Below are 112,040 nucleotides of genomic sequence, written 5' to 3'. Positions count from 1 at the left end.
GTACGACTCGGGCAAGATGGTCGACGTCCTCAACGCCAGCCAGGGGCTGGAACCCACCGACAACGTCGAAGACGCCGACGTGATCCTGTTCAACACCTGCTCGGTGCGCGAGAAGGCGCAGGAGAAGGTGTTCTCGGAACTGGGCCGGATGAAGGCGCTCAAAGCCGTCAAACCCGACCTGGTGATCGGCGTGGGCGGTTGCGTGGCCAGCCAGGAAGGCGCCAGCATCGTCTCGCGCGCGCCGTATGTCGACGTGGTGTTCGGCCCGCAGACGCTGCACCGCCTGCCCGACCTGATCGCGCGCCGCCAGCGCACCGGCCAGTCGCAGGTGGACATCTCCTTCCCCGAGATCGAGAAGTTCGACCACCTGCCGCCGGCGCGCGTGGAAGGCCCGAGTGCCTTCGTCTCGATCATGGAGGGCTGCTCCAAGTACTGCAGCTATTGCGTGGTGCCCTACACCCGTGGCGAAGAAGTGTCGCGCCCGTTCGAGGACGTGCTGGCCGAAGTTGCCGGCCTGGCCGAACAGGGCGTGCGTGAAGTCACGCTGCTGGGCCAGAACGTCAACGCCTACCGCGGCAAGATGGGCGACACCACCGAGATCGCCGACTTTGCGCTGCTGATCGAGTACGTGGCCGAGATCCCCGGCATCGAGCGCATCCGCTACACCACCAGCCACCCGAAGGAATTCACCTCGCGCCTGGTCGAGCTGTACGGCCGCTGCGACAAGCTGGTCAACCACCTGCACCTGCCGGTGCAGCATGCGTCCGACCGCATCCTGATGGCGATGAAGCGCGGCTACAGCGTGCTGGAGTACAAGAGCATCATCCGCAAGCTGCGCGTGCTGCGCCCGGACATGTCGATGTCGTCGGACTTTATCGTGGGCTTTCCCGGTGAGACCGATGCCGACTTCGAGAAGCTGATGGCGATGATCGAAGAGATCGGCTACGACACCTCGTTCTCGTTCATCTTCAGCCCGCGCCCGGGCACGCCCGCTGCCAACCTGCACGACGACACCCCGCACGAGGTCAAGCTGCGCCGGCTGCAGCGCCTGCAGGCCACTATCGAGGAAAACGTGCAGCGCATCAGCCAGAACATGGTCGGCACGGTGCAGCGCATCCTGGTGGAAGGCCCTGCGCGCAAGGATCCGACCGAGCTGCACGGCCGCACCGAGAACAACCGCGTGGTCAACTTCGCGCTGCCGGGCGTGCCCCAGGCAGGCCGCGACCGGCTGGTCGGCCAACTGGTCGACGTGAGCATCACGCAGGCGTTCCCGCACTCGCTGCGCGGCGAGATCGTGGTTCGGCAGTAACCAGGCACTATCCAGCGAGGCCATCGCCAACTGATGAAAGTCCCATCCGCAGAATTCGTCGCCCCCAAGGACGACAACACCCGGCTGCAGAACCTGTGCGGGCCGCTCGACGAAAACCTGCGCCAGATCGAGCAGGCGCTGGACGTGAACATCCAGCGTCGCGGCCACCGCATGACGGTGCGCGGCGGCAACGCGCAGGATGCGGCAACGGCGCTGGAGCGCTTCTACAACCAGGCGCGTACGCCGCTGTCGATCGACGACGTGCAGCTGGGCCTGGTGGAAACGCGCCAGCTGTCCGCGCATGGCAGCTACCTGCCTGGCAACGGCGGCGATGTCGAGGATCGCGAGATCGGCGACGAATCGCCGGTGCTGCACACGCGCCGCACCGGCCTGCAGGGCCGCACCGTGGCGCAGCGCGACTACCTGCGCAATATCCTGTCGCACGACCTGACCATGGGCATCGGCCCGGCCGGCACAGGCAAGACCTACCTGGCGGTGGCGTGCGCGGTCGATGCGCTGGAGCGCGATGCGGTCAAGCGCATCGTGCTGACGCGCCCGGCGGTGGAGGCCGGCGAGCGCCTGGGCTTCCTGCCCGGCGACCTGGCGCAGAAGGTCGACCCTTACCTGCGCCCGCTGTACGACGCCCTGTATGACCTGCTCGGCTTCGACCGCACGCAGAAGATGTTCGATCGGCAGATGATCGAGATCGCGCCGCTCGCCTACATGCGCGGGCGCACGCTGAACCATGCCTTCATCATCCTGGACGAGGCGCAGAACACCACCCCCGAGCAGATGAAGATGTTCCTCACACGCATCGGCTTCGGCTCGAAGGCGGTGATCACCGGCGACATCACCCAGATCGACCTGCCCCGCGGGCAGAAGAGCGGCCTGGTGGAAGCGCAGCTCGTGCTGCGCGACGTGCGCGGCATTGCCTGCACCCGCTTTACCAGCATCGACGTGGTGCGCCATCCGCTGGTGGCCCGCATCGTCGATGCCTATGACGAATACCACGCCCAGCACAAGGACGCTTAATTGAAATCCCAGAAATCCAAGTCTTCCGCCGTGAGCCTGACCCTGTTCGACGGCGACGGCCGCGCGCGCAAGAGCGCCGCGCACGCGCTGCGCGTGCAACTGCCCGACGGCCGCAGCCTGACGCTGGACCTGTCGCAGGCCGCCGACGGCGTGGTGGCGCTGCTGGCCGAGCACACCGACACCAACCAGCAGGCCGGCCTGCTGGTGCGCCCGGACAACCACGACTCGCTGTCGGTGGCCGTGACCGCCACGCCGGTGGTCACCACCACCGGCACGCCGGCCACGCCGCCGGCGCTGGAGCTGGAGGTCCAGCACGGCGACGGCGTCGGCAAGGGCGATGGCCTGCCGGCGCGCCGCAAGATCGAAACCTGGGTCAAGTCGGCACTGTATGCCGATGCCGCACTGACCATCCGCTTTGTCGGCGAGGAAGAGGGGCGCACGCTGAACCGCACCTACCGCGGCAAGGACTACGCCACCAACGTGCTGACCTTTGCCTATGCGGAAAACGAAGCCGATCCGGTCACGGGCGATATCGTGCTGTGCTGCCCGGTGGTGGAAGCCGAGGCGCGCGAGCAGCGCAAGCCGCTGGAAGCGCACTATGCGCATCTGATCGTGCACGGCGTGCTGCACGCGCAAGGCTACGAGCACGAGGAAGACGCCGAGGCCGAGGAAATGGAAGCGATCGAGACCGAGACGCTGCAGGCGCTGGGCTACGCCGATCCCTACCAGGGCGACCGCACCGCGTGATTTCCGCGTGATCCCTCTCTCACACGCGGCGCCGGTCGGGCGCCGCCTGCTGCACATATGGTCTCAGGCGACCGCCCGCCGTCACGGGACGGTCAGGCTTTTAGTGTATCCTTCAGACGATCTCCACCACGCGCTCGCCGCGAAATGAACGACCCTTATCCCAGTTCGAAGCCCGCTTACCTGAAGCAGGCCGATCGGCCCAGATCGCTTCTCGAACGCCTGTCAGACCTGATTTCCCCTGAGCCGGACACCCGCGCGGAATTGCTCGAAGTGCTCCAGGAAGCGCATGAGCGCAACCTGATCGACGCCGACTCGCTGTCGATGATCGAGGGCGTGTTCCAGGTCTCCGAACTGACCGCGAGCGACATCATGGTGCCGCGCGCGCAGATGGATATGGTCAATATCGCGGACGCCCCGGAGGCGTTCATCCCCTTCATGCAGCAGACCGCGCACTCGCGCTTCCCGGTCTACGAAGGCAGCCGTGACAACATCATCGGCATCCTGCTGGCCAAGGACCTGCTGCGCTACTACACCGACCCCGCCTTCGACCTGCGCGAGACCCTGCGCCCGGCGGTGTTCATCCCCGAGTCCAAGCGCCTGAACATCCTGCTGCGCGACTTCCGCATCAACCGCAACCATATCGCCATGGTCGTCGACGAGTACGGCGGCGTGGCCGGCCTGGTGACGATCGAGGACGTGCTGGAGCAGATCGTGGGCGACATCGAGGATGAGTTCGACCTGGACGAAGACCAGGACAATATCCTGCCAATGCCCGACGGCAGCTGGCGCGTGCACGGCCTGACCGAGATCGCCCAGTTCAACGAGGCCTTCGGTACCGCCTTCTCCGACCACGATGTCGATACCGTGGGCGGGCTGCTGTCCAACCACGTGGGCCACGTGCCCCACCGCGGCGAGGTCATCACCCTGCCGCCGATCCGCTTCGAGGTGCTGCGCGCCGACGCGCGGCAGGTGCACCTGCTGCAGGTGCACCGCGAATCCAACGGCGACAACGCGGGCGCGGCCGGCGCATGAAGCGTTCCGCCCCGGTCCTCAACGGCGCCGCCGCTGCCGACGCCGCCCCGACAGGCGTGCCTGGCACGCGCGCGCGTTCGCGCGCAGCGACCATGGTGCGGCTGCTGCTGGCCGGCGTGCTCGGCATCGCCCATACGCAAGCCTTTGCCCCCCATGACTGGTGGTGGCTGCAGATCCTGTCGCTGGCCGGCCTGGCCGCGCTGATGGCCGACGCGCCGCGCGCGCGCCTGGCCGCCGCCACTGGCTATGCCTTCGGGCTGGGCTGGTTCCTGTCCGGCATCTGGTGGCTCTATATCAGCATGCACGTCTACGGCGAGATGCCGGCGTGGATGGCCGCGCTGGCGGTGGTGCTGTTCTCGGGCTTCCTGTCGCTCTACCCGGCGCTGGCCGGCGCGCTGTGGCATCGGCTGACGGCGCGCCTGCCGGGGGCCACGCTGCTGGCGCCGCTGGCCTTCGGCGCTGCCTGGGGTCTCGCCGAATGGCTGCGCGGCGTGGTGTTTACCGGCTTCCCGTGGCTGTCGGGCGGGTATGCCCATGCCGATGGCCCGCTGGCCGGCTTCGCGCCGCTCGTTGGCGTGTACGGCATCGGCGCCCTGGCCGCCGCGGTGGCGGCACTGCTGGCGGCTGCCGTACGCGGACTGGGCCGCGGTGAACGCGGCCGGGCGCTGGGCGCGCTGGCACTGGCACTGGCCCTGCCCGCTGCGGGCGCAGCGCTGGCGCCGCTGGCCTGGACCACGCCCGCCGGCAAGCCGCTGTCGGTGCGGCTGCTGCAAGGCAACGTGGCCCAGGACATCAAGTTCGAGCCCGCCGGCATCCAGCGCTCGATCGAGCTGTACCGCGACATGATCACCGCCGCGCCGGCCGACCTGGTGGTCACGCCGGAAACCGCGTTCCCAGTCATCCTGCAAGAGCTGCCGGTCGACGTGGCCGTGGCGGTGCGCGACTACGCGCTGGCCAGCGGCACTACGGTGCTGTTCGGCGCCGCCGGCGCCGACTCCCCGGTGGACTTCACCAACAGCGTCTTCGGCCTGGGCCCCGAGACCGAACGCCTGTACCGCTACAACAAGCACCACCTGGTGCCGTTCGGCGAATTTATCCCGCTGGGGTTCCGCTGGTTCGTCGACATGATGAAGATGCCGCTGGGCGACTTCCGCCGCGGCGGGCTCGACCAGGCCTCGCTGCCGGTGCGCGGCGTGCGCGTGGCGCCCAATATCTGCTACGAGGATCTGTTCGGCGAGGAAATCGCGCAGACGCTGCGCCAGCAGCCGGCGCCGGCCAATGTCCTGGCCAACCTGACCAACCTGGCGTGGTTCGGCGACACCATCGCGCTGGACCAGCATCTGCAGATCTCGCGCATGCGCGCGCTGGAAACGCGCCGGCCGATGCTGCGCTCGACCAATACCGGCATGACCGCGGTGGTACGCCCGGATGGCTCGGTGCAGCAACGCCTGCCGACCTTCACGGTCGGCACGCTGGCGGCCGAGGTGCAGGGCATGCAGGGGCTGACGCCCTATATCCGCTGGGGGAACGCGCCAGTGCTGGCGCTGTTTGCGCTGGTGCTGGGGATGGCTGCCTGGCGTGCGCGCAAGCTGCGCGGCACAAGCTGAAGGCACAGGCAGAAGCAGGCACCGGACGCGGCGGGATCGCCGCCGCCGTCCGGCGCTTGATTGCGGTGCCGGTTGTGGCGCCTCAGGTGAGCGCCAGCCGGTTCAGCCCAGCAGCCCGGTCGCCACGGACACGGTGGCCGCGGCGATCATGACCGCGATTGCGACCAGGTAAGGTTTGCGAGAAAGAAGTGCCATGATGCCAAGTCCCCATCAATATCAGTTACCGACAAACGGCTACTGCGGTGCCAGCCAGCAGCCGCCGTGCCCGCCATGCCGGTACGGACTGTCAACCGCAACGCTCTGAAACGGGTTGCTTACTCATACTGTATACAAAAACACTATCGGCTAGCAGCGGCCAAACCTGAAATCCGCCTCAGTATTTTCCCGATGCGTTGCGTAGGGCCGACATTGGCAAGCATGTTCAGCCACCGGTGCGTGCCCTAGCCGGCCCTGCCAAAAGGGGCGCCTTGCCAAAAAGCCGATAGAATTCAGGGTTTGGCAAAATCCGCATGCGCCGGCTCCGGCACGCGCTGCGGGGCCTGCATGCCGGGCGGCGCTACCGCGCCCGGGTGCCTCTACCTAGTCTTCATATGCTGACCTTCCAACAAATGATTCTGACCCTGCAGGCCTATTGGGACCGGCAGGGCTGCGCGCTGTTGCAACCCATCGATCTGGAGGTCGGCGCCGGCACATCCCACGTACACACCTTCCTGCGCGCGCTCGGCCCCGAGCCGTGGCGCGCCGCCTACGTGCAGCCGTCGCGCCGCCCCAAGGACGGCCGCTATGGCGAGAACCCCAACCGCCTGCAGCACTACTACCAGTACCAGGTGGTGCTCAAGCCCGCGCCCGAGAACATTCTGGAGCTGTACCTGGGCTCGCTCGAGGCGCTCGGCCTGGACCTCAAGCAGAACGACATCCGCTTCGTCGAGGACGACTGGGAGAACCCCACGCTGGGCGCCTGGGGCCTGGGCTGGGAAGTCTGGCTCAACGGCATGGAAGTGACGCAGTTCACCTACTTCCAGCAGGTGGGCGGGATCGACTGCAAGCCCATCACCGGCGAGATCACCTACGGCATCGAACGCCTGGCGATGTACCTGCAGAAGGTCGAGAACGTCTTTGACCTGATCTGGACCGAGTGGGTCGAGAACGGCGAGACGCGCCGCCTGACCTATGGCGACGTGTACCACCAGAATGAAGTCGAGCAGTCGACCTACAACTTCGAGCACAGCAACACCGAGATCCTGTTCCGCCATTTCGCCGAGCACGAAGGCGAGGCCAAGCGGCTGATGGGCAATGGCGACGGCGCCGAGGAAGGCCAGGCCGCCGGCACGCGCCTGGCGCTGCCCGCCTACGAGCAGGTGCTCAAGGCCGCCCACACTTTCAACCTGCTGGACGCGCGCGGCGCGATCTCGGTGACCGAGCGCGCGGCGTATATCGGCCGCATCCGCAACCTGTCGCGCCAGGTGGCACAGGCTTACTACGACTCGCGCGAGGCCCTCGGCTTCCCAATGTGCAGCAACGGCGGAGCCCGGGCATGACGCAACTGGCGCGCAGCGCGTTGTGCTGCGCCATGGCGACCGCCGCGCTCGCCGCCGCCGGCAATGCCATCGGCGCGCGCGCGCAGGCGGCACCCAGCGCGCAGGCGCTGATGCTGCCGGCGGAGCTGAGCAATGTGTGCGAGGCCGACCCGCAGGCGCTGCAGCTGGCCATGGCGCGCCAATGGCGCCCGTCGCTGAACGCGCTCGACCAGTGGACGCAGCTGGTGCGCTCGTTCTCGTGCGACCTGTCCGGCCAGCGCGACCTGGGATGGCACCGCGTGCCGCTGCGCGCCTATGAAAGCGCGATCCGCTATCCGCTGACGTGGGTGGAGATGGAGACCCACAACGGCCGCACCCGCCGCACGGTCAAGACCTACCACTCGGCGGCGCAGCTGCCGCCGAAGATCGATTTCTGGGTGGGCGGGCGCATCGACGAGATCCGCTACGACAAGCGCCTGCGCCGCATCGACGCGCGCTTCCCGGCTGCAGGCAGCCGCGGTGGCAGCAACGGCGCGGCCAGCGCCGCAGCGGCCGCGCAATGCGCCTACACCACGCTGCAATTCCGACAACAGAACGGCCTGTGGCTGCTGTCCGGAGTAGAACCTAATCTTTCGCCGCGCTGCTGATAAGCGGCGCGCGCTACAACTTGCTGGATACGATTCATGTCGCAACCCATGACCGACTCGCTGCTGATCGAACTGTTCACCGAAGAACTGCCACCCAAGGCGCTGGGGCGCCTGGGCGACGCCTTCGCGCAGGGCCTGTTCGCCGGCCTGGGCGAGCGCGACCTGCTTGAACCGGGCGCCACCGTGACGCCGTTCGCCACCCCGCGCCGCCTGGCCGCGCTGGTGTCGGGCGTGCGCCGCAGCGCGCCGGACCGCGAGCAGCGCGAGAAGGTCCTGCCGCTGTCGGTGGCGCTGGACGCCAACGGCGAGCCCACCGCGCCGCTGGCCAAGAAGCTGGCCGCGCTGGCCAAGTCGGTCGGCGTCGCCGAGATCGACTGGCAGTCGCTGGAGCGCGCCTCCGACGGCAAGGCCGAGGCCTTCTTCTACCGCTATACCGCACGCGGCGCCGAACTGGCTGCCGCGGTGCAGGCAGCGCTGGAAGACACCATTGCGAAGCTGCCGATCCCCAAGGTCATGAGCTACCAGCGTCCGGACGGCAGCACGGTGCATTTCGTGCGCCCGGCGCACAGCCTGATCGCACTGTTCGGCGCCGAGATCCTGCCGGTGACGCTGCTGGGGCTGCAGGCCAGCAACCTGACCCAGGGCCACCGCTTCCTGTCGCACGGCAGGATCGAGATCGCACATGCCAACGACTATGCGCAGCAGCTGGAGTCCGCCGGCCACGTGGTGGCCAGCTATGCCGAGCGCCGCGAGCGCATGCGCGCCGCGCTGCTCAAGGAAGCCGGCGCCGACCAGGTGATCATGCCCGATTCGCTGCTCGATGAAGTCAACTCGCTGGTGGAATGGCCGGTGGTCTATGCCTGCCATTTCGAGGAAGCCTTCCTGGCGGTGCCGCAGGAATGCCTGATCCTGACCATGCAGACCAACCAGAAGTACTTTGCGCTGACCGATGCCGACGGCCACCTGCGCAACCGCTTCCTGATCGTGTCGAACCTGGCCACCGAGACGCCGCAGTCGATCATCACCGGCAACGAGCGCGTGGTGCGCCCGCGCCTGGCCGATGCCAAGTTCTTCTTCGACCAGGACCGCAAGAAGACGCTGGCGTCGCGCGTGCCGCAGCTGGCCAGCGTGGTCTACCACAACAAGATCGGCACCCAGCTGGACCGCGTGCAGCGCCTGCAGCAGATCGCCGGCCATATCGCCGACGCGCTCAACGACAGCGGCGTGCCCACCGACAAGGCCGCCGCGATGCGCGGCGCCGAACTGGCCAAGGCCGACCTGCTGACCGACATGGTCGGCGAGTTCCCCGAGCTGCAGGGCACCATGGGCACGTACTACGCCCGTCACGATGACGAGGCCGAAGACGTGGCACTGGCCTGCTCCGAACACTACCGTCCGCGCTTTGCCGGCGATGCGCTGCCCGCAGGCGCGGTCAGCACCGCCGTGGCGCTGGCCGACAAGCTCGAGACCCTGGTCGGGATCTGGGGCATCGGCCTGCAGCCCACCGGCGAGAAGGACCCGTTCGCGCTGCGCCGCCATGCGCTTGGCATCCTGCGCATGCTGATCGAAAAGCCGCTGGCGCTGTCGCTGTCGTCGCTGCTGGCGCTGACGCAGCACGCCTTTGCCGGCATCGCTGCAGTCAAGCCGGCACCCGAGGCAATCGCCGACTTCCTGTACGACCGCGTGCGCGGCTACCTGAAGGACAAGGGCTACACCACCAACGAAGTCGAGGCCGTGGTCAGCCTGCGCCCGGACCAGCTGCATGACATCCTGGGCCGCATGGAGGCAGTGCGCACCTTTGCCGCGCTGCCCGAGGCCGAGGCCCTGGCCGCCGCCAACAAGCGCATCACCAACATCCTGCGCAAGAACACCGAGCCGGTCGGCGCGGTCGATCCGGCGCTGTTCCAGGAAGAGGCAGAAGGCGCGCTGCACGCCGCCATCGAGCGCGTGCGCCCGGCCGTGGAAGCAGCCTTCGCCAGCGGCGATTTCACCGCCGCGCTGCGCGACCTGGCCCAGCTGCGCGATGCCGTCGACCGCTTCTTCAATGATGTGATGGTGATGGCCGAGGACGCGCAGCTGCGCGCCAACCGCCTGGCGCTGCTGGCTTCGCTGCATGCGATGGCCAACCGCGTGGCCGACATCTCCAAGCTGGCCGCCTGATCTCAGCCACCGGAGCCGCACATGCCGCAGACGCCGCCCAAGTTTGTCATCCTGGACCGCGACGGGGTGGTCAACCTCGACAGCGACCAGTTCATCAAGACGCCCGATGAATGGGTGCCGATCGACGGGAGCCTGGAGGCCATCGCCGCGCTGAACCAGGCCGGCTACCGCGTGATCCTCGCCAGCAACCAGTCCGGCATCGGCCGCGGGCTGTTCGAGATGAGCGCGCTCAACGCCATGCACGAGAAGATGCACACGTTGCTCGCGCGCCTGGGCGGGCGCGTCGACGCGGTGTTCTTCTGCCCGCATACCGCCGCGGACGGTTGCGACTGCCGCAAGCCCAAGCCGGGCATGCTGGAGCAGATCAGCGAGCGCTTCGGCATCGAGCTCCGCGGCGTGCCCATCGTTGGCGATTCGTTGCGCGACCTGGAAGCCGGCGTGGCGGTTGGCTGCGCGCCGCACCTGGTGCGCAGCGGCAAAGGCCAGAAGACCTTCGACCAGGGTGGCCTGCCGCCGGGCACTCAGGTACACGACGACCTGCGCGCGTTTGCACGCTGGCTGACCGGCAACGGCGGCGCACAGCGCCCGCCCGCTCATAGCGCCGGCTGACCGCCCGCATCCATTCCCTATTCGCGCCCCCCGCATGACGTTTCTTCGTTCCCTGTTGTTTGCGCTGTACCTGCTGGTGCTGACGCCACCCTACGCCTGCGCCTGCTTCCTGGTGTTCCCGTTCATGAATGCCGACCAGCGCTTCCGCTTCGTGCGCGGCTGGCCCCTGCTGGTGATCTGGGCCGCGCGCGGCATCTGCGGCATCCAGTACCGCATCGAAGGCCATGAGCATATGGACGTGATGCTCGACAAGCCGGTGGTGCTGCTGTCCAAGCACCAGTCGGCCTGGGAAACCGTGGCCTACGTGGCGCTGATGCCCAAGCCGCTGTGCTTCGTGTTCAAGCGCGAGCTGCTGCTGGTGCCGTTCTTCGGCTGGGCGCTGGGCATGCTGAAGATGGTCCATATCAACCGCAAGGAAGGCACCCGCGCTTTCGCCTCGGCCGCGCGCCAGGGCCGCGAGCGGCTGGCCGAAGGCGCCTGGATCATCATGTTCCCGGAAGGCACGCGCACGCCTTCGGGCCTGGAGAAGGCGCGCTACAAGAGCGGCGGCGCGCGCCTGGCGGTGGAAACCGGCGCCTGGGTGCTGCCGATGGCGGTCAACTCGGGCCGGGTGTGGCCGCGCAATTCGTTCCTGAAGCACCCGGGCATGGTGACGATCTCGGTCGGCCCGGCAATCGCCTCGGCCAACAAGACCGCGGACCAGCTCAACCAGGAGGTGGCGGAATGGATCGAGCGCGACATGCGCCGCATCGATCCGCAGAGCTACCGGAGCGCGGCTCCGGGCGGGCCCGCCGCATGAAGCTGCTGCGACCTGACGCCGACGGCGCGCAGCTGGAGCTGCCGCTGGCGGAGTCCGCCCAGGCGCCGCAGCCAGCCCCGCTTGCGCAGGAGCCCCCGCAGCAGCCCGCATGGCCGGTGCCGCAACCCAATGCTCGCCTGCTGCGCATCGGCGAACGGCCGCTGCATTACACGCTCAAGCGCTCGGCGCGCCGCACCATCGGCTTCACCATCGACGACCGCGGCCTGTCGATCACGGCGCCGCGCTGGGTCACGCTGGCGGACATCGAGTTGGCCATCCTGGAAAAACAGCGCTGGATCTTCAACAAGCTGGGCGAGTGGCGCCACCGCGAGTCGCGCCGCATCCTGCCCACGGTGCAATGGCGCGACGGCGCCAGCCTGCCCTTCCTGGGGCAGCCGCTGACGCTGTCGCTGGAGTCGCCGCTCGGCGCGCTGCTGTTCGATGCCGACCGCCGCGTGCTGCACCTGGCGCTGCCGGGCCATGCCGACGAGCAGCAGATCAAGGACCGAGTGCAAGGCTGGCTGCAGCAGCAGGCGCGCCGGCTGCTGGCCGAGCGGCTCGATATCTACGCCGACAAGCTGGGCGTGCGCCACACCGGCTTTGCGCTGACCTCGGCCGCCACGCGCTGGGGCAGCTGCACCGCCGACGGCAAGATCCGGCTGAACTGGCGCCTGATGCATTTCCCGCTGTCGATGATCGACTATGTCGCCGCGCACGAGCTGGCGCACCTGAAGGAAATGAACCACGGCCCGCGCTTCTGGCAGACCGTGGAATCGATCTTCCCCGAGTTCCGCGATGCGCGCGCGCAACTGCGGGCACACCCGCCCGAGCTGTTGCCGACCTTCTGAGCGGGCGGAAGCGGGCCGGTAGGTTTCGGCCAAACGCACTAAAATGGCGCCTTCCTATACCTAAAACAGTTGAAGGCCCTCAAATGCGACTCCTCCACACCATGCTGCGCGTCGGCGACATGCAGCGCTCCATCGATTTCTACACGCGCGTGCTCGGCATGCAGCTGCTGCGCCAGAGCGACAACCCTGAATACAAGTACCGCCTCGCCTTTGTCGGCTACGGCCCCGAGAGCGAGACCGCGGTGCTGGAGCTGACCTACAACTACGGCGTCGACCAATATGACCTGGGCACGGCCTACGGCCATATCGCGCTGGAAACCGACGATGCCGCGGCCGCGTGCGAGCGCATCCGCACCGCCGGGGGCAAGGTTGTGCGCGAAGCCGGCCCGGTCAAGGGCGGCACCACCGTGATCGCCTTTGTCGAAGACCCGGACGGCTACAAGATCGAGCTGATCGAGCGCCATTCCACCCGCGACGCCAGCCGTCCCTGACGCACGCTCGCCATGAGCACGCAAAGCCTGGCCCGGCAGCCGCTCGACGGCTTCGCCGTGGGCCTGATGGTGGTGCTGTGCGCCGCCTGGGGCCTGCAGCAGGTGGTGATCAAGGTCACCGCGCCGCTGATGGGCGCGGTGCTGCAGGCGGGCGTGCGCTCGGCAGTGGCGGCGTTGCTGGTGTTCGGCTTTGCCGCCTGGCGCGGCACGCCGCTGTGGCGGCGCGACGGCACGCTGAACGCCGGCTTGCTGGCCGGGCTGCTGTTCGGCGCGGAGTTCTTCTGCATCTTCGTCGGGCTGGGCCACACCACCGCCTCGCGCATGGCGGTGTTCCTGTACACCGCGCCGATCTTCACCGCGCTGGGACTGCATTTCGTGGTGCTGGGCGAGCGGTTGCAAACCGGGCAATGGCTGGGCGTGGCACTCGCGTTCGCGGGCATGGCGCTGGCCTTTGCCGATGGCATTGCCGCGCCGTCGGCGCAGGGCAGCACGCTGCTGGGCGATGCGCTTGGCATCCTCGCCGGCGCACTGTGGGCCGCCACCACCGTGGTGGTGCGCGCCAGCCCGCTGGCCAGCGCCCCGGCCAGCAAGACCCTGCTGTACCAGTTGGGGGTATCCGCGGTGATGCTGCTGGCGATGGCGGTGGCCGCCGGCCAGACCGCAACCGTGCAGATCGACGGGGTGGTGCTGGCGAGCCTGTTCTACCAATCAGTGCTGATCGCGTTTGCCAGCTACCTGACCTGGTTCTGGCTGCTGCGGCGCTACCTGGCGTCGCGGCTGTCGGTGTTTTCCTTCCTGACGCCGCTGTTCGGGGTCGCCTTCGGCGTGGTGCTGATGCACGACGCGGTGGGCCCGCGCTTTGCCGTGGCGGCACTCCTGGTGCTGGCCGGCATCGTGCTGGTCAATCGCCGCGCCTGAGCGGCGCGGCTAGCGTAATACGGCGGCGACCGGAGCCGCCGCTGCCTGACGCTCAGCGGCGTGCCTCGAACGAGAACATGCCGAGCGCGTCGCGCACTTCGTCCAGCGTCTGCTGGGTCAGTGCGCGCGCCTTCGCGGTGCCCTGGCGCAGGATGTCGAACACATAGTCCGGATCCTTGGCCAGTTCTTCACGGCGCGCGCGGATCGGGGCCAGCATGTCCTGCAGGACGCCCTCGACGCGGCGCTTGAGCACCATGTCGCCCAGGCCGCCCTTCTGGTAGTGCTCCTTCAGCGCCTTGACTTCCTCGGTGTTGGGGTCGAACGCATCCAGGTAGGTGAACACCACGTTGCCCTCGACCTGGCCCGGGTCCGACACGCGCAGGTGATTGGGGTCGGTGTACATGCTGTGCACGGCGGCCTTGATCTGCTCGGGCGAGGCCCCCAGCGCGATCGCGTTGCCCAGCGACTTGCTCATCTTGGCCTTGCCGTCCACGCCAGGCAGGCGGCCGAACTCGGGGATCAGGGCCTTGCATTCGGGCAGCACTTCGCGGCCGACCTGGTGGTTGATGCGGCGCACGATCTCGTTGGTCTGCTCGATCAGCGGCGCCTGGTCTTCGCCCACCGGCACCACATGGGCCTTGAAGGCGGTGATGTCCGCGGCCTGCGATGCCGGGTAGCACAGGAAGCCCGCCGGGATGTCGCGGCCAAAGCCACGCGCCTGGATCTCTTCCTTGATGGTCGGGTTGCGCTCAAGCCGCGCCACCGTGACAAAGTTCAGGTACATCAGCGTCAGCTCGGCCAGCGCCGGCAGGTGCGACTGCACGGTGATGGTGGTCTTGGCCGGGTCGATGCCCACTGCCAGATAGTCCAGCGCCACTTCCAGCACGTTGCGGCGCACCTTGTCGGGATCGTGCGCGTTGTCGGTCATGGCCTGGGTGTCGGCCAGCAGCACGTATTGCTCATGCGAGTCCTGCAGCACCACGCGGCTCTTCAGCGAGCCGACATAGTGGCCAAGGTGCAGCGGGCCGGTGGGACGGTCGCCGGTCAGGATCACGGGACGCCGGTTGGTTTGGGTCTGGGCTGTCATGGGACGGTCTTGCACGAAATAGTCGCGGGAAATTCGGGATTCGGGAATCGGGTTGCGCGGACCTCAGGCGGCCTGTCCGGCCTGGCCGGATGGCGTACCACCCAGGCGCCGGGCCAGTTCGACATACTCGCCAACGGGCACTTCCTCGGCGCGGCGGCCAAGGTCGAAGCCCATCGCATCGAAGTCGACCTGGTCGCGCAGGAACGAGAGCGTGTTGCGCAGCACCTTGCGCCGCTGCGAGAACGCCGCGGTGACCACGTCGCCCAGCACGGTGATGTCGCAATCGGCATGCGGCGAACGCAGCCGGCCATCGAGGTGGCGCGGCCAGGGGATCATACGCACCACGGCGGAATCGACCTTGGGCGGCGGGTTGAAGCTGCCCGGCGGCACGTCGAGCACATGCTCCATGTAGTAGCGGACCTGCAGCATGATCGACAGCCGGCCGAAGGCCTTGCTGCCGGGCTCGGCCACCATGCGCTCCACCACTTCCTTCTGCAGCATGAAGTGCTGGTCGCGCACCTGGTCGGCGAAGTCCATCAGGTGGAACAGCAGCGGGCTGGAAATGTTGTACGGCAGGTTGCCGACGATGCGCAGCGGCCGCCCCGGCACCTCCAGCTTGCCGAAGTCGAAGTCCAGCGCGTCGCCGGCGTGGACCTGCAGACGCTCGCCGTAGCGGCGGCGCAGGCGCTCGACCAGGTCGCGGTCGAGTTCCACCACCTGCATCTGCGGGATCCGTTCGAGCAGCGGGGTGGTCAGCGCGCCCAGGCCGGGACCGATCTCGACCAGCACGTCGTCGGCCTGCGGGCTGATGGCATTGACGATGCCGTGGATGATGGTGTCGTCGACCAGGAAGTTCTGCCCGAATCGTTTGCGGGCCACATGGCCCTGGTGCACGTTTGAACGCATGGGTTATTCGTCCAGCTTCAGCATGGCGGCTGCGGGCCGGAATGGGTGTGGCCAGGATGGCTGCCCGTGGCACCGTTGCTGCCAGGGCGCCGGCCATTGGCGTGGCCGGCCATGATGACCGCACTGCGGATGGCCTCGATCATGCTGCCGTGTTCGGCCTGGCCGGTGCCGGCAAGGTCGAGCGCGGTGCCATGGTCCACCGAGGTGCGGATAAAGGGCAGCCCCAGCGTGATATTCACGCCGTGGCCGAAGGTGCCGTATTTCAGTGGCGCCAGCCCCTGGTCATGGTACATCGCCAGCACGCAGTCGGCATCGCGCAGGTGGCGCGGCTGGAACAGCGTGTCGGCCGGAAAGGGCCCGCGCGCGTCGATGCCGGCATCTTTTGCCTGCGCCAGCGCGGGCATGATGATGTCGATCTCTTCGCGGCCCATATGGCCGCTTTCGCCGGCGTGCGGGTTCAGGCCCGTGACCAGGATGCGCGGCCGCGAGATGCCGAAGTAGCGGCGCAGGTCGGCATCGATGATCGACAGCGTCTGCACCAGCAGCGGCACGGACAGCGCATCGGGCACCGCGCGCAGCGGCAGGTGGGTGGTGGCCAGCGCCACGCGCAGCATGGCCCCGTCGTGCGCGGGCTGCGGGCCGGCCAGCATCATCACCACGCGCGGCACGCGGGCGCTGTCGGCCAGGTATTCGGTATGGCCGGTGAAAGGCACGCCGGCGTCGTTGATGGTGCTCTTCTGCACCGGCGCCGTGATCATTGCGGCATACCGGGGCGCGGCCCTGCCGCGCGCGCGGCAGCCGCGGATGGCGGCATCGAGCAGCTTCAGCACATAGGGGCCGTTGCGCGCATCGAGCCGCCCGGCCTCGCACGCGACCGCCAGCGGGATGTCCTCGACGACCACGTCGCCGTCGGCAATGCGTCGCTCCCAGGCGTGCGTGGCGCCCAGCGCCGCGGCGCGATCGGCCAGCAGGCGGGCATCGCCCAGCACATGAAAGCGGTATTGCCCGCCACCGACGCCATTGTTGGCGCCCGCCAGCTGCAGCAACGCCCCGATGGTGATATCGGGACCGATGCCGGCGGGTTCTCCGGTCGAGATGGCTAGGGCTAGCGGGTCGGGCATGTCAGGTCAGCGGATCGGGGTCGGCGCTTCAGCGCTGCCGGTTGATCCGGTACTCCACATACGCCTGCGAACGCAGCTGGCGCACCCAGTCATCATAGGCTGCTCGCAGCTTCTGTTCGCGGACTTCGGCACGGGCGAAGTCGCGCTGCTTCTCGGGCGACATCTCGGTCTCGCGCCGGTTGAGCACCTGGATCAGGTGCACGCCGAACTGCGTGACCACCGGCTCCGAGATCTCGTTCGGGCGCAGGCGGCTCATGGCCTGCTCGAACTCGGGCACTAGCTCGCCCGGCGACACCCAGCCGAGGTCGCCGCCGTTCTGCGCCGAGCCGTCCTGCGAGAAGCGCTTGGCCGCGTCCGCAAAATCGCCGCCGTGGGTGATGCGGTCGCGCAGCGTGCCGAGCTGGCGGCGCGCCTCGGCCTCGGGCATGTTGGGGCCGGTGCGGATCAGGATGTGGCGCACCTGGGTCTGGGTGATCTTCGAGGCGGCGGCCGGACTCGATGCCGGCGCCGCGCGCTTGGCCACCAGCTTGACCACATGGAAGCCCGCAGCACTTTCCACCACCTGCGGCGCCACTGCGCCAGCCTGCAGGTCGACCACGGCGTTGGCGAACTGTACCGGCAGGCGGCCGATCTCGCGGAAGCCCATGGCACCGCCCTGGGCCGCCTCGGCGCCCTCGGAATTGGCCTGCGCCAGCTGCGCGAAGTCGGCGCCGCCCTGGGCCTGCTTGAGCAGCCCTTCGGCCTTGGCGCGCTGCGCCTGCTTCTGTGCGTCCGAGGCATTCTCGGGCACGCGCACGAGGATCTGCGCCACGTTGTATTCGGTCGGGCCGCGGGCGGCGCCCTGGCCGCCGCGGGCCGCCAGGTAGTTGTCGATCTCGCCGTCGTAGACCTGCACCTTGGAGTCGACCTCGCGCTCGCGCAGGCGGATCACCTGCACCTGCTTGCGCAGCTCCTCGCGGTACTTGGTCCAGGTCATGCCGCTGGCCTCGACGCGGCGACGCAGCTCGGTCGCGTTCAGCCGGTTCTGCTGCGCCACCGATTCAATGGCGCGGTCGATTTCCTGGTCGGTCACGCGGATGCCGGCATCCTGTGCGGCCTGGGTCTGCACGCGCTCCATGACCAGGCGCTCGAGCACCTCGCCCAACAGGTCGGCGCGCGCGGGCACCGGGCGGCCGGCGGTACGCAGCTGACCTTCGATTTCGTCAGCACGGTCGAGCAGCTCGCGCCGCGTGATCACGCTGTTGTTGACGACCGCGACCACTTCGTCGACCAGTTGCGAACGCTTCTGCCCACCGGCCGGCGGCACGCCCAGCTTGGGCTGGCTCGACGGCGCCGCGACGTCAGACGCCTGCGGCACGAAGATGCCGCTGGAGCGCGGCGCCGTCCCGGGCGCCTTGAGCTGTGCGGCAGCCGGCACCGCCATGGCGGCCAGCACGGCCGGCAGCAGCAAGCGGTGCCAGGACGTCAGGAGAAAGGAAAACGCGGCGAATTCTTGACGTTTCATCGTAATCCGTCATTCATAGTGATCGAACTGGGTCGTCGGCACCGGCTTGGCCGATACGGGCTCATAGCCCGGTACATTCAGGCGCAGGATGTTCAACGGGTTGGAACCGATCTTGGAAAGGCCACGGAACTCCACCTGCAGGAAGACCCGCCCGGTGTAGCCATTCGTGGTGTTGCGGAAGCGCTGGTAGACCACGCGGCCAACCCAGCAGTCGGCGGCGTACTCGACACCGGCCAGCGCGTCGACCATCTGGCTCGCGGTCAGGTCGAAGGCAAAGCGTGCGATGCCATAGGCACGGCGCGTGATCGGCCACTGGCTCGACACCTCGAACTGGTCGATCGCGGTGTTGTCGGTCACCGAGGTCGGGCGGCGGTAGCGATAGCCTGCGTTAATCACCTTGCGCGACTCGGGCCGGTAAGAGAGCGCCACGTTGCCGTAGTTGATCCGGTCGCTGTCCGGGTTGTACTGCACGCCAGCGTCCAGGTAATAGCCGCGGAACATCTGGATGGTGGTGGCCGCCAGCAGGTCCGAGAAACCCGCCTTGGGATCCGCCAGCGTGCTGTTGATCTGCACGCGCTGGCCGGTGAAGTCGTAGCGCTGCGCGATGGTGCCGCGGAAGCGCTCGATGCCGGTGTCGGCTTCGATCAGGCGCGTGGTCAGGCCGCCGGTCAGCTTGTTGTTGTCGGCAATGCGGTCGTAGCCGGTGAACGGGTTCTCGCTGAAGATCTGCCCGTAGCCGAAGTCGGACTGCACCGTGTCGAACAGCGGGAACTGGCTCTGGTCGCGGAACGGGGTGTACACGTAGAACAGGCGCGGCTCCAGCGTCTGCACATAGTTCACGCCGAACAGGCGACTGACCGTCGGTGCCTCGCGCTCGAACGTCATGCCCGAATCCAGGCTCATGGTCGGCAGCACGCGCGAGAAGTTATTCTGCGCCGTAGGCGTGTTGGAAGCCGCCTCCATCTGGTACTGCGCCGCGTTGAAGGTGACCTTCGGCGTCACGTACCAGCCCGCCCGCACGATCGGGTAGCTGATGCTCGGCTGGATATACATGCGCTCGCCCTGTGGCTGCTGGAGGCCGGTGGACGTCAGCGGAATGCGGAAGCGCGTGTAGTCCGCTTCCACCTGCACGTCGAAGCCACCCAGGTCATAGCGGATGTACTTGCCGTTGAGCTGCGGCACGCGCTCGTACGACGGCTCGCTGGGGCGCAGCGTCTGGAACTTCTGCACCCGCGCCAGCACCGTGAAATCCTGCCAGTTGTAGGTAACGCCGCCTTCCTGCGTGTACTGGCGTTGCGCGGACTGCGCAACGCTGCGGTTGAAGTCGTCCGGGTATTGGTCGTCCGATACCCGGTTCACGTTCAGGTAGGCATTGAGACCCTTGGCCAGGTTCTGGTTATGCTGGACCGAGTAGGCCCAGCGGTTTGAATTGGTCTTCTTGTCGTCCGGCAGAAACTCGGCGCGCAGGCGCCCGTTGTAGCCCTGGCCAAGGTAACGGTACTCACCGCCGAGCTGCAGGCCGCGCTCCGTCATCAGACGCGGATAGATGGTCAGGTCGCGGTTCGGCGCAATGTTGACGTAGTACGGCGTGGTCAGGTCGAAGCCCGAACGCGAGCTGTAGCCCATCAGCGGCGCCAGGAACCCGCTGCGGCGCTCGTCGTTCAGCGGAAAGCTGAAAGCCGGCGCCGCCGCGATCGGCACGCCGAAGAAGTTCAGCACGCCGCCGTAGGCCACGCCCACCTGGCGGTCGTTGTCCAGGTCGATCCGGTTCGCGCTGAAGTACCAGTCGGCGTTGTCGGGCGAACAGGTGGTGTACGACGCGTGCCTGGCGGTGCTGCGGTCCTTGTCCAGGAAGTCGATGCGCTCGGCCTTGCCCGTGCCGCCGGTCTGCTGGAAATAATAGTCCGGCGACAGCATGTAACCTTCGTTGGCCTCGACTTTCATCCGCGCCTCGGGGCCGACCGCCAGCGTGCCGCTGCGCGACATCCGTACATTGCCCTGCGCGAAGGCTTCGTCGGTGTCCTGGTCGTAGGTCAGCTTGTCGCCCTTGATCGCACCGCCGTCACGGCGCAGCTCGGCATGGCCTTCCAGCTCGACGCCACGCTCGCTATAGCCGGTCATGCGGTCGGCCTCGATAAAGGTCGGGCCGCCGGGGCCGGCGTCTGACTGTTTGCCGGGTTCGGCAAGCCGCGGCACCAGTTCGCCGGACTCCACCGGAAGCGGCGGCGCTTTCGGCGCGGCTTCGAACACCGGCTCGACCTGGTCGAGATCGGGGATCGCCGAACCGGACATCTGGGCGTGTGCGCCGGCCGACAGGCTGGCCATGGCCAGCACCAGCGGCCGCAGCGCGCCCGCGTGCAGGCCGCCGGCGCGCCTGGCTCGGGCAGGAACGCTGGTTGGGGCAGGCGAAGGCAAGGCCCTGTTGTTCGGTGATCGTTGTTGTTCGGTCATTCGCACGGGTTGTCAGTCTCGGCGTCGGCTGCGGCCCGCCTGCAAGCCGCCAGCCCCTGCCGGAGCAGGCTGCGGGGCACCGAATGGCCCCTCCCGGGGGCCACCCGGCGCCCGGGTCTGGTCGGGTATTATACGGGGCAACCTAGGGTCCCCTTCCCGCTTACTTTCGGTTTCATTTCCACTCTGCGCCCGTTCCCCACACGTATCTGTATGGCAGCTCTCTCCCACGACCCGCGCCTGGACCAGCTCAAGGCCTGGGTATCCGGACTCGGCCCGGCATGGTCCGCCGATCCCGATTCCTGCGCCCCCGCCTCGGCCGACGCCAGCTTCCGGCGCTATTTCCGCGTCAGCACCGGCCATCCGGCGCATCCCACCGCCATCGTGATGGACGCCCCGCCGGCGCATGAGGACTGCCGCCCGTTCATCCATGTGTGCGGGCTGTTCGGCGCGGCCGGCGTGACCGTGCCGACCGTGCTGGCGCAGGACCTGGAGCAGGGCTTCCTGCTGCTGGCCGACCTCGGCAACCAGACCTACCTGTCGCGGCTCGATGATTCCACCGCCCACGGCATGTACGCCGACGCGGCCGCCGCGCTGATCCGCATCCAGGCCGCCACCCGCCCCGGCGAGCTGCCGGCCTACGACCGCGCGCTGCTGCAGCGCGAGCTCGACCTGTTCCCGCAGTGGTATGTGGCCAAGCACCTGGGAGCCAGCCTGACCGACGCCCAGCAGGCTGACCTGCGCGAAGTGACTGAAACGCTACTCGTCAATAATCTTGCGCAGCCGCAGGTCTACGTGCACCGCGATTTCCACTCGCGCAACCTGATGGTGCTCGACGGCGGCGCCAACCCGGGCGTGCTCGACTTCCAGGACGCGGTGATCGGCCCGATCACCTACGACGCGGTCTCGCTGTGGCGCGACGCCTATATCGAATGGGACGAGGAGCAGCAGCTGGACTGGCTGATCCGCTACTGGGAGCGCGCGCGCAAGGCCGGGCTGCCGGTCAATGCCGACTTTGGCGAGTTCTATCGCGATTTTGAGTGGATGGGCCTGCAGCGCCACCTTAAGGTGCTGGGCATCTTCGCCCGCCTGTACCACCGCGACGGCAAGGACGGCTACCTGGCCAACCTGCCGCTGGTGATGAAGTACACCCGCCAGGTGGCCGGCCGCTACACCGAACTGCGCAAGCTGATCCGGCTGCTGGACGCGCTCGAAGGCGTGGCCAGCCCCGCCGGCTACACGTTCTGACGCCGTGCCCGACAACGAGCCGGTTCTGCCCGACCACCACGCGCCCGCCATCACCGCCGCCGGCGAATGGCTGGCCGGCGCGCGCGCGCTCGCGCCGATGCTGCTGGGCGTGGTGCCGTTCGGCCTGATCTATGGCGTGCTGGCCGTCGGCGCCGGCATGCCGGCGTGGCTGGCCTGCGCGATGAGCGTGGTCGTGTTCGGCGGCGCCTCGCAGATGATCCTGACCCAGTTGTGGACCGCCGGCACCCCGGCAGTGGTGATCACGCTGACGGTGGCCATGGTCAACCTGCGCCACGCGCTGTATTCCGCCACCATCGCGCCCACGCTCGCGCACCTGCCGCGGCGCTGGAAGGCGCTGATCGCCTACCTGCTGACCGACGAAGCCTTTGCCGCGATGACGCACCGGCTTGGCGACAGCGGCCCGCGCGCCCGCTACCGCCACTGGTACTACTTCGGCGGCGGCTTCGCCCTGTGGGCCAGCTGGCAGCTGTCGACGCTGGCCGGCGTGCTGGTCGGCGCCCAGGTGCCGCGCGACTGGCCGCTCGATTTCTTCCTGCCGCTGACCTTCATCGGCATCATCGTGCCGGGCCTGAAGCACCGCTCGCACGTGGCCGCGGCGCTGGCCGCCAGCGTGCTGGCGGTGGCCTGCTACAGCCTGCCGCACAAGCTCGGTCTGATGGTGGCGGCGCTCGGCGGCATTGCCGTGGGCATGCTGGTGCTGGGCCGCGGCAACCGACCCGGGCCACGCCCGGCCAGCCGTGGCGCCGATGCCACGTCAGGCGGACCGGCCGGCAAGGGGGCCGCATGAGTGTGATGACCCTGCTGTGGGTCTTCCTTGCCGCGGGCCTGGCGACCTTCCTGATCCGCCTGTCGTTCATCGCCGTGGAAGGCCGCGTGCGGCTGCCGTCGTGGTTCCGCACCGCGCTGCAGTTCGTGCCGGCAGCGATGCTGTCGGCGCTGATCGCCCCTGACCTGCTGATGCAGCATGGCGAGCTTGCCCTCACCCCCGCCAACGCGCGGCTGGTGGCCGGCCTGGTGGCCATCCTGATCGCCGCTCGAACCCGCAGCGTGGGCTGGACCATCGCCGGTGGCATGGCCGCGCTGCTTGCCCTGGAGGCTCTGTTCTGATGAAGGCCATGATCTTCGCCGCCGGCCGCGGCGACCGCATGCGTCCGTTGACCGATACCTGCCCCAAGCCGCTGCTGGCGGTGGGCGGCAAGCCACTGATCGTCTGGAAGATCGAGGCGCTGGCGCGTGCCGGCCTGCGCGACATCGTCATCAACCATGCCTGGCTGGGCGCACAGATCGAAGCCGCGCTGGGAGACGGCAGCCGTTTCGGCGTGCGGCTGGCCTATTCTGCCGAGGGCACTGCGCTGGAAACCGCCGGCGGCATAGCACAGGCCCTGCCGCTGCTGTCCGCGCACCCGGAGCGCGGCGAGATCTTCCTGGCCGTGTCGGGCGACATTTTTTGCGACTACGACTTCCGCAGGCTGCTGCCTCGCGCGCACGACATGGCCGGCGCTCCCGCCCCGCGCATGCACCTGGTGATGGTGCCCAACCCGGATTTTCACCCGAATGGCGACTTCACCTTGGAACCGAACGGCCTGCTGACGCTCGACGGGACACTGGCCAACGGTGGCGAACGGCTGACATTCGGCAATATCGGCCTGTACGACACGCGCCTCTTCACCGCCATCGAACCTGGCACCAAAATGCCGATGACACCCTACTACTGGGAGGCCATCGAGGCTGGCGCTGCTACCGGCGAACGCTTCGACGGACGCTGGGAGAACGTGGGCACGCCGGCGCAGCTGGCCGAGCTGGATGCGGCGCTTGCGGCAGCAGCGCCTGTGGCGGCGCACGGGCGCTAAGTCGACTGACTGGGCAGGCTGCCCGGAAGATCCCGCGGCCAGCAAGGCGCCAGCGGCGGTAGAATCGCCCTGATCCTCCTCATCCCAGGCCCTACCATGTCCTCACCCGACAACGCCCTCCTCGCCGCCTGCCGCGACCGCCGCGCCCGTGTGCTGCAGCACCTGCGCGCCGGTGGCGGCGGCGTGGCGATCCTGCCCACGGCGCCGGAAGCCATGCGCAACCGCGACAGCGACTACCCGTACCGGCACGACAGCTATTTCTATTATCTGAGCGGCTTTACCGAGCCTGATGCCGTGCTGGTGCTGGTGGCCGGCGCGCCGGGCGACCCCGCCGATGCCGACCGCAGCATCCTGTTCTGCCGCCCCAAGCATGAAGAGCGCGAAATCTGGGACGGTTTCCGTTTCGGCCCGGAAGGCGCGCGCGCCGCCTTTGGCTTTGACGAAGCGCATTCGGTCGAAGAGATCGATGCCGCGCTGCCGCCGCTGCTGGCCAACCGCGCGCAGATTGCCTACCCGCTGGCCGACTCGACCCGCACCGACGTGCAGATGCGACGCTGGCTGGACGCCGTGCGCATGCAGGGCCGCGCCGGGGTGGCCGCGCCGTCGGTTGCGCTCGACATCCGCACCGTGCTCGATGAAATGCGCCTGTTCAAGGATGCGGGCGAACTGGCCACCATGCGCCGCGCGGCGCAGATCTCCGCCGGGGCCCATGTGCGCGCCATGCAGGCCACCCGCGCCGGGCTGCGCGAATACCACCTGGAAGCAGAACTGCTCTATGAATTCCGCCGCCATGGCGCGCAGAGCGTGGCCTATAACTCGATCGTCGCGGCCGGCCCCAACGCCTGCGTGCTGCACTACCGCGCCGGCCCCGCCGAACTGCGGGACGGCGACCTTTGCCTGATCGATGCCGGATGCGAGTTCGACGGCTACGCCTCGGACATCACCCGCACCTTCCCGGTCTCGGGCCGCTTCTCGCCGGCGCAGCGAGAGCTGTACGACCTGGTGGTGGCCGCGCAGGACGCCGCCATTGCCGAGACCCGCGCCGGCGTGCCCTACAACGTGCCGCATGACGCCGCCGTGCGCGTGCTGGCGCAGGGCATGCTCGATACCGGCCTGCTCGACCGCAACAAGGAAGGCACACTCGACGACGTGCTGGCCAGCGGCAGCTACCGCCGCTTCTACATGCACCGCACCGGCCACTGGCTTGGCATGGATGTCCATGACGTGGGCGAATACCGCGTGGCCAGCCACGGCGGCGAGGGCGAGCGCCCGTGGCGGCCGCTGCAGCCGGGCATGGTGCTGACCATCGAGCCCGGCATCTATGTGCGCCCGGCCGAGGACGTGCCCGAGCGCTACTGGCATATCGGCATCCGCATCGAGGACGACGCCGTGGTCACCGACGGCGACTGCGAGCTGATCACGCGCGGCGTGCCGGTGCTGGCCGACGAGATCGAGGCGCTGATGCGCGATAACGCAAATGCTGCCGGAGGTCTGCGATGATCGGCTGGCTGCGCAGAATCTTTCCGGGCCAGGCCCGCAGCGGCAGCAATGCTGGCAGCACCCGCCGGCCCGATCCGTCCGAACCCTTCATCATCAACCTGTACGACGACCGCGTGGTGGTGCACCGCCCCGACGGCCAGCGCGAGGAAGTCGCCTGGGACGCGCTCGAGCGCGTGGTGGTGCGGGTGTCCGACCGCGCGCCCTGGGCCGGCACGGCCTGGCTGATCCTGATCGGCACGCCCGATTCGGGCCAGGGCTGCGTGGCGCCGCTCAATGCCGCCAACCATGTAGCACTGCTGGAGCAGCTGCGCGCACTGCCGGGTTTCAACCACCAGAAGCTCGAGAACGCGCTGCGCGACGCCGCGGCGGGCAAGTCGCGCTCGGATGCGATCTGCTGGAAGCGCGATACGGCAGCACAAGCGGAGGCGGATGCGGGTCATGCAGGAGGCAGCGACGATGCCGGCCGCGCAACCTGAATTCCACGGCCTTCGCGACATCGCCATCGTCGGCGGCGGCCCGGTCGGGCTGGCGCTGGCCTGCCAGCTGCTGCGCACGACCGGCTGGCGCCTGACGCTGGTCGATGCCGCCACCCCGGCGCGCGCCGCGCGCGATCCGCGCGCGATCGCGCTGTCGCATGGCAGCCGCCAGCTGCTGGAGCAGATCGGCGCCTGGCCGGTGCCCGGCAGCCCGATCGAGCACATCCATGTCTCGCAGCGCGGCCGCTTCGGCCATGTCCGGCTGCACCATGACGACTACGGCGTGCCGGCGCTCGGCTACGTGGTGCGCTACGGCGACTTGTGCGAGGCACTCGAGCGCGCGCTCGCCCATGCCGCGCAGGCGGCGGGCGAAGGCCGGCTGCAGCGCGTGTTCGAGACCCGCATCGACCAGATCGCACAGGATCCCGCGCCGCGCGCCGCGGACGACCCCGATGCCGGCACCGTGCAGCTGGCCGGCACCGGCCACGACGGCGAGGTGGCGCACCTGGCCGCACGCCTGGTGGTGCAGGCCGAGGGCGGGCTGTTCCACCAGCAGGCCGCCCACCAGGGCCGCGGCGCACGCACGCGCGACTACCGCCAGACCGCGGTGATCGCCCATGTGACCTGCTCGCGCCCGCAGCCGGGCTGGGCCTGGGAGCGCTTTACCGAGGAAGGCCCGCTGGCGCTGCTGCCGCACGAGGAGCACGGCGTTTCGGGCTATGCGCTGGTGTGGTGCTGCCCGCCGGACCAGGCCGCGCGGCGCATCGCGTTGCCGGAAGCCGAGTTCGCGGCGGAACTGGGCCGGGCCTTTGGCGACCGCATGGGCCATTTCACGCTGGCCGGCAAGCGCCATGCCTTCCCGCTCGGCCTGAATGCCGCACCGGTGACCGTCAACGGCCGCGTGGCGGCGGTCGGCAATGCCGCGCAAACGCTGCACCCGGTGGCCGGCCAGGGGCTCAACCTGGGCCTGCGCGACGCCTTCGCGCTGGCCGATTCGCTGCGCAGCGCCTGCACGCCGCAGGCGCTGCAAGCCTTCGCCAGCCGCCACCGGTTCGACCGCGCCGTCACCATCGGCGTGACCGACCTGCTGCCGCGCGTGTTCGGCATCGCCTACCCGCTGGCCGCGCACGCGCGGGGCGCGTCGCTGGCCGCGTTGGCCTGCCTGCCGCCGCTGCGGCATGCGCTGGCGCGCCACATGATGTTTGGAATGCGCCACTGACCTCAGGCAGTGGCGCAAGCGGCACGCGCGTGGCGGCGTTTGCGCCACTGCCCCTGCCCGGATGCGCTCCGGATGCTCAAATCTTGGGCAATGGCGACGGTTTGGCGGTAGAATCCTGCCCTCGCACATGTCCCGATCCAACGCCGGCAGCAGTTTCGGCAGGGGCATGTTTTTCCGTTTCGTCTTCCGTCTCAGAGCAGGCCGTCCCGATCCCTTCCCTGGCGCCATCCGCGCCGCGAAGGCGCTACGGTCACCGGGACAGCCTCTCAGAACCGCCGCCCAATCGTGCAGATCGGACCTCACCAACTCCGCAACAACCTGTTTGTCGCCCCGATGGCGGGCGTGACGGACCGGCCCTTCCGCCAGCTGTGCAAGCAGCTCGGCGCAGGCTATGCGGTGTCGGAAATGGTGGCGTCCAACGCACAGCTGTGGAAGAGCGAGAAGACCATGCGCCGCGCCAACCATGCCGGCGAGGTCGAGCCCATCGCCGTGCAGATCGCCGGCGCCGAGCCGTCGATGATGGCCGAGGCCGCGCGCTACAACGTGGACCGCGGCGCGCAGATCATCGACATCAACATGGGCTGCCCGGCCAAGAAGGTGTGCAACGTCGCCGCCGGCTCGGCCCTGCTGCAGAACGAGCCGCTGGTGGTGCGCATCGTCCAGGCCGTGGTCGGCGCCGTGGGCGACCGGGTACCGGTCACGCTGAAGATCCGCACCGGCTGGAACCGCGAGAACCGCAATGCGCTGCGCATCGCGCACATGGTCGAGGACGCGGGCATCAGCATGCTGACCATCCACGGCCGCACCCGCGCCGACCTGTACCACGGCGACGCCGAGTACGAGACCATTGCCGCGGTCAAGGCAGCGGTCTCGATCCCGGTGGTCGCCAACGGCGACATCACCACGCCGCAGAAGGCAAAGCAAGTACTGGCGCTGACCGGCGCGGACGCGATCATGATCGGCCGCGCGGCGCAGGGCCGGCCTTGGCTGTTCCGTGAGATCGAGCACTTCCTGAAGACCGGCGAGATGCTGCCGTCGCCGGAAGTGGCCGAGATCCGCGCCATCATGAATGCGCACCTGGAAGACCACTACGACTTCTATGGCGAATTCACCGGCGTGCGCACCGCGCGCAAGCATATTGCCTGGTACACGCGCGGGCTGCGCGGCGCCAACCTGTTCCGCCACCGCATGAACACGCTGGAGAGCACCGCCGAACAACTGGCGGCGGTCAATGCGTTCTTCGACGAGCAGGCGCAGATCTCTGACCGGCTGGTGTACGTGGACGACGCAGCACAAGACCAAGACGAAGCGAACAACAACAAAAACGGGGAGTTGCTTGCCGCATGAGCCGCAACGCTATCGACCAGTGCATCCGGGAAAGCCTGGATACGTACTTTCGCGACCTGGACGGCGAAGAGCCGTCCAATATGTACAACATGGTGCTCGAGGCCGTCGAACGGCCGCTGCTGGAAGCCGTGATGGTGCGCGCCGAGCGCAACCAGTCGCTGGCGGCCGCCTACCTGGGCATCAATCGCAATACGCTGCGCAAAAAGCTGCAGCAGCACGGTTTACTTTGAATTTGAAGCATCTCCCACAGCCATGATCAAGCAAGCCCTACTCTCCGTTTCCGACAAGACCGGCATCGTCGATTTCGCGCGCGAACTGAACGCGCTCGGCGTCACGCTGCTTTCCACCGGCGGCACCGCCAAGCTGCTGGCCGACAGCGGCCTGCCCGTGACGGAGGTGGCCGACTACACCGGCTTCCCGGAAATGCTCGACGGCCGCGTCAAGACGCTGCACCCGAAGGTGCACGGCGGCATCCTGGCGCGCCGCGACCTGCCCGAGCACATGGCCGCGCTGGCCGAGCACGACATCCCGACGATCGACCTGCTGGTGGTGAACCTGTACCCGTTCCAGCAGACCGTGGCCAAGGATGACTGCACCCTGCCCGACGCGATCGAGAACATCGACATCGGCGGCCCGACCATGCTGCGTTCGGCGGCCAAGAACCATCGCGACGTGACCGTGATCGTCGACCCGGCCGACTACGCCGTGGTGCTCGATGAAATGCGCGCCAACGCCAACAGCGTCGGCTACGACACCAATTTCCGCCTGGCCACCAAGGTGTTCGCGCACACCGCGCAGTACGACGGCGCCATCACCAACTACCTGACCAGCCTGGGTGCCGACAAGTCGCACCAGGCCCGAAGCGCCTACCCGCAGACGCTGAACCTGGCCTTCGACAAGGTGCAGGAAATGCGCTACGGCGAGAACCCGCACCAGTCCGCCGCGTTCTACCGCGACCTGAAGGCCGTGGACGGCGCGCTGGCCAACTACGTGCAGCTGCAGGGCAAGGAACTGTCGTACAACAACATCGCCGATGCCGACGCGGCCTGGGAATGCGTCAAATCGTTCGACGCCGCCAACGGCGCCGCCTGCGTCATCATCAAGCATGCCAACCCGTGCGGCGTGGCGCTGGGCGCGAATGCACTGGAAGCGTATGACAAGGCCTTCAAGACCGATTCGACCTCGGCCTTCGGCGGCATCATCGCCTTCAATGTCGAGCTGGACGAAGCCGCCGCTCAGGCCGTGGCCAAGCAGTTCGTCGAAGTGCTGATCGCCCCGTCGTTCAGCGCCGGCGCGCGTGCCGTATTCGCGGCCAAGCAGAACGTGCGCCTGCTGGAAATCCCGCTGGGCAAGGGCATCAACCAGTATGACTTCAAGCGTGTCGGCGGCGGCCTGCTGGTGCAGAGCCCGGACGCCAGGAACGTGCAGCCGTCCGAGCTGCGCGTGGTGACGCGCCGCCACCCGACCCCGAAGGAAATGGACGACCTGATGTTCGCCTGGCGCGTGGCCAAGTTCGTCAAGTCCAACGCCATCGTGTTCTGCGGCGGCGGCATGACGCTGGGCGTTGGCGCCGGCCAGATGAGCCGCGTGGATTCGGCCCGCATCGCCAGCATCAAGGCGCAGAACGCCGGCCTGACGCTGGCCGGCTCGGCCGTGGCCTCTGACGCGTTCTTCCCGTTCCGTGACGGCCTGGACGTGGTGGTCGACGCGGGCGCGACCTGCGTGATCCAGCCGGGCGGCTCGATGCGCGACGACGAAGTGATCGCCGCCGCCGACGAGCGCGGCATCGCCATGGTGGTGACCGGCACGCGCCACTTCCGCCACTAAGCACTGGCAGGCTTGCGGTCTTGCCTGGCAAGACCGCCGGCTCCCGAAGCGGTTTCGTTCTCCTGCAAGGGAAAGCGAAACCGCTTTTTGCATTAGGTGCCGGCGCAAAAGGCAATACACTAACGACGGTATCCCACCCTACCCAGTTCATGCGAATCCTAGGCATCGACCCCGGCCTGCGCACCACCGGCTTCGGCGTGATCGAGAAGCACGGCAACAAGCTTGCCTACGTGGCCTCGGGCACGATCACGAGCGACGGCAATTCAACCCTGCCGGAACGGCTGAAGACGCTCTACGACGGCATCAGCGAAGTGTCGCGCACCTATGCACCCGACTGCGCGGCGATCGAGAAGGTCTTCGTCAACGTCAACCCGCAGTCCACGCTGCTGCTCGGCCAGGCCCGCGGCGCGGCAATCTGCGGGCTGGTGGGCTACGGCTTGCCGGTGTTCGAGTACACCGCGCTGCAACTCAAGGTGGCGGTGGTCGGCTACGGCCGCGCCAACAAGGCGCAGGTGCAGGAAATGGTGACGCGGCTGCTGATGCTGCCCGGCCAGCCCGGCAGCGATGCGGCCGATGCGCTCGGCGTGGCGATCTGCCATGCCAACGGCAGCGATACCCTGGGCACGCTGTCGGGCCTGGCGCCCGACCTGGTGCGCAAGGGCATGCGCGTGCGGCGCGGGCGGCTGGTCGGCTGAGCACGGCCAGCGGCTGGCGCTTGCTGTGCCCGCTCCCCCATCTTTTACAATCGGGCCTTGGTCTCACCACAGGAACGCTGCATGCCTAGCCAGTCCCGATTGAGCGCGCCGCGTTGGCGCGCAGCCAGCCTCTTCCCTGTTCTTGCCTTCCGGCGATGGCTGTTCCCGGCCGCTGCGGCCTGCGCCGTGCTGGTCGCCGGCTGCGCCACCGCGCCGCGCCCTAAGCCCGTGTCTGCGGCTCCGGTGCCGGCACCCGCCGCGAGCGCTCCGCCTGCGGCCGCCGCCACCCAGCCTCCCAGGCCGCTGGTGATCGCCCACCGCGGCGCCAGCGCGCTGCGCCCGGAACATACGCTTGCCGCCTACGCCAAGGCCATCGAGGACGGCGCCGACGCCATCGAGCCCGACCTGGTCATGACACGCGACGGCGTGCTGGTGGCGCGCCACGAGAACGACATCACCGGCACCACCAACGTGGCCGAACTGCCGCAGTTCGCCGAGCGCAAGCGCACCAAGGTGATCGACGGCGAGCGCCTGAGCGGCTGGTTCACCGAAGACTTCACGCTGGCCGAGCTCAAGACACTGCGCGCGCGTGAGCGCATCCCGCGCCTGCGGCCGGCCAATGCGCGGTTGAACGACCAGTTCGAGGTGCCGACCTTCGACGAGATCGTGCGGCTGGCCGAGCAGGCCTCGCTGCGCACCGGCAAACCCATCGGCATCTATCCCGAACTGAAGCATCCGAGCTATTTTCGCGGCATCGGCCTGCCACTTGAAGACAAGCTGGCAGCGGCCTTGCGCGCGCAGCCCTACTTGCGCCAGGCGCCGGTGTTTATCCAGTGCTTCGAGAGCGGCAGCCTGCGCGCGATGCGACGCACGCTGGGCCGCGGGCTGCCCAACGTGAAGCTGGTGCAACTCATCGGCAACCCGCGCAAAGGCCCCGCGGACTGGAAGCTTGCCGGCGACCCGCGCACCTTCGACGACATGCTGAGCACGACCGGCCTGCGCGAAGTGGCAGCCTACGCCGACGGCATCGGCCCGGAGAAGAGCAGCGTGGTGCCACGCGATGCGCAGGGCGCGCTGGCTGCGCCGACGCCGGTGGTGCGCCAGGCGCATGCTGCCGGGCTGTTCGTCCATCCCTACACCTTCCGCCCGGAAAACAGCTTCCTGCCCAAGGCGCTGCAGACCGGCGGCGACGACGCCACGCGCAGCCCGTCCGGCATGGAGCGGGAGGTGCAGGCCTTTATCGCGGCCGGCATCGACGGCTTCTTCACCGACGACCCGGCGCTGGGCCGCCGCGCGGTGGATACGCCGGCGCGCTGATCCGGCCGGGCGGCCGCTGGGCTACACTTGCGGCCGCCTCCTCCCTGACACCCCACCTTCCATTCCCTCCTCCGCACCATGATCGGACGCATCGCCGGCACCCTTATCGAGAAGAATCCCCCGCACCTGCTGGTCGATTGCCACGGCGTCGGCTACGAGGTGGACGTGCCGATGAGCACCTTCTACAACCTGCCCGCGGTGGGCCAGCCGGTGACGCTGCTGACGCAGCTGATCGTGCGCGAGGACGCGCACCTGCTGTACGGCTTCGGCACCGCATCGGAACGCAACACCTTTCGCGAGCTGATCAAGATCACCGGCATCGGCGCGCGCATGGCGCTGGCGGTGCTGTCGGGCATGTCGGTCCCCGAGCTGGCGCAGGCCATCACGCTGCAGGAAGCCGGCCGCCTCACGCGCATTCCCGGCATCGGCAAGAAGACCGCGGAGCGGCTGCTGCTGGAGCTCAAGGGCAAGCTGGGCGCGGAGCTGGGCCATGCGCCGGGCACGCCGGCGGTGCCGGACAGCGCCGTCGACGTGCTCAATGCGCTGCTGGCGCTGGGCTACTCGGAGAAGGAAGCTGCCGCCGCGATCAAGCAGGTGCCGGCGGGGACCGGCGTGTCGGAAGGCATCAAGCTGGCGCTCAAGGCATTGTCCAAGGGTTGAGAGCTGCATAGGCGCGTAGAATGGCGGCTTGTTGCCGCTGTCCGGGCCCCTGACCATCATGATCGAAACTGACAAGCTTGCCGCCCCCGCCCGCGTGATCGCCGCCACCCCCGCCTCGTCGCAGGAGGAGGCGTTCGAGCGCGCGCTGCGGCCCAAGCTGCTGGACGAATATGTCGGCCAGGAAAAGGTGCGTGGGCAGCTCGATATCTTCATGCACGCCGCGCGCAACCGGCGCGAGGCGCTGGACCACGTGCTGCTGTTCGGCCCGCCGGGCCTGGGCAAGACCACGCTGGCCCACATCATCGCGCGCGAGATGGGGGTCAACCTGCGCCAGACCTCGGGCCCCGTGCTGGAGCGCCCGGGCGACCTGGCCGCGCTGCTGACCAACCTGGAAGCCAACGACGTGCTGTTCATCGACGAGATCCACCGGCTCTCGCCGGTCGTCGAGGAAATCCTGTACCCGGCGCTCGAGGACTACCAGATCGACATCATGATCGGCGAAGGCCCGGCGGCGCGCTCAGTCAAGCTCGACCTGCAGCCGTTCACGCTGGTGGGCGCCACCACGCGTGCCGGCATGCTGACCAACCCGCTGCGCGACCGCTTCGGCATCGTGGCGCGGCTGGAGTTTTATACCGCCGATGAGCTGGCCCGCATCGTCACGCGCTCGGCGCAGCTGCTGCATGCCCGCATCGACCCGCAGGGCGCGCTGGAGATCGCCCGGCGCGCGCGCGGCACGCCCCGTATCGCCAACCGGCTGCTGCGCCGCGTGCGCGACTACGCCGAGGTCAAGGGTGACGGAAACATCACTCGCGCTATGGCCGACGCAGCGCTGGCCATGCTGGACGTGGACAGCGTCGGCTTCGACCTGATGGACCGCAAGCTGCTCGAAGCCGTGCTGCTCAAGTTCGGCGGCGGCCCGGTGGGCGTTGACAACCTGGCCGCGGCCATCGGTGAGGAGCGCGACACCATCGAGGACGTGCTCGAGCCCTACCTGATCCAGCAAGGTTATCTGCAGCGCACGCCGCGCGGGCGCGTGGCCACGGCTGCCGCCTATCGGCATTTCGGCCTGGCCAACCCGCAAGGCAGCGGCGCGACCGAGCTGTTCGGCGACGCCTGACAGCGCGCTGCAGTGCAGCAATAGCGCCTTGGCAGGGCCCGGCGCAGCACCAATTAAATGTTTTAATTTCGCGCTCCAAATTTTTTCGAAGTGGATTGCTGGCCCGTGGCCGATTGTCCACAATGGCTTTATCGGCACCGGCCCGGTGCTGCGATGGCCGCGCCCCGCCAGGCACGGCACCTTCACAAATACGTCAAGGAAAGCCAATGATTCGCCATTCGTCCAGCCTGCTCGCCGCAGCCCTCGCCGCCACCGCGTTCGCCGCCGGCAGTGCCAACGCCCAGCGCCCGCCGGCGCCGGTCGGCGTGGCCGAAGAAGCGGTCATCAGCGGCAAGATCGTCGATATCGATCCCGAATCCAAGGCCGTGCTGGTCCAGGGCCCGCGCGGCAACGTGGTCGAACTGGTGGCTGGCGACGAAGCCCGCAACTTTGGCCAGATCCGCAAGGGCGACATCCTGACCGTAGCGCGTGGCGCCGCGCTGGTCGCCGCGCTTGAACCGGTCGACAGCAAGGCCACCGCACTGGCCGAATCGGTCGACCGCACCACGCGCGCCGCAGAGGGCGGCAAGCCAGGCATCATGCGCGAGATCACCACCACGGTGACCGCACAGATCACCAAGGTCGACCCGGCCAAGCGCCTGATCACCTTCCGCGGTCCGCGCGAGACGCTGCGCACGGTGAAAGTGCAGGACCCGGCCATCGACCTGAACGGCATCAAGCAGGGCCAGATGGCCAAGATCGTCTACCGTGAAGTCGTGGCCATTACGGTCAAGGCACCCGCGGCAGCCGCAGCCAACTGAGCCACTGAGCCAGACGCGGTACTTTTCCCATCAGGAGGTTACCTATGAATCGTCGCCACTTTGTTACCCGGGTTGCCGGATCGGGCCTGCTCGTCGCCACGGTGATGGCTGCGGGCTGCAGCACTACCGGCACCAGCGCCTCGAAGGACCCGGTCGCCAAGAAGCAGGAAATCGATGCAGGGGTGGACGGAGCGCTGAACCGGCTGTTCTCCACCAACGCCGGCGCACGCGACCTGGCGCAGCGTGCGCAAGGGGTCCTGGTGTTCCCGCGCGTGATCTCGGCCGGCCTGGTGGTAGGCGGCGAGTACGGCGAGGGTGCGCTGCGATCGAAGGGCGCGACGGTCGGCTACTACAGCACGACGCAGGCCTCGGTCGGGCTGACCGCCGGCGGGCAGTCCAAGGCCGTCATCATCATGTTCATGACCCCGGAGGCCTACAACAAGTTTGTTTCCAGCAAGGGCTGGACCGCCGGCGCCGATGCCAACGTGGCGGTGGCCAAGATCGGCGCGGACGGCAGGCTCGACACCCTGACCAGCCAGCAGCCGGTGATTGCCTTCGTGCAGACCAATGCCGGCCTGATGTTCGACGTCTCGGTGAACGGCGCCAAGATCAGCAAGCTGGAAATCTGACGCGGCCACCCGGCTGCGCCGCTCTACCTGAAGTTCCCGGCTTCGGCCGGGAATTTTCATTTCGGGCGGCCACAGCAACGCTTGCGCACGCCGCGGCAGGCGCGGCGCAATCCGGGGCCCGCTGGCATAATCGCGCCCAAAACACCGCGCGCCAGCGCGTCCGACCGGGAGCCCCCATGTCCGCCGTCCCCGCCAGCACGACCCAACCGGGCCGTGTCTACCGCTACTATGACTTAGTCATGGTGGCCTTTGTCACCGTGCTGCTGTGCTCGAACCTGATCGGCGCGGCCAAGGCGGCGCAGGTGACGTTGCCGGTGATCGGCACGGTGACCTTCGGCGCCGGGGTGCTGTTCTTCCCGATCTCCTACATCTTCGGCGACGTGTTGACCGAGGTCTACGGCTACGGCCGCGACCGGCGCGTGGTCTGGGCCGGCTTTGCCGCGCTGGCGTTCGCCACCTTCATGAGCCTGGTGGTGTTGAACATGCCGGTCGCGCCCTTCATGGCGGACTACCAGAAAAGCCTGGAGGAGGTGTTCGGCAACACCTGGCGGATTGCGCTCGGCTCGCTGATCGCCTTCTGCTGCGGCAGCTTCACCAACAGCTACGTGCTGGCCAAGATGAAGCTGTGGACGTCGGGGCGGTGGCTGTGGACGCGCACGATCGGCTCCACGCTGGCCGGGGAGCTAGTCGACTCGTCGCTGTTCTACGTGATTGCCTTCTACGGCATCTGGCCGCTGGAGAAGGTGATCCAGGTGGCGGTGGCGCAGTACGTGCTGAAGACCGGCTGGGAAGTGGTAATGACACCGGTGACGTACAAGGTGGTGGGGTTCCTGAAGCGGGCCGAGAACGAAGATTACTTCGACCGCAATACCGACTTCACCCCGTTCCGCGTCCGCGTGTAGCGCTACGGCACGCGCCGGTCCACCTCGTCCAGCGCCAGGTTTTCCAGGTGGCTGACATCGCCCCACTGCGCCAGCGTCAGGTGGGTGCTGTCGCTGCGTAGCCGGTTGACGCTGGCATTGAGCAGTTCATGCTGGCGCGGCGCTTCCAGCGTCATGCCGGTGGCCTCGCGGTACAGGCAGTCGAGCACGCCGCCGTGCGCCACCAGCGCGATGCGCTCGCCGGGATGCCGGCGCGACAGCGCCAGCACCACCTCGACCGCGCGCTCATGGAAGCCCAGCAGCGACTCGCCTTCAGGCGGCGCGTAGTCCGGCACGCGCGCCTGCCAGCGGGCGAAATCCTCGGGCAGGTGCTCGGCCACTTCGGCGTAGGTCTTGCCCTGCAGCGTGCCATAGCTGCGCTCGCGCAAGCGCGCATCGGGGCGCACCTGCAGCCCCAGCACCTCGGCCAGCGGCGCAGCGGTTTCCATCGCACGCGACAGGTCGCTGGCATATACCGCATCGATCGGCTCGCCCGCCAGCGCAGTGGCCAGCGCGCGCGCCTGGGCGCGGCCGGTCTCGTTCAGGGGAATGTCGAGCTGGCCCTGCAGCCGGCGCTCCCGGTTCCAGGCCGTTTCGCCGTGGCGGATCACGATCAGGTGGGTATAGGCCAGCGAATGCGGCCCGGGGCTTTGCGACATGCCGTTTCCTTCGGGATTTCCTTGAGGCCGGGCACTGCGCGGCTGGCGCGGCGCCGGCCAGGCGTTATTTCGCCAGCTTCGGGTTCAGCGTATAGGTTCCGGTGAGGCTGGCCTGCGCCAGCACATGGCCCTGGATCGCGTCGCGCACCTGCGCGCCGGTGAACGTGCCATCCAGCGGCAGCCGGTCGACGTCCAGCGCATACAGCGTGAACACGTAGTGGTGCAGCAGCGTGTCGTTCCACGGGGGGCACGGGCCGTCATAGCCGTAGTAGTCGCCCTTCATGTCGGCATCGCCGGCGAACCAGCCGGTGTAGTCGTTGATGCCGTGGCGCAGGCCGCCCGCGGTGGCGGTGCCGCCGGCGGCTTCGGGGCCCGGCTTGCCGCGCGCGATCACACCGTCGCTGTGCGAGCCCGCCGCGATCGAGGTCAGGCCCGGCGGGATGTCGACCAGCACCCAGTGGAAGAAGTCCACGCGCGGCAGCGAGGCCGGCACTTCGCGGCCTTCCTGGTTGACGTCGTCGCCCTTGCTGGGGACGTCGCGGTCGTGGCAGATCAGCACGAACGAGCGCGTCTCGGCCGGGGCGTCTTCCCAGTGCAGGTCGGGATTGCGGTTGTTCGACAGGGCCACGTGGGCGGTGGCGTCGGGCACGCAGAAGGCGAACTCGCCGGGAATCGGCGCGTTGTCGTTGAAGGACTTGCTCCAGAGTTTCATTTGTCTCTCCTGTCTTGGTGCCGCGCCGGGGCGCGGCAGCTTGGAATCTGTTCAGGCCGGCGGCACCCGCAGCCAGAAGGTGACCGGGCCGTCGTTGACCAGGCTGACCTGCATCATCGCGCCGAACTCGCCGGTCTGCACCTGCGGATGGGCGGCGCGCGCCTGCGCCACGAAATGCTCGTACAGGCGCCGGCCGTCCTCGGGCGAGGCAGCGGGCGTGAAACTCGGCCGTGTGCCGCTGTTGGTATCGGCCGCCAGCGTGAACTGCGACACCACCAGCAGCCCGCCGGCGTTGCCGTTGCCGTCCATGTTCTGCACCGGCAGGTTCATCTTGCCGGCCGCATCGGAAAACACCCGGTACGACAGCATCTTGGCCAGCAGCCGCTCGGCCTGCGCCTCGGTGTCGCCGCGCTCGGCACAGACCAGCGCCAGCAGGCCGGCGCCGATTTCACCGGTGGTGCGGCCTTCTACCGTGACGCGGGCCTGGGCCACCCGCTGGATCAGCGCGATCATCCCGGCCGCCTCAGGCCAGCGTCACGCGCGCGAAGCGGCGCTTGCCGACCTGCACGACATAGGTGCCGGCGGCCACCCTGGTGGCCTTGTCGCTGACCGTGGCGCCGTCGATCTTGACGCCGCCCTGCTCGATATTGCGGTTGGCTTCCGAGGTGGACGGCACCAGGTTGGCCTGCTTGAGCAGCTGCGCGATGCCCAGCGGCGCGCCGCTCAGGCTGACTGCCGGGATATCGTCCGGCACGCCGCCGCGGGCGCGGTGGTTGAAATCTTCCAGTGCCTTCTCGGCATCGGCCTGGCTGTGGAAGCGCGCCACGATCTCCTGCGCCAGCAGCACCTTGCAGTCGCGCGGATTGCGGCCCAGCGCGATTTCCTGCTTCATCAGCTCGATCTCGGCCAGCGGGCGGAACGACAGCAGCGTGTAGTACTGCCACATCAGGTCGTCCGAGATGCTCATCAGCTTGCCGAACATCTCGTTGGGCGCCTCGGTCACGCCGACATAGTTGCCCTTGGACTTGGACATCTTCTCGACGCCGTCCAGGCCCACCAGCAGCGGCATGGTCAGGATGCACTGCGGCTCCTGGCCGTATTCCTTCTGCAGCTCGCGCCCGACCAGCAGGTTGAACTTCTGGTCGGTGCCGCCGAGCTCCAGGTCTGACTTGAGCGCGACCGAGTCATAGCCCTGCATCAACGGGTAGAGGAACTCGTGCACGGAAATCGGAATCCCGGAGCGGAAGCGCTTGGTGAAATCGTCGCGCTCCATCATGCGCGCCACGGTGTACTTTGCCGCCAGCTGGATCATGCCGCGCGCGCCCAGCGGATCGCACCACTCGCTGTTGTAGCGGATCTCGGTGCGGGCCGGGTCCAGCACCAGGCTGGCCTGGCGGTAGTAGGTCTGCGCGTTGGCCTCGATCTGCTCGCGCGTGAGCGGCGGGCGCGTGCTGTTGCGGCCCGACGGATCGCCGATGGTCGAGGTGAAGTCGCCGATCAGGAAGATCACCTGGTGGCCGAGGTCCTGCAGCTGGCGCAGCTTGTTCAGCACCACGGTATGGCCGATATGGATGTCGGGCGCGGTCGGATCCAGGCCCAGCTTGATGCGCAGCGGCACGCCGGTGGCCTCGCTGCGCGCCAGCTTCTGCGTCCACTCGGATTCGATCAGCAGCTCGTCGCAGCCTCGCTTGGAGACTTCCAGGGCCTGCATCACCGACGGCGTCAGGGGGTATTTGGCCGTGGGGCCCGTGGCAACTTCAGTCATGACGTAAGTCTTTGAAATACTTGAAATTTTAGGAAATTTCCTGACAGCCGCCAGGGCCGGATTTTGGTATAATCCGCGATTCCCGGCGCCTACGGAAGCCTTTCCAGTGCGCTACCCGCCACTTTGTGCAGCAATGCTGGCGGCCAAATAACAGTGAAGAGCCCGCGCCGCACCTCGGGGGAGGAAGGCAGACGAGACACATCGTCCCCGGCAGTGGTGCTCAGACCAAGGTTGAATTTTACGTGATGTGGTCCAGACTCCGCGAAGTTTTCGCGCGTGAGCTGGTGGTTCTTGTCGATCCGACCAACCCCCAGCACGCGCGGCGGCGCAAACAACTGACGGCCTCGGTGGGCGCAATCTTCACGCTCGGCATGGCCGCGGCGATGGGCGTTGCGCCGCGCAGCGCCTTTGACGATCCGCTCGCACCGCGCACGCAGCAGGCGCTGCGCATGCCCGACGTGCGCGAGCAACTTGAACAGCTTACCGACAACCAGGCCGTCTACGTACGCGAAGAGCGCATGCAGCGCGGCGACACCATCGCCAGCCTGCTCAAGCGGCTGGGCGTGGACGATGCCGACGCGCAGGCGTTCATCGTCAAGAACCCGACCGCGCGCGGCCTGTTCAACCTGAACCCGGGCCAGGCGGTGCAGGCGGAGATCGACGAAAGCAACACGCTGGTGTCGCTGCAGGCCAACCTGGGCGGCGATGCAGCCGCCTCGCGCGAGCTGGTGATCGAGCGCGTGCGCGCGGCCAGCGACGATACCGCCGCCACCTACAAGGCCAAGGTGCAGCGCGTCGACAACGACGTGCACTACGAGATGGCCTCGGGCGCGATTTCCGCGGGCGGCTTCTTCAAGGCCATGGACGCGGCCAACGTGCCCGACGAAGTCGTGCAGCAGATGCTGTCGATCTTCTCCGGCGTGATCGACTTCCACCACGACATCGCCAGCGGCGACCGCTTCCGCATCATCTACGAAGCGGGCTTCCGCGACGGCACCTTCGTGCGCAACGGCCGCGTGGTCGCATTGGAGCTGATCAACCGCAACCAGCTGCACCAGGCGCTGTGGTTCGCGCCCGAGGACAGCAAAGACGGCGGCGCCTACTACACCTTCGACGGGCGCAGCATGAAGCGGCCGTTCCTGCGTTCGCCGGTGGAATTCTCGCGCGTGTCGTCGGGCTTCGGCGGCCGCGAGCACCCTCTGCATCATGACTGGGCGCAGCACAAGGGCGTGGACTTCGCCGCCCCGACCGGCACCAAGGTGCTGGCCACCGGCGACGGCGTGGTCGAGTTCGTGGGCCAGCAGAACGGCTACGGCAATATCGTCATCCTGAACCACGCCAACGGCTACTCGACCTACTATGCGCACCTGTCCGGCTTTGCCGGCATGCGCCAGGGCCAGCCGGTGCGCCAGGGCCAGCTGATCGGCTATGTCGGCTCGACCGGCTGGGCCACCGGCCCGCACCTGCACTATGAGTTCCGCTTCAACGACGTGCCGCAGAACCCGCTGACCATCACGCTGATGGAATCGCCGACGCTGACCGGCAAGTCGCGCCAGGAATTCCTGACCTACACCAGCGGGCTGCTCAGCCGCATCAATGCGCTGCGCACCTACAACGTGCTGACCGCCTCCAACTGACCGTGCCCATCGTGACCCAGCCCGTGCCTGGCAGCGAACGCTATATCGGCATCATGTCCGGCACCAGCATGGACGGTGCCGACGCGGTGCTGGTGGATTTCAGCGGCGCGCGGCCCGCCGTGCTGGCGGCCGCCAGCCAGCCCTTCCCCGACACGCTGCGCGCGGCATTCTCTGCCCTGCAGCAACCGGGCGAGGACGAGATCCATCGCGAGGCGCTGGCAGCCAATGCGCTGGCGCAGGTCTACGCCGACTGCGTGGCCGCACTGCTGGGCGAGGCACAGGTCGACGCGGCCGCAGTGGCCGCGATCGGCGCCCACGGCCAGACCATCCGCCACCGGCCGGGCCTGTATGACGGCATCGGCTACACCCGCCAGAGCCAGCATCCGGCGCGTCTGGCCGAGCTGGCCGGCATCGACGTGGTGGCGGACTTCCGCAGCCGCGACCTCGCCGCCGGCGGCCAGGGCGCGCCGCTGGTGCCGGCGCTGCACCATGCGCTGTTCGGCAGCGACGCCGAAACCCGCGTTGCCTGCAATATCGGGGGCATCTCCAATATCAGCATCCTGCCCGCGGCGGGCGGCGCCGTCAGCGGCTTCGACTGCGGCCCGGGCAATGCGCTGCTCGACTACTGGATCGGCCGCCACCGCGGGCTTCCCTTTGACAGCAACGGCGACTGGGCCGCGAGCGGGCGTGTCGACGCCGCACTGCTGGCGCAGTGCCTGGATGAGCCCTACTTCAGCGCAGCGCCGCCCAAGAGCACCGGGCGCGACCTGTTCCATCCGGGCTGGCTCGAAGCCCGTCTCGCCTCGTTCCAGCACCTCGCACCTGCCGATGTGCAGGCGACGCTGGCCGCGCTGACGGCTGAGGCCATCGGGCGCGACGTGCGCACCCACGCGCCCGATGCGCGCCGCCTGATTGTCTGCGGCGGCGGCGCCCGCAATGCGTTCGTGATGGCACGGCTGGTGCAGGCATTGCCCGGCGTGGCCATCGAGACCTCGGAAGACTACGGCGTGCCGGTGTCGCAGGTCGAAGCCATCGCCTTTGCCTGGCTGGCACGCCAGTGCCTGCTGCGCCAGCCCGGCAACGTGCCCACCGTGACCGGCGCCGCCGGGCCGCGCGTGCTGGGCGCAATCTATCCGCGCTAAGCGCTAGGGCAGGCGCATCGCGCCGCCCGCTTCCACCCAATCCATGAACGCCTGCGCCAGCGGCGAGGCCCGCATGGCCGGCGAGCGCGCCAGCACCACGCGCTGCGGCGTCACCGGCTCGCGCAGCGGCAGGCAGGCGATCGGCACGCCGTCGTAGCTATGGTCGCCGGCCGGGCGCGTGCACGACAGCGCCACGCCATAGCCGTGCGCCACCAGTCCGCGCTGCATCTCGAAGGTCTGCGTGTACTGGTGCAACACCGGGTGCAGGCCATGCGCCCAGAACAGCGACAGGAAGTACTCGCGCGTCTGCGGGATGTCCTCGAGGATCAGCCGTTCGCCTGCCAGGTCGGCCAGGCTCACATCGGTGCCGCTTGCCAGCGGATGGCCGGCGGGCAGCAGCGCATAGGGTGCCAGTTCCGCCAGCGTGCGGCGCTCGGTGCGGGCATCGAGCCCCAGTTCATAGGTCAGCGCCAGTTCGGCCTTGCCCGCCTGCAGCGTGCGGTGGACGGTCGCCAGGTCGGCCTCGAACAAGGTCACCGAGATGCCCGGATGGTGCCGGCGCAGCCCCGCCAGCAGACGTGGCACAAAATACGGCCCGAGATCCTGGAAGCAGGTCAGCGAGAGCTGGCCGGTCAACCCCCGGCCGGTGGCGTCGTCCACGGTGAGGCCGGCCGCCAGCGCGAGGATGTCTCGTGCCCGCCCCAGCAGGCGCTGCCCGGCGGGCGTCAGGGACAACCCACGGCTGACCTGGCGACTGAAGAGAGGCTCGCCCAGGGTGTCTTCCAGCTGCGCGATCGCGGTGGAGACAGACGGCTGCGACACATGGCGCGCCCGAGCCGCCGCGCTGATGCTGCCGTGCTCGGCTGCGGCGACAAAGTATTCGAGCTGGCGGAAAGAGAAGGGGATCATGATTTCCTATATCGCAACATAGGAAATATATGCTTTTCCTATCCCCAACGCATGGCGATACTGGGCACATCGCCCCCACACAACATCGCCATGAACATCACCCAGGAACAGATCGACACCTACCAGCGCGACGGCGTGCTGGTACTGCGCGGCGCCTTCACCGACTGGGTCGAACGGCTGCGCGACGGCTTTGCGCAGAACCTGGCCGAGCCCGGCCCCTTTGCCATCGAGAACGTACGGCCCGGCGAAAGCGGGCGCTTCTTCGAGGACTACTGCAACTGGCAGCGCATTACGCCGTTCGATGACTTTATCCGCCAGTCGCCGGCGGCTGCCATTGCCGGGCGCATCATGCAGTCGCAGGCGGTGCAGGTGTTCCACGAACACATCCTGGTCAAGGAGCCCGGCACGGCCAAGCCCACGCCGTGGCACCAGGACCTGCCCTACTACTGTGTCGACGGCACCCAGACCGCGAGCTACTGGATCCCGCTGGATCCGGTGACGCAGGCCAATACCCTGCGCGTGGTGGCCGGCTCGCACCGCTGGCCGCGGCTGGTGCGGCCCAAGCGCTGGGCCAGCAACGAGAACTTCTATGGAGGTGACGACGCCTTCATGGAGATGCCGGACGTGGAAGACGGTAGCTACACCCTGCTCACACCGGAACTGGAGCCGGGCGATGCCGTGGTGTTCGACTTCCGTACCGTGCACGGCGCTGCCGGCAATACCGGCAGCGGGCGCCGGCGCGCGTTCTCGGCGCGTTTCCTGGGCGACGACGTGCGCTTCATGCAGCGGCCCGGGCGCCCCTCGCCGCCCTTCCCCGGCATCGATCAGCAGACCGGCGAGCGCATGCGCGAAGATTGGTTTCCCGTGGTCTGGCGCGCCGCCCGGTAAGTCATCGCGGAAAAGAAAAAACGCACCCGAAGGTGCGTTTTTTTGGGACCGGTGTCGGTCAGACCGAGAACGACGAGCCGCAACCGCAGGTGGTCGAGGCATTCGGGTTCTTGATTACGAACTGCGCGCCGTTGATGTCTTCCTTGTAATCGATCTCGGCGCCGACCAGGTACTGGTAGCTCATCGAGTCGATCAGCAGCGTGACGCCGTTCTTGACCATGGTGGTGTCGTCTTCGTTGACTTCCTCATCGAAGGTGAAGCCATACTGGAAGCCGGAGCAGCCGCCGCCCTGCACGAACACGCGCAGTTTCAGCTCGGCATTGCCCTCTTCCTCGATCAACTGCTTGACCTTGTCGGCGGCGCTGTCGGTAAAGACGAACGGTGCCGGCACGTCCTCGGTAACGGGTGCCTCTGCGACTGCGTTCATGGGGTGTTCTCCTGTTTATATACGCCTGTATTCTAAGCGCTACTGGAAGATCGTGCCGAAACCCTGTGTTTTCAAGGGGGTTCCCGGCATGGCGGGTGCCGCTCAGGCGGCTTTTTCAGTGGGATGCGCGTCGCCAGCGGGCACTGCGCGGTCCGTGGCGGCAGCCTCGTCCGCCGCTTCCGTCACTTCAGCCGCCGGCGCCGCCTCGAGCAGGTTCGGCAGCGCCTTGATCTCGCCTTGCACCAGCGGCATCAGGCGGCCTTCGACCAGCGCGCCCTGGTGCATTTCCAGCGCCGCATAGCGCACGTCGCCCAGCACGCGGGCATGCGGCTGCAGTTCGAGCAGGTCGGTGGCCTGCACCGGACCCTTGACAGTGCCGTTGAGCACCAGGTGGCCGACGCTGATCTCGCCCTCGACCATGCCTTTTTCGCTGACCACCAGCATGCTCGGCTTGCCCGGCGCCGCGGTGACGTTGCCGCGCACGCGGCCGTCCAGGCGCAGGCCGCCGGCAAAGACCAGGTCGCCGTCGATAGCGGTGTCTTCGCCGATCAGCGTATCGATCGAAAGGCCCTTCTTTTTCGAAAACAGCATCACTCTCACTCCTCTCTCGTTCGTGCCGAACCCTCCGGCCGTGGCGCATTCGCGCCGGCAAGCAGCACTTGCCGATGGCGACAGGGCGTGATTGTAGCCGCGCGCAGCCCATACCCCACAAAAGTATGGCTGCCCAATCGCTTTTTCGGCAGGCCAGAGTATTTCCGTACCCTGCAGGCGAAAAAAAACCGCACGGCCAGCGTGCGGTTTTTTTGGTCTCGCAAGATCCGGCAGTACCGGACCTGCGAAAACGCATCAGCGCTTCGAGAACTGCTTGCGACGACGCGCCTTGTGGAAGCCGACCTTCTTACGCTCGACTTCACGTGCATCGCGCGTGACGTAGCCAGCCTTCGACAGGGCCGACTTCAGGGTCGCATCGTAGTCGATCAGGGCGCGGGTGATGCCGTGGCGCACTGCGCCGGCCTGGCCGGTTTCGCCACCGCCGGTCACGTTGACCTTGATGTCGAACGTTTCAGCGTGAGCGGTCAGTTCCAGGGGCTGGCGCACGATCATCAGCGAGGTTTCGCGAGCGAAATACTCTTTGATGGGCTTGCCGTTGACGATGATATCGCCCTTGCCCGACTTGATGAAGACACGAGCCACAGCGCTCTTGCGGCGGCCAGTACCGTAATTCCAGTTACCGATCATGGATTGGCCTCCTTAGATTTCCAGCGCCTTGGGCTGCTGCGCTTCATGCGGATGCTCGGCTTCGGCGTAAACCTTCAGCTTCTTGATCATCGCGTAGCCCAGCGGACCCTTCGGCAGCATGCCCTTGACAGCCTTTTCCAGGGCACGGCCCGGGAAACGCTGCTGCATCTTGCCGAACGTCGTTTCGTAGATACCGCCCGGGTAGCCCGAATGGCGATAGTACTTCTTGTCCGTTTCCTTGGTACCCGTGACACGCAGCTTTGCTGCATTGACGATGATGATGTAATCACCCGTGTCGACGTGCGGAGTGAATTCCGGCTTGTGCTTGCCGCGCAGACGGCGTGCCACTTCGCTGGCGACACGGCCGAGGACTTTGTCCGTCGCGTCAATCACGTACCAGTCGCGCTTTACCTCATGAGGCTTGGCGGAAAAGGTCTTCATGATTTTTCCTGACTATTAGTTCGTACCCGAAATCCGACTCGCGAAGGCTTGTACTCGCCCCTGCAAGTCTTGTGGCTGGCCCGTGAAGGCTGGCCTGGTCCTGCTCTTTCTTCCGCGGGTATGACGGAAAGCCTTCCATTATACTGGTGGCTGCCGGAACCGCACAAGCAAAGACTGATCTTTTCGTCAAGGTCGCCGCCATGGCGGGGCCAAGCCAGGGCAGCCTCGCGCACTGCCAGGGCAGCCTCGCGCACTTTGTCATGCACGGTGCACCAGGGAGCAGGGGCGAAAAAAAACCCAAGCTGTTGAGCTTGGGTTTGAATCCACCAAAGGAGGAGGGTGGAGGAGACACTGGGAGATCGACGGAGGGACTGGCGGGCGGTGCGGCGAGCTGGGGGCTTCGCTTTCGCACTCTGGCGCGCTGTCGGTGCCGTCGTTCAATGATTCAAATTATACATGGGGTTTTCCCCAGTGCAAGGGAAATTTGCACTGCGAAATGCCATTTCGTATTACGGAAAGAAAGACGTGACGCGCCAGAGAGGTAATTTCAATTCAAAATCAATGACTTATGCAACATCCAGCTATGTCATTGAACTGTCATACTAGAGGAAACCCTCAGATTTCATACGGGTATGGGCGTCAGAAGCCCAAGCTTGACGATGCCATATACTGAGAATTGCAAGATTCGAGATCATGCGTTTGTGATCGGGAACACACAATATAAACGACAGGAACGAACAAAATGGAATGCAAAGTGACATGGATGGGCGCGGACGGCATGAGCTTCGTGGCCCAGACCGGCAGCGGCCATATCGTGGCGATGGACGGCGCGCCTGAGGGCGGCGGCCACAACCTGGCACCGCGGCCGATGGAGATGGTGCTGCTCGGCACGGGCGGCTGCACCGCCTATGACGTGGTGCTGATCCTCAAGCGCGGCCGCCAGGACGTTTCCGGCTGCAGCGTCCAGCTGCAGGCCGAGCGCGCCGGCGAGGACCCCAAGGTCTTCACCCGCATCAACTTCCATTTTGTGGTGACCGGCAAGAATCTCAACCCCGCCACGGTCGAGCGTGCCATCAAGCTGTCGCACGAAAAGTACTGCTCGGCGTCGATCATGCTGGCCAAGACGGCCGAGATCACGCACACGCTGGAAATCGTCGAAGCCTGAAGGGAAGATGCAGACCCGGTACACCGTGGTGGCGCCGGGTCATGCCATAAGAAGAAGCAAAGCAGGCCGATAAGCCGGATTCTGTGCGCCCCGCCCGCCTTGCGGCAAACGGTGCGTGACAACCATTCCTCTAGGCCGGCTGTTACCAGCCGGCTCCAGCTCCCTACCCGCAGGCTCAGCGGGCCGCTTCATCGCCTGCCTATTTGGGATTGCTCCAGGTGGAGGTTACCGCGTTTCACCCTTCCCGCCGGGCGAACCCGGCGGCAAGACTCGTCTCTGTGGCCCTATTCCGCACGTTGCCGTGGATGGCTGTTAGCCAACACCCTGCCCTGTGGAGTCCGGACTTTCCTCCCCCTGCACCTTGCGGTGCAGGCAGCGGTTGCCTGGCCTGCTTTGCGGCCCGCAGTCTAACACCGATTGGCGGCGCCTTCAGCCGGCGCGCCGTCCCGGGCGGAACACCGCGGTATCGGCGTAGAAGCCAGGTTCGGCATTATCGTCGCACCAGCCCGGGATGCCCAGCACCGGCAGCGGCGCAAAACTGCGCCCGCCGCGCAGCGCGCCAGCCTGGGCCGCAGCGGCAAGGGATTGCGCCAGCATGGCGTCCAGCGATGGGCCTGCCGCCTGCTGCGGCGCCAGTGGCAGCACCCACGCATGCGCAGTGACCGACTTGTACGGCTGCACCAGCTTTTCGAGCAGCGCGTGGCCGAACGGCACCACCGTGCAGGCCCTGCCCCACGCCGGCCTGGATTCGACCAACAGCCGCTGCCACGCAAACCCCTTGAGCGCATCCACCAAGCCCTGATCGGCGCTGACAAAGAGCACCGCATTCTCGTCGAACAGGGTCGCCGCATCGCGCACGCCGCCGCGCGTGGTCTGCACGCCTTCGCGCGCGATGACCTCGGCCTGGATCTGGTTGAGCACGCGCTTGCCCCGCGGGAAATGCAGCCAGGTCAGCGCGTTGAAGAAATCGTGGAGATTGTCGCGGGTCGGGATCTCGCCCGTGGCATGGATATGCGCCTCATAGGCGCTGCCTTCGGGCAAGGCATGCTGGGCGATAAAACGCAGCGGCAGGCCGCGGGCGTTGCGCAGGCGAAGTTGCGCTGCATACGCGTTTAGCAGCGCGCGCAAATCGGCGCCGCCCTGCACCGCCGCAGCGAGCGCGGCACCCCGCGCCGCAAACGGCTGGAACCACGGCCGGGACCAGTCGATCCCGGCCAGCGCGGCGACGAAAGGCTCGTCGGCCGCGGGCACCTGCATGGCCAAGGCCCCAGCAGGGTTTAGCGGGCCTTCCAGCGCAGCGTCTCGCCGCCGCGCAGCGGCACCAGCGTGGTGTCGCCATAGGGCAGCTCGGCCGGCAGTTCCCAGTCCTCTCGCTCCAGCGTCAGGGTACCGGTGTTACGCGGCAGGCCGTAGAAGGCCGGACCGTTGAAGCTGGCAAAGGCTTCCAGCTTGTCCAGCGCGCCGGCGGCGTCGAAGGCCTCGGCATACAGCTCCATCGCATGCAGCGCGGTATAGCAGCCGGCGCAGCCGCAGGCGTGTTCCTTCAGCCCGCGCGCGTGCGGCGCGCTGTCGGTGCCCAGGAAGAAGCGCGGGCTGCCCGAGACCGCGGCCGCCACCAGGGCCTCGCGATGGGTCTCGCGCTTGAGCACCGGCAGGCAGTAGTAGTGCGGGCGGATACCGCCGGTGAAGATGGCGTTGCGGTTGTAGAGCAGGTGGTGCGCGGTGATGGTGGCGCCCACCGGGCCGCTGGCGTCGCGCACGTATTCGGCCGCGTCCTTGGTGGTGATGTGCTCGAACACCACCTTCAGCTCGGGCATGTCGCGGCGCAGCGGCGTCATCACGCGGTCGATAAAGACGGCTTCGCGATCGAAGATGTCGATGCTGGGGTCGGTCACCTCGCCGTGCACCAGCAGCGGCAGGCCCGCGCGCTGCATCGCTTCCAGCGCCGGGTAGCAGCGGCGGATATCGGTCACGCCGGCGTCGCTGTTGGTGGTGGCGCCGGCCGGGTACAGCTTGACGCCGTGCACGAAGCCGCTGGCCTTGGCCGCGGCGATTTCTTCGGCCGTGGTGTTGTCGGTCAGGTACAGCGTCATCAGCGGCTCGAACTGCAGGCCGGCCGGCAGCGCCGCCAGGATGCGGGCACGGTAGGCCTGCGCCTGCGCCACCGTGGTCACGGGCGGCTTCAGGTTGGGCATGATGATGGCGCGTGCGAACTGGCGCGCGGTGTCGGGCAGCACGGCGGCCAGGGCCGCGCCGTCGCGCAGGTGCAGGTGCCAGTCGTCCGGGCGGGTGATGGTGAGCTTCTGGGTCATGGCTAGCTTGGGCCTGCCGCGGCGGCGGCTGGCGTTCGTCGAAATCAGAGAATCAGGATGGCGCGGTAGTCGTTCACATTGGTGCGCGTCGGGCCGGTGACCACCAGGTCGCCGATGGCATCGAACAGGCCCCAGGCGTCGTGCGCGTCCAGCTGGCGCAGTCCCGGCAGGCCGGCGGCCGCGGCACGCGCCAGCGTGGTCGGATCGGCCAGCGCACCGGCATTGTCCTCCGAACCGTCGATGCCGTCGGTGTCGGCCGCGATCGCGTGCACGCCAGGCATGCCGTCAAGCTCGACCGCCAGCGACAGCAGGAATTCGGAGCAACGCCCGCCCCGTGCCTTTGCGGCGCCACCGCCGGCAGGCAAAGTGACCGTGCACTCACCTCCGGAAATCAGCACCACGGGCGCGGCGAACGGCGCATTGTACGCGCGAATCTCGCGCACCAGCGCAGCGTAGACGCGGGCCACTTCGCGCGCTTCGCCGGTCACGGTATCGCCCAGCACCACCGGCGTGATGCCGCGTTCGCGGAACAGCGCCGCAGCCGCCTGCAGGCTGCCATGGGCGGTGGCGATCATGCGGTTGTCGACCTGGGCGAACAGCGCGTCGCCCGGCTTGGGCGTCTCCGACACCTCGCCGCGGGCGCCGCGCTCCAGGTGGGCCTGCACGCTGGCCGGCACCTGCGCGCCCCAGCGGCGCAGGATCTCCAGCGCATCGGCAAAGGTGCTCGGGTCGGCCACGGTCGGGCCCGAGGCGATCGCGCTGGGATCGTCGCCGGCCACGTCCGAGACGATCAGCGTGGTCACCGGCGCACGGCTTGCCTGCGCCAGCCGCCCGCCCTGGATGCGCGAGACATGCTTGCGCACGATATTCATCTCGGTGATCGGCGCGCCACAGCGCAGCAGTTCCCGGGTGGTGGCCTTAAGGTCAGCCATGGGGATGCCTTCGGCCGGCAGCGACAGCAGGCTGGAGCCGCCGCCCGACACCAGCACCAGCAGCCGGTCCTGCGGCGTCAGCGACTGCACGCTGGCCAGGATATCGGCGGCGGCCTGCTCGCCGGCCTCGTCGGGCACGGGGTGGCCGGCCTCGATAACGCGGATATGGTCGGTCGGCAGCCCGTGGGCGTAGCGCGTGACCACCAGCCCTTCCAGCGTGGCCTTGCCCGCATAGGCACGCTCGACCGCCGCGGCCATCGACGCCGCGGCCTTGCCCGCGCCCACCACCAGCGTGCGGCCGCCCGCGTGCGGGGGCGGCAGGTGCTGCGCTACGATCTGCAGCGGATCGGCGGCCGCCACGGCGGCGTGGAAGCTGTCCAGCAGGAGTACGCGCGGCTCGCCCGCGCCCGCCGTGCTCACAGCGCCTCCGCGATAGCCTGGCCCAGGTCGGCCGTGCCGGCCTTGCCGCCGATGTCGCGCGTCAGCGGCGCGTGTTCGGGGCCCGCGGCCAGCACCTTCTCGATCGCACCCAGCACGGCAGCGCCGGCGGCTTCATGGCCCAGGTGCTCCAGCATCATGGCGCCGCACCAGATCTGGCCGATCGGGTTGGCCACGCCGCGCCCGGCAATATCCGGGGCCGAGCCGTGCACCGGCTCGAACAGGCTGGGGAAGGTGCGGTCCGGGTTGATATTGCCCGACGGCGCGATGCCGATGGTGCCAGTGCAGGCCGGCCCCAGGTCGGACAGGATGTCGCCGAACAGGTTGCTGGCCACCACCACGTCGAACCAGTCCGGATGCTGGACGAAATGCGCGGTCAGGATGTCGATGTGGTACTTATCGACCTTGATGCCGGGGTAGCTGGCCGCCATCGCCTCGACGCGCTCGTCCCAGTACGGCATGGTGATCGAGATGCCATTGGACTTGGTCGCCGATGTCAGGTGCTTCCTGGGCCGCTTCTGCGCCAGCTCGAAGGCAAACTTCAGAATGCGGTCGACGCCGGTGCGGCTCATCACGGTTTCCTGCACCACGATCTCGCGCTCGGTGCCCGGAAACATGCGCCCGCCGATGCTGGAGTATTCACCCTCGGTGTTCTCGCGCACCACATAAAAATCGATATCGCCAGGCTTGCGGCCGGCCAGCGGGCTCCTGATGCCGGGCATCAGCCGCACCGGGCGCAGGTTCACGTACTGGTCGAACGAGCGCCGGAACTGCAGCAGCGAGCCCCACAGCGAGACGTGGTCAGGCACGGCATCAGGCCAGCCCACCGCGCCGAAGTAGATGGCGTCGTACTTGACCAGCGTGTCGAACCAGTCGTCCGGCAGCATCTTGCCGTGGCGGGCGTAGTAGTCGCAGCTGGAAAAGTCGAAGTGGTCCCACTGGAAGTCGATGCCGAAGCGCCGCGCCGCGGCGTCCATCACGCGGATGCCCTCGGGCATGACTTCCGTGCCGATTCCGTCTCCGGGAATCACGGCGATCTTGTATTGGCGCATGGTTATTGGGGAGATACGTGCAGGATGGCCGGTCGCCGCGCGCGGCCCGGCCGACGCTGCTTGGCAGCGGCCCGGGTGCGCGGGATAATGTCTGCATTCTATTGCAAAGCGGCAGCCCGCTGCCGACCGGTGCCCCGATATGTGCCAGCTGCTAGGCATGAACTGCGCCACGCCGACCGACGTGACGTTCTCCTTCACCGGCTTTGCCGCGCGCGGTGGCCTGACCGACCATCACGCCGACGGCTTCGGTGTCGCCTTCTTCGAGGACAAGGCCTGCCGCCTGTTTATCGACAACCAGTCCGCCGGCACCTCGCCGGTGGCAGACCTGATCAAGCGCTACCCGATCAAGTCCAAGAACGTCATCTCGCATATCCGCAAGGCCACGCAAGGCACCGTGCTGCTGGAGAACTGCCACCCCTTCATGCGCGAACTGTGGGGCCGCCACTGGATCTTTGCCCATAACGGCGACCTGAAGGGCTTCACCCCGTTCCTGTCCGGCGTCTACCAGCCGGTGGGCGACACCGACAGCGAACTGGCCTTCTGCACGCTAATGCAGGGCCTGCGCAAGCGCTTCCCGGGTTCGCAGCCGCCGCTGAACGAGTTGTGCCATGCGCTGGCCGACATCACCCGCGAGATCACGCTGCACGGCGTGTTCAACTACCTGCTGTGCAACGGCCAGGCCCAGTTCGCGCATTGCTCCACGCACCTGTACTACATCGTGCGGCAGTGGCCGTTCTCGACCGCGCACCTGATCGATGCCGACCTGTCGATCGACTTCGCCCAGGTCACCACGCCGGACGACCGCGTGGCGGTGATCGCCACCCAGCCGCTGACCGACAACGAGACCTGGACCCGCTTCGCCCCGGGCGAGCTGATCATGTTCGAGGACGGGCGCCCGACCATGACGCTGACGGTGCCGATCCCGCCGGAAGTGCAGGCGAAGAACGCGGCCAACACGACCTGCACCTGAGACATCAGAACGAAAAAAAAGGGACGCCGAGGCGTCCCTTCTTGCTTGCCCTGCCAGGCCGATCAGTGATGCAAAATCTTCGACAGGAACTGGCGCGCGCGCTCGGAGCGGTGTTCGATATTGCCGAAGAACTCCTCCTTCTCGCAGTCCTCGACGATCTTGCCCTGGTCCATGAAGATCACGCGGTTGGCCACCTTGCGCGCGAAGCCCATTTCGTGGGTCACGCACATCATGGTCATGCCTTCCTGGGCCAGCTGCACCATCACGTCCAGCACTTCGTTGACCATCTCCGGGTCCAGCGCCGAAGTCGGTTCGTCGAACAGCATGCAGATCGGATCCATCGACAGCGCGCGCGCAATCGCCACGCGCTGCTGCTGGCCGCCCGACAGCTGACCGGGGTACTTCTCCGCCTGGCTCTTCAGGCCCACGCGGTCCAGGTACTTCAGGCCCTTGGCCAGCGCCTCTTCCTTTGAGCGGCCGAGCACCTTCATCTGCGCGATGGTCAGGTTCTCGGTGATCGACAGGTGCGGGAACAGCTCGAAGTTCTGGAACACCATGCCCACGCGCGAACGCAGCTTGGGCAGGTTGGTCTTGGGATTGCCCACCGAGGTGCCGTCGACCAGGATATCGCCCTTCTGGAACGGCTCAAGCGCATTGACGGTCTTGATCAGCGTGGACTTGCCCGACCCGGACGGGCCGCACACCACCACCACTTCACCCTTGGCGACCTTGGTGGTGCAGTCGGTCAGCACCTGGAAGGCACCGTACCACTTGGAGACATTGTTGATTTCGATCATACAGCCACCTTTTTCTGGTAACGCTTGACCAGCAGCGAAGCGGAGAAGCAGATAACGAAGTACACCAGGCCGGCGAACAGCAGCATCTCGACGATGCGGCCGTCACGTTCGCCGACGCCATAGGCCTGGCCAAAGAAGTCGGCCAGCGCGCTGACGTAGACCAGCGACGTATCCTGGAACAGGATGATCCCTTGCGTCAGGAGCAGCGGCACCATGTTGCGGAACGCCTGCGGCAGGATCACCAGCCGCATCGACTGGCCATAGGTCATGCCCATCGCCTGCGCCGCGAACATCTGCCCGCGCGACACGCTCTGGATGCCCGCGCGGATGATTTCCGAGTAGTACGCGGCCTCGAACAGCGCAAAGGCCACCAGCGCGGACGTCATGCGCAGGTCGGTCGCCGGCGACAGGTTGAACAGGTTCTGCAGCACCTGCGGGATGATCAGGAAGAACCACAGCAGCACCATCACCAGCGGGATGGAACGGAAGATGGTCACATACCCCTGCGCAAACCAGTTCAGCAGCTTGAACGACGACAGCCGCATCATCGCCAGGATGGTGCCCCAGACAATGCCCACCACCACCGCGGTGACGGTGATCTTGAGAGAGACCATCATGCCCTCACCCAGGACATGAAGCGTGGCAGGGGTGATGGAGGTGAAATCGAAGGAATAAGCCATGGCGCCCCCTTACTTGCCGCCGATGAAGCCGGGCACGCGCGTGCGGGCTTCCACCCAGCGCATGATCAGCATCACCGTCACGTTGATCAGCGCGTACATCAGCGTGACCGCGATGAACGATTCATACGGGCGCGCGGTGTAGTCCACCAGTTGCCGGCCCTGCGCCGCCAGTTCCAGCAGGCCGATGGTCGACGCCACCGCCGAGTTCTTGAAGATGTTCAGGAACTCGGAAGTCAGCGGCGGCACGATCACGCGGAACGCCATCGGCAGCAGCACGTGGCGGTACGTCTGCGGCAGCGTGAAGCCCATCGCCAGGCCGGCGTTCATCTGCCCGCGCGCCAGCGAGTTGATGCCCGAGCGCACCTGCTCGCAGACCCGCGCGGCGGTGAAGGTGCCCAGGCACAGCATGGCGGCCAGGAACTGCTGCGCGAACGGGTTCATCTGCTTGATCGCCTCGCCGCCGGGCAGCAGCTCGGGCGCGACGAAATACCAGATGAACAGCTGCACCAGCAGCGGGATGTTGCGGAAGATTTCCACATAGGTGGCGGCGATGCCCGCCAGCCACTTGTTGGGCACGGTGCGCAGCACGCCGAGCACCGAGCCGATGACCAGGGCGATGACCCAGGACGAGAGCCCCAGCGCGAGCGTCACCTTCAGGCCCGAGATCATCCAGTCCAGGTAGGTCTCGTTCTGGGCGGCCTGTTCGAGGAAGACTCCCCAATGCCAGTTGTAGTTCATGTTGCGTCCTCAAAAAGAAACGGAAGGACATGCCTTCCGTTTCACACTGCTGTCAACGGCAGGTCAGTCCAGCGCCTTGTCGTTCGGCGCCTTGATCAGCGCCTTCATGTCTTCAGACAGCGGGAAGTCCAGGTTGAGGCCCTTCGGCGGCACCGGTTGCATGAACCACTTGGTGTACAGGGTGTTGACCGAACCGTCCTTCATCATGCCGGTGATCACGGTATCGGACAGCTTCTTGAACTGCGGATCGTCCTTGCGGATCATGCAGCCATAGGACTCGCGCGATTGCGGCTTGCCCACCACGATCCAGTCGGCCGGGTTCTTCGCCTTGGCACGCTCGCCGTACAGCAGCGCGTCGTCCATCATGAACGCGACCGCGCGGCCCGATTCCAGCGTCAGGAACGACTGGCCGTGGTCCTTGGTGCTGATGATGTTCATGCCCAGCTTCTGGTCATCGTTCATCTTGCGCAGCAGGCGCTCCGACGTGGTGCCGGCGGTGGTGACGATGTTCTTGCCCTTCAGGTCGGCCCAGTCCTTGATGCCGGCATCCTTCTTCACCATGATGCGCGTGCCGATGATGAAGATGGAGTTGGTGAACGCAACCTGCTTCTGGCGTTCCAGGTTGTTGGTGGTGGAGCCGCACTCGATGTCGATGGTGCCGTTCTGCAGCAGCGTGATGCGGTTCTGCGAGGTGATCGGGATTTCCTTGACCTGCAGGTTCGGCAGCTTCAGCTGGTCCTTGATGGCTTCCACGATCTTCATGTTGATATCGTAGGAATAGCCGACTTGCCGCACGCCGCCCAGGTTGTAGTTGAACGGAATCGACGACTCGCGCACGCCCAGCGTGATGACGCCGGTGTCCTTGATCTTCTTCAGCGTGCCCGTCAGTTGTTCAGCTGCCTGTGCCGTCCCGCACATCACGCCCGCGGCAATCATCAGGGCAGCCAACTTGGCAAAATTCATAACATCTCCTTGACCATGAAGAGAAAGCGGGATTCTAGAGACAAAACCCCCACTGATGAAACAGTATTGCGCAGCATCCGCCGCAATACAACTGGGTTTTCTCCTAGAAGCCCACTTCAGGGCAATCACTGCGCACGGCATCCGGATACGACAACGCGGTCTCCGGCGCTAGCCGGAGACCGCGTCTGGCGGTCATGACCAGGGGCGCCGGGACGATTGCTGCGTTGCACCATGGCAGTGCCTCGTCCCGGCTTTCCTGTGCCCTGCCGATCAGGGATACAGGCCGCGCATCTCGCGCGCCTGCAGGATCCGCGTACAGGCCACGATAAACGCCGCCGTGCGCAGGGTCACCTTGTTGTCCTGTGCCACTTGCCAGATTGCCCGGAAGGCTTCTTGCATGATCCGTACCAGGCGCTGGTTGATCTCTTCCTCGGTCCAGAAGAAGCTCGAGAAATCCTGCACCCATTCGAAGTAGGACACGGTCACGCCGCCAGCGTTGGCGATCACGTCCGGGGCCACCAGGATATTGCGCTCGCGCAGGATGTCGTCCGCTTCCGGGGTGGTCGGGCCGTTGGCGCCCTCGATCACCAGGCGGGCCTTTATCTGCGGCGCGTTCTCGGCCGTGATCTGGCCTTCCAGCGCGGCCGGGATCAGGATGTCGCAGTCGACTTCCCAGAACTGCGCGGTACGCAGGACTTCGCCGCGGAAGCCTTCGATGGTGCCGCTGTGCGAGGCGTATTCCATCATCGCCGGCACGTCCAGGCCGGCCGGGTCGAACAGCGTGGTGCGGTGGTCCTGCACCGCCACCACCTTGGCGCCGGCCTCATGGAACAGCTTGGCGGCCACGGCACCCACGTTGCCGAAGCCCTGCACAGCCACGCGCGCGCCCTTGATTTCCAGGCCGATATTGCGCGCGGCTTCGGAGCCGACCACGAACACGCCGCGGCCGGTGGCTTCGTGACGGCCGAGCGAGCCGCCCAGCGAGATCGGCTTGCCGGTCACCACGCCGGTGGCCGTGCTGCCGGAGTTCATCGAGTACGTGTCCATCATCCAGGCCATGACCTGGGCGTTGGTGTTCACGTCCGGCGCCGGAATATCCTTGCTCGGCCCGATGATGATGTTGATTTCGCTGGTGTAGCGGCGCGTCAGGCGTTCCAGTTCGGCGTGCGAGAGCGTGCGCGGATCGACGCGGATGCCGCCCTTGGCACCGCCGTAGGGCACGTTGACCGCGGCATTCTTCACCGACATCCAGGCCGACAGCGCCATCACCTCGGACAGGGTCACGTCCTGGTGGAAGCGCACGCCGCCCTTGCCCGGGCCGCGCGACAGGTTGTGCTGCACGCGATAGCCCTCGAAATGGGCAATGGTGCCGTTATCCAGTTCGATGGGAACGTCGACGATCATCGCGCGCTTGGGGCGCTTGAGGGTTTCGACCCAGCGTGCCAGCGAGCCCAGGTAAGGCGTGACACGGTCGACCTGCTGCAGGTAGATGCCCCAGGGGCCGAGATTGTCGGCATTGAGGTAAGACGGGAGTGCGTGCTTTTGGCCAGCAATATTGGTCGGTGCTGCGGAAGACATCGGTTGGTTCCGGTGTGAAGAATGCCCGCAAGCTTAGGGGTGGCGCCCCGCCCGAATCCAATGCCGTTTGCTCATCCGGTCATGCAAAACCTGCATAACCTTGTCATCTGGCGGAAACCGGGGCACCGGCCGGCTGGGCGGACTGGGCCGCTGACAAGGTCGACCACACCTGATCGACCAGCTGGCGCTTGCGCCGTGCCCCGGCGCGGCGTTCGTTGCCGTTCTCGCCCGGGCGCTCGCGGTACAGCCGGATTTCCATGTCGATCGACAGCGGCAGCCCGCGCGCCGACTCGGCCCGCACCAGCCGGCCCGCGGCCACGTCCTCGCGCACCGCGCTTTCGGGCAGGAAGGCCATGCCGTGGCCGGCCAGCGCCATCACCTTGAGCGCCTCGGCCATGTCGGTCTCGTAGCATTTGTCGAGCTTGAGCGCCTCGGAGGTGTCGGCCAGCAGCAGGTCGACCATGCGGCCGAGGAAGGCGTTGGGCGTGTAGCTGAGGAAGGGCACCGGCTTCTTGTCAGTGCCGGGCAGCCGGAACTGCGGCTTGCCGGCGGCGTCCGGCACGCTGTAGGGCGACAGCCGCTCGGTACCAAGCACCAGCATGTCGTACCGGGCTGGATCCAGCTGGATCGCTTGGCGCGCATGGTGGTAGACCATCACCAGGTCGCAGCCGCCCTCCACCAGCATCAGCACCGCGTCGTGGACGTTGAGCGCGCGCAGCCGGCACGGCAGCGTGCCGATCCTGCGCTCCAGCGCCTTGAGCCATTCCGGGAAGAAGGTCAGCGACAGCGTATGCGGCACCGCGAACTCCAGCACCTGGGCGTTGGCCGAGCGCTGGCCGCGCATCAGCGCGCGGGTCTCGCTGACCTGCGCCAGCATGGCCAGCGCCTGCTCGTAGAACACCTTGCCGGCCGGGGTCAGGCTGGTGGGGTAGCTCGAGCGGTCGATCAGCTCGGTGCCGACCCACGCCTCCAGCGACTGGATGCGGCGCGAGAACGCGGGCTGCGTGACGTGGCGCAGTTCGGCCGAGCGCGAGAAGCTGTGCGTCTCGGCCAAGCTGACGAAGTCTTCAAGCCATTTGATTTCCATGACGCGGATTATCCACCCGCGCCGGGCTGTCCGTCACCTACGTGTCACCTGCCCGGCAGCAAGCCGTCAGCCGCGATGTGCCCAGCCCGTCATGCGCTTCTCGACCACCGCAAACAGCTCGTACATCGCCATCGCCATCACCGCGATTACCACCAGCCCGGCAAAGGCCAGCGGCATCTTCATGGCCGAGCCGGCCGACACCAGCAGGTAGCCGATGCCTTCGTTGGCGGCGTTCATCTCCGACACCGTGGTGCCGACAAAGGCCAGCGTGATCGCCACCTTCAGCGAGGCGAAGAAATACGGCATCGCGCGCGGCAGCCCGACCTTGAACAGCACGTCGCGCCGTTTGGCGCCCAGCACGCGCAGCACGTCTTCCAGCTCCGGCTCCAGCGTGGCCAGCCCGGTGGCGATATTGACCATGATCGGGAAGAACGAGATCAGGAACGCGGTCAGGATCGCCGGGCCGGCGCCCAAGCCGAACCACACCACCAGGATCGGCACGAAGGCGGCCTTGGGCAGCGCGTTGAAGGCCGTCATCAGCGGATAGCTGGCGGCATAGAGCAGCCGCGACGAGCCCATTGCCAGCCCCAGCAGCACGCCCACGGCGATGGCCACGCCGAAGCCCACCATGGTGGTCCAGAAGGTGCGCCACGCATGGCCGGCGATCACGCCGGCATATTCCACCAGCGAGGCCACGATCGCCGACGGCGTCGGCAGGATGAAGTCGGACACGCCGAAGGCCATGCACGCGCCCTGCCACAGCAGCAGCACCGCGGCCAGCAGCAGCCAGGGCGCCACGCGCTGCACGCGGCGCTCTTGCGCGGAAGTCAGAGTCATCATCGTTGGGTTGCCTTAGTGTTGCCGCACATGGCCGATCTTTTCGCGCAACACGTGCACCAGGTCGGCAAAGGGCTCGGTATAGGTCAGTTCCAGGTCGCGCGGGCGCGGCAGGTCAATCTCCTTGCGCATCAGGATGCGGCCCGGGCGCTGGCTCATCACGTAGACGGTGTCGGCCAGGAACACGGCCTCGCGCAGGTCGTGCGTGACCAGGATCACGTTGAAGCGCTGCGCCTGCCACAGGTCGCGCAGCACGCACCAGAGCTCCTCGCGGGTAAAGGCGTCGAGCGCGCCGAAGGGCTCGTCCAGCAGCAGCATGCGCGGCTCGTGGATCAGCGCGCGGCAGATCGAGGCGCGCTGCTGCATGCCGCCGGACAGCTGCCACGGGTATTTGTCCTCGTAGCCGGCCAGGCCCACCGTATGCAGCAGCTTGCGGGCGCGCTCGATGTACTCGTCGCGACGTGCGCGCAGGGTGGAGCGATACGGCTCGACGATCTCCAGCGGCAGCATCACGTTGTCCAGCGTGGTGCGCCACGGCAGCAGCGTGGGCGCCTGGAAGGCCATGCCGACCTGCTTGAGCGGGCCGGTCACCTTCTGGCCGGCGATTTTCACGATGCCGCGCGTGGCCGGCTTGAGCCCCGTCGCCAGCTTCATGAAGGTGGACTTGCCGCAGCCGGACGGGCCGACGATGGCAATGAACTCACCCGGCGCCACCTGCAGTGAGATGTCCTCGACCGCGAACTCGCCCTTGTGCGCCAGCTCGTCGTTATAGGCCAGCCAGACCCGGTTGAAATCGACAAAGGGTTCAGCGGCCGCGGGCGCGGCGGGCGCGGCACTGCCGCCGGACGCGGGCATGAAGGCAGCCTGGCACGTCATCATCGCAGCACATCCAGTTCGGCCGCGCTGGGCAGGAACGCGTCGGTCCACAGCGCATCGGGGTCGATGCGGCCCTTGGTGCCGAAGGCATCGGCCACCTGCGAGGCCATCAGCGACAGGCGCGGCTTGCTGATGCGCCCGAAACCCTCGGCCTTCGCGTCCGGCGACTTGACCACGCTGTCCAGCGCAAGCTTGAGCCGGCGCACTTCCAGCTTTTCGTCGATGATGCCGTCGCGCGCCTTGACCGCCTTGATGCCCTCTTCCGGCCGCGCGATCACGTCGCGCGCCGACTTGCTGAAGGCGCGCAGGAAGGCCTTCACCGCCTCGGGGTTCTTCTTAATGAACTCCTCGGAGGCGATCACCGCGTTGCCGTACAGCTTCACGCCGAACTGCGGGTACGGCAGCACCACCATGTCTTCATCCTTCACGCCGCGCGCGTTCAGGTTCAGGATCGAGGTGAACGAGAACCCGGTGATGGCATCGAGGTCGCCGCGCGTGAGCATGGTCTCGCGCAGCGTCGGGTCCATCGCCTGCCAGTTGAACGAGGACGGCTGCAGGCCGTTGGCCTTGGCGAAGATCGGGAAGGCGCGGCGGCCGGCGTCGAACACCGGCGCGCCCATGCGCTTGCCGGCGAGGTCCTTCGGCGCGCGGATGCCGGACTTCTTCAGCGCCAGGACGGCCGCGGGCGTGTTGTTGTAGACCATCATCACGGCCACCGGCTTGTTCTTGGCGTCGGGGTTGTTGCCGTAGAACTCCATCACCGACGACATGTCGGCGAAGCCCATGTCGTACGTGCCCGAGGCCACGCGGTTGACCACGTTGCCCGAGCCGTTGCCGGCGTCGATCGAGACATCGAGCTTCTCGGCCTTGTAGTAGCCCTTCTGCTCGCCTAGCAGGAACAGCGCCGCCGGCCCTTCGAAGCGCCAGTCGAGCTGGAAGCGGACCTTGGTTGGTGCAGCCTGCGCGTGGGCCGCGCCGGTGAATTGTGTTGACAGCACCAGGCTGGTGCCGATCATCACGCCGAGCTTCAGCAGGCGGCGCCGTGCCGTGATGCGGGCCGCGCGCGTGCCGGCATTGTCAGTGTTCCCGGCGGCAGCGGCACAAACACCGGGGGACACTGGCGCAGCGTGGAAATGAGGCATGGAATCTCTCCGTGGATCGTGATCTCGGAGGGATTCGTCCGCAAGGGACGTGCCAGGTTTTGAAGCTCCGTTTCAGGGCGTGCCCGCAAGCGATTGCCGAACCAAAATCGTGCGAGGCGATTGCCGCATCGGCATCGTCGGCAATGATTGTCGACAATGCCCGCCGCCCCTTGGTGCACGCGGATGCAGGAGAATGCAGTCCCGTCAGGCGTCCTGCGTGGCGTCGCCAACGTCGAGTGCCAGCGCATCCGCGCCCACGGCTTCGCCGCCCTTGGCGGCGGCGCGCGCCTGGATGTCCCACATCTCGGCGTAGCGGCCACGCGCGCGCATCAGCTCGGCATGGGTGCCGCGCTCGACGATGCGGCCGTGGTCCATCACCAGGATCTGGTCGGCATGCACGACGGTGGACAGCCGGTGCGCGATCAGCAGCGTGGTGCGGTTCTGCGCCAGCCGCATCAGCTCGGCCTGGATCGCCTGCTCGGTGCGTGAATCCAGCGCCGAGGTGGCTTCGTCGAAGACCAGCACCGGCGGGTTCTTCAGCAACGTGCGCGCGATCGCCACGCGCTGCTTCTCGCCGCCGGACAGCTTCAGGCCGCGCTCGCCCACCGGGGTGTCGTAGCCCTGCGGCAGCTCGCGGATGAAGCTGTCGATCTGCGCGGCGCGCGCGGCGGCGATGACCTCGTCGCGGCTGGCGTCGGGCCGGCCGTAGGCGATGTTGTAGAAGATGCTGTCGTTGAACAGCACCGTGTCCTGCGGCACGATACCGATGGCGCGGCGCAGGCTGTCCTGCGTGATCGCGCGGATATCCTGGCCGTCGATCTCGATGGCGCCGCCGTTGACGTCGTAGAAGCGGAACAACAGCCGCGCCAGCGTCGACTTGCCCGAGCCGCTGTGCCCGACCACCGCGGTGGTGGTGCCCGCCGCGATGGTGAAATCCACGCCGTCCAGGATCAGCCGGTCCGGCTCATAGCTGAAGCGCACGCCGCTGAAGCGCACCTGCGCGCCGTTGACCTGCAGCGGCTTCGCATCAGGCGCGTCGGCCACCTCCTGGTTGGTGCCCAGCAGCACGAACATGCGGTCCATGTCGGTGGTGGCCTGCTTGATCTCGCGGTAGATCACGCCGAGGAAGTTCAGCGGGATATAGAGCTGGATCATCAGCGTATTGACCAGCACCAGGTCGCCCAGCGTGAGCTTGCCGTCGACCACGCCCACGGTGGCGCGCCACAGGATCAGGATCAGCCCCAATGCGATGATGGTCTGCTGGCCGAAGTTCAGGAACGACAGCGAATTCTGCGAGCGGATCGCCGCGGTGCGGTACTTGCGCAGGTTCTCGTCGTAGCGCTGCGCCTCATACTCTTCATTGCCGAAGTACTTGACCGTCTCGAAGTTGAGCAGGGAATCGATCGCCTTCTGGTTGGCGCGCGAATCCAGCTCGTTCATGCGGCGGCGGAAATGCGTGCGCCATTCCGTCACCACAATGGTGAAGACGATATAGCCCACCAGCGCGCAACCGGTGATGGCCGCGAACCAGATGTCGTAGTGCAGGATAAAGAAGCCGATCACCAGCCCCATCTCCACCAGCGTGGGCAGGATGCTGTACAGCGAATACGAGATCAGCGACTGGATGCCGCGGGTGCCGCGCTCGATGTCGCGGCTCATGCCGCCGGTCTGCCGGTCCAGGTGGAAGCGCAGCGACAGCGCGTGCAAGTGCCGGAACACCTGCAGCGCGATCTCGCGCACCGCGCTCTGCGTGACCTTGGAAAAGAGCATCTCCCGCAACTCGGTGAACAGCGTCGCCGACAGCCGCAGCAGCCCGTAGGCGACGATCAGCCCGACCGGCACGGCCAGCAGCGCGCGCGGGTCGCCCGGCTGCAGGTTCATGCTATCGATCAGCTGCTTCATCAGCACCGGCACGCCCAGGTTGGCCACCTTGGCAGACACCAGGCACGCCAGCGCCAGCATCACGCGCCACTTGTAGTGCCAGACATAGGGCAGCAGGTTGCGCACCGTCTGCCAGTCGCTGCGGGGCGCGCGCTGACCGGGGAAGAGCGTGTTTGAAGCAGGAGCGGGGGCCGGCTCAGCGGTCGTGGAATAGCGGCGCATACGTTAGAATTCGGGCCAATGCGCGATTGTCGCAGAGTTCGCATTACGTGGCAGGCGAAGGGTCTTTCGCCGCGCCCCGCCCCTTCCGCAGTCCACCACACACCGTCATGAACGCTCCCCACACCGTCCCAGCCCTGCCCGCCGGCAAGAATCCCGCTCTGCGCGTAGTGCCCATGCCCGCCGACGCCAATGTGCACGGCGACGTTTTCGGCGGCTGGATCATGGCGCAGGTGGATATCGCCGGCTCGATCCCGGCGGTGGAACGCGCCCAGGGCCGCGTGGCCACCGTCGCGGTCAACTCCTTCCTGTTCAAGCATCCGGTGTTCGTTGGCGACCTGGTCAGCTTTTATGCGGACATCGTCAAGACCGGCCGTACCTCGATCACGGTGTCGGTCGAGGTCTATGCGCAACGGATGCGCCACAGCAATGAGATCGTCAAGGTTACGGAGGCCACGCTGACGTATGTGGCGACAGATGAATCGCGGCAGCCGCGGGTGTTGCCGTCGGCTTGAGCGCCTCGCCCCCGAATGCAAAAAGCCGTCTGCGCGTAACGCAGGCGGCTTCTTTTATTCCTTTCCGGGGCTCCGGCCGGCTTACTCAAACTTCGTAAAATCCGGCTTGCGCTTCTGGAAGAAGGCAGCAAACGCCTCTTTCGCCTCCGGCGCCACCAGCATCTTCCGGAACACCGCGCCCTCCTCGGCCATCTGCTTTTCCACAGCCGCCACATCGCCCGCCTTCATCAGCCGCTTGGTCTCGCGCAGTGAAGACGCCGGCAGGGCCGCCAGCTTGCGCGCCTGCTGCAGCGCAAAGTCGTGCAGCTCGGCCACCGACAGCACCCGCGTCACCAGCCCGATCTCCAGCGCCTCCTGCGCGCTGAAAGCCTCGCCCAGCAGCAGCTTCTCGGCCGCGCGCTGGTAGCCGACCAGCCGCGGCAGCAGCAGGCTCGAGGCCGCCTCGGGGCACAGGCCCAGCTGCACGAACGGCAGCGACAGCTTGGCCGTATCGGACGCATAGACCAGGTCGCAATGCAGCAGCATGGTGGTGCCCACCCCGACCGCGGCACCGCTGACGGCTGCCACGATCGGCTTGGTGGCGTGGCTGATCTGGTAGAGGAACTGGAACACCGGCGCCTGCTCGGCGCCATCGCCCGCGCTAGGCGGGCGCTGCATGAAGTCTTCCAGGTCGTTGCCGGCGGTAAAGATCTCGGGCTTGCCGCGCAGCAGGATGGCGCGCACGTTGCGGTCGGTCTCGGCCGCGCGCAGCGCGTCGGCCATGGCCTGGTACATCGCCGCGGTGATGGCGTTCTTCTTGTCGATGCGGTCGAACTCGATGGTCAGGATGCCCTGCTCGATGCCGGTGCGGATGCTCATGGTGTCCTCGTCTGTGGATGCATTGCTTGGAGGGTTATTCAAAAGGCGGCGGCGATTCGGAAAGATAGCTCAGCCCGAACGCGCGCGCGCCGACATTCAGCGCCACCGTCAGGCTCATCGGCGCCAGCATCAGCTCCACGCCCTGGCCGCGCGCGGTGCGCTCCAGCGACTGGAAGGCCGGCATCGCGCGCACGGCGTCGAGCGGGCCGGCATAGCAGACGGAGATCGCCGGGACCATCAGGTCACCGCCGCGGATGCACTGCTCGGCATGCTGCAGCACGCGGCGCGCACCCTCCTCGGAGCCGCGCGCCCTGGCAATGGCGTCAGTGTGCCCGCGGTGCATGCGCACCACCGGGCGGATATTGAAGGCGCTGCCCATCACATAGCGCCCCCAGGTGATGCTGCCCTCGCCCTTCTGGCGCGCGCGCGTGTACATGTAGAGCAGCTCGTCGGGCACCAGGAACATATGGGCGGCGTCGCGCAGGCGCGTCTCGACCGCTTCCCGCACCGCCTGCGGGCTGGCGCCGGCGGCGGCCATGCGCGCGGCTTCGCGCACGATCAGCGCCTGGCCCGGCCCGATCGCGCCGGTGTCGACTACGGTCAGGTCGAACAGGCCGGTGCGCCCGGCTTCCTTGCGCAGGCGCACGCTGCGCGCCACGGTACCGATCACCGCGCCGGTGGCATGCGCATACAGCTTACTGCGCGAACTGGCGATGGTGAACAGGATGGCGCGGTCGCAATGGGCCACTACATTGCGCAGCAGGTGTTCTTCCAGCTCGCGCTCGAGCAGCGGGATCGATTCGGCGTAGTGGTCCTGGCGGCCAACCAGGTATTGATGGTAGAGCGTGGGTAGCGCGTCTTCATCGCGCGTATCGGCGACGAAATGCTCGCCCGCGCGGATGCGGAACGGAATGGTATGGATCTTCAGCTGGGCCATGACGTCGCGCGGCAGATCGCACGCGGCATCGGCCAGGATGGCTGTCTCCTGCATATTATTGTCTCCTCCCTACCTGGTGACCCGCATGGCGGGCGGCAGCCCCGGTACTGCTTTCTTCACCTGACAGAAGGGCGGGACAGTCCCGAGGGACCGTCCCGCAGGCGCGTTCAGACGCGCTCGAAAATACCTGCGGCGCCCATGCCCGTGCCGACGCACATGGTCACCATGCCGTACTTCAGGTTGTGGCGGCGCAGCGCGTGCACCACCGTGGCCGAACGGATCGCACCGGTGGCACCCAGCGGGTGGCCCAGCGCAATCGCGCCGCCCATGCAGTTGACCTTGGCCGGGTCCAGTTGCAGATCGCGCATCACCGCCAGCGACTGCGCGGCAAAGGCCTCGTTCAGTTCGATCCAGTCGAGCTGGTCCTGGGTCAGGCCCGCGGCCTTCAGCGCCGCCGGAATCGCTTCCTTGGGGCCGATGCCCATGATCTCGGGCGGCACGCCGCGCACCGCGAACGAGACGAAGCGCGCCAGCGGCACCAGGTTGAACTGCTTGAGGATCTTTTCCGAGACCAGGATCAGCGCGCCGGCGCCGTCAGAGGTCTGCGAGCTGTTGCCGGCGGTGACGCTGCCCTTGTTGGCAAACACCGGGCGCAGCTTGCCCAGGCCTTCCAGCGAGGTCTCCGGGCGCGGGCCTTCGTCCAGCGAGATCGTGCGCGTCTTCACGTTGACCTGGCCGCTGGCGAGGTCGGGGAAGCGCTCGACGATCTCGATCGGCGTGATCTCGTCCTTGAACTCGCCGGCCTGCTGCGCGGCGATGGCCTTCTGATGCGAGGCCAGCGAGAACGCATCCTGGTCCTCGCGGCTGACCTGCCATTGCTGCGCCACCTTCTCGGCGGTCAAGCCCATGCCGTAGGCGATGCCCACGTTCTCGTCGCGGGTGAAGATTTCCGGCGACATCGACGGCGAGTTGCCCATCATCGGCACCATGCTCATCGATTCCACGCCGGCGGCGATCATGACGTCGGACTCGCCCACGCGGATGCGGTCGGCCGCCATCGCCACCGCGCTCACGCCCGAGGCGCAGAAGCGGTTGACGGTGATGCCGCCCACGGTATTGGGCAGGCCCGACAGCAGCGCGCCGATGCGCGCCACGTTCAGGCCCTGCTGCGCCTCAGGAATCGCGCAGCCGACGATGGCGTCTTCGATCAGCTTCGGGTCCAGGTTCGGCACCTGCGCCACGGCAGCCTTCAGGATGGTGGCCAGCAGGTCGTCCGGGCGCGTGTTCTTGAACGCGCCCTTCGGGGCCTTGCCGATCGGCGAGCGGGTGGCCGCAACGATATATGCGTCTTGCAGTTGTTTCATGATGTCGGTTCCTCGCTTGCCCTGTTAGTTACGCACCGGCTTGCCGGTCTGCAGCATGCCCATGATGCGCTCCTGCGTCTTGCCGGTGCCGAGCAGGTCGACAAAGGCCTTGCGCTCCAGCGCCAGGAGCCAGTCCTCGCTCACCAGCGAGCCGGCCTCGACGTCGCCGCCGCACACCGCTTCGGCAATGCGGCTGGCGATCAGGAAGTCGTGTGCGGAGATAAAGCCGCCGTCGCGCATATTGACCAGCGATGCCTTGATGGTGGCAACGCCCGAGCGGCCGGCCACCGGGACCAGCGTCGGCAGCGGCGCGCGGTAGCCCGCGTTGGCCAGCGCGCGCACTTCGTTCTGCGCCACGTACAGCAGCTCATGCACGTTGAAGACGATCTTGTCGGACGGCTGCAGGTAGCCCATCTGGCGCGCTTCCAGCGCCGAAGCCGAGACCTTGGCCATGGCCGCGCTCTGGAAGCGGCTGGTCAGGAACTGCAGGATGTTGGTACTGCCCGCGGCCTGCGCAGCACGCGCGGCTGCCAGCGCGGCTTCCTTCAGGCCGCCGCCGGCCGGTACCAGGCCCACGCCCACTTCGACCAGGCCGATATACGTCTCCAGTGCGGCCACGCGCGAAGCCGAGTGCAGCATCAGCTCGCAGCCGCCGCCCAGCGCAATGCCGGACGCCGCGGAGACCACCGGCACCGAGGCGTACTTCACGCGCATCATGCCGTCCTGGAACTTCTTCACGAACGGCTCGATGCCCTTGGCGCCGCCCATCATGAAGGCGGGCATGGCCGCTTCCAGATTGGCGCCGGCGGAGAACGGGCCACCCGGCGCGCCCAGTTGCAGCGAAGTCGGCTGCCATACCACCAGGCCCTTGTAACCGGCTTCGGCCAGGTCGATGGCGCGGGTCAGGCCGTCGATCACGTCCGGCCCGATGGTGTTCATCTTGCTCTTGAACGAGACGACCAGCACGTCGTCCTGGCCTTCGCTCACCCAGATGCGCACGGCGTCGTTCTCTTCGACGGTGCGGCCGGCCTTGCGCGGATCGGCCGCGGCAGTGCCCTTGATCGCGGCACGGAATGCCTGGCGCTGGTACACCGGCAGCGTGCTGCGCACGACGAACGACTGCGTCGCCGGCGACCACGAACCGGCGGCGGCGTGCACGCCCTGGTTCTCTGCCACCGGCCCCTCGAATACCCATGCCGGCAGCGGCGCCGCCGACAACGCCTTGCAGGCTTCCACGTCTTCCTTGACCCACTCGGCCACCTGCTTCCAGCCGGCCGACTGCCAGTCCTCGAACGGACCCGAGGTCCAGCCGAAGCCCCAGCGGATCGCCAGGTCGATATCGGCGGCGGAACCGGCGATCTGCTCCAGGTACACGGCGATGTAGTGGAACACGTCGCGGAACACCGCCCACAGGAACTGCGCCTGCGGGTTGGTCGACTCGCGCAGCAGCTTGATGCGCTCGGCCGCATCCTTCTTCAGCATGCGCACCACGATCTCGTCGGCCTTCTTGCCGGCATCGACATACTGACCGGTCTTGGCGTCGAGCACCTTGATGGCCTTGCCTTCCTTCTTGTAGAAGCCGGCGCCGGTCTTCTGGCCCAGGGCGCCCGCGTCGACCAGGCCCTTGAGCACGGCCGGGGTCTTGTACACAGGCGCGAACGGGTCGTCGTGCAGCGTGTCCTGCATGGTCTTGATTACGTGCGCCATGGTGTCCAGGCCGACCACGTCCGCGGTGCGGAAGGTGGCGGACTTGGCGCGGCCCAGCTTGGAGCCGGTCAGGTCATCGACCACGTCGAACGGGATGCCGAACTTCTCGGCTTCGGCAAACACCGCCAGGATCGAGAAGATGCCGACGCGGTTCGCGATGAAGTTGGGCGTGTCCTTGGCGCGCACCACGCCCTTGCCGAGCGTGGTGGTCAGGAACGCTTCAAGCTGGTCGAGGATCTGCGGCTGCGTGGTCGCGGTCGGGATCAGCTCGACCAGGTGCATGTAGCGCGGCGGGTTGAAGAAGTGCACGCCGCAGAAGCGTGACTTCAGGTCGGCATCAAACCCGTCGGACAGCGCGGTGATCGACAGGCCCGAGGTGTTGGTCGCGAAGATCGCGTGCGAGGCCAGGTGCGGCGCGACCTTCTTGTACAGGTCGTGCTTCCAGTCCATGCGCTCGGCGATCGCCTCGATCACCAGGTCGCATTCCTTGAGCAGCGCGATGTCGTCCTCATAGTTGGCCGCCTGGATCAGGCCGGCCTCTTCCTTGATGCCCAGCGGCGCGGGCGAGAGCTTCTTCAGGTTCTCGATGGCGCGCAGCGCGATGCCGTTCTTGGGGCCTTCCTTGGCCGGCAGGTCGTACAGCACCACGGGCACGCGTGCATTGATCAGGTGGGCGGCGATCTGCGCCCCCATGACGCCGGCACCCAGCACGGCGACTTTCTTGACGATGAAATTGGACATGCTCGCTCCTGGATTAGTGAGCGTTAGACAGATGCGAAGCCGTCGTTCCCGGCCGGGAACGACGGGTAGAGTCGACTCAGAACAGGTCTGCGTCCAGCGCCATCAGCGTGGCCGAACCGGCGCGCGCCTTGCGGATCTCGGCGGCGGTTTCCGGCAGCAGCTTGGCAAAGTAGAAGCGTGCCGTGGCCAGCTTGGCGGTGTAGAACTTGTCGCCGCTGCCTTCCTTCTCCAGCGCGATCTTGGCCATGCGGGCCCAGAAGTACGAGAACACCAGGTGGCCCACCACGCGCAGGTACGGCACCGCGGCGGCACCCACCTCGTCGGCATTGCCCATCGCCTTCATGCCGATTTCCATGGTGAGCTTCTGCACCTTGTCGCCAATGTCGGCGAGCGGGTTGATGAACTCCTGCATGGCTTCGTTGGTGCCTTCGGCTTCAACGAACTCCTGCACGATCTTGCCGAAGGCCTTCATCCTGGCGCCCATGTCGCCCAGAATCTTGCGGCCCAGCAGGTCCAGCGCCTGGATGGTGTTGGTGCCTTCGTAGATCATGTTGATGCGCGCATCGCGCACATACTGTTCCATGCCCCACTCGGCGATATAGCCGTGGCCGCCGAACACCTGCATGCCCTCGTTGGTGGACGTGAAAGCGTTGTCGGTCAGGAAGGCCTTGATCACCGGCGTGAGCAGCGCGACCAGGTCGCCGGCCTGCTTGCGCACGGCTTCGTCAGGGTGCGACAGCTCGCGGTCGATCTGCAGCGCGGTCCAGTAGCTGAAGGCGCGGCCGCCTTCGGCGTAGGCCTTCTGCGTCAGCAGCATGCGGCGCACGTCCGGGTGCACGATGATCGGGTCGGCGGGCTTGTCCGGCGCCTTCGGGCCGGTCAGCGCGCGCATTTGCAGGCGGTCCTTGGCGTAGGCCAGCGAGTTCTGGTACGCCACTTCGGTCAGGCCCAGGCCCTGCGCGCCCACGCCCAGGCGGGCGGCGTTCATCATCACGAACATGGCGTTCAGGCCCTTGTTGGGCTCGCCGACCATCCAGCCGCGCGCGCCGTCCAGGTTCATCACGCAGGTGGCGTTGCCGTGGATGCCCATCTTGTGCTCGATCGAGCCGCATTTGATGCCGTTGCGCTCGCCCGGGTTGCCATTGGCATCGGGGATGAACTTGGGCACCACGAACAGCGAGATGCCCTTGGTGCCGCCCGGCGCGTCCGGCAGGCGTGCCAGCACCAAGTGGATGATGTTCTCGGCCATGTCGTGCTCGCCGGCCGAGATGAAGATCTTGGTGCCCGAGATCAGGTACGAACCGTCGGCCTGCGGCTCTGCCTTGGAACGCAGGATGCCGAGGTCGGTGCCGCAGTGCGGCTCGGTCAGGCACATGGTGCCGGTCCACACGCCCGAGACCAGCTTGGGCAGGTAGGTCTGCTGCAGTTCGGGCGTGCCGTGCGCGTGCAGCGCCTCGTACGCGCCGTGCGACAGGCCCGGGTACATGGTCCAGGCCTGGCCGGCCGAGTTCAGCATCTCGTAGACCACATTGTTGATCACGATCGGCAGGCCCTGGCCGCCGAATTCGGGATCGCAGGCGAGCGCCGGCCAGCCGGCTTCGACGTACTGCTGGTAGGCTTCCTTGAAGCCGGTGGGGGCCTTGACCACGCCGTCGCCGACGTAGGTGCAGCCTTCGCGGTCGCCCACCTGGTTGAGCGGGAATACCACGTCCGAGCAGAACTTGCCGGCTTCTTCGATGACCTGGTTGATGGTGTCCGCGTCGATGTCCGCGTGCGGCGGCATCGCCTTGAGTTCGGCTTCGGCGCCGAGCAGTTCATGGAGCACGAACTGCATGTCGCGCAACGGTGCGGTGTACTGGCCCATCTGAGACTCCTTGGAGTTGTGCGATGCCGCCACGCCGCCCGTCCCGCTTGCGCGATACGGTCCGACTGGGGCGACCTCAGGTACGGTAAGACTGAATCAGTTTGTTGAGCGCGACCATGGCAAGCTCGGCACTGTCAGGCAGGCGCAGGAAACGGGCGTCATGATGCAAGCCTAGTTCAAGGCTGTACATCTCGAACAGCATCAGGCGCGGATCGCAGTCCGCGCGCAGGTGCCCTTCCTCCCGCGCCTGGTTGATGGCGCGCGTGAGCGCTGCCCGCCAGATGGTGACGCTCTTGACCAGTTCGTCACGCACCAGGCTGCCGGCACGGTCGTCGTACTCCACGGCGCCGCTGATGTAGATGCATCCAGTCGTCACTTCCTGGATGCGCTTCTCCATCCAGCGCCGCACCATCGACCACAGCCGGGGCAGTCCGCGCGGCTCCTGCAGCGAGGGATAGAACACCTCCTGCTCGAACCGGCGGTGATACTCCCGCACCACCTCCACCTGCAGGTCTTCGCGCGAACCGAAATGCGCGAAGACACCGCTCTTGCTCATCTGCATGCGTTCCGCGAGCAGCCCGATGGTCAGACCTTCGAGCCCGTCGCGGGACGACAATTCCAGTGCGGCATCCAGAATCGCCACGCGCGTCATTTCACCCTTGCGCATTGGCGCGGGGGAGGCGGCGGCGGATTCGAGACGGGCTGACTGGTGTCGCATGTTTTTTCTCCGTTCTGCGATGCCCTGCTGCGGCATCGCGTATGACCCTGACGTTGCATTTCTGCTTGCGGCCGAACCGGCGGATTTGCCGGTGCATACCGCGAATGCACGCAGTCTAAGCCAAAAAAGAACGGTCGTTCAGATTATTCTGGCGCAGCAGCCGACCATCAAGCTTTTAATTAGACCGCTGTTTCTAAACGGACTGCAATGCAGCATGTCCTTCATGTCGGCCATGGCTGGCGCTGCAACCGGTTGCAGCCAGCGCCCTACCGCATGGCAGCAAACGCACACCGCGCTCGCAGCTGCCGTTCAGTAGCGCCCTGTGACACCAGCAATGACGACACCCAGGCGCAGCACCATATAGGCCGTCCAGTTGGCGAGCCGGTGCAGCGGCGAGCGGCGCGCATGCACCTCCGGCATCACGCGCACGCTGCGGTGCGCAATGGCGTATTCCAGTGCGGTACGCAGTTCAGCGGCGAAGGCCGCATCATAAACGGCGACATTGGCTTCGCGTGCAAGCAGCAGGCTGAACGGGTCCATATTGCTCGACCCGACCGTGGCCCAGGCCTCGTCCACCACGCCCACCTTGGCATGCAGGAAGCTCTCGGCATACTCGTAGATCTCGACGCCGGCCTCCAGCAGCGAGGCGTACAGCGCATGGGTGGCGTAGTGCTGCAGCCGGTATTCGACCCGGCCCTGCAGCAGCAGCCGCACGCGCACGCCGCGCGCGCGGCAGGCCAGCAGCGCGCGCCGCATCTTATGGCCAGGCAGGAAGTAGGCGTTGGCCAGGATCACGTCGTGGCGCGCGGCGCCCAGCGCGCGCAGGTATTCGCGCTCGATGGTGCGGCGGTTGCGCAGGTTGTCGCGCAGCAGCAGCGCGGCGCGTACGCCGCCCGCGGCTTCCGGGCGCGGCGGCAGGTCGGTGACCAGCGGGTAGTCGGCCACCGCGGCGGCGCGTTCGGCGCCGTGCATATCGCGCAGCGACAAGCGCCACCAGAGCCGCTCGGCGGACAGCGCAATGCCGTCCACCAGCGGGCCGCTGACCTGCACCGCGAAGTCATAGCGCGGCCCCAGGTTGGCGCCCTCGAACGGGCCGTGGTTGTGGTCGTCGATGATATTGATGCCGCCGACGAAGGCGACGCGCCGGTCGATCACCGCCAGCTTGCGGTGCAGCCTGCGCAGGTGGCGCCGCGCCAGCCGGAAGCCGCGCAGCATGCGGAACACGCGCAGTTGCACGCCGCCGGCGCGCAGCCGCGCGGCCAGCTCGGCGGGCATGTCGCCGGCGCCGAATCCGTCCACCGTCACGCGCACGGTCACGCCGCGCGCGGCGGCGCGGATCAGCGAGTCGCTGACCGCGCGGCCGACCTCGTCATCGGCATAGATGTAGGTTTCCAGCATCACCTGGAACGCGGCCTGGTCGATGGCGGCGATCAGCGCGGGGAAGAAGTCCTGGCCGCCGTGCAGCAGCCGCACCGCATTGCCGGTGGTGGGCTTGCCGCGGCGCCAGGTCCAGCGCAGCATGTGGCGGCGCGGCGCGTGGTCGCCGGCCGCGGCCGGGTCGTGCGCGCGGGCGTCGGCATGAGCGGAGTGGGATATCCGTGACATGCCGTGATTATCGGACAGATTGCCGGGCGCAAGGCGCCGCGCGCACATTGGCAGGCGCATCTCTGCTATCGTCGATACTGATGCTTGCCTGCGCAGCCAGCGACGGGCCATCGACGACTGACGCCCCCCCACGGAACCCATTGTGAAGGTATTCGGCATTACCGGATCGTCCGGCAGCGGCAAGACCACGCTGCTGGACCAGCTCATCCCCTGTTTCGTCGCCGCCGGCCTGCGCGTGGCCGGCGTCAAGCACACCCACCACGGCTTTGACCCCGACACGCCCGGCAAGGACTCCTGGCGCATGCGCGAGGCCGGCTGCGCCAATGTCGTGCTGGTCGGCGCGCGCCACCTGACGCTGATGCGCCACTATCCGGAGGCGGTGCCCTCGCCAGAACTGGACGATGCGCTCGCCGTACTGCCGGCCGACACCGAACTGGTGCTGGTTGAGGGCTACAAGCGCAGTGATTTTCCCAAGCTGGAAGTATATCGCCCGGCGCTGGGGCGCACGCCGCTGTGGGACGAGGTGCCGGGCGTGGTGGCGGTGGCCAGCGACGACCCTGCCGCGGTGGCCGCCATGACCGCGCTGCCGGTGCTGGACCTGAACGACCCGCAGGCGGTGTTCGCCTTCATCCGCGACTATCCGGAGCGCGCGCGCTGAATTCAGGCGGCCTTGCCGGCGGGCTCCGCGGGCATGGCCAACTCGCCCTGCGGATGCCCCAGTTCCGCCACCAGCGGCACGTGATCCGAGCGCTGCGCCCAGTCGCGGCCGGTCAGCGCATGCGCGCGCTCGATCTCATAGCCGCGCACATAGATGCGGTCGAGCTGCCACCACGGCATATGGCTGGGGAAGGTATGCAGACGCGCGCCACGCGCGTGCGAGGCCTCGACCGCGCCCAGCGTATTGCAGATCTGCGCATCGAGCCGGTGGTTCCAGTCGTTGAAGTCCCCGGCGATCACCAGCGGCATGCCGGCCGGCACTACATTGCGCACGCGCTCCACCAGAGCCTCGGCCTGGCGCGCGCGGCTGCGCGCAAACAGACCGAAATGCACGCAGATCAGGTGGGTTTCCACCCCGTGCACATCCGCCACCGCATGCAGCAGCCCGCGCTGCTCGAAGCGGTGGTCGGAAATATCCAGGTTCTCGGACATCAGGATCGGGTGGCGCGACAGGATCGCGTTGCCGTGATGGCCGTAGTCATAGACCGCGTTGCGTCCGTAGACCGAGTGCGGATAGGCGTCAGTGGCCAGGTAGTTGAGCTGCGTATGCTCCGGATCGAACAGCGCCGCGGCCACCAGGCGGTCGTTGCGGTCCTGCACTTCCTGCAGGAAGACGATGTCCGCATCCATCGCATGCAGGCCGGCGCGCACGTTCTGGATGCGCGGGCGCCGCGAGATGCCGGTCACTCCCTTGTGGATGTTGTAGGTGACCACGCGCAGCTTCATGGCTGCGCTCCATACGCCGCCTGCCGCTCGCCAGCGCCAGCCCCGGCCGCGCGCCAGGCCAACTGGCGGATGGCCTCGGCATTGCTGCTGGAAAAGCACTGCTGCGCCGCCTGCTCCCATGGCAGCCACTGGTATTGCAGGTGTTCGCGTGGCGCCAGCGTCACCGGCAGCGCCTCCTGCACGCGCAGCCCGAACCAATGCTCAGTATTGCGCGTGACGCCTTCGGCGTAGCGGTGGCGCCACTGCGGGTAGATCTCGTACTGGATGGTATGGCCCCAGTCGGTCAACTGGTGCTCGCCGGTGATGAGGCCGGTTTCCTCGGCCACTTCACGCGCGGCGGTCAGGGCCAGGGGTTCGTCCAGGGTGTCGAGGCTGCCGGTCACGGACTGCCAGAACCCCGGGCGATCGGCGCGTTCCAGCAGCAAGACTTGAAGATCTGGCGTGTAAATCACCACCAGCACGGATTCCGGGATCTTGTAGGACATGGGTCTGGGCGAAAGGACAAACCCAAGGATAGCGCAGCCGCGCCACGTTGCCACGCGAAAGCGTGGCGGCGCCCGCCCGAGGCGACTGTCGGCGGCCTTCAGGCGGCGCTGCGCGCGCCATACGAGGTATGGGGTGCCAGGTACGGCTCGTCGCCCGCGGTGCGCTGCCAGGTGTCGAACACCTGGGGCGAATCGCCGTGGCCCCAGGCGGCACGCAGCTTGTCCATCAGCGGCGCCAGCGCCTGGCGGTAGCGCTTGGACGCGCCATGCGCGTGCGTGGCCAGGGCGTCGGCGCGGTGCCGGACCTCGCCCTGCAGCCGCGTGCGCTCCAGCGCGATTTCCTTCTCGCGCTGTCCCAGCGCGTTGTACTTCTGGATCAGGAAGCGCTGGTAGTCGCCGCCATCCATGCCCTGCGCCGCCTGCGCGTTGACCTGCTCGAAACGCAGCACGATGCTGCCAGTTTCCTGCTCGATATGGGCAACCTCGGCGTCCAGGGCCTGCAGCGCCTCCTGCACGCGCTGGGCATCGCGGCGCAGCGCCTGCACCTGCGCGGCCTCGTCCTCGAACACGCGCTGCGCATCCAGGTAGGCCTGCACCACCGGCTGCGGCGCCACCACCAGCAGCGGGTCGGCGCCGTCGGCGCGCTGGCCGGCCAGCAAGGCGTCGTCGGCCAGGCGCAGGTTGCCGAGCTCGTCCAGCCAGCGCCCGCGCGTCATGACCACGCCGACGGTATCCAGCGCCAGCCGGCGCAACGCTTCGGCGCGCTGCATTTCCACCGGCTCGGCCGCCGCGGCGGGCGCGGCCGACTGCACCGCATGGGCGATGTCGGGCACGCAGGCCGCCACGGTGGTGGCCACCGATTCAGACATGGCCTGCGCCGAGCGGCGCACGGCGCGGCGCAGCTCGAAGCGCGCCAGCAGCATCATCAGCAACCCGGCCACCAGCCAGGTCAGGATGGTTTGGTCATGGGCCAGCAGGAACTGGCGGATCAGGTCGATATCCAGGGTCACGAATTTCCTCCCGAGTGCCGGAAGCCTTCATTGCGAGGCCCCTCGGCAAATTACGTGTCAAAAAGAGCAGACCCCGCGGCGGCGCCCTTCGTTCCTACCGGTAACAAATCGAAACCAATGCGCCGCGCGCCTCACAGCACAGTCGACCCGACGTTGCGCATAAAGCAAAAAAGCCGCGCAATTGCGCGGCTTCCTTGCGAGCTTCAGGCAACTCAGGCCGTCGGCTTGGGCTCGGCGACGCGCAGGCGGATATGCAGCTCGCGCAGTTGCTTCTCGTCGACCGAGCTCGGGGCCTGGGTCAGCAGGTCCTGGGCCCGCTGGGTCTTGGGGAAGGCGATCACGTCGCGGATCGAGTCGGCGCCGGCCATCATGGTGACGATGCGGTCCAGGCCGAAGGCCAGGCCGCCGTGCGGGGGCGCGCCGTACTGCAGCGCGTCCAGCAGGTAGCCGAACTTGGCACGGGCTTCCTCGTCGTTGATGTTGAGCGCGCGGAACACCTTGCTCTGGATGTCCGAACGGAAGATCCGCACCGAGCCGCCGCCCATTTCCCAGCCGTTCAGCACCATGTCGTAGGCCTTGGCCAGGCACTTGCCCGGGTCGGTCTCGAGGTATTCCAGGTGCTCGTCCTTGGGGCTGGTGAACGGGTGGTGCATGGCCACCCAGCGCGCGTCTTCCTCGTCGTACTCGAACATCGGGAAGTCGACCACCCACAGCGGCTTCCAGGTGTCTTCGAACAGGCCGTTGGCCTTGCCGAAGTCAGAGTGGCCGACCTTCAGGCGCAGCGCGCCGATCGAGTCGTTGACCACCTTGGCCTTGTCGGCGCCGAAGAAGATGATGTCGCCGTCCTGGGCACCGGTGCGCTTGAGGATTTCGGCAATGGCGGCGTCGTGCAGGTTCTTGACGACCGGCGATTGCAGGCCGTCGCGGCCCTTGGCCACTTCGTTGACCTTGATCCAGGCCAGGCCCTTGGCGCCGTAGATGCCGACGAACTGGGTGTAGGCGTCGATCTCGCCGCGCGAGATCGCAGCGCCGCCCGGCACGCGCAGGCCGACCACGCGGCCGTTGTCGCTGTTGGCGGGACCCGAGAACACCTTGAAGTCGACGTCCTTCATCACCTCGGTCAGCTCGGTGAATTCCAGTTTGACGCGCAGGTCAGGCTTGTCCGAGCCGAAGCGGGCCATGGCCTCGCGGAACTCCATCACCGGGAACCTGGCGTCCAGGTCGACGTCGATGGCGTTCTTGAACACCGTGCGCATCATGTCCTCGAACAGGTCGCGGATCTCCTGCTCGGTCAGGAACGAGGTCTCGCAGTCGATCTGCGTGAATTCCGGCTGGCGGTCGGCGCGCAGGTCTTCATCGCGGAAGCACTTGGTGATCTGGTAGTAGCGGTCGAAGCCCGACACCATCAACATCTGCTTGAAGATCTGCGGCGACTGCGGCAGCGCGAAGAAGTGGCCCGGATTCACCCGCGACGGCACCAGGTAGTCGCGCGCGCCTTCGGGCGTGCTCTTGCCCAGCATCGGGGTCTCGATGTCGATAAAGCCCTGCGCGTCCAGGAACTTGCGCACTTCCATCGCCACCTTGTAGCGCAGGCGCAGGTTGTACTGCATCTGCGGGCGGCGCAGGTCCAGCACGCGGTGCGTCAGGCGCGTGGTTTCCGACAGGTTGTCGTCGTCGAGCTGGAACGGGGGCGTGACCGACGGGTTCAGCACGGTCAGCTCATGGCACAGCACCTCGATCTTGCCCGAGGTCAGGTTGGCGTTCTCGGTGCCGGCCGGGCGCGGACGGACCTTGCCGGTGACGCGGATGCAGAACTCATTGCGGATCTCTTCGGCGGCCTTGAACATCTCGGGGCGGTCCGGATCGCACACCACCTGCACCAGGCCTTCGCGGTCGCGCAGGTCGATGAAGATCACGCCGCCATGGTCGCGGCGGCGCTGGACCCAGCCGGTCAGGGCCACTTCCTGGCCCGAGAATTGTTCGGTCACCAGACCGCAGTAGTGAGTACGCATGGAGGACATAAAGAGATTCCCGGTAAAACGCGGCCGCCCGAAACGCATCGGGCGGCCCGTGATCAGATTGGATGCTTAAGGATCGGTCGTCTCGACCGTTTCCTCGTTGCTGGCCCTGCCGGCCGGATTGGCCGGACTGGCCGGGGCTGCCGGCCGGGGCACGCTGCCGTTCTTGCGCGGCAATTCCGCCGGTGCCACCACGCCCATCGAGACGATGTACTTGAGCGCGGCGTCGACGGTCATGTCGAGTTCGATGGTGTCGGCCTTGGGCATCATCAGGAAGAAGCCCGAGGTCGGATTCGGCGTGGTCGGCACATAGACGCTGACGTATTCGCCCTGCAGGTGGTTCTGCACGTCGCCGCCGGGGCGCCCGGTCAGGAAGGCAATGGTCCACGAGCCCTCGCGCGGGTACTGCACCAGCAGCGCCTTGCGGAAGGCATTGCCCGAGGACGACAGCAGCGTGTCCGAGACCTGCTTGACGCTGGTGTAGATCGGGCCCACCACCGGGATATGGCCCAGCAGCGCTTCCCACCAGCGCACCAGGCGCTGGCCGATGAAGTTATGCGCCAGCAGGCCGACCAGCAGGATGACCAGCAGCGTGAGGATGGCGCCCAGGCCGGTCACGCGCTTGCCGAACATCAGCCGGTCCGGGCGCCAGGCCTCGGGCAGCAGCGCCAGGCTCTGGTCCATCGTGCCGATGATCAGGCTGAGCACCCACAGCGTGATGCCCAGCGGCACCAGCACCAGCAGCCCGGTCAGGAACCAGGTTTTCAGGGCGGAAGTCTTCTTGGCAACCACGGGACGGGTCCGGCTCAATGGCAGGCGCAGGCGCTGCCGCAGCCGCCGGCTGCCGCGGGCGTGGCCGAAGCGGACGAGGCAGGACTGGCCGACGATTCAGCCGCCGCCGGGGCGCTGGCCGCCGCTGCGGAGGTGCCACCCGCGGCGCCGGTGGCTGCCGGCGCGCTGGCGCTGCCGCCGCGGAAGTCGGTCACATACCAGCCCGAGCCCTTGAGCTGGAAACCAGCAGCAGTCAGCTGTTTCTTGAACGAGCCGGCGACGCCGCACGACGGGCAGTCCGTCAGCGGGGCATCGCTCATTTTCTGCAGCACATCGCGCCCGTGGCCGCAGGCGTCGCAACGGTAGGCATAGATCGGCATGGTGTTATTTCGCGAGAAAACTTCGGAATCGGTACAAAGGCGGACATCGCCGCGGGCCATGGCGGCTGCGGGAAATTCCCGCGCGACGATGCAAAGCCTTGAATTATAAACCGTTCCGGGGCTGCCTGATCGCCGGAAATGAAGGGGTTGCAGACCCCCGGGCGTCAGGCGATATGGACTTCCTTGACCGGTGCGTGATCTGCAATCCACTGTGGCAGCAGTGAACCGATCACCATGCCGCTGATCGAGAACAGCAGGCCGACCATTTGCGGCGGCACCACGGCACCGGCAAAGGCCACCTCGCAGGTCAGCCAGGAAGACAGGCCCAGCAAGATCGCCGCCAGCCCGCCCTGGCGGGTGGCGTGCTTCCAGAACATGCCGAAAGCCAATGGCACGAAGGACGAGACCAAGGTGACCTTATAGGCATTTTCAACCATATGAAAGATCGACAGGTGCGAGTTGAGCGCGAACAGCATCACCACCACGGTGAACACCAGCACCACGGTCTGCATCACGCGCAGGAACTGCTTGTCGTCCAGGTGGCGGAAGTACGGCCGCAGGATGTTCTCGGCAAAGGTCACCGACGGCGCTAGCAGCGTGGCCGAGGCGCAGCTCTTGATCGCCGACAGCAGCGCGCCGAAGAACATTACCTGGGCGAACATGGGCGCATGCTGCAGGATCAGCTTCGGCAGGATCAGCTGCGAATCGGCGTTGATGTACTTGGCGACCATGTCCGGGTCGATCAGCGTGGCCGAATACGCCAGGAACATCGGGATAAAGGCAAAGCAGAAGTACAGCACGCCGCCCAGCACCGAGGCGCGCCCGGCGATCTGCTCGGTGCGCGACGAGGTCACGCGCTGGAACACGTCCTGCTGCGGGATCGAACCCAGCATCATGGTGAACAGCGCCGCCGCAAAGCCGATGATCTGGATGAGATCCAGCGACGGCAGGAACTCGAACTTGCCGGCCGCCGCCGCGTGCGACACCACGGCCGTGACGCCGCCGGCCTGCCCGCTGACCTCGTAGCCGATATAGATCATGCCGATCACGATGATGATCATCTGGATGAAGTCCGTGATGGCCACCGACCACATGCCGCCGAACAGCGTATAGACCAGCACGCTGGCGGCGCCGATCATCATGCCGGCCTCCTGCGACAGCGCGCCGTCCGAGACGGTAAAGAACACCAGCCCAAGCGCCTTGATCTGCGCCGCCACCCAGCCCAGGTAGGACACCACGATGCACAGCGTAGTCAGCACCTCGGCCAGCCGGCCATAGCGGTTGTGGTAGTAGTCGCCGATGGTCAGCAGGTTCATCCGGTACAGCGGCCGGGCGAAGAACAGGCCCACCAGGATCAGGCACAGCGACGAGCCGAAGGGGTCGGAGACCACGCCCGACAGGCCTTCCTTGAGAAATACGGCGGGGATGCCCAGCACCGTCTCGGAGCCGAACCAGGTGGCGAAGACGGTGGCGGTGACGATATGGAACGGCAGGCTGCGCCCGGCGACGGCGAAATCGGTGGTGTTGCGTACGCGCAGCGCCGCCCACAGGCCGATGCCGACCGAGATTACCCAGTAGATGATGACGAACCAGATCAGCATGCCGCTGCCCTATGCAGAAAGTGCCCTTGTGGCGAGAAACCGAATGCCGGGCGGCGCATGGGTGCACGTTGCTTGCGCGCATCCGCCCGGAGTCCAATTCATCGGTCGGGGCCGCATATCGAGCTGCCTGGAGTTCTCGCGCTGGGCGGAAAACGCGGTCGGGGCTGCGGTCGTAGCCGAATCAAAACGCGGATTATAGCGACGCAGACCAGCGTGAGCGAAAAAAATTCCCCGCTGGCGCAAATGCGCCACGCGGAGCATCGCCTGCGCCACAAGGGCTGGCCGGTGGCTGCTTCAGCCGGACCGGCGGCGCCAGACCTGCCAGCGCTCCTGCCCCTGGAACACCGGCAGCGGCGCGGCCGAGGGCCGGTCCTCCAGTCGCTCGAAGGCCGGTGCCAGCAGCGCGTCCAGCTCTTCGGCCGGCATCGCGAACGGCGGCCCGCCGCGGTTTTCGCCCAGGTAGAAGTAGCCGGCCAGCAGGCCGCCCGGCGGCAGCAGTTGCGCGACCCGGGCGGCATAGTCAGCCCGCATCGCCGGTGGCAGCGCGCACAGGAAGGCCCGTTCGTAGATTAGCCCGCACGCCGGCCGCGGCGTGAAGGCGAAGAAATCGCCCTGCTGCACCACCACCCCCGCCGGCCCCAGCGTCCGCCGCGCCGACGCCACCGCCTGCGGCGAGAAGTCGATCGCCGTCACCGGCCAGCCGCGCTCGAACAGCCACGCGGCCTCCCAGCCGTTGCCACAGCCTGGCACCAGGGTCGGGCATGGCGCGCGGCCTTCAATGAACTGGCGGAATTCCTCGGGCACGCCGCCTTGGTCCCAGGGCGTGAAGCCCTGTTCGAAACGCTCGTCCCAGAACGTCGGGTCGGCGGCGTTGCGGGTGGCGAAGGTCGGCGCAGGCTTGGCGGTGTCGCTCATGGTCATCTCCGATGGATCGGTCCCGGGTGCGCTACCAGTAGCCGGCCCAGCCCAGCACATGCGTCAGCACGATGCCGGCGACAAAGCCGCCCAGCAACAGCAGCCCGGTGCCGAGCAACCGGTTGGTGCGGCGCTGCTCCACCACCAGCATCGCCAGCAGCTTGTCCTGCTCGCCGTTGCTGGTCAGCGCGCGCCGCTCCAGGAACTGGTGCGCCAGGCGCGGGAAGTCGGGCAGCATCTTGGCCCACAGCGGCGCCTCCACCTTGACCCGCTCCCAGGCGCCCTTCCAGCCCACCTGCTCGTGCATCCAGCGCTCCAGGAAAGGCTTGGCGGTCTTCCACAGGTCCAGGTCGGGGTCGAGCTGGCGGCCCAGGCCTTCGATATTGAGCAGCGTCTTCTGCAGCAGCACCAGCTGCGGCTGGATCTCGACATTGAAGCGGCGCGAGGTCTGGAACAGCCGCATCAGCACCATGCCCAGCGAGATTTCCTTCAGCGGCTTGTCGAAGTATGGCTCGCAGCAGGCGCGCACCGCGCTTTCCAGCTCTTCGACGCGGGTATCGGGCGGCACCCAGCCGGACTCCACATGCAGCAGCGCCACGCGGTGGTAGTCGCGCCGGAAGAAGGCGATGAAATTCTGCGCCAGGTAGTTCTTGTCGAACTCGGACAGCGCGCCGACGATGCCGAAGTCCAGCGCGATATAGCGGCCGAAGGACTCGGGCTGCACCGACACCAGGATATTGCCGGGGTGCATGTCGGCATGGAAGAAGCCATCGCGGAACACCTGGGTGAAGAAGATCTCGACGCCCTCTTCCGCCAGCTGGTGCATGTCCACGCCGGCGGCCTTGAGCGACTCGGTGCGCGAGATCGGAATGCCGTGCATGCGCTCCATCACGAACACGGTGCTGCTGCACCAGTCCCAGAACACCTCGGGCACCAGCAGCAGGCTGGTGTCGGCAAAGTTGCGGCGCAGCTGGCTGGCATTGGCCGCCTCGATCATCAGGTCGAGCTCGTCGTGCAGGTATTTGTCGAACTCGGCCACCACCTCGCGCGGCTTGAGGCGCTTGCCGTCGGCCCAGAAGCGTTCCAGCCAGGTGGCCATGTCGCGCATCAGCGCCAGGTCGCTGTCGATCACCGGCAGCATGCCCGGGCGCAGCACCTTCACCGCGACCTCGCGGCCGTGGCAGGGGCCGCCCTTGAGCGTGGCGAAGTGCACCTGCGCGATCGAGGCGCTGGCCACCGGCTGGTGCTCGAAGGTCTCGAACAGCTGGTCCAGCGGCCGCCCCAGCGCGCGCTCGATAATCTTCACCGCCACCACCGAATCGAAGGGCGGCACCTGGTCCTGCAGCTTGGCCAGTTCGTCGGCAATGTCCGCCGGCATCAGGTCGCGCCGGGTCGACAGCACCTGGCCGAACTTGACGAAGATCGGACCCAGCCGCGTCAGCGCCAGCCGCAGGCGCTCGCCGCGCGGCATCTCGAGCTTGCGCCCGATGGTGATGACGCGCACCAGGAAGCGGATCCTGCGGCTGCTGAAGCCCGAGAGCACCAGCTCGTCCAGGCCGTAATAGAGGATGACGAAGAGAATCTTGCCAAGGCGCAGGAGGCGGGTCATTCGGGAGTCTTCACAGGGCCGGGCAGGCAGTCACGTTGGTGGTGGATGGGATCGTGGCGCGGCCGGCTCAGCGGTGCGGCGACGGCAGCTTGCCGGACTGGCCCGACTGGCCGGATACCGGCGGCGGGCCGGCGCGCTCCAGCCGCTCCAGCCGTTTTTCGAGCCGGGCCAGGCTATCGCGCAGCCGGCCCACGTCGGCGCCGAAGGCATCGAGCGCGGCGTGGCGCACCAGGGTCGGATGCTCGTCCAGCAGGTAGTCGGTGACGTTGTCGACCAGGGCGCGGCCAACGCGTGTGGCCTGCTCATGCACCTGGCGCGCACCATCGACCACGCGCTGCGCCACGCTGTCGCTCACCGGCCCGCCCAGGATGCCGCGCAGCGCGCGCGACAGGTCTTCGGCGGCGTCCCAGCGCAGGTTGCGCGCCAGCGTCGAGACGGTGTTGGCCAGCTCGGCGTCGCCCTCGATGCGGACATGGCGCATGGCGGCGGCCTGGCCGCCTTCGGCCACGTCGGCGGCCACCAGCGGCCACTGCTGCACCGGCACGCGCAGCGTCACCGCGGGCGCCTCGGCCTCGGGCGCCGGTTCGGTGCAGCCGTGCTCTGTCACCTTCAGCGACAGCACGAAGGCGGCGGCATCGAAGCGGATCACGCGCCCGGCAAACGGCGTGAGCTGGTTGCGGGCCCACGGCTCCTGCTCAAGCAGGTGGTTCAGCGCCGAGATGGCGGGCATGGCCAGGGCGGAAGGCAGAGTATTCATGACAGCGCGGTTGGCGGGCAGGCAGCGACGCCGCAGGTCGGGCGTCCCAAACAAAAAAGGCCCACGCTTTCGCGTGGGCCTCCATTCTAAGCTACTCCCCCCGGCGCATCACCGCCGCGGGGTGCGGCATCAGGACTCTTGCTGGATGCCGGCCAGCAGCCAGCCGCCGGTGCCGCTGGCAGGCTTGGCCAGGTTCCAGACCTCGCCGAACGGCTGGGCCGCCTCGCCGGACTTCTCGCGGATCATGCCCGAGAAGCGCACGCTGGCGATATGCTGGGCCGCGGCCGACTCGATGCCGAGCAGCTGGGCTTCCAGCGTGACCACGTCGGTCTTGTTGACCTCGGCGCCGCGCTCGGACAGGTCCATCTTGATCTCGGCGAACATCTCCGGCGTGGTGAACTCGCGGATGTCGTCCAGGTTGCCGGCATCCCACGCGGCCTGCAGGCGCACGAAGTGGACCTTGGCGTTGCGCAGGAAGGCTTCGGTATCGAAGTCGGCCGGCACGCCCCACGGCTGCTGGGCCACGGCATCGGCCGCGACCGGGGCCGCCGATGCTGCCGGCAGTACCGTGCTGGCGGCCGGGCTACCCGAAGACACAGGCGTCGGCTCACCGCGGAACATGGGCTCGGCGCTGCGATCCAGGTTCGGCGCGTTGCCGGCACCGGCGTAGGCCGGTTGCTGGGTGCGCTTGCTGCCGCCACGGAACTTGCGGATCAGCCAGATCGCGGCGAACGCCACCAGCGCGATCAGGATCAGGTTGGACAGGAAGCCCAGCGCCGCGCCGCCCAGGCCGAAGTGCGACAGCAGCCAGCCGATACCCAGGCCGGCGGCGATGCCGCCCAGGATGCCGCCCCAGTTGCGCTTGGGGGCTGCCGCGGCAGCCGCGCCGGCGGCGCCAGCCGTGGCCGGGGCTGCCTGATTAGGCTGCTGGGCCGGTTGCTGGGTCGGCGAAGTGGGCTGCGGCGCCTGCTGGCGCTGCTGCGTGACCGTCGACGACTGCTTGCCGATGCTGCGCGAACCGCCCATGCGCTTGGCATTGGCGTCGAACACCATCCCGAAGGCAATCGCGGTAATCAGCGACCCAACCAGGAATTTTCCACGAAATGACGACATATTCTGCTATCCCCTGTCAGTTTCACCCTATATGCGGGCGAGGCATGGCGATTTCAAGTCTTCTTAATACTTGCGCCCGACGTGGAGCGCCACCACTCCGGCCGTCAGATTGAAGTATTCGACATTTTCCAGGCCCGCATGTTCCATCAAGCGTACAAGTGAAACCTGGTCTGGATGCATTCTGATCGATTCCGCGAGATAGCGATAGCTGGGGGCATCCCCTGCCACCCGCTCACCCAGCCACGGCAGCACCTTGAAAGAATAGACGTCGTAGGCCTTCTCCAGGGGTTTCCACACCTTGGAGAATTCCAGCACCATGACCTTGCCGCCCGGCTTGACCACCCGGCGCATCTCGGCCAGCGCGGCATCCTTGTGCGTCATGTTGCGCAGGCCGAAGGCCACCGTGACCAGGTCGAAGTAATTGTCCGGGAACGGGATGTGCTCGGCGTCGCACAGGCACACCGGCGTGACGATGCCCTTGTTCAACAGCCGGTCGCGGCCCACGCGCAGCATCGACTCGTTGATGTCGGTCAGCCAGACCTGCCCGGTCGGGCCGGCTTGCTTGGCGAACGCCTTGGCCAGGTCGCCGGTGCCGCCGGCGATATCCAGCACCTTGTGGCCGGGGCGAACGCCGGCCTGGGCGATGGTGAACATCTTCCAGAGCCGGTGCATGCCGCCGGACATCAGGTCGTTCATCACGTCGTACTTGCTTGCCACCGAATGGAATACACCGGCAACCTTGTCGGCCTTTTCCGCTTCGTCGACCTTTTCAAACCCGAAGTGGGTTTCACTCATCTTTCAGACTCCAGGGTAATCGGTTCGGCGCGGCTCAGTGATGGCCGCAGCCGTGGCCGCCGGCAGCGCCGGCGGCGGGCATCGGGGTGTCGCGGTCGGCGCCGGCGGCTTCCAGGCGCTGCAGGTAGTCCTGCCAGAGCGCATCCTGGTTGTCGCCGAGGCGGTACAGCAAGTCCCAGGAATAGATGCCGGTGTCGTGGCCGTCGGTAAAGCGGATCAGGATCGCGTAGTTGCCGACCGGCTCGACCGCGTTGACGCCCACCTCGCGCTTGCCGGTCTGCAGCACTTCCTGCCCCGGGCCGTGGCCCTGGACTTCAGCGGACGGCGAATACACGCGCAGCAGCTCGAACGGCAGCCGGAAGCTGCGGCCGTTGTCGAAGCCGATCTCCAGCACGCGGGATTGCGTATGGACGGTCAGCGCGGTGGGATGAGGGGTGTCTTTTTCCAGGCCTGCCATGATGATCGCGGCCCGGTTAGGGTCGCTCCTGAGGGGGGTGATTGCCGCGCGATGGTGCCGGTACGGCACGGCATCACGCTTCGCATACAACCCGATAGCTTACCCCAGGCTCGCCGGCTTGCGCAGCCCGGGCGGCGTCCCCATCCTGCGGCACGTAGCGCAGGCGCCGGCCGTGGAAGGCCGCCACGGTACTGCGGTGGGCGATGCTGACGATGGCCGCACCGGGCAGCGAGTCCACCATGAGCTTGTACATGACGCCCTCGGTTTCCTCGTCCAGCGCGCTGGTGGCCTCGTCCAGGAACAGGTAGTCGGGCTTCTGCAAGAGTGCGCGCGCAAACGCCAGCCGCTGTTGTTCGCCCGGCGACAGCCTCAGCGACCAGTTGTCGAACACGTCGAGCTGGTCCACCAGTGCGGCCAGCCGCGCCTGGCGCAGCGCCGCCTGCAGCGCTTCCGCGCTGTGCACGGTGCCGGCGTCGGGGTAAGCCAGCGCATCGGCCAGCGTGCCGATCGGCAGGTAGCTGCGCTGCGGCAGGAACAGCATGCGCGCGCCGTCGGGCATGGTCACGGTGCCGCTGCCGTACGGCCAGATCCCCGCCAGCGCGCGAAACAGCACGCTCTTGCCGCAACCAGACGGGCCGCTGACCAGCCAGCGCTCGCCCGGCGCGACCGACAGCGAGAACGGCGCCACCAGCGGCCGCTGGCCCACGGCCGCGCTGCGCGCGGCGCGTACCGGCAATGCCAGCGCCAGGCCGTCGATGGTGATGCCATTCTGCGGCTTGCCGGTATGTTCCACCTCGATATCGCGCACGCCGCCCGGCGCCATGTCCTGGCGCTCGGCCACGCGGATCGCTTCCTGGAAATCGATCAGGCGGTTGGCGGCGGCCTTCCAGCCCACCAGCGTGGCGTAGCTGTCGACAAACCACGACAGCGCGCCCTGCACCTGGCCGAAGGCGGAGCTGGTCTGCATCAGCCCGCCCAGCGTCATCTTGCCGGCGAAGTAGCGCGGCGCCGCCACCAGGATCGGGAAGATGATGGCGAACTGCGCGTAGCCGGAGCTGACGAAGGTCAGCCGCCGCGTATAGCGCATCAACTGGTTCCAGTTGGCGCGGATGCGGTCGAAGCGCGCGCGCAGGCCGGCCTGCTCGGTCGGCTCGCCGCGGTACAGCGCCACCGGCTCGCTGTTCTCGCGCAGGCGCACCAGCGTGAAACGGAAATCCGCCTCGTACTGTTCCTGCTGGAAGTTCAGGCCGATCAGCGGGCGGCCGACCACGTGCGCCACCAGCGAGCCGATCACCGCATAGCCCGCCGCGAACCACACCATATAACCGGGAATGGTCCATTCGGTGCCGCCCATTGCAAAGCTGATCGGCCCCGATACCGTCCACAGGATGCCGACGAAGGACAGCAGCGTCACCACCGAGTTGAGCAGCCCGAGCGACAACGACAGCGCGCCGTCGGTAAACTGGCGCAGATCGTCGGCGATACGCTGGTCAGGGTTATCGGTGGTGTGGGTCTGCTCGATGCGGTAATAGGCCTGGTGCCCGAGCCAGTGGCCCATGAAGCGGCCGGTCATCCAGGTACGCCAGCGCATCTGCAGCATCATGGTGTAGTACTGGCGCGAGATCGCCGCCACGATAAAGAACGCCGCGATCCACGAGAAGCGCAGCAGCAGCACCTTGAACGAGGCGTAGTCGCGCTGCTCCAGCGCGTTGTAGAACACGCGGTTCCACTCGTTGAGCAGCACGTTGATATAGACGATGCCGAGGTTGAGCACGACCACCAGGGCCAGCAGGCCAAGCCCGGCGACGCGGTCGTCGGATTTCCAGTAAGGCTTGATCAGTGCCCAGGTGGCGGCCATGCGCAGCCGGCTCTGGATCTTGAGGGCCCGGGCAGGGACGGCCGGGCCCGGTACGGTGACGGAGGTCGGAGTGGAGGACATAGCGGCAGCGCTTGGCCCGTCAGCGGATGCCGGCCGGGCTTGTTGTTCTGGATACCGTGGCGGCAGGCCACGGCGGCAACAGCATTCAGACGGTCACGGCCAGGCGTGGGTTCCGCGCACCACTCAGGCGTCGCCGGCTTCGAGCAGCGAAAGCGCCGTACGCAGCGCCGGCAGCCGACTGGCCAGCTCCTGCACGCGCACGGCATCCGCCGCGCGTTGCGGCGCGGCCCAAATCGCCTCGGGGAAATGGGTGTCCCAGCGGTAGCGCGGGATTATGTGCCAGTGCAGGTGCGGCACCATATTGCCAAAGGCCGCCAGATTGACCTTGTCCGGCGCCATGACCTCGCGCACCACCCGTTCGACACGTGCGACCAGCCGCATCAGCCAGGCCTGGTCGGCATCGTCCAGGTCGCTGAGCTCGGCCACGTGGTCGTTCCAGACAATGCGGCAGAAGCCAGGGAAACGGTCATGCTCGACCAGGATCAGCCGGGCGCGGTCGCCCATCCAGACCAGTTCGCCGCCGTCGGTCTCGCAGAGCGGGCAGTTGGGAGCGCGCGTCATGGCGTTGGCTTACACCAGCACGCGTTCGATGCCGCCGGCATTGGCCTTGGCCACGTACTCGGGCATCCAGTTCTCGCCCAGCAAATGCTTGGCCATCTCGATGACGATGTAGTCCGCCTGCACCGAAGCATCTTCCTTGTAGCGCGACAGCCCCTGCAGGCACGACGGGCAGCTGGTCAGGATCTTGACGTCGCCGGTGAAGCCGTCGGCGCGCAGCTTGTCTGCGCCCTTGGTCATTTCCTCTTCCTTGCGGAAGCGGACCTGGGTCGAAATATCCGGACGCGTCACCGCGAGCGTGCCCGATTCACCGCAGCAGCGCTCATTCTTCTCGATCTTGCCCAGACCGGTGTTCCCGCCCATCAGGTCGTTGACCAGCTTGGTCGGGTCCATGGTCTTGATCGGGGTGTGGCAGGGATCGTGGTACATGTAGCGCGTACCGGTCACGCCTTCCAGCTTCACGCCCTTCTCGAGCAGGTATTCGTGGATGTCGATAATGCGGCAACCCGGGAAGATCTTGTCGAATTCATAGCCGGCGAGCTGGTCGTAGCAGGTGCCGCAGCTCACTACCACGGTCTTGATGTCGAGGTAGTTCAGCGTGTTGGCCACGCGGTGGAACAGCACGCGGTTGTCGGTGACGATCTTCTCGGCCTTGTCGTACTGGCCGTTGCCGCGCTGCGGATAGCCGCAGCACAGGTAGCCCGGCGGCAGCACGGTCTGCACGCCGACGTGCCACAGCATCGCCTGCGTGGCCAGCCCGACCTGCGAGAACAGCCGCTCCGAGCCGCAGCCCGGGAAGTAGAACACCGCTTCCGATTCCGGCGTGGTTGCCTTCGGGTCGCGGATGATCGGCACGATCTCGTTGTCTTCGATGTCGAGCAGCGCGCGCGCGGTCTTCTTGGGCAGGTTGCCCGGCATCTTCTTGTTGATGAAGTGGATCACCTGCTCGCGCACCGGCGCCTTGCCCACGGTCGCGGGCGGATGCGCGGTCTGCTTCTTGGCGAATTTCTTCAGCACGTCGTTGCCGAGGCGCTGCGCCTTGTAGCCCCAGTCGATCATGACCTTGCGGGTCAGGTTGATGGTCTCGGGGTTGGTGGCGTTGAGGAAGAACATCGACGCCGCGGTGCCGGGGTTGAACTTCTTCTGCCCCATCTTGCGCAGCAGGTTGCGCATGTTCATCGACACGTCGCCGAAGTCGATCTTGACCGGGCACGGCGTTACGCACTTGTGGCACACGGTGCAATGGTCGGCCACGTCGGAGAACTCATCCCAGTGCTTGACCGAGATGCCGCGGCGGGTCTGCTCTTCATACAGGAAGGCTTCGATCAGCAGCGAAGTCGCCAGGATCTTGTTGCGCGGGCTGTACAGCAGGTTGGCGCGCGGCACGTGGGTGGCGCACACTGGCTTGCACTTGCCGCAGCGCAGGCAGTCCTTGACGCTCTCGGCAATGGCGCCGATATCGCTCTGCTGCATGATGATCGACTCATGCCCCATCAGGCCGAACGACGGCGTGTAGGCATTGCGCAGGTCGGCGCCGGGCAGCAGCTTGCCCTTGTTGAAGCGGCCCTGCGGGTCGACCTTGGCCTTGTAGGCACGGAAGTCGCCGATCTCTTCCTCGGTGAGGAATTCCAGCTTGGTGATGCCGATGCCGTGCTCGCCCGAGATCACGCCGTCGAGCGAACGCGCCAGCGCCATGATGCGGGCCACCGCGCGGTGCGCGTCCTGCAGCATGTCGTAGTCGTCGGAGTTCACCGGGATGTTGGTGTGCACGTTGCCGTCGCCGGCGTGCATGTGCAGCGCCACGAAGACGCGGCCGCGCAGCACCTGCTTGTGGATCTTCTGGGCCTCGTCCAGGATCGGCTTGAACTCGCCGCCGTTGAAGATCTTGCGCAGCTCGGCGCGGATCTCGGCCTTCCAGGACACGCGGATGGTGCGGTCCTGCAGCAGGTGGAACACGGTGGCGTCAGGCTGCTGCTGCAGGCGCGCGTCGAACTCCTGCCCCAGCAGTCCCAGCCCATGCCCGATCAGCGAGGCCTTGGCCTGCGTCAGCGGCACGTCCATGTGGTCCTGCAGGTAGCGCCAGCGCGCACGGATCTCGCGCAGCAGCGTCAGCGCGTGCTGCACGCGGTCTTCCAGCAGCTCGGCGCTGGGGATTTCGTTGGCGTCGTCGCTGCGGCCCAGCGGCAGGTTGCCGCGCGCGAAGAACGCTTCCAGCGTGTCGACCAGCTTGAGCTTGCTCTTGATCGACAGCTCGATATTGATGCGCTCGATGCCGTCGGTGTACTCGCCCATGCGATTGAGCGGAATCACCACGTCTTCATTGATCTTGAAGGCGTTGGTGTGCTTGGCGATGGCGGCGGTACGCGACCGGTCCAGCCAGAACTTCTTGCGCGCCTCGGGGCTGACGGCGATAAAGCCTTCGCCGCTCTTGCCGTTGGCCATGCGAATCACTTCCGAGGTGGCGCGCGCCACGGCGTCTTCATCGTCGCCGACGATATCGCCGATCAGCACCATCTTCGGGAAGGCGTTGCGCTTGCTCTTGGTGGCGTAGCCGACCGCGCGCAGGTAGCGCTCGTCCAGGTGCTCCAGGCCGGCCAGGATGGCGCCGCCGGGCTTCTTCGTCTCCGCATCAAGGAAGTCCTTGATCTCAACGATGCTGGGGATGGCGTCGCGCGCCTGGCCGAAGAACTCCAGGCAGACCGTGCGGATGAACTTCGGCATGCGGTGCAGGATCCAGCGCGCGCTGGTGATGATGCCGTCACAGCCTTCCTTCTGCACGCCCGGCAGGCCGGCCAGGAACTTGTCGGTGACATCCTTGCCCAGGCCTTCCTTGCGGAACTTGCGGCCTTCGATCGCCAGCGTCTCGGTGCGTAGCACCTTCTCGCCCGGCGCACGGTTGCCGTCCGACCACTTCAGTTCGAAGGTGGCCACCGGCACATCGTGGATCTTGCCCAGGTTGTGGTCCAGCCGGGTGATTTCCAGCCAGTTGCCCTCCGGGTCAACCATGCGCCACCAGGCCAGGTTGTCCAGCGCGGTGCCCCACAGCACGGCCTTCTTGCCGCCGGCGTTCATGGCCACGTTGCCGCCGATGCACGAGGCATCGATCGAAGTCGGGTCGACCGCGAACACCAGGCCGGCCTTGTCGGCCGCATCGGCCACGCGGCGCGTCACCACGCCGGCTCCGGAGAAGATGGTCGCAACCTTGTGCGACACGCCGGGCAGGTCGGTTTGCTCGACCGGGCCGAGCTGCTCCAGCTTCTCGGTATTGATCACCGCGCTCATCGGCGTCAGCGGCACGGCGCCGCCGGTATAGCCGGTGCCGCCCCCGCGCGGGATGATGGTGAGGCCGAGCTCGAAGCAGCCCTTGACCAGGCCGGCGATCTCTTCCTCGGTATCCGGCGTCAGCACCACGAACGGATATTCCACGCGCCAGTCGGTAGCGTCGGTCACGTGCGAGACGCGCGACAGGCCGTCGAACTTGATGTTGTCCTTCTGCGTGACCTTGCCCAGCACGCGCTGGGCGCGCTTGCGCAGGTCATAGGCGGCGGCGAATTCGTTCTTGAAATCCTCGATCGCCTGCTTGGCGAAGGCGACCAGCTGCTCCACGCGGTGCGAGCGGTCCTCGGCGGCGGGCTCGGCGTGCTCGGCACGGTCGGCCGCGCGGCGCTTCTCGATCTCGTTCAGGCGGTGGTGCAGCGCGCTGACCAGCATCTGGCGGCGCTTGGGATTTTCCAGCAGGTCGTCCTGCAGGTAGGGGTTGCGGCGAACCACCCAGATATCGCCCAGCACCTCGTACAGCATGCGGGCGGAGCGGCCGGTCCGGCGCTCGCTGCGCAGCTCGTCCAGGATGCGCCAGGCTTCCTCGCCGAGCAGGCGGATGACAATCTCGCGGTCCGAGAAGGACGTGTAGTTATAGGGGATTTCACGCAGGCGCGGCGGGGCGTCCTGCGCGGCGAGCTTGGCGTCGAGCACGAGTGGGGCGTTCATTGGGGGACCGCTTCCTGCTGCGCACGAGGACTGTGCGCGAATCGTTCATTAAAGCGCGATTGTACTGCAAGGCCCGGTTTCGCCGCACCGCAACATCGAGGAATCCTTGTTGGAACAAGGGATTAGGCGACATTTAGGCGGTGGCACCGGCGCCCTGCGGTGGTGCCGGCGGCGCACCGGATCAGAACCAGGCCTTCCACATTTGCGCAATGTTGTGCCAAAAGCTGTCCGGGATCCACAGCAGGCTGGCGGTCATGAACAGGTAGCGGATGAACTTGCCGACCGCCATCCAGGCCAGGCTGGGCCAGAACGAGAGGCGCAGCCAGCCGGCTAACGTGCACAACGGATCACCTATGCCGGGCAGCCAGGAGAACAGCAGCGTGGGCGGCCCGAGCCGGCGCATCCACCGGAAGTAGCGCGCATCGAGCTTGGGCTTGGGCGGCTTGCGCATATGTTTGCGGTGCTCCAGGTGCTCAAGGTCGTGCTCACGCGCCCGGCGCCGCTTGTGGTAGCGCACCAGTGCCAGCTTGGCGGCATAGCCCAGCCACCAGTCGATGGCACCGCCGACCGTGTTGCCGAGCGTGGCCACCAGGATCGCCGGCCAGAACATATGCGGGTTGAGCTTGACGTAGCCGAACACCGCCGGCTCCGAGCCCAGCGGCAGCAGCGTGGCCGAGATCAGGCTGACCACAAAGATCGCGGGCAGGCCCACCTTGGGCAGGGCAATGGTTTCAAACAGCCAGTCGAAGAAGGCTTCCATGTAAGCGTGGCGGGTGCCAGTGGGCGCTGCTCATTCTAGCTGCTGTGCCCCGAACGGGGCGCGGGCAAACCACATGGCAGCGCCCCACGATTTGTGATTAACTGTTAGAGCCTGTTGTGGCCAATCGTTCGCCGGCCGCAGCATTCGCGCCAGCATTGAAGCCGCTCGCCGCGTGCGCTGGCGCACCTACAGCAGTTGTAGCGGCAGCACCAATATCACGAATTAGCCGTCCTATAGCCGTCTTAAGCGGCAGTACCGCGTCGTGGCCAGTCCCACGCAGTTCGTTCGGGATTTCGGGCAATTGGTCATGCGCGTCCACCCCACATGGAGACAAGCATGGCGATTCCGATCCGCCTGACGGTCAACGGCAAGTCCGTTGACGCGCAGGTAGAACCCAACACCCTCCTGGTCCAGTTCCTGCGCGAACAGCTGCGCCTGACCGGCACCCACGTCGGCTGCGACACCGCGCAGTGCGGCGCCTGCACGGTCCACCTGGATGGCCGGGCGGTCAAGTCGTGCAATATCCTCGCGGTCCAGGCCGACGGCGCCGCCGTGACCACCATTGAGGGCCTCGCCGCTCCCGGCACGCTACACCCGATGCAGGAAGCCTTCCGCGAATGCCACGGCCTGCAATGCGGCTTCTGCACGCCCGGCATGGTGATGAGCGCCACCGCGCTGGTGCAGGAACACCCCGGCGCCGACGCCGCCACCATCCGCGCGCACCTGGAAGGCAACCTGTGCCGCTGCACGGGCTACCACAACATCGTGCGCGCAGTGCAGCAAGGCCAGGCGGCCATGCAGGGCACCGCCGCCAGCGCGGAATAAGGGGGAACGGCCATGAACGCACCCGAAAGCCAGCGCCTGGTAGGCGCGCCGGTCAAGCGCAAGGAAGACTATCGCTTCCTGACCGGCAACGGCCAGTACACCGACGACATCGTGCTGCCGCAGCAAAGCTACGCGTACTTCCTGCGCTCGCCGCACGCGCATGCGCGCATCCGCTCGATCGACAAGACCGAGGCGCTGGCCGCGCCCGGCGTGATCGCCGTGCTGACCGGCGACGAACTGGCGGCCGACAAGGTCGGCGGCCTGCCCTGCGGCTGGCTGATCCACAGCATCGACGGCTCGCCGATGAAGGAGCCGCCGCACCCGGTGATTGCCCACGACAAGGTCCGCCACGTCGGCGACCAGGTCGCGCTGGTCATCGCCGAGACCCTGCAGCAGGCGCGCGACGCCGCCGAGAAGATCGACGTCGACTATGAAGAGCTGCCCGCCGTGGTCAGCGCTGCCGATGCCGCCAAGGCGTCCACCCTGGTGCATGACGACGTGCCCGCCAACACCTGCTACACCTGGGGCCACGGCGACAAGGCCGCCACCGACGCCGCCTTTGCCAAGGCCGCCCACGTGACCACGCTGGACATCGTCAACAACCGGTTGATTCCCAACGCGATCGAGCCGCGCGCGGTCAACGCCAGCTATACGCGCCAGGACGACAGCTATACGGTCTACGTGGCCAACCAGAACCCGCACGTCGAACGCCTGCTGATGGGCGCGTTCGTGCTGGGGCTGCCCGAATCGCGCCTGCGCATCATCGCGCCGGACGTGGGCGGCGGCTTCGGCTCCAAGATCTTCCTGTACCCGGAAGACGTGGCGCTGACCTGGGCTTCGAAGAAGATCGGCCGCCCGGTCAAGTGGACCGCGGACCGCTCCGAGTCCTTCCTGACCGATGCGCACGGCCGCGACCATGTGACCAGGGCCGAGCTGGCGCTCGACGCCGACGGCAAGTTCCTGGCGATGCGGGTGCATACCACCGCCAATATGGGCGCCTACCTGTCGACCTTCGCCAGCAGCGTTCCGACCATCCTGTATGCAACGCTGCTGGCGGGCCAGTACGCCACGCCCGCGATCTACGCCGAAGTGCAGTCGGTCTTCACCAACACCGCGCCGGTGGATGCCTACCGCGGCGCCGGCCGGCCCGAGGCCACCTATGTGGTCGAGCGCCTGGTCGAAACCGCCGCGCACGAGCTGAAGATCGACCCGGCCGAGCTGCGCCGCAAGAACTTCATCCGCCAGTTCCCGTACGCCACGCCGGTGGGCCTGACCTACGACACCGGCGACTACGAGCCGTGCTTGGCGCGCGCGCAGGAGCTGGCCGACGTCAAGGGCTTCCCGGCCCGGCGCGACGAAGCGAAGCAGCGCGGCAAGCTGCGCGGCCTGGGCTATTCCTGCTATATCGAGGCCTGCGGGCTGGCGCCGTCGAATATCGCCGGCGCGCTGGGCGCGCGTGCGGGGCTGTTCGAGGTGGGCGAGATCCGCGTGCACCCGACCGGCACCGTGACCGTGTTCACCGGCTCGCACAGCCATGGCCAGGGGCACGAGACCACCTTCGCGCAGGTGGTCGCCGACCGGCTCGGGCTGCAGCTGGACCAGGTCGAGATCGTGCACGGGGACACCGGCCGGGTGCCGTTCGGCATGGGCACCTATGGCTCGCGCTCGCTGGCGGTGGGCGGCTCGGCCATCGTCAAGGCGCTCGACAAGATCGAGGCCAAGGCCAAGAAGATCGCCGCGCACCTGCTGGAAGCCGCCGACACCGACATCGAGTTCAGCAACGGCGTATTCCGCGTGGCCGGCACCGACCGCACCAAGACCTTCGGCGAGGTCGCGCTGTCCGCCTACGTGCCGCACAACTATCCGCTCGACAAGCTGGAGCCGGGCCTGAACGAAAACGCGTTCTACGACCCGACCAACTTCACCTACCCGTCCGGCGCCTATGTGTGCGAGGTGGAGGTCGATCCCGATACGGGCGAGTCGCAGGTGGTCAAGTTCACCGCGGTGGACGACTTCGGCAACATCATCAACCCGATGATCGTCGAAGGCCAGGTCCATGGCGGCATCGGCCAGGGGCTGGGCCAGGCCATGCTGGAGCAGTGCATCTACGACAACGACAGCGGCCAGTTGCTGACCGGCTCGTACATGGACTACGCCATGGCGCGCGCCGGCGACCTGCCCGACTTCACCGTCGAGACCGCCACCGGCACGCCCTGCACCCACAACCCACTGGGCGTGAAGGGCTGCGGCGAAGCCGGCGCGATCGGCTCGCCGCCGGCGTTCATCAACGCGCTGGTGGATGCGCTCAGCCCACTGGGCGTGAAGGACATCCAGATGCCCGCCACGCCGCACCGGGTCTGGCAGGCCATCCAGGCCGCCCGGCCGTGACCCACGCACACCGCAAAGGAAACCGACATGTACGCATTCAATTTTGAACGCGCCGCGGATGCCAAGGCGGCCGTGGCCACGCTAAAGGCCGATCCCGACGCCAAGTTCCTCGGCGGCGGCCAGAGCCTGCTGGCCGCGATGAAACTGCGGCTGGCCGCGCCCTCCGTGCTGGTGGACGTGGCGCGCATTCCCGGCATGGCCGACATCCGCGTCGAAGGCAATGAGATCGTGGTCGGCGGCGCCGCGCGCCATGCCGATGTGGCCGAGCATGCCGAGGTGCGCCAGCGCATCCCGGCGCTGGCGGCACTGGCCGGCGGCATCGGCGACCGCCAGGTGCGCGCCATGGGCACCATCGGTGGCGCGCTCGCCAATGACGATCCCGCTGCCGACTACCCCGCGGGTGTGCTGGGGCTGGGAGCGACCGTGGTCACCGACCGCCGCACCATCGCCGCCGACGACTTCTTCAAGGGCCTCTATGAAACCGCCCTGGAACCGGACGAGCTGATCACCGCGGTGCGCTTCCCAATCCCGGAGCAGGCTGCCTACGCCAAGTTCCGCAACCCGGCCTCGCGCTTTGCGCTGGTGGGCGTGATGGTGGCGCGCACCGGCAACACAGTGCGCGTGGCGGTGACAGGCGCGGCCGACAGCGTGTTCCGCTGCCAGCCGCTGGAGCAGGCGCTGTCGGCCAGCTTCACCGCGCAGGCGGCGCGTGGGGTGAAGGTCAATGCGTCGAAGCTGAACGCCGACCTGCATGCGTCGGCGGAGTACCGGGCGCATCTGATCCCGGTGCTGGCGGCGCGGGCGGTGGAGGCGGCGGCGAAGGGGTAGCGCGAGTTTTACCTCTCCCCATTGTGGTCTCCCCTCTCCCGCCACCGCGGGAGAGGGGTCGGGGGAGAGGGCCGGCGCTTGAATCAAGCGTTATCGCGCGCGAACCTCCTGCCCTCTCCCCCGCCCCCCCGCCGTGCGGGAGAGGGGAGCAAACCGTCGGCGTGCGAGGCATGCCGGCACAGAAAGAATCTCATGCTTCCCACCTCCATCGACGACACCATCGCCCAGCTGGAACGCCAGCAATACTTCGCCGACCGCGAGACCGCCACGGTGCTCTATCTCGCCATCCGCATGCAGCGGCCGCTGTTCCTGGAAGGCGAGCCCGGCGTCGGCAAGACCGCCATGGCGCATGCGATGGCGGGCGTGCTCGGCACACGGCTGCTGCGGCTGCAATGCTATGAAGGGCTGGACGCCGCCAGCGCGCTGTACGAATGGGACTACCCGCGCCAGATCATGGCGCTGCGCCTGGCCGAGGCACGCGGCGAACGTCCCGAGGCGCAGTCGCTGTACCACGACGACTACCTGCTCAAGCGCCCGCTGCTGGAATCACTGCTGCCCGACCCTGCCGCACCGGACGTCCCGCGCGTGCTGCTGATCGACGAGATCGACCGCGCCGACGAACCCTTCGAAGCCTTCCTGCTGGAGGTGCTGTCCGAATTCCAGGTGTCGATCCCCGAAATCGGCGTGATCCGGGCCGAGCGTCCGCCGCTGATCGTGATCACCTCCAACCGCACCCGCGAAGTCCACGACGCCCTCAAGCGCCGCTGCCTGTACCAGTGGATGGGTTACCCGGAGCGCGACCGCGAACTGCAGATCGTGGCCGCGCGCGCCCCCGAGGCCGCCGCGGCGCTGCAGGCCCAGGCCATCGACTTTATCCACCGGCTGCGCGGCATCGACCTGTTCAAGGCGCCGGGCATCGCCGAGGCCATCGACTGGTGCCGCGCGCTCTCCGCGCTGGGCGCGACCGAGCTCGATCCGCAGTCCGTGCGCGACACGCTGGGCGTGCTGCTCAAGTACCAGGACGACTTGGCGCGCGTGGACGGCCCCACCGTGGCCGAGCTGCTGGCGGGTGCCACGCCGGGAGGCTGAAGATGGCCACGCTGCACGCCGCTGTACGGCCTGCCGCACCGGCCCTGCCGGTGCTGGCGCGCAACGTCACGCACTTCATTCGGCTGTTGCGCGACGGTGGCTTCGCGCTGTCGCCGGCCCATGCGGTCGATGCGCTGCAGGCGCTGCGCCATGTCGATATCGGCCAGCGCGACGAGGTGCGCGCCGCGCTGGCGGCGCTGGTGCTGTCCGGCCCCGACCAGCGCCCGCTGTTCGATGCCGCCTTCGACCTGTTCTGGCGCGATCCCGATTGGGAAGGCAAGCTGCGCGCGCTGCTGCTGCCGCGCGTCGACAGCGGCGCGCCGCCGCCCAAACGCAGCAACCGGCTGGCCGATGCCCTGGCCGCGCGCCAGCCCGAAACGCCATCGCGGCCCGCGCAAACCGAAGCCGAGCGCATCCATGTGCCGCTGACCTTCTCCGACCAGGAACGCCTGGCGCAGCGCGACTTTGAAACCCTGACCGCGCAAGAGTGGCGCGCGCTGCAGCACCTGGTGCGCACGCGCCGCGCCCATCTCGCACTGCAGCGCACCCGCCGCCTGCGCGCAGCCACCTGCGGCACCCATGCCGACCTGCGCGCCAGCGCGCGCCTGGCGGTGCGCCAGCATGGCGAGTGGCTGCGCTGGAAATTCCGCAAGCACGCCGAGCGCAAGCCGCCGGTGGTGCTGCTGCTCGACATCTCCGGCTCGATGAGCCAGTACTCGCGCGCGGTGCTGTACTTCTGCCATGCGCTGATGCAGTCGCGCGAGCGGCTGTCGGTGTTCCTGTTCGGCACGCGACTGACCAACATCACCCGCTCGCTGCGCGAACGCGACCCGGACGAGGCCGTCGCGCTGATCACCGGCCAAGTGCGCGACTGGGCCGGCGGCACCCGCATCGGCGCCGCGCTGGCCAGCTTCAACCGCCACTGGGCGCGGCGCACGCTGTCCGGACGCGCCACCGTGCTGCTGGTCACCGACGGCCTGGACCACGAGCACATCGAACTGCTCGGCGACGAAATGGCACGGCTGCGCCGCTTTGCGCACCGCATCGTCTGGCTCAACCCGCTGCTGCGCTACCCCGGCTTCACCCCGCAGGCGCGTGGCGTGCAAGCCATCCTGCCGCACGTGGACGCACTGCGCCCGGCCCATAACCTGGACAGCCTGCTGGCGCTCGAGACGCTGCTGTCCGACCATGGCGGCCCGCCCCGGGCCGCCACCCCTGCCCTCGCCAGGCACAACAAGGAAGCCCCGCCATGGAAATGAACCAGAGCCAGCGCCTGCCGGTCCCGCAGCAGGTGGCATGGGAAGCGCTCAACGACACCGAGCTGCTCAAGCAATGCATCCCGGGATGTGAGAGTATCGAGCCCGACGGCGACAACGCCTACCAGCTGGCCCTGACGGCCGCGGTAGGCCCGGTCAAGGCGCGCTTCAAGGGCCGCATGGCACTGGAAGACATCCAGGCCCCCGACAGCTACACCATCCGTTTCGATGGCCAGGGCGGCGCGGCGGGCTTCGGCAAGGGCAGCGCCCAGGTCCGGCTGGAACCAGACGGTGACGAGACCGTGCTGACCTACACCGTCAACGCCCACGTGGGGGGCAAGATCGCACAGATCGGCTCGCGGCTGGTGGACGCCGCGGCACGCAAGATGGCAGATACCTTCTTTGCGCGCTTCACCGAGGCCGTCACCCCAGACGCCACCGACGACACGCCAGCGGCCGACGGCGCCCCCGCCGCAGCCGCCGGCGACAATGAACCAACAGAGGAACCGAAGCGGAAACGATCATGGACAGCGTGGATCTCGAAGTCCTGAAGAACAGTGTGCAGTGGCAGCAGCAAGGCCATCGCGTGCTGCTGGTCACGGTAGTGCGGACCTGGGGCTCGTCGCCCCGGCCCGAAGGCGCGATGCTGGCCGTGCGCGACGACGGCCTGGTGGTGGGCTCGGTCTCGGGCGGCTGCATCGAGGATGACATCATCGACCGCGTGCGCCGGCAAGGCATCATCGCCGACCACCCGGAAGCGATCAAGTACGGCATCAGCGCCGAGGAAGCCCACCGCTTCGGGCTGCCATGCGGCGGCACCATCGAGCTGGTCACCGAACCGCTGACCCCGGCCAGCGGCATCGCCGAGCTGCTCGACGCCGTGGAAAACGGCCGCCTGGTCGCGCGCACGCTCGACATGGCCACCGGCACCGCCACGCTGGGCCCGGCCAACGCCACCGACGGCCTGGTGTTCGACGGCAAGACCCTGCTGACCATCCACGGCCCGCGCTACCGCATGCTGGTGATTGGCGCCGGGCAGCTGTCCAAGTACCTGTGCCAGATCGCCGTGGGCCTGGGCTTCCAGGTCACCGTGTGCGACCCGCGCGAGGAATACACAGAGACCTGGGACATCCCCGGCGTGACCATGGTGCGCACCATGCCGGACGACACCGTCACTGACATGAAGCTGGACGAGCGCTGCGCCGTGATCGCGCTCACGCACGACCCCAAGCTGGACGACCTGGCGCTGATGGAAGCGCTGCGCACCAAGGCCTTCTATGTGGGCGCGCTGGGTTCGCGCCGCAACAACCAGGCGCGCCGCGAACGCCTCAAGGAATTCGACCTGACCGAGCTGCAGCTGGCGCGGCTGCATGGCCCCGTGGGCATCTACATCGGCAGCCGCACGCCGCCCGAGATCGCCATCTCGATCCTGGCCGAGGTGATCGCGGCCAGGAACCACGTATCGCTGCCCGACATCCTGCAGGTGGAAGGCGCCAAGGCCGCGCGCGAGATGGCTGCCAGCACCGGCAGCAGCTGCGACGTCGCGCCTGACCCCACCTGACGACTTCGCGAGTGCGCCCGCCATGACTGCCGCCCCCAACGCTCCCCTGCTCCGCACCGACCTGCCCACCGGCATCCTGCTGGCCGCAGGCTTCGGCCGCCGCTTCGACGCCGCCGGCAAACGCAACAAGCTGCTGGAGGTGCTGCCCGGCGGCCGCTCCGTGGCCTGGCGCAGCGCGCGCACGCTGGCCGCGGCGCTGCCGGAATCGATCGCCGTCATTCGCCCGGGCAACCCGGCACTGGCGGAGGAACTGCGCCGCGGCGGCTGCCGCGTGGTGGAGTCGGCCGACGCCGAAGCCGGCATGGGCGCAGCCCTGCGTGCCGCCGTGGCAGCCACGCCCGAAGCGCGCGGCTGGGTGGTAGCGCTGGCGGATATGCCCTGGCTGCCGATGGAACTGATCCGGGCGGTGGCATTGACGATCACCACGCCGGATACCATCGCCGCCCCTTGGCGCAACGGGCAACGTGGGCATCCGGTGGGTTTTGGCGCAGCCTGGCGTGAGGAATTGCTGAAGCTGGACGGAGATGAGGGCGCGCGGGCGTTGCTGAAGGACAAGCCTGTGACGCGGATCCTGACAGAGGATGAAGGGGCGTTTCGCGATATTGATACGCCTGGGGATTTGAAGTGACCCCCACGAACCTCACCCGATCCCCTCCGCCAACTCGCTCGTCTTCACCGCCATGATGAAATCATTCCGGTGCAACCCCTTGATCTTCTTGGTCCGCCACGACACCGTGGCATGCCCCCAGCCAAAGCTGATCTCCGGATGATGCCCCTGCGCCTCGGCCAGCTGCCCGACGCCGTTCACGAACGCCAGCGCCTGCGCGAAATTGCCGAAGGTGAAACGCCGTTCGAGCCGCGTCGCGCTATCGACCAGCTCCCACCCCGGCGCCTGCTGCAGTAAATCCTCGGCCTCAGCCGGCGTCAACGGCGGCACGCCGCCACGGCAAGGCGTGCACGATTGCGCTGCCAGGTCTTCGCTCATGGTCATGCTCCCCGACCGGAAGAACAGCCCGCGCCTCAGGCCCCTTCGGTCTCAGTCAGTGCGCGCAGGAACTCGCTGCTCCACCAGTGCACATCCTGCGCGCGGATGCGCTCCAGCAGTTTCTGGTGCCGCTGCTGGCGCTCGGCCAGCGGCATGTGCAGCGCCTGCTGGATCGCCTGCGCGGTGGCGCGCGTGTCGTACGGATTGACCAGCAGCGCCTCGCGCAGCTGCTCGGCGGCGCCGGCAAAGCGCGACAGCACCAGCACGCCCGGGTCCTCCGGGTCCTGCGCGGCGATGAACTCCTTGGCCACCAGGTTCATGCCGTCGCGCAGCGGCGTCACCAGCGCCACGCGGCTGGCGCGGCACAGGCCGGGCAGCCGCTTGCGCGCGGTGGTGCGGTGGATATAGCGCACCGGCATCCAGTCCAGCTCACCGAACTCGCCGTTGATGGCGCCGCTCAGCTGCTCCATCTCGCGGCGCAGGTCGACGTAGGCATCCACCGACTCACGCGACGGGGCAGCGATCTGCACCAGCGTCGCGCTCGAGCGGTTCTCGGGATACTCGGCCAGCAGCCGGTAGAACGCCTTGAGCCGCTGCGGCAGGCCCTTGGAATAGTCGAGCCGGTCGATGCCCAGCAGCAGCCGGCGGCGCGCGTACTGCGCGCACATCATCTCGTAGGTTTCCTGCGCATCCGCGCCGCGGCCCAGCTCCATGAACTCGTCGACGTCGATGCCGATCGGGAAGGCCTGCGCCCGCACCGTGCGGTGGAAGGCGCGGTAGCGGTGCTCGCCCATGGGCTCGGCCTGCGCTTCGGCCTGCACGTAGCGCGAGAAGTGCTCGACATCCGCATGGCTCTGGAAGCCGAGCAGGTCGTAGGCAAACAGTGCGCGCATCAGCCACTCGTGCTGCGGGATGGCGGCCAGAATCAGCGGCGGCGGCAGCGGCACATGCAGGAAGAAGCCGATCTTCTGCCCGCAGCCGATGGCGCGCAGCTCTGAGGCCAGCGGGATCAGGTGGTAGTCATGGATCCAGATGATGTCGTCGGGCTGCAGCAGCGGCGCCAGCTTGCGCGCGAACAGCTGGTTCACGCGCCGGTATCCATTCAGGAAGTTGGAGTCGAAATCCGCCAGGTCCAGCCGGTAGTGGAACACCGGCCACAGCACGCCATTGCTGTAGCCCAGATAGTAGGCGTCGTGGTCCTCGCGGCTCAGGTCGACGGTGGCCAGCGTCACGTTGCCGGCCTGCTGCAGGTGCAGGTCGCCTTCACCCGGCGTGCCGCCCTGGGCGGTTTCCAGCGCCTTGCCGCTCCAGCCGAACCACATGCCGCCAGTCTGGCGCAGGGCTTCGGATAGCGCCACAGCGAGGCCGCCCGCCGCCACGTTGCGGGGATCGGCGACCCGGTTGGATACCGCTACAAGTCTTGGCATATGTTGTTCTTGGAGTCCTCTGTTCTGGATGCCGTGGATGCCGTGGGCGGTTCAGATCACCGTGTCCCACGGCGCCGACAGCCGCATCGCGCCATTGATCAGCCCGACCATCGAGTACGTCTGCGGGAAATTGCCCCACATCTCGCCGGTCACCGGATGGGTATCCTCGGACAGCAGCCCCAGCGGATTGCGCGCGGCCAGCATCGATTCGAAGATCTCGCGCGCTTCTTCGCGCCGGCCGATGCGCGCAAGAGCATCGATGCGCCAGAACGTACAGATATTGAACGCGGTCTCGGGCTTGCCGAAATCGTCGGGCGCCTCGTAGCGGCGCATATAGGGGCCGTCGCACAGCGATGCCTCCAGCGCCTTGACGGTGGCGATGAAGCGCGGATCGCGCGGCTCGATGAAATTGACTTCGGCCATCAGCAGCACGCTGGCATCCAGCTCGCGCCCGCCGAAGCTTTCGGCAAAGGCCTGGCGCTCTTCGCTCCAGGATTCGGCCAAAATGCGCTCCTTCATGCGGTCGGCATGGTCGTGCCAGTAGGCGCCGCGCGCCTGCAGCTGCAGCTTGTCCGCAACCTTGGCCAGGCGGTCGCAGGCGGCCCAGCTCATCAGCGCCGACGACGTATGCACGCGCGCCCGCGTGCGCAGCTCCCACATGCCGGCGTCGGGGGTGCCGAACACTTTCACCGCCTGTTCGCCCACCTCTTCCAGCCGGCGGAATTCAGCGGGGCCGCCGCGGTGCAGCAGCCGGTGGTCATGGAAGGCCTGGGCCGCGCCCAGCACCACGTTGCCGTAGACGTCGTGCTGGAAGTGCTCCTGCGCCTGGTTGCCCACGCGCACCGGGCCCATGCCGCGGTAGCCGGGCAGATGGTCGAGCATGCTTTCAGGCAGCTCGCGCTCCAGGCCGATGCCGTACAGCGGCTGGATGTGCCCGTCCTGCGATTGCATCACCACGTTGGACAGCCAGCGCAGGTAGTCCTCCATGGTGCCGACCTCGGACAGGCTGTTGAGCGCGCGCACCACGAAGAAGGCGTCGCGCAGCCAGCAGAAGCGGTAGTCCCAGTTGCGGCCGCTGCCCGGCGCCTCGGGGATGCTGGTGGTCATCGCCGCGACGATGGCGCCGGTCTCTTCGAACAGCGACATCTTCAACGTGATGGCCGCGCGGATCACCGCGTCCTGCCATTCGCACGGCACCGCCAGGCGGCGGCTCCACAGGCGCCAGTAGGCGGTGGTTTCCTGCTCGAAGTCGCGCGCGGTTTCTTCCACGCCGTGCGCGAGGGTCTCGTCCGGGCCCAGGATAAAGTTGTAGCCGCGCGTGACCAGGAACGGCGTGTGCGACAGCACGTAAGCCATCGGCGCGTCGGTGGTCATGCGCAGGGTCATGTCGTCGCCGATAAATCGCACATGGCTGCTGCCGCGCGTCATCTCCGGCGCCTTGCGGCCCCATTCGAAGCGCGGCGCCACCACCACGCGCACGCGCGGCGCGCCGCGCACCGGGCGGATGCGCCGGACCAGCGCGGTCGGGCGGAAATATCGCCCCAGCCGGAAGAAGCGCGGCGCAAAGTCGGTGATTTCCAGACAGTTGCCATGGCTGTCCGTCAGCCGCGTGCGCAGCACCGCGGTATTGGGCTCGTACCATTGCCGCGACGACTGGAAGTCCTCGATCTCGATCGAGAAATGGCCGGCGTTCTCGCTCGGGTCGAGCAGGGCGTTGAACACCGGGTCGCCGTCAAAGCGCGGCAGGCACGACCAGACAATGCGCGCGCGGCAGTCCACCAGCGCAGAGATGGCGCAGTTGCCGATCATGCCAAGCGACAGCGACGGATTGGCAAAGCGGCTGCCGCCGTCCACGGTCTTGTGCACGCCTTCGGTCGGCGGCTGGCCCGGTTCGCTCGGGCTGCTCGGATTGGTCACAGCGATACCTCCCTCAGGATGTCGTTGTGCGCCGGGCCGGGCCTGGCTCGGCCTCATTCGGCAGGGCGCGCGGCTGGCCGCCGGCGCCTTCCAGCGCGCGGGCCGAGCGGTGCAGCCAGCTGCGCAGCGCGGCCGGCCCGGACACGCTGACGCTGGCCACGGTCTCGCGCTGGCCCACCAGCACGCCCAGCCCGCCAAGCTTGCGCACGGCGGCAAAACCTGGCTCGTCGGTCAGGTCGTCGCCGGCAAAGAGCGGCACGCGCTCGGCGAAGGGCGCAGATTTCATGAATGCGGCGATGGCGTCGCCCTTGTCGACGCCGGCCGGCTTGATCTCGACCACCATCTTGCCGGGCAGCGCCTCCAGTCCGACAGCATGGCGCAGCACTTCGGTGACCGCGGCATCGACCACGCCGGCCAGTTCAGGCGCCTGGCGGTAGTGGATGGCGACGGCAACGGACTTGCGCTCCAGCCGCAGGGCGGGATAGGCGCGCACCAGCGCTTCCAGGTGGGGGATCAGCGGTTCCAGGCCGGGGGCGGAAGTCTTGGATACCATGCCGCCGTCGGTGCGGAATTCAGCACCGTGCACGCCGGCGGCCGGCAGCCGCAGGGGCTGCAGGAAGTGGTCGAGTTCAGAGATCGGACGCCCGGAGATGACAGCCAGCGCGCCATTCAGACGCTCGAATAGCGTGTGCAGCGTGCCGACCAGTTCGGGTTCGACCTGCACCAGTTCCGGGCGCGGGGCCAGGTCGGCCAGGGTGCCGTCGAAGTCGAGAAACAGGGCGGTATTGGGTTCGATTAGCGGTAGTTGTGGCATCGCGTTACACCGTAACACGTCGTTTTGACCGGCGTCCACCGGGCGCCGTCCTACATGGCGCCCACGCAACCCCGCCCCGACGCAAGTCCGGGCCAGGCGTCCGCGGCCCCACTGCGCCTTGGCTCGCCGCGCCCTCGCGAGTGCATCGTCATCCACACGAGAAGCGCCCTCCGCGCGGCACGGGCCGCCCTGCCCGGGCGGCGGGGGCCCCGCCCGGGCAGGGTGGAAGTCGCCGCCATCCTTTATCATTGACGGTTTCCGCCAGAATTTCCGCCTTTTTTTGCGCCGCCCCACGGCCCGCCCGAGACCATGACCCGCATGTCCGCCGCCAGACCCGACTACCTCAAGAAGATCCTGACCGCCAAGGTCTACGACGTGGCGCAGGAGACCGAACTGACCTACGCGCATCAATTGTCGGCGCGCACCGGCAATGCGGTCTGGTTCAAGCGCGAGGACACCCAGCCGGTCTTCTCCTTCAAGCTGCGCGGCGCATACAACAAGATGGCCTCGCTGACGCCGGAAGAACTCAGGCGCGGCGTGATCGCCGCCTCGGCCGGCAACCACGCGCAGGGAGTGGCGCTGTCCGCGGCGCGCCTGCAATGCAAGGCCATCATCGCCATGCCGGTCACCACGCCGCAGGTGAAGATCGACGCCGTGCGCGAACGCGGCGGCCAGTGGGTGGAAATCGTGCTGCACGGCGAGTCCTACAGCGACGCCTACAACCATGCCGCGGAGCTGGAGAAGAAGCACAAGCTGACCTTCATCCACCCGTTCGACGATCCCGAGGTCATCGCCGGCCAGGGCACCATCGCCATGGAGATCCTGCGCCAGCACCCGGGCCCGATCCATGCCGTGTTCGTCGCCATCGGCGGCGGCGGACTGATCTCTGGCATCGCCTCGTACATCAAGGCGGTGCGCCCCGAGATCAAGGTGATCGGCGTGCAGACGGTGGACTCTGACGCGATGAAGCGCTCGGTCGACGCCGGCAAGCGCGTCGAGCTGAAGGAAGTGGGGCTGTTCTCTGACGGCACCGCGGTCAAGCTGGTCGGCAAGGAGACCTTCCGCATCACGCGCGAGCTGGTCGACGACATCATCCTGGTGGATACCGACGCCATCTGCGCGGGCCTGAAGGACGTGTTCCAGGACACCCGCAGCATCCTGGAGCCGGCCGGCGCGCTGGCCGTGGCGGGCCTGAAGGCCTATGCCGAGCGCGAGAAGCTCAAGGGCCAGCACCTGGTGGCGATCGCCTGCGGCGCCAACATGAACTTCGACCGCCTGCGCTTTGTCGCCGAGCGCGCCGAGGTGGGCGAGGCGCGCGAAGCCGTGTTCGCCGTGACCATCCCGGAAGAGCGCGGCAGCTTCAAGCGCTTCTGCGAGCTGGTCGGCACGCGCAGCGTGACCGAGTTCAACTACCGCATCGCCGACACCAGCATGGCGCATATCTTCGTCGGCGTGCAGATCGCCAGCCGCGCCGAGAACGACAAGATCGCCGCCAGCTTCCGCAAGCACGGCTTCGACACGCTGGACCTGTCCAACAACGAACTGGCCAAGCAGCATATCCGCTACATGGTGGGCGGGCGCTCGGCGCTGGCGCATGACGAGCTGCTGTTCCGCTTCGAGTTCCCGGAGCGCCCGGGCGCGCTGATCCGGTTCCTGTCCAGCATGAGCCCGAACTGGAATATCAGCCTGTTCCACTACCGCAACCAGGGTGCGGATACCTCCAACATCCTGGTCGGCATCCAGGTGCCGAAGAACGAGAAGCGCGCCTTCCGCGCCTTCCTTTCAACGCTGGGTTACGTACACTGGGACGAGACCGACAACCCGGTGTACAAGCTGTTCCTGTCCTGACACCTGCTGAGCGCCCCATGAGCCTCCCTGAACACTCGCCGCTGGGCAAGCCTTCGGCCTACAAGACCGAATACGACGCCTCGCTGCTTTTTCCGATCCCGCGTCAGCCCAAGCGCACCGAGATCGGCCTGCCCGAAGGCAAGCCGGTGCCGTTCTTCGGCGTCGATATCTGGAATGCGTACGAGCTGTCGTGGCTGAACCTGAAGGGCAAGCCGCAGGTGGCGCTGGCCAGCTTCATCATCCCGTCGGACACGACCAATATCATCGAGTCCAAGTCGTTCAAGCTGTACCTTAACTCGTTCAACCAGACCAAAATTGCTTCACCCGAGGCGCTGCAGCAGCTGCTGCACCACGACCTGTCCGAAGCCACCGGCGGCACCGTGCAGGTGCGGCTGGTGACTGAAGCGGACCTGGGCAAGCAGAAGATGGGTGAGCTCGACGGCCTGCTGCTGGACCGGCTCGATATCGAGGTGGACCGGTATGAGCCCGCGCCTGAGCTGCTCAGCGCGGACCAGGAAGAAACCCCGGTGGAAGAAACGCTGGTGTCGCACCTGCTCAAGTCCAACTGCCTGGTCACCGGCCAGCCGGACTGGGGCAGCGTGCAGATCCGCTACGTGGGTGCGCCGATCAACCAGGAAGGGCTGCTCAAGTACCTGATCTCGTTCCGCAACCACAACGAGTTCCACGAACAGTGCGTGGAGCGGATCTTCATGGACGTGATGCGCGAGTGCAAGCCGGTCAAGCTGGCGGTGTATGCGCGCTATACGCGCCGCGGCGGGCTCGATATCAACCCGTTCCGCACCAACTTCAATACGGCGTGGCCGGACAACAAGCGCAACGCGCGGCAGTGAGGCAGGCGGGGAGGATCAGAACTCCCCGTGAAACCGTACCCCGTAGAACTTGACCGGGCCGCGGTCGCGGTTGTAGCCGGGGTTGCGCACGTACTGGAAGTCCGGGCTGATGCTCAGGTACTTCACCGGCTGGAAGCTGTAGTAGATCTCCAGGATCTGCTCGGGCCCGTAGCGCAGCGCACCGTCGCCCAGGAACGCGCCCAGCCCGCCCGCGGCCAGGTAGTTGCGGTGGTTTGGGCCCAGCATGTTGATCGCCACCGCCACGCCCAGCGCATCGCGCGCCCGTCCCCACGCATCGCCCTTCAGCACGCCGCCCGCCGACACCTGGCGGCCGATCTCCGTGAAGGCGTAGGTCTCGGTCTTGTCGTCGGACAGGCTGGCGCGCGCGAATATCCCCAGTGAATCGGTAACCTGCTGCACCAGTGTCACGCCCACACCGCTCTTGGCGTGCTCGCGCCGCACGTCGGCGACGTCCGGTGTGCTGTTATTGGCCATGCCGAAGCCGATGGCATCGCTGAACGCGCCCATGCGCGCCTTGTTGCGGAACCACAGCAGCCGCGCGGTGCCGGGGCGGCCGGCCAGCTGGTAGCGCTTCTCCACTTCGATGATGTCGCCGTAGTGCTCGAACATGCGGGTGTCGAGCTGCAGCCCGTTGGATTCCAGCGGCTGCAGGAAGCGCCCGATGCGCGCCGACCAGCCGTCGCCGATATATTCCAGCGACAGGCCCCAGCTATAGCCGCGCGCATCGGCCGGATAGTCGAAGGCGCCATGTGTCATGAACGACCAGTTCATGAATTGCGTGCGCGGGTCCGAGCCGAACTCGTTCTGGTCGAAGACATCCAGTACGCCGAAGTTGCCCGCCGTCAGCACCACGCGCTGCTGGTCGACGGTGCGCGCAAACTGGTTGAAATCCGCTTCCAGCGCTTCGCTGCCGCCGCCCAGGCCCCAGGTCTGCCGCACGAAGGCGCGCGCGCGGTAGAACACCGGGTTGGTGCTGGCGGCCTTGCCCAGTTCACCGTTGGACAAGCCGCCCAGGCCGTGCAGGCCGGAAAACGGCACGCCTTGCGTGACTTCCGGGTTGAAGTGGAACTCCGCGCCTTGCCACAGCTTCAGTCCCAGATCCAGCGTCGCGCTGAACGAGTAGCTCTTGGCCCGTTCGGTACCCAGGCTATTGGGGCCGGAGTATGCCGCGCCGAATGATGGCTTGCGCTGCCAGATGTAGGTGCTCTGGCCGTGAAAGGCGAACGGGCTTTCCGCTTCAGCCAGGCCTTGCACCGGCTCCGCTTGCTGCGCCATCGCTGGCAGGCACGCACAACAGGCCAGCGCCGCCAGCACACGGCGAAAACGGAGCGCTCGACGAACGGGAGCGGTGGCAAGTGGCGGAAACGGCATCGGCAGAGGCGGTCAGCAAAAGAAGTGCCGGAGACGGCGCGTTCCGGCGCCCGCAGCA

General features: G+C 67.3%; 105 protein-coding genes and 1 other RNA gene (1 of these 106 cut by a window edge). 48 read left to right on the top strand and 58 right to left on the bottom strand.

Annotation, left to right across the window (positions count from 1 at the left end; translation table 11 throughout):
• The 13 genes from miaB to AC1Q7H_RS04930 all read left to right on the top strand — a co-directional run.
• Nucleotides 1–1,309, top strand: the 3' portion of a protein-coding gene (gene miaB / locus AC1Q7H_RS04990; protein ID WP_013955607.1) for a tRNA (N6-isopentenyl adenosine(37)-C2)-methylthiotransferase MiaB. The gene continues 44 nt to the left of window position 1, outside the view; 1,309 of the gene's 1,353 nt are visible here — the last part of the coding sequence; its start codon lies off the left edge, out of view; its stop codon occupies nt 1,307–1,309.
• A gap of 33 nt (nt 1,310–1,342) precedes the next feature.
• Entirely contained in the window at nt 1,343–2,341 is a 999-nt protein-coding gene (locus AC1Q7H_RS04985) for a PhoH family protein (protein WP_013955606.1), read from the top strand.
• Nucleotides 2,342–3,088 carry an rRNA maturation RNase YbeY gene (gene ybeY, locus AC1Q7H_RS04980; protein WP_211980726.1) on the top strand — a complete coding sequence of 249 codons (747 nt, stop codon included), beginning with the start codon at nt 2,342–2,344 and terminating at the stop codon, nt 3,086–3,088.
• Nucleotides 3,089–3,232: 144 nt separating this feature from the next.
• Nucleotides 3,233–4,120 carry a CorC family transporter gene (locus tag AC1Q7H_RS04975; protein WP_035824582.1) on the top strand — a complete coding sequence of 296 codons (888 nt, stop codon included), beginning with the start codon at nt 3,233–3,235 and terminating at the stop codon, nt 4,118–4,120.
• Nucleotides 4,117–5,727 carry an apolipoprotein N-acyltransferase gene (lnt, locus tag AC1Q7H_RS04970; RefSeq protein ID WP_211980725.1) on the top strand — a complete coding sequence of 537 codons (1,611 nt, stop codon included), beginning with the start codon at nt 4,117–4,119 and terminating at the stop codon, nt 5,725–5,727. The genes AC1Q7H_RS04975 and lnt overlap by 4 nt, the downstream gene beginning before the upstream one ends.
• Nucleotides 5,728–6,317: 590 nt before the next feature.
• The gene (glyQ, locus tag AC1Q7H_RS04965) at nt 6,318–7,265 is read left to right on the top strand and encodes a glycine--tRNA ligase subunit alpha (protein ID WP_035824587.1); all 948 of its coding nucleotides are present in this window, start codon (nt 6,318–6,320) and stop codon (nt 7,263–7,265) included.
• Complete coding sequence (locus AC1Q7H_RS04960; RefSeq protein WP_013955601.1) at nt 7,262–7,891, top strand: hypothetical protein; 630 nt, start codon at nt 7,262–7,264, stop codon at nt 7,889–7,891. The genes glyQ and AC1Q7H_RS04960 overlap by 4 nt, the downstream gene beginning before the upstream one ends.
• Before the next feature lie 36 nt (nt 7,892–7,927).
• A complete protein-coding gene (gene glyS / locus AC1Q7H_RS04955) occupies nt 7,928–10,051 on the top strand; it encodes a glycine--tRNA ligase subunit beta (RefSeq protein ID WP_492381003.1) in 2,124 nt (707 codons plus the stop codon).
• Between the two features lie 21 nt (nt 10,052–10,072).
• Nucleotides 10,073–10,660 (top strand): D-glycero-beta-D-manno-heptose 1,7-bisphosphate 7-phosphatase, encoded by a 588-nt coding sequence (gene gmhB / locus AC1Q7H_RS04950; RefSeq protein ID WP_013955599.1) that lies wholly within the window; start codon nt 10,073–10,075, stop codon nt 10,658–10,660.
• A gap of 34 nt (nt 10,661–10,694) precedes the next feature.
• A complete protein-coding gene (locus AC1Q7H_RS04945; protein WP_011614553.1) occupies nt 10,695–11,459 on the top strand; it encodes a lysophospholipid acyltransferase family protein in 765 nt (254 codons plus the stop codon).
• Entirely contained in the window at nt 11,456–12,307 is an 852-nt protein-coding gene (locus tag AC1Q7H_RS04940; RefSeq protein ID WP_013955598.1) for a M48 family metallopeptidase, read from the top strand. Before AC1Q7H_RS04945 ends, AC1Q7H_RS04940 begins: the two co-directional genes overlap by 4 nt.
• An 83-nt stretch (nt 12,308–12,390) precedes the next feature.
• On the top strand, nt 12,391–12,798 hold the full coding sequence (gene gloA, locus AC1Q7H_RS04935; RefSeq protein WP_013955597.1) for a lactoylglutathione lyase: 408 nt from the start codon (nt 12,391–12,393) through the stop codon (nt 12,796–12,798).
• 12 nt (nt 12,799–12,810) lie between these two features.
• Nucleotides 12,811–13,716 carry a DMT family transporter gene (locus AC1Q7H_RS04930; RefSeq protein WP_035824599.1) on the top strand — a complete coding sequence of 302 codons (906 nt, stop codon included), beginning with the start codon at nt 12,811–12,813 and terminating at the stop codon, nt 13,714–13,716.
• Between the two features lie 52 nt (nt 13,717–13,768).
• Here AC1Q7H_RS04930 and trpS read toward each other — a convergent pair whose 3' ends face one another.
• From trpS to AC1Q7H_RS04905, 5 genes are all read right to left on the bottom strand, one after another.
• A complete protein-coding gene (trpS, locus tag AC1Q7H_RS04925; RefSeq protein WP_013955595.1) occupies nt 13,769–14,803 on the bottom strand; it encodes a tryptophan--tRNA ligase in 1,035 nt (344 codons plus the stop codon).
• 63 nt (nt 14,804–14,866) lie between these two features.
• Nucleotides 14,867–15,709, bottom strand: a complete 843-nt coding sequence (gene rsmA / locus AC1Q7H_RS04920) for a 16S rRNA (adenine(1518)-N(6)/adenine(1519)-N(6))-dimethyltransferase RsmA (RefSeq protein ID WP_035824601.1) — start codon at nt 15,707–15,709, stop codon at nt 14,867–14,869.
• A 17-nt stretch (nt 15,710–15,726) separates the two neighbouring features.
• A complete protein-coding gene (gene pdxA / locus AC1Q7H_RS04915; protein WP_013955593.1) occupies nt 15,727–16,830 on the bottom strand; it encodes a 4-hydroxythreonine-4-phosphate dehydrogenase PdxA in 1,104 nt (367 codons plus the stop codon).
• A gap of 28 nt (nt 16,831–16,858) precedes the next feature.
• Nucleotides 16,859–18,334 (bottom strand): peptidylprolyl isomerase, encoded by a 1,476-nt coding sequence (locus AC1Q7H_RS04910; protein WP_492381002.1) that lies wholly within the window; start codon nt 18,332–18,334, stop codon nt 16,859–16,861.
• A gap of 9 nt (nt 18,335–18,343) precedes the next feature.
• Entirely contained in the window at nt 18,344–20,785 is a 2,442-nt protein-coding gene (locus AC1Q7H_RS04905; RefSeq protein ID WP_211980723.1) for an LPS-assembly protein LptD, read from the bottom strand.
• A 210-nt stretch (nt 20,786–20,995) separates the two neighbouring features.
• Between AC1Q7H_RS04905 and AC1Q7H_RS04900 the strand changes: the two genes are divergently transcribed.
• From AC1Q7H_RS04900 to AC1Q7H_RS04820, 17 genes are all read left to right on the top strand, one after another.
• Complete coding sequence (locus tag AC1Q7H_RS04900) at nt 20,996–22,030, top strand: aminoglycoside phosphotransferase family protein (protein ID WP_211980722.1); 1,035 nt, start codon at nt 20,996–20,998, stop codon at nt 22,028–22,030.
• Nucleotides 22,031–22,034: 4 nt separating this feature from the next.
• The gene (locus AC1Q7H_RS04895) at nt 22,035–22,838 is read left to right on the top strand and encodes an AzlC family ABC transporter permease (RefSeq protein ID WP_211980721.1); all 804 of its coding nucleotides are present in this window, start codon (nt 22,035–22,037) and stop codon (nt 22,836–22,838) included.
• Nucleotides 22,835–23,158: an AzlD domain-containing protein gene (locus AC1Q7H_RS04890; RefSeq protein WP_492381001.1), complete on the top strand. Its 324-nt coding sequence runs from the start codon at nt 22,835–22,837 to the stop codon at nt 23,156–23,158. Before AC1Q7H_RS04895 ends, AC1Q7H_RS04890 begins: the two co-directional genes overlap by 4 nt.
• The gene (gene murU, locus AC1Q7H_RS04885) at nt 23,158–23,901 is read left to right on the top strand and encodes an N-acetylmuramate alpha-1-phosphate uridylyltransferase MurU (protein WP_013955588.1); all 744 of its coding nucleotides are present in this window, start codon (nt 23,158–23,160) and stop codon (nt 23,899–23,901) included. The genes AC1Q7H_RS04890 and murU overlap by 1 nt, the downstream gene beginning before the upstream one ends.
• Nucleotides 23,902–23,997: 96 nt before the next feature.
• Nucleotides 23,998–25,401, top strand: a complete 1,404-nt coding sequence (locus tag AC1Q7H_RS04880; RefSeq protein WP_492378178.1) for an aminopeptidase P N-terminal domain-containing protein — start codon at nt 23,998–24,000, stop codon at nt 25,399–25,401.
• The gene (locus tag AC1Q7H_RS04875) at nt 25,398–25,877 is read left to right on the top strand and encodes a hypothetical protein (protein ID WP_492378177.1); all 480 of its coding nucleotides are present in this window, start codon (nt 25,398–25,400) and stop codon (nt 25,875–25,877) included. Before AC1Q7H_RS04880 ends, AC1Q7H_RS04875 begins: the two co-directional genes overlap by 4 nt.
• Nucleotides 25,858–27,096, top strand: a complete 1,239-nt coding sequence (locus AC1Q7H_RS04870) for a UbiH/UbiF/VisC/COQ6 family ubiquinone biosynthesis hydroxylase (RefSeq protein WP_492378185.1) — start codon at nt 25,858–25,860, stop codon at nt 27,094–27,096. Before AC1Q7H_RS04875 ends, AC1Q7H_RS04870 begins: the two co-directional genes overlap by 20 nt.
• 285 nt (nt 27,097–27,381) lie before the next feature.
• Nucleotides 27,382–28,443 (top strand): tRNA dihydrouridine synthase DusB, encoded by a 1,062-nt coding sequence (dusB, locus tag AC1Q7H_RS04865; RefSeq protein ID WP_013955584.1) that lies wholly within the window; start codon nt 27,382–27,384, stop codon nt 28,441–28,443.
• A complete protein-coding gene (locus tag AC1Q7H_RS04860) occupies nt 28,440–28,673 on the top strand; it encodes a Fis family transcriptional regulator (RefSeq protein WP_010813887.1) in 234 nt (77 codons plus the stop codon). Before dusB ends, AC1Q7H_RS04860 begins: the two co-directional genes overlap by 4 nt.
• Nucleotides 28,674–28,695: 22 nt before the next feature.
• Nucleotides 28,696–30,270: a bifunctional phosphoribosylaminoimidazolecarboxamide formyltransferase/IMP cyclohydrolase gene (gene purH, locus AC1Q7H_RS04855; RefSeq protein ID WP_013955583.1), complete on the top strand. Its 1,575-nt coding sequence runs from the start codon at nt 28,696–28,698 to the stop codon at nt 30,268–30,270.
• A 149-nt stretch (nt 30,271–30,419) separates the two neighbouring features.
• Nucleotides 30,420–30,965: a crossover junction endodeoxyribonuclease RuvC gene (ruvC, locus tag AC1Q7H_RS04850; RefSeq protein ID WP_013955582.1), complete on the top strand. Its 546-nt coding sequence runs from the start codon at nt 30,420–30,422 to the stop codon at nt 30,963–30,965.
• Between the two features lie 81 nt (nt 30,966–31,046).
• Nucleotides 31,047–32,282, top strand: a complete 1,236-nt coding sequence (locus AC1Q7H_RS04845) for a glycerophosphodiester phosphodiesterase (RefSeq protein WP_153953242.1) — start codon at nt 31,047–31,049, stop codon at nt 32,280–32,282.
• Between the two features lie 78 nt (nt 32,283–32,360).
• Nucleotides 32,361–32,942, top strand: a complete 582-nt coding sequence (gene ruvA / locus AC1Q7H_RS04840) for a Holliday junction branch migration protein RuvA (RefSeq protein WP_013955580.1) — start codon at nt 32,361–32,363, stop codon at nt 32,940–32,942.
• A gap of 58 nt (nt 32,943–33,000) precedes the next feature.
• Nucleotides 33,001–34,059 (top strand): Holliday junction branch migration DNA helicase RuvB, encoded by a 1,059-nt coding sequence (gene ruvB, locus AC1Q7H_RS04835; RefSeq protein WP_013955579.1) that lies wholly within the window; start codon nt 33,001–33,003, stop codon nt 34,057–34,059.
• A gap of 206 nt (nt 34,060–34,265) precedes the next feature.
• Nucleotides 34,266–34,859 carry a hypothetical protein gene (locus tag AC1Q7H_RS04830; RefSeq protein WP_010813893.1) on the top strand — a complete coding sequence of 198 codons (594 nt, stop codon included), beginning with the start codon at nt 34,266–34,268 and terminating at the stop codon, nt 34,857–34,859.
• A 44-nt stretch (nt 34,860–34,903) separates the two neighbouring features.
• The gene (locus tag AC1Q7H_RS04825) at nt 34,904–35,488 is read left to right on the top strand and encodes a BPSL1445 family SYLF domain-containing lipoprotein (protein WP_013955578.1); all 585 of its coding nucleotides are present in this window, start codon (nt 34,904–34,906) and stop codon (nt 35,486–35,488) included.
• A 176-nt stretch (nt 35,489–35,664) separates the two neighbouring features.
• Nucleotides 35,665–36,390 carry a queuosine precursor transporter gene (locus AC1Q7H_RS04820; RefSeq protein ID WP_492381000.1) on the top strand — a complete coding sequence of 242 codons (726 nt, stop codon included), beginning with the start codon at nt 35,665–35,667 and terminating at the stop codon, nt 36,388–36,390.
• Nucleotides 36,391–36,392: 2 nt separating this feature from the next.
• Here AC1Q7H_RS04820 and AC1Q7H_RS04815 read toward each other — a convergent pair whose 3' ends face one another.
• From AC1Q7H_RS04815 to tyrS, 4 genes are all read right to left on the bottom strand, one after another.
• Nucleotides 36,393–37,067 (bottom strand): histidine phosphatase family protein, encoded by a 675-nt coding sequence (locus AC1Q7H_RS04815; RefSeq protein ID WP_035824657.1) that lies wholly within the window; start codon nt 37,065–37,067, stop codon nt 36,393–36,395.
• A 64-nt stretch (nt 37,068–37,131) separates the two neighbouring features.
• Nucleotides 37,132–37,779, bottom strand: a complete 648-nt coding sequence (locus AC1Q7H_RS04810) for a YbhB/YbcL family Raf kinase inhibitor-like protein (RefSeq protein ID WP_013955575.1) — start codon at nt 37,777–37,779, stop codon at nt 37,132–37,134.
• Nucleotides 37,780–37,830: 51 nt separating this feature from the next.
• On the bottom strand, nt 37,831–38,292 hold the full coding sequence (dtd, locus tag AC1Q7H_RS04805; protein ID WP_010813898.1) for a D-aminoacyl-tRNA deacylase: 462 nt from the start codon (nt 38,290–38,292) through the stop codon (nt 37,831–37,833).
• 10 nt (nt 38,293–38,302) lie between these two features.
• On the bottom strand, nt 38,303–39,544 hold the full coding sequence (gene tyrS, locus AC1Q7H_RS04800) for a tyrosine--tRNA ligase (RefSeq protein WP_211980717.1): 1,242 nt from the start codon (nt 39,542–39,544) through the stop codon (nt 38,303–38,305).
• A gap of 245 nt (nt 39,545–39,789) precedes the next feature.
• On the opposite strand from tyrS, the gene AC1Q7H_RS04795 reads away from it, so the two are divergent.
• On the top strand, nt 39,790–41,181 hold the full coding sequence (locus AC1Q7H_RS04795; RefSeq protein ID WP_013955573.1) for a M23 family metallopeptidase: 1,392 nt from the start codon (nt 39,790–39,792) through the stop codon (nt 41,179–41,181).
• 11 nt (nt 41,182–41,192) lie between these two features.
• A complete protein-coding gene (locus AC1Q7H_RS04790) occupies nt 41,193–42,323 on the top strand; it encodes an anhydro-N-acetylmuramic acid kinase (RefSeq protein ID WP_211982108.1) in 1,131 nt (376 codons plus the stop codon).
• 3 nt (nt 42,324–42,326) lie between these two features.
• On the opposite strand, the gene AC1Q7H_RS04785 is transcribed toward AC1Q7H_RS04790, so the two are convergent.
• Complete coding sequence (locus AC1Q7H_RS04785; protein WP_211980716.1) at nt 42,327–43,232, bottom strand: LysR family transcriptional regulator; 906 nt, start codon at nt 43,230–43,232, stop codon at nt 42,327–42,329.
• A gap of 90 nt (nt 43,233–43,322) precedes the next feature.
• Here AC1Q7H_RS04785 and AC1Q7H_RS04780 point away from each other — a divergent pair, with 90 nt between their 5' ends.
• Nucleotides 43,323–44,120 (top strand): phytanoyl-CoA dioxygenase family protein, encoded by a 798-nt coding sequence (locus AC1Q7H_RS04780; protein WP_211980715.1) that lies wholly within the window; start codon nt 43,323–43,325, stop codon nt 44,118–44,120.
• Nucleotides 44,121–44,178: 58 nt separating this feature from the next.
• Here the strand turns inward: AC1Q7H_RS04780 and erpA are convergent, their stop codons facing one another.
• The 4 genes from erpA to rplM form a co-directional block, all read right to left on the bottom strand.
• Nucleotides 44,179–44,547: an iron-sulfur cluster insertion protein ErpA gene (erpA, locus tag AC1Q7H_RS04775; protein WP_010813904.1), complete on the bottom strand. Its 369-nt coding sequence runs from the start codon at nt 44,545–44,547 to the stop codon at nt 44,179–44,181.
• Between the two features lie 102 nt (nt 44,548–44,649).
• Nucleotides 44,650–45,138: a bactofilin family protein gene (locus AC1Q7H_RS04770; protein ID WP_013955569.1), complete on the bottom strand. Its 489-nt coding sequence runs from the start codon at nt 45,136–45,138 to the stop codon at nt 44,650–44,652.
• Between the two features lie 255 nt (nt 45,139–45,393).
• A complete protein-coding gene (gene rpsI / locus AC1Q7H_RS04765) occupies nt 45,394–45,786 on the bottom strand; it encodes a 30S ribosomal protein S9 (RefSeq protein ID WP_010813906.1) in 393 nt (130 codons plus the stop codon).
• Between the two features lie 12 nt (nt 45,787–45,798).
• Nucleotides 45,799–46,227, bottom strand: a complete 429-nt coding sequence (rplM, locus tag AC1Q7H_RS04760; RefSeq protein ID WP_010813907.1) for a 50S ribosomal protein L13 — start codon at nt 46,225–46,227, stop codon at nt 45,799–45,801.
• A 742-nt stretch (nt 46,228–46,969) separates the two neighbouring features.
• Between rplM and AC1Q7H_RS04755 the strand changes: the two genes are divergently transcribed.
• Entirely contained in the window at nt 46,970–47,392 is a 423-nt protein-coding gene (locus AC1Q7H_RS04755) for an OsmC family protein (RefSeq protein WP_013955568.1), read from the top strand.
• A gap of 54 nt (nt 47,393–47,446) precedes the next feature.
• Here AC1Q7H_RS04755 and rnpB read toward each other — a convergent pair.
• The 5 genes from rnpB to AC1Q7H_RS04730 all read right to left on the bottom strand — a co-directional run bounded on the left by rnpB (nt 47,447) and on the right by AC1Q7H_RS04730 (nt 52,126).
• Nucleotides 47,447–47,787: RNase P RNA component class A (rnpB, locus tag AC1Q7H_RS04750), an RNA gene on the bottom strand.
• A gap of 34 nt (nt 47,788–47,821) precedes the next feature.
• A complete protein-coding gene (locus AC1Q7H_RS04745; RefSeq protein ID WP_211980714.1) occupies nt 47,822–48,649 on the bottom strand; it encodes a DUF3025 domain-containing protein in 828 nt (275 codons plus the stop codon).
• Nucleotides 48,650–48,669: 20 nt separating this feature from the next.
• Nucleotides 48,670–49,704: a dihydroorotase gene (gene pyrC / locus AC1Q7H_RS04740; protein WP_011614536.1), complete on the bottom strand. Its 1,035-nt coding sequence runs from the start codon at nt 49,702–49,704 to the stop codon at nt 48,670–48,672.
• Nucleotides 49,705–49,748: 44 nt separating this feature from the next.
• Nucleotides 49,749–51,056, bottom strand: coding sequence for a glycerate kinase type-2 family protein (locus AC1Q7H_RS04735; RefSeq protein WP_211980713.1), 1,308 nt, complete (start codon nt 51,054–51,056; stop codon nt 49,749–49,751).
• Nucleotides 51,053–52,126: a tartrate dehydrogenase gene (locus tag AC1Q7H_RS04730; protein WP_013955565.1), complete on the bottom strand. Its 1,074-nt coding sequence runs from the start codon at nt 52,124–52,126 to the stop codon at nt 51,053–51,055. Before AC1Q7H_RS04730 ends, AC1Q7H_RS04735 begins: the two co-directional genes overlap by 4 nt.
• A gap of 139 nt (nt 52,127–52,265) precedes the next feature.
• Between AC1Q7H_RS04730 and AC1Q7H_RS04725 the strand changes: the two genes are divergently transcribed.
• The gene (locus tag AC1Q7H_RS04725; protein WP_013955564.1) at nt 52,266–53,096 is read left to right on the top strand and encodes a class II glutamine amidotransferase; all 831 of its coding nucleotides are present in this window, start codon (nt 52,266–52,268) and stop codon (nt 53,094–53,096) included.
• Between the two features lie 62 nt (nt 53,097–53,158).
• Here the strand turns inward: AC1Q7H_RS04725 and AC1Q7H_RS04720 are convergent, their stop codons facing one another.
• The 10 genes from AC1Q7H_RS04720 to AC1Q7H_RS04675 all read right to left on the bottom strand — a co-directional run bounded on the left by AC1Q7H_RS04720 (nt 53,159) and on the right by AC1Q7H_RS04675 (nt 63,897).
• Nucleotides 53,159–53,893 (bottom strand): amino acid ABC transporter ATP-binding protein, encoded by a 735-nt coding sequence (locus AC1Q7H_RS04720; RefSeq protein ID WP_013955563.1) that lies wholly within the window; start codon nt 53,891–53,893, stop codon nt 53,159–53,161.
• The gene (gene gltK, locus AC1Q7H_RS04715) at nt 53,890–54,573 is read right to left on the bottom strand and encodes a glutamate/aspartate ABC transporter permease GltK (protein WP_211980712.1); all 684 of its coding nucleotides are present in this window, start codon (nt 54,571–54,573) and stop codon (nt 53,890–53,892) included. The genes AC1Q7H_RS04720 and gltK overlap by 4 nt, the downstream gene beginning before the upstream one ends.
• Before the next feature lie 9 nt (nt 54,574–54,582).
• Nucleotides 54,583–55,311 carry an amino acid ABC transporter permease gene (locus tag AC1Q7H_RS04710; protein WP_013955561.1) on the bottom strand — a complete coding sequence of 243 codons (729 nt, stop codon included), beginning with the start codon at nt 55,309–55,311 and terminating at the stop codon, nt 54,583–54,585.
• 63 nt (nt 55,312–55,374) lie between these two features.
• Nucleotides 55,375–56,274: a glutamate/aspartate ABC transporter substrate-binding protein gene (locus tag AC1Q7H_RS04705; protein ID WP_013955560.1), complete on the bottom strand. Its 900-nt coding sequence runs from the start codon at nt 56,272–56,274 to the stop codon at nt 55,375–55,377.
• A 270-nt stretch (nt 56,275–56,544) separates the two neighbouring features.
• Nucleotides 56,545–57,852, bottom strand: coding sequence for a Glu/Leu/Phe/Val family dehydrogenase (locus tag AC1Q7H_RS04700; RefSeq protein WP_013955559.1), 1,308 nt, complete (start codon nt 57,850–57,852; stop codon nt 56,545–56,547).
• A 103-nt stretch (nt 57,853–57,955) separates the two neighbouring features.
• Nucleotides 57,956–58,939: a LysR substrate-binding domain-containing protein gene (locus AC1Q7H_RS04695; protein ID WP_013955558.1), complete on the bottom strand. Its 984-nt coding sequence runs from the start codon at nt 58,937–58,939 to the stop codon at nt 57,956–57,958.
• Between the two features lie 66 nt (nt 58,940–59,005).
• Nucleotides 59,006–59,779: an ABC transporter permease gene (locus AC1Q7H_RS04690; RefSeq protein ID WP_013955557.1), complete on the bottom strand. Its 774-nt coding sequence runs from the start codon at nt 59,777–59,779 to the stop codon at nt 59,006–59,008.
• A gap of 12 nt (nt 59,780–59,791) precedes the next feature.
• Nucleotides 59,792–60,655 (bottom strand): ABC transporter ATP-binding protein, encoded by an 864-nt coding sequence (locus tag AC1Q7H_RS04685; RefSeq protein ID WP_492380999.1) that lies wholly within the window; start codon nt 60,653–60,655, stop codon nt 59,792–59,794.
• Nucleotides 60,652–61,794, bottom strand: a complete 1,143-nt coding sequence (locus AC1Q7H_RS04680) for an ABC transporter substrate-binding protein (RefSeq protein WP_211980710.1) — start codon at nt 61,792–61,794, stop codon at nt 60,652–60,654. Before AC1Q7H_RS04680 ends, AC1Q7H_RS04685 begins: the two co-directional genes overlap by 4 nt.
• Nucleotides 61,795–61,998: 204 nt before the next feature.
• Nucleotides 61,999–63,897 (bottom strand): ABCB family ABC transporter ATP-binding protein/permease, encoded by a 1,899-nt coding sequence (locus AC1Q7H_RS04675; protein ID WP_013955554.1) that lies wholly within the window; start codon nt 63,895–63,897, stop codon nt 61,999–62,001.
• A 107-nt stretch (nt 63,898–64,004) separates the two neighbouring features.
• On the opposite strand from AC1Q7H_RS04675, the gene AC1Q7H_RS04670 reads away from it, so the two are divergent.
• Nucleotides 64,005–64,409, top strand: a complete 405-nt coding sequence (locus AC1Q7H_RS04670) for an acyl-CoA thioesterase (protein WP_013955553.1) — start codon at nt 64,005–64,007, stop codon at nt 64,407–64,409.
• A gap of 81 nt (nt 64,410–64,490) precedes the next feature.
• On the opposite strand, the gene AC1Q7H_RS04665 is transcribed toward AC1Q7H_RS04670, so the two are convergent.
• From AC1Q7H_RS04665 to AC1Q7H_RS04640, 6 genes are all read right to left on the bottom strand, one after another.
• The gene (locus AC1Q7H_RS04665; protein WP_211980708.1) at nt 64,491–65,267 is read right to left on the bottom strand and encodes an enoyl-CoA hydratase; all 777 of its coding nucleotides are present in this window, start codon (nt 65,265–65,267) and stop codon (nt 64,491–64,493) included.
• Nucleotides 65,268–65,301: 34 nt separating this feature from the next.
• Nucleotides 65,302–66,258: a DegV family protein gene (locus AC1Q7H_RS04660; protein ID WP_211980707.1), complete on the bottom strand. Its 957-nt coding sequence runs from the start codon at nt 66,256–66,258 to the stop codon at nt 65,302–65,304.
• A 113-nt stretch (nt 66,259–66,371) separates the two neighbouring features.
• Complete coding sequence (locus AC1Q7H_RS04655; protein ID WP_211982106.1) at nt 66,372–67,571, bottom strand: acetyl-CoA C-acyltransferase; 1,200 nt, start codon at nt 67,569–67,571, stop codon at nt 66,372–66,374.
• 21 nt (nt 67,572–67,592) lie between these two features.
• Complete coding sequence (locus tag AC1Q7H_RS04650; RefSeq protein ID WP_211980706.1) at nt 67,593–70,016, bottom strand: 3-hydroxyacyl-CoA dehydrogenase/enoyl-CoA hydratase family protein; 2,424 nt, start codon at nt 70,014–70,016, stop codon at nt 67,593–67,595.
• Nucleotides 70,017–70,092: 76 nt separating this feature from the next.
• Nucleotides 70,093–71,880 carry an acyl-CoA dehydrogenase C-terminal domain-containing protein gene (locus AC1Q7H_RS04645; protein WP_041227732.1) on the bottom strand — a complete coding sequence of 596 codons (1,788 nt, stop codon included), beginning with the start codon at nt 71,878–71,880 and terminating at the stop codon, nt 70,093–70,095.
• Nucleotides 71,881–71,956: 76 nt separating this feature from the next.
• On the bottom strand, nt 71,957–72,547 hold the full coding sequence (locus tag AC1Q7H_RS04640) for a TetR/AcrR family transcriptional regulator (RefSeq protein ID WP_026201385.1): 591 nt from the start codon (nt 72,545–72,547) through the stop codon (nt 71,957–71,959).
• 49 nt (nt 72,548–72,596) lie between these two features.
• Between AC1Q7H_RS04640 and AC1Q7H_RS04635 the strand changes: the two genes are divergently transcribed.
• Nucleotides 72,597–72,914 carry a hypothetical protein gene (locus tag AC1Q7H_RS04635; RefSeq protein WP_211980705.1) on the top strand — a complete coding sequence of 106 codons (318 nt, stop codon included), beginning with the start codon at nt 72,597–72,599 and terminating at the stop codon, nt 72,912–72,914.
• On the opposite strand, the gene clsB is transcribed toward AC1Q7H_RS04635, so the two are convergent.
• Entirely contained in the window at nt 72,908–74,251 is a 1,344-nt protein-coding gene (gene clsB, locus AC1Q7H_RS04630; protein ID WP_211982105.1) for a cardiolipin synthase ClsB, read from the bottom strand. The genes AC1Q7H_RS04635 and clsB overlap by 7 nt on opposite strands.
• Nucleotides 74,252–74,345: 94 nt before the next feature.
• On the opposite strand from clsB, the gene mobB reads away from it, so the two are divergent.
• Nucleotides 74,346–74,861 (top strand): molybdopterin-guanine dinucleotide biosynthesis protein B, encoded by a 516-nt coding sequence (gene mobB, locus AC1Q7H_RS04625; RefSeq protein WP_013955545.1) that lies wholly within the window; start codon nt 74,346–74,348, stop codon nt 74,859–74,861.
• Nucleotides 74,862–74,863: 2 nt separating this feature from the next.
• Here mobB and AC1Q7H_RS04620 read toward each other — a convergent pair whose 3' ends face one another.
• The 17 genes from AC1Q7H_RS04620 to AC1Q7H_RS04540 all read right to left on the bottom strand — a co-directional run bounded on the left by AC1Q7H_RS04620 (nt 74,864) and on the right by AC1Q7H_RS04540 (nt 94,801).
• Nucleotides 74,864–75,646, bottom strand: coding sequence for an endonuclease/exonuclease/phosphatase family protein (locus AC1Q7H_RS04620; RefSeq protein WP_013955544.1), 783 nt, complete (start codon nt 75,644–75,646; stop codon nt 74,864–74,866).
• Nucleotides 75,643–76,131 (bottom strand): dihydroneopterin triphosphate diphosphatase, encoded by a 489-nt coding sequence (gene nudB / locus AC1Q7H_RS04615; RefSeq protein WP_153953231.1) that lies wholly within the window; start codon nt 76,129–76,131, stop codon nt 75,643–75,645. The genes AC1Q7H_RS04620 and nudB overlap by 4 nt, the downstream gene beginning before the upstream one ends.
• Before the next feature lie 98 nt (nt 76,132–76,229).
• Nucleotides 76,230–77,141 carry a hypothetical protein gene (locus tag AC1Q7H_RS04610; protein ID WP_492380998.1) on the bottom strand — a complete coding sequence of 304 codons (912 nt, stop codon included), beginning with the start codon at nt 77,139–77,141 and terminating at the stop codon, nt 76,230–76,232.
• Nucleotides 77,142–77,353: 212 nt separating this feature from the next.
• Nucleotides 77,354–79,162, bottom strand: a complete 1,809-nt coding sequence (gene aspS / locus AC1Q7H_RS04605; protein ID WP_013955541.1) for an aspartate--tRNA ligase — start codon at nt 79,160–79,162, stop codon at nt 77,354–77,356.
• Between the two features lie 66 nt (nt 79,163–79,228).
• The gene (locus AC1Q7H_RS04600; RefSeq protein ID WP_013955540.1) at nt 79,229–79,951 is read right to left on the bottom strand and encodes a DUF502 domain-containing protein; all 723 of its coding nucleotides are present in this window, start codon (nt 79,949–79,951) and stop codon (nt 79,229–79,231) included.
• A gap of 14 nt (nt 79,952–79,965) precedes the next feature.
• Nucleotides 79,966–80,310, bottom strand: coding sequence for an FmdB family zinc ribbon protein (locus tag AC1Q7H_RS04595; RefSeq protein WP_041228286.1), 345 nt, complete (start codon nt 80,308–80,310; stop codon nt 79,966–79,968).
• Nucleotides 80,311–80,474: 164 nt separating this feature from the next.
• Entirely contained in the window at nt 80,475–81,911 is a 1,437-nt protein-coding gene (locus AC1Q7H_RS04590) for a high affinity choline transporter 1 (RefSeq protein ID WP_153953228.1), read from the bottom strand.
• A 294-nt stretch (nt 81,912–82,205) separates the two neighbouring features.
• Nucleotides 82,206–82,826, bottom strand: a complete 621-nt coding sequence (locus AC1Q7H_RS04585; protein WP_492380997.1) for a methyltransferase domain-containing protein — start codon at nt 82,824–82,826, stop codon at nt 82,206–82,208.
• A gap of 31 nt (nt 82,827–82,857) precedes the next feature.
• Nucleotides 82,858–84,435: a ubiquinone biosynthesis regulatory protein kinase UbiB gene (ubiB, locus tag AC1Q7H_RS04580; RefSeq protein ID WP_013955536.1), complete on the bottom strand. Its 1,578-nt coding sequence runs from the start codon at nt 84,433–84,435 to the stop codon at nt 82,858–82,860.
• Between the two features lie 67 nt (nt 84,436–84,502).
• Entirely contained in the window at nt 84,503–85,192 is a 690-nt protein-coding gene (locus tag AC1Q7H_RS04575) for a ubiquinone biosynthesis accessory factor UbiJ (RefSeq protein ID WP_153953226.1), read from the bottom strand.
• Nucleotides 85,193–85,321: 129 nt separating this feature from the next.
• A complete protein-coding gene (locus tag AC1Q7H_RS04570; protein ID WP_211980702.1) occupies nt 85,322–86,305 on the bottom strand; it encodes a Tim44 domain-containing protein in 984 nt (327 codons plus the stop codon).
• A gap of 63 nt (nt 86,306–86,368) precedes the next feature.
• A complete protein-coding gene (ubiE, locus tag AC1Q7H_RS04565) occupies nt 86,369–87,100 on the bottom strand; it encodes a bifunctional demethylmenaquinone methyltransferase/2-methoxy-6-polyprenyl-1,4-benzoquinol methylase UbiE (RefSeq protein ID WP_013955533.1) in 732 nt (243 codons plus the stop codon).
• A gap of 34 nt (nt 87,101–87,134) precedes the next feature.
• Complete coding sequence (locus tag AC1Q7H_RS04560; RefSeq protein ID WP_010814444.1) at nt 87,135–87,557, bottom strand: gamma-butyrobetaine hydroxylase family protein; 423 nt, start codon at nt 87,555–87,557, stop codon at nt 87,135–87,137.
• A gap of 73 nt (nt 87,558–87,630) precedes the next feature.
• Complete coding sequence (locus AC1Q7H_RS04555; RefSeq protein WP_013955532.1) at nt 87,631–89,496, bottom strand: ABC transporter ATP-binding protein/permease; 1,866 nt, start codon at nt 89,494–89,496, stop codon at nt 87,631–87,633.
• A 123-nt stretch (nt 89,497–89,619) separates the two neighbouring features.
• The gene (locus tag AC1Q7H_RS04550) at nt 89,620–90,057 is read right to left on the bottom strand and encodes an HIT family protein (RefSeq protein WP_013955531.1); all 438 of its coding nucleotides are present in this window, start codon (nt 90,055–90,057) and stop codon (nt 89,620–89,622) included.
• Between the two features lie 9 nt (nt 90,058–90,066).
• Nucleotides 90,067–94,041, bottom strand: a complete 3,975-nt coding sequence (locus tag AC1Q7H_RS04545) for a DUF3683 domain-containing protein (protein ID WP_492380996.1) — start codon at nt 94,039–94,041, stop codon at nt 90,067–90,069.
• 181 nt (nt 94,042–94,222) lie between these two features.
• A complete protein-coding gene (locus tag AC1Q7H_RS04540; protein ID WP_013955529.1) occupies nt 94,223–94,801 on the bottom strand; it encodes a YqaA family protein in 579 nt (192 codons plus the stop codon).
• Between the two features lie 336 nt (nt 94,802–95,137).
• Here AC1Q7H_RS04540 and AC1Q7H_RS04535 point away from each other — a divergent pair, with 336 nt between their 5' ends.
• From AC1Q7H_RS04535 to AC1Q7H_RS04500, 8 genes are all read left to right on the top strand, one after another.
• Entirely contained in the window at nt 95,138–95,626 is a 489-nt protein-coding gene (locus AC1Q7H_RS04535; RefSeq protein WP_013955528.1) for a (2Fe-2S)-binding protein, read from the top strand.
• Between the two features lie 12 nt (nt 95,627–95,638).
• Nucleotides 95,639–98,014: a xanthine dehydrogenase family protein molybdopterin-binding subunit gene (locus AC1Q7H_RS04530; RefSeq protein ID WP_153953223.1), complete on the top strand. Its 2,376-nt coding sequence runs from the start codon at nt 95,639–95,641 to the stop codon at nt 98,012–98,014.
• Nucleotides 98,015–98,041: 27 nt separating this feature from the next.
• Entirely contained in the window at nt 98,042–98,842 is an 801-nt protein-coding gene (locus tag AC1Q7H_RS04525) for an FAD binding domain-containing protein (protein ID WP_492378168.1), read from the top strand.
• A 192-nt stretch (nt 98,843–99,034) separates the two neighbouring features.
• Nucleotides 99,035–99,931 carry an AAA family ATPase gene (locus AC1Q7H_RS04520; RefSeq protein WP_013955525.1) on the top strand — a complete coding sequence of 299 codons (897 nt, stop codon included), beginning with the start codon at nt 99,035–99,037 and terminating at the stop codon, nt 99,929–99,931.
• A 2-nt stretch (nt 99,932–99,933) separates the two neighbouring features.
• Entirely contained in the window at nt 99,934–101,190 is a 1,257-nt protein-coding gene (locus AC1Q7H_RS04515) for a vWA domain-containing protein (protein ID WP_211980698.1), read from the top strand.
• Nucleotides 101,181–101,738 (top strand): SRPBCC family protein, encoded by a 558-nt coding sequence (locus AC1Q7H_RS04510; protein ID WP_211980697.1) that lies wholly within the window; start codon nt 101,181–101,183, stop codon nt 101,736–101,738. The genes AC1Q7H_RS04515 and AC1Q7H_RS04510 overlap by 10 nt, the downstream gene beginning before the upstream one ends.
• On the top strand, nt 101,711–102,748 hold the full coding sequence (locus AC1Q7H_RS04505; protein WP_211980696.1) for an XdhC family protein: 1,038 nt from the start codon (nt 101,711–101,713) through the stop codon (nt 102,746–102,748). The genes AC1Q7H_RS04510 and AC1Q7H_RS04505 overlap by 28 nt, the downstream gene beginning before the upstream one ends.
• A gap of 22 nt (nt 102,749–102,770) precedes the next feature.
• A complete protein-coding gene (locus AC1Q7H_RS04500; RefSeq protein ID WP_013955521.1) occupies nt 102,771–103,376 on the top strand; it encodes a nucleotidyltransferase family protein in 606 nt (201 codons plus the stop codon).
• 12 nt (nt 103,377–103,388) lie between these two features.
• Here AC1Q7H_RS04500 and AC1Q7H_RS04495 read toward each other — a convergent pair whose 3' ends face one another.
• The 4 genes from AC1Q7H_RS04495 to otsB are packed head-to-tail and all read right to left on the bottom strand — an operon-like array spanning nt 103,389 to nt 107,891.
• The gene (locus AC1Q7H_RS04495; RefSeq protein ID WP_013955520.1) at nt 103,389–103,733 is read right to left on the bottom strand and encodes a 4a-hydroxytetrahydrobiopterin dehydratase; all 345 of its coding nucleotides are present in this window, start codon (nt 103,731–103,733) and stop codon (nt 103,389–103,391) included.
• Nucleotides 103,734–103,768: 35 nt separating this feature from the next.
• Nucleotides 103,769–105,160: an alpha,alpha-trehalose-phosphate synthase (UDP-forming) gene (gene otsA, locus AC1Q7H_RS04490; protein ID WP_013955519.1), complete on the bottom strand. Its 1,392-nt coding sequence runs from the start codon at nt 105,158–105,160 to the stop codon at nt 103,769–103,771.
• Nucleotides 105,161–105,211: 51 nt separating this feature from the next.
• A complete protein-coding gene (locus tag AC1Q7H_RS04485) occupies nt 105,212–107,077 on the bottom strand; it encodes a glycoside hydrolase family 15 protein (RefSeq protein ID WP_211980695.1) in 1,866 nt (621 codons plus the stop codon).
• A 13-nt stretch (nt 107,078–107,090) separates the two neighbouring features.
• On the bottom strand, nt 107,091–107,891 hold the full coding sequence (gene otsB / locus AC1Q7H_RS04480; protein WP_492380995.1) for a trehalose-phosphatase: 801 nt from the start codon (nt 107,889–107,891) through the stop codon (nt 107,091–107,093).
• A gap of 309 nt (nt 107,892–108,200) precedes the next feature.
• Here otsB and ilvA point away from each other — a divergent pair, with 309 nt between their 5' ends.
• Together ilvA and queF are read left to right on the top strand one after the other, a co-directional pair.
• Nucleotides 108,201–109,739, top strand: a complete 1,539-nt coding sequence (ilvA, locus tag AC1Q7H_RS04475; RefSeq protein ID WP_211980694.1) for a threonine ammonia-lyase, biosynthetic — start codon at nt 108,201–108,203, stop codon at nt 109,737–109,739.
• A gap of 17 nt (nt 109,740–109,756) precedes the next feature.
• Entirely contained in the window at nt 109,757–110,590 is an 834-nt protein-coding gene (gene queF / locus AC1Q7H_RS04470; protein WP_211980693.1) for an NADPH-dependent 7-cyano-7-deazaguanine reductase QueF, read from the top strand.
• A 15-nt stretch (nt 110,591–110,605) separates the two neighbouring features.
• On the opposite strand, the gene AC1Q7H_RS04465 is transcribed toward queF, so the two are convergent.
• Complete coding sequence (locus tag AC1Q7H_RS04465) at nt 110,606–111,886, bottom strand: carbohydrate porin (RefSeq protein ID WP_041227727.1); 1,281 nt, start codon at nt 111,884–111,886, stop codon at nt 110,606–110,608.
• Nucleotides 111,887–112,040: the final 154 nt, after the last annotated feature.

This window comes from Cupriavidus sp. GW823-FHT06D04 (genome assembly GCF_058795055.1).
Note: the sequence above shows the minus strand (reverse complement) of the source record. Positions and strands in the feature narration are given on the sequence as shown.

Bases quoted from the DNA above. Each gene is read 5' to 3' on its own strand.
- AC1Q7H_RS04960 (WP_013955601.1), top strand. From the start codon at position 7,262: ATGACGCAACTGGCGCGCAGCGCGTTGTGCTGCGCCATGGCGACCGCC.
- AC1Q7H_RS04670 (WP_013955553.1), top strand. From the start codon at position 64,005: ATGAACGCTCCCCACACCGTCCCAGCCCTGCCCGCCGGCAAGAATCCC.
- AC1Q7H_RS04590 (WP_153953228.1), bottom strand. From the start codon at position 81,911: ATGCTGATCTGGTTCGTCATCATCTACTGGGTAATCTCGGTCGGCATC.
- AC1Q7H_RS04900 (WP_211980722.1), top strand. From the start codon at position 20,996: ATGGCAGCTCTCTCCCACGACCCGCGCCTGGACCAGCTCAAGGCCTGG.
- AC1Q7H_RS04705 (WP_013955560.1), bottom strand. From the start codon at position 56,274: ATGAATTTTGCCAAGTTGGCTGCCCTGATGATTGCCGCGGGCGTGATG.
- trpS (WP_013955595.1), bottom strand. From the start codon at position 14,803: ATGACAGCCCAGACCCAAACCAACCGGCGTCCCGTGATCCTGACCGGC.
- AC1Q7H_RS04845 (WP_153953242.1), top strand. From the start codon at position 31,047: ATGCCTAGCCAGTCCCGATTGAGCGCGCCGCGTTGGCGCGCAGCCAGC.
- AC1Q7H_RS04890 (WP_492381001.1), top strand. From the start codon at position 22,835: ATGAGTGTGATGACCCTGCTGTGGGTCTTCCTTGCCGCGGGCCTGGCG.
- AC1Q7H_RS04695 (WP_013955558.1), bottom strand. From the start codon at position 58,939: ATGGAAATCAAATGGCTTGAAGACTTCGTCAGCTTGGCCGAGACGCAC.
- ruvB (WP_013955579.1), top strand. From the start codon at position 33,001: ATGATCGAAACTGACAAGCTTGCCGCCCCCGCCCGCGTGATCGCCGCC.
- AC1Q7H_RS04510 (WP_211980697.1), top strand. From the start codon at position 101,181: ATGGAAATGAACCAGAGCCAGCGCCTGCCGGTCCCGCAGCAGGTGGCA.
- AC1Q7H_RS04830 (WP_010813893.1), top strand. From the start codon at position 34,266: ATGATTCGCCATTCGTCCAGCCTGCTCGCCGCAGCCCTCGCCGCCACC.
- AC1Q7H_RS04985 (WP_013955606.1), top strand. From the start codon at position 1,343: ATGAAAGTCCCATCCGCAGAATTCGTCGCCCCCAAGGACGACAACACC.
- purH (WP_013955583.1), top strand. From the start codon at position 28,696: ATGATCAAGCAAGCCCTACTCTCCGTTTCCGACAAGACCGGCATCGTC.
- AC1Q7H_RS04585 (WP_492380997.1), bottom strand. From the start codon at position 82,826: ATGAGCGACACCGCCAAGCCTGCGCCGACCTTCGCCACCCGCAACGCC.
- AC1Q7H_RS04575 (WP_153953226.1), bottom strand. From the start codon at position 85,192: ATGAATACTCTGCCTTCCGCCCTGGCCATGCCCGCCATCTCGGCGCTG.
- AC1Q7H_RS04675 (WP_013955554.1), bottom strand. From the start codon at position 63,897: ATGCGCCGCTATTCCACGACCGCTGAGCCGGCCCCCGCTCCTGCTTCA.
- AC1Q7H_RS04820 (WP_492381000.1), top strand. From the start codon at position 35,665: ATGTCCGCCGTCCCCGCCAGCACGACCCAACCGGGCCGTGTCTACCGC.
- AC1Q7H_RS04825 (WP_013955578.1), top strand. From the start codon at position 34,904: ATGAATCGTCGCCACTTTGTTACCCGGGTTGCCGGATCGGGCCTGCTC.
- AC1Q7H_RS04785 (WP_211980716.1), bottom strand. From the start codon at position 43,232: ATGATCCCCTTCTCTTTCCGCCAGCTCGAATACTTTGTCGCCGCAGCC.
- AC1Q7H_RS04725 (WP_013955564.1), top strand. From the start codon at position 52,266: ATGTGCCAGCTGCTAGGCATGAACTGCGCCACGCCGACCGACGTGACG.
- AC1Q7H_RS04710 (WP_013955561.1), bottom strand. From the start codon at position 55,311: ATGAACTACAACTGGCATTGGGGAGTCTTCCTCGAACAGGCCGCCCAG.
- AC1Q7H_RS04685 (WP_492380999.1), bottom strand. From the start codon at position 60,655: ATGATGACGTGCCAGGCTGCCTTCATGCCCGCGTCCGGCGGCAGTGCC.
- ilvA (WP_211980694.1), top strand. From the start codon at position 108,201: ATGACCCGCATGTCCGCCGCCAGACCCGACTACCTCAAGAAGATCCTG.
- AC1Q7H_RS04780 (WP_211980715.1), top strand. From the start codon at position 43,323: ATGAACATCACCCAGGAACAGATCGACACCTACCAGCGCGACGGCGTG.
- glyS (WP_492381003.1), top strand. From the start codon at position 7,928: ATGTCGCAACCCATGACCGACTCGCTGCTGATCGAACTGTTCACCGAA.
- AC1Q7H_RS04945 (WP_011614553.1), top strand. From the start codon at position 10,695: ATGACGTTTCTTCGTTCCCTGTTGTTTGCGCTGTACCTGCTGGTGCTG.
- AC1Q7H_RS04555 (WP_013955532.1), bottom strand. From the start codon at position 89,496: ATGTCCTCCACTCCGACCTCCGTCACCGTACCGGGCCCGGCCGTCCCT.
- AC1Q7H_RS04810 (WP_013955575.1), bottom strand. From the start codon at position 37,779: ATGAAACTCTGGAGCAAGTCCTTCAACGACAACGCGCCGATTCCCGGC.
- nudB (WP_153953231.1), bottom strand. From the start codon at position 76,131: ATGTCCTACAAGATCCCGGAATCCGTGCTGGTGGTGATTTACACGCCA.
- AC1Q7H_RS04770 (WP_013955569.1), bottom strand. From the start codon at position 45,138: ATGCTGTTTTCGAAAAAGAAGGGCCTTTCGATCGATACGCTGATCGGC.
- rpsI (WP_010813906.1), bottom strand. From the start codon at position 45,786: ATGATCGGTAACTGGAATTACGGTACTGGCCGCCGCAAGAGCGCTGTG.
- AC1Q7H_RS04720 (WP_013955563.1), bottom strand. From the start codon at position 53,893: ATGATCGAAATCAACAATGTCTCCAAGTGGTACGGTGCCTTCCAGGTG.
- otsB (WP_492380995.1), bottom strand. From the start codon at position 107,891: ATGCCACAACTACCGCTAATCGAACCCAATACCGCCCTGTTTCTCGAC.
- AC1Q7H_RS04905 (WP_211980723.1), bottom strand. From the start codon at position 20,785: ATGACCGAACAACAACGATCACCGAACAACAGGGCCTTGCCTTCGCCT.
- lnt (WP_211980725.1), top strand. From the start codon at position 4,117: ATGAAGCGTTCCGCCCCGGTCCTCAACGGCGCCGCCGCTGCCGACGCC.
- AC1Q7H_RS04910 (WP_492381002.1), bottom strand. From the start codon at position 18,334: ATGAAACGTCAAGAATTCGCCGCGTTTTCCTTTCTCCTGACGTCCTGG.
- AC1Q7H_RS04520 (WP_013955525.1), top strand. From the start codon at position 99,035: ATGCTTCCCACCTCCATCGACGACACCATCGCCCAGCTGGAACGCCAG.
- tyrS (WP_211980717.1), bottom strand. From the start codon at position 39,544: ATGACTGAAGTTGCCACGGGCCCCACGGCCAAATACCCCCTGACGCCG.
- murU (WP_013955588.1), top strand. From the start codon at position 23,158: ATGAAGGCCATGATCTTCGCCGCCGGCCGCGGCGACCGCATGCGTCCG.
- AC1Q7H_RS04535 (WP_013955528.1), top strand. From the start codon at position 95,138: ATGGCGATTCCGATCCGCCTGACGGTCAACGGCAAGTCCGTTGACGCG.
- AC1Q7H_RS04680 (WP_211980710.1), bottom strand. From the start codon at position 61,794: ATGCCTCATTTCCACGCTGCGCCAGTGTCCCCCGGTGTTTGTGCCGCT.
- AC1Q7H_RS04595 (WP_041228286.1), bottom strand. From the start codon at position 80,310: ATGCCGATCTATGCCTACCGTTGCGACGCCTGCGGCCACGGGCGCGAT.
- AC1Q7H_RS04515 (WP_211980698.1), top strand. From the start codon at position 99,934: ATGGCCACGCTGCACGCCGCTGTACGGCCTGCCGCACCGGCCCTGCCG.
- ruvC (WP_013955582.1), top strand. From the start codon at position 30,420: ATGCGAATCCTAGGCATCGACCCCGGCCTGCGCACCACCGGCTTCGGC.
- AC1Q7H_RS04620 (WP_013955544.1), bottom strand. From the start codon at position 75,646: ATGAAGCTGCGCGTGGTCACCTACAACATCCACAAGGGAGTGACCGGC.
- AC1Q7H_RS04640 (WP_026201385.1), bottom strand. From the start codon at position 72,547: ATGCGCAAGGGTGAAATGACGCGCGTGGCGATTCTGGATGCCGCACTG.
- AC1Q7H_RS04560 (WP_010814444.1), bottom strand. From the start codon at position 87,557: ATGGCAGGCCTGGAAAAAGACACCCCTCATCCCACCGCGCTGACCGTC.
- AC1Q7H_RS04545 (WP_492380996.1), bottom strand. From the start codon at position 94,041: ATGAACGCCCCACTCGTGCTCGACGCCAAGCTCGCCGCGCAGGACGCC.
- AC1Q7H_RS04500 (WP_013955521.1), top strand. From the start codon at position 102,771: ATGACTGCCGCCCCCAACGCTCCCCTGCTCCGCACCGACCTGCCCACC.
- erpA (WP_010813904.1), bottom strand. From the start codon at position 44,547: ATGAACGCAGTCGCAGAGGCACCCGTTACCGAGGACGTGCCGGCACCG.
- AC1Q7H_RS04795 (WP_013955573.1), top strand. From the start codon at position 39,790: ATGTGGTCCAGACTCCGCGAAGTTTTCGCGCGTGAGCTGGTGGTTCTT.
- AC1Q7H_RS04665 (WP_211980708.1), bottom strand. From the start codon at position 65,267: ATGAGCATCCGCACCGGCATCGAGCAGGGCATCCTGACCATCGAGTTC.
- AC1Q7H_RS04745 (WP_211980714.1), bottom strand. From the start codon at position 48,649: ATGCAGGTGCCCGCGGCCGACGAGCCTTTCGTCGCCGCGCTGGCCGGG.
- AC1Q7H_RS04645 (WP_041227732.1), bottom strand. From the start codon at position 71,880: ATGGGCCAGTACACCGCACCGTTGCGCGACATGCAGTTCGTGCTCCAT.
- AC1Q7H_RS04940 (WP_013955598.1), top strand. From the start codon at position 11,456: ATGAAGCTGCTGCGACCTGACGCCGACGGCGCGCAGCTGGAGCTGCCG.
- gloA (WP_013955597.1), top strand. From the start codon at position 12,391: ATGCGACTCCTCCACACCATGCTGCGCGTCGGCGACATGCAGCGCTCC.
- ubiE (WP_013955533.1), bottom strand. From the start codon at position 87,100: ATGAGTGAAACCCACTTCGGGTTTGAAAAGGTCGACGAAGCGGAAAAG.
- queF (WP_211980693.1), top strand. From the start codon at position 109,757: ATGAGCCTCCCTGAACACTCGCCGCTGGGCAAGCCTTCGGCCTACAAG.
- pdxA (WP_013955593.1), bottom strand. From the start codon at position 16,830: ATGCCCGACCCGCTAGCCCTAGCCATCTCGACCGGAGAACCCGCCGGC.
- AC1Q7H_RS04465 (WP_041227727.1), bottom strand. From the start codon at position 111,886: ATGGCGCAGCAAGCGGAGCCGGTGCAAGGCCTGGCTGAAGCGGAAAGC.
- otsA (WP_013955519.1), bottom strand. From the start codon at position 105,160: ATGCCAAGACTTGTAGCGGTATCCAACCGGGTCGCCGATCCCCGCAAC.
- AC1Q7H_RS04570 (WP_211980702.1), bottom strand. From the start codon at position 86,305: ATGTCGTCATTTCGTGGAAAATTCCTGGTTGGGTCGCTGATTACCGCG.
- ubiB (WP_013955536.1), bottom strand. From the start codon at position 84,435: ATGACCCGCCTCCTGCGCCTTGGCAAGATTCTCTTCGTCATCCTCTAT.
- AC1Q7H_RS04495 (WP_013955520.1), bottom strand. From the start codon at position 103,733: ATGAGCGAAGACCTGGCAGCGCAATCGTGCACGCCTTGCCGTGGCGGC.
- AC1Q7H_RS04660 (WP_211980707.1), bottom strand. From the start codon at position 66,258: ATGCAGGAGACAGCCATCCTGGCCGATGCCGCGTGCGATCTGCCGCGC.
- gmhB (WP_013955599.1), top strand. From the start codon at position 10,073: ATGCCGCAGACGCCGCCCAAGTTTGTCATCCTGGACCGCGACGGGGTG.
- gltK (WP_211980712.1), bottom strand. From the start codon at position 54,573: ATGGCTTATTCCTTCGATTTCACCTCCATCACCCCTGCCACGCTTCAT.
- AC1Q7H_RS04730 (WP_013955565.1), bottom strand. From the start codon at position 52,126: ATGCGCCAATACAAGATCGCCGTGATTCCCGGAGACGGAATCGGCACG.
- AC1Q7H_RS04880 (WP_492378178.1), top strand. From the start codon at position 23,998: ATGTCCTCACCCGACAACGCCCTCCTCGCCGCCTGCCGCGACCGCCGC.
- clsB (WP_211982105.1), bottom strand. From the start codon at position 74,251: ATGTGCGCGCGGCGCCTTGCGCCCGGCAATCTGTCCGATAATCACGGC.
- AC1Q7H_RS04975 (WP_035824582.1), top strand. From the start codon at position 3,233: ATGAACGACCCTTATCCCAGTTCGAAGCCCGCTTACCTGAAGCAGGCC.
- dtd (WP_010813898.1), bottom strand. From the start codon at position 38,292: ATGATCGCGCTGATCCAGCGGGTGGCCCAGGCCCGCGTCACGGTAGAA.
- AC1Q7H_RS04870 (WP_492378185.1), top strand. From the start codon at position 25,858: ATGCCGGCCGCGCAACCTGAATTCCACGGCCTTCGCGACATCGCCATC.
- pyrC (WP_011614536.1), bottom strand. From the start codon at position 49,704: ATGACCCAGAAGCTCACCATCACCCGCCCGGACGACTGGCACCTGCAC.
- AC1Q7H_RS04755 (WP_013955568.1), top strand. From the start codon at position 46,970: ATGGAATGCAAAGTGACATGGATGGGCGCGGACGGCATGAGCTTCGTG.
- AC1Q7H_RS04690 (WP_013955557.1), bottom strand. From the start codon at position 59,779: ATGATGACTCTGACTTCCGCGCAAGAGCGCCGCGTGCAGCGCGTGGCG.
- AC1Q7H_RS04635 (WP_211980705.1), top strand. From the start codon at position 72,597: ATGTTTTTTCTCCGTTCTGCGATGCCCTGCTGCGGCATCGCGTATGAC.
- AC1Q7H_RS04815 (WP_035824657.1), bottom strand. From the start codon at position 37,067: ATGTCGCAAAGCCCCGGGCCGCATTCGCTGGCCTATACCCACCTGATC.
- rplM (WP_010813907.1), bottom strand. From the start codon at position 46,227: ATGAAGACCTTTTCCGCCAAGCCTCATGAGGTAAAGCGCGACTGGTAC.
- glyQ (WP_035824587.1), top strand. From the start codon at position 6,318: ATGCTGACCTTCCAACAAATGATTCTGACCCTGCAGGCCTATTGGGAC.
- aspS (WP_013955541.1), bottom strand. From the start codon at position 79,162: ATGTCCTCCATGCGTACTCACTACTGCGGTCTGGTGACCGAACAATTC.
- AC1Q7H_RS04650 (WP_211980706.1), bottom strand. From the start codon at position 70,016: ATGTCCAATTTCATCGTCAAGAAAGTCGCCGTGCTGGGTGCCGGCGTC.
- AC1Q7H_RS04540 (WP_013955529.1), bottom strand. From the start codon at position 94,801: ATGGAAGCCTTCTTCGACTGGCTGTTTGAAACCATTGCCCTGCCCAAG.
- AC1Q7H_RS04530 (WP_153953223.1), top strand. From the start codon at position 95,639: ATGAACGCACCCGAAAGCCAGCGCCTGGTAGGCGCGCCGGTCAAGCGC.
- rsmA (WP_035824601.1), bottom strand. From the start codon at position 15,709: ATGCGTTCAAACGTGCACCAGGGCCATGTGGCCCGCAAACGATTCGGG.
- AC1Q7H_RS04860 (WP_010813887.1), top strand. From the start codon at position 28,440: ATGAGCCGCAACGCTATCGACCAGTGCATCCGGGAAAGCCTGGATACG.
- AC1Q7H_RS04930 (WP_035824599.1), top strand. From the start codon at position 12,811: ATGAGCACGCAAAGCCTGGCCCGGCAGCCGCTCGACGGCTTCGCCGTG.
- AC1Q7H_RS04700 (WP_013955559.1), bottom strand. From the start codon at position 57,852: ATGTCTTCCGCAGCACCGACCAATATTGCTGGCCAAAAGCACGCACTC.
- AC1Q7H_RS04505 (WP_211980696.1), top strand. From the start codon at position 101,711: ATGGACAGCGTGGATCTCGAAGTCCTGAAGAACAGTGTGCAGTGGCAG.
- AC1Q7H_RS04875 (WP_492378177.1), top strand. From the start codon at position 25,398: ATGATCGGCTGGCTGCGCAGAATCTTTCCGGGCCAGGCCCGCAGCGGC.
- AC1Q7H_RS04550 (WP_013955531.1), bottom strand. From the start codon at position 90,057: ATGACGCGCGCTCCCAACTGCCCGCTCTGCGAGACCGACGGCGGCGAA.
- ruvA (WP_013955580.1), top strand. From the start codon at position 32,361: ATGATCGGACGCATCGCCGGCACCCTTATCGAGAAGAATCCCCCGCAC.
- AC1Q7H_RS04525 (WP_492378168.1), top strand. From the start codon at position 98,042: ATGTACGCATTCAATTTTGAACGCGCCGCGGATGCCAAGGCGGCCGTG.